Raw genomic sequence first — 115,343 nt, 5'->3', positions numbered from 1 at the left:
TTGTGTGTGACATTTGGGTTTCCATCTCGGTCACCACCCATCCAAGATGCAAACCGCACAGGTGCAATATCTAAAGGTAAAGCTTGAGAACAATGCTCTTGAACCAATTGATTCAATTCACGGACAAACTTAGGAATAGCGTTCCATAAAGTTTGCTCAATGGTAGTAAAACCCCATTTTGCTTCATCAATTGGGGTTGGACGATGTTGGCGAATTTCATCGGTTTGCCATGCTGAACAAACCAATTGTTTTAATTCAGAAAGAACTTGAGCGCGCTGTTTGGGGGTCAGCTTTTGCTGATCAAACTTAGATAAACACTCGTTGATCCCATCATATTTTTGGATCAAGGTGCGACGACTAACTTCCGTAGGATGTGCGGTGAGTACAAGCTCAATATTTAGCTCACAAATTTGTTGATAAAGGGTTTCCGCTGAAATCAGCTGTTGTTGAAATTTTTCAAAAAGGGGAATAAGGACATTCGCTGCAGCGCCGTTTTTATCAAACTCATTTTGGCGACGGCTACGTACCACATGATATTGTTCTGCAATATTGGCAAAGTTCAGAAAATGTGAAAAAGCGCGTGTCAGTGGAAGAATCTCATCATCTTTTAAACTTAAAAATAAACATTCTAATTGTTTTTCAGCTTCGCTATCACCATCACGTGCACCTTTCGCGAGTGCACGAATTTGTTCAACTTGATTAAACAAATCTTGTCCAGCTTGTTCTTTTAAAGTCTCTCCTAAAAGATTACCGAGTAAGCGTACGTCTTCACGTAATGGAGCATCAATTTGTTGAATCATTTTTTTCTCCTTTTCTTGTTCTTTTGACTATACCGCTTATTCATGACATGCCAAGCGATTGCAAAATAATTTAAAGAAAATTAGGTGAAAAATACGCCATTTAAGAATGGAGAGAGCTATTTTTTGTATTTCAGCATAAATAATTCGATGGCTTGATGAATAATTTCATCACATTCTGCTTCACTGGGAACCTGACGAACACCTAACAATACTTCATGATGTCGATGCCCTAAGAGTAAAGAAAGGAGCAAATGTGTTTGCTTTTCAGCATCATCTTTCTGGATAAATCCGTGCTCAATCGCTTGAGCAAAAAAATCAGTCCAAACCACAAATAACCGCTTATGAGATGCATTATAAAAAGGTTCAGCCAAAGGATTTTGCTCTGCTGCCAATTCTAATAATAAATGCTCAAGCTTAATGGCTTCAGGAAGATTGACAATTTGCAGCGCTAAACTACATACCTGATAGAAGTCTTCTAAAAAATTGGATTCAGGGTGTAATTGGATTCGCCGAGCATTGATTGATTCTTCGCACGTTTCTGCAATTGCATAGGTAAATAACGATTCTTTATCTTGAAAATGGTTATACACCGTCAGTTTAGTCACGCCAGCTTCTTTGGCAATTTGATTCATGCTTGAACCATGAAAGCCCTGTTTTAGAAACAAACGTTTAGCTGCCTCTAATATTTGTTTCTTTTTAACTAAATCCTTAGGACGTCCAATATTCATTTGCACAAAAAAATCCAAAAAAAACAGTTTAGGTCATACCTTGAAAAATGATTTTTAATTACTGTACCATGCGGTATATTAATTAAAAAATAATCAAATTAATATCCCTAATTTGATTTGCCTAAAAATTGACATAAGAGCAGTGCACATGAGTCTTCAAAAATTTGCCACATACAGTCTAATGCTCATTTGTAGCGTGATACTCACCGCGTGTAGTAAGGATAAACCCACAGAGGAACAAATTCCATTTGTGATGGTTGCCCAGCCGAATACTTCCCAAGATGAACTGAAAAGTTATGCAGGAGAAGTTCAGGCGAGACAGCAAACGGCATTGGCTTTCCGTGTTGGAGGACAAATTACTGAACGCTATGTTGATGTAGGGGATCGAGTCAAAGTCGGGCAAGTCTTAGCAAAATTAGATGTGAAAGATGCTCAACTGCAGTTAAATGCTTCAAAAGCTCAGTTAGAAAGCGCGCAATCTGCAGCCAAAATTGCCGAAGAAGAATACAAACGCTTTAAGCAGTTATTACCTATTAATGCGGTGAGTCGTTCGCAATATGATGCCGTAGAAAATCAATATAAATCGGCTATGTCCAATTTAAAACAAGCACAATCAAATTATGCAGTGAGTAGTAATCAGACGGGATATAACCAACTCATTGCCAATAAAAATGGCGTCATCACTGAGCGTAGTATTGAAGTTGGTCAAGTGATCGCAGCAGGGCAGGCAGCATATCAACTGGCGATAGATGGTGATCGTGAAGTGGTGATTGGTGTGCCAGAACAAGCAGTATCAGAAATTAAAACAGGTCAAAAAGCTTGGGTTACGCTATGGTCAAAACCAGAGGAGCGTTTCGCCGCATATGTGCGTGAAATTTCACCTGCTGCCGACCAATCTAGAACATTTAGTGTCAAAGTTGCTTTGACTGAAGGGCGTTCAACAATTCAACTTGGACAAAGTGCGCGAGTATTTTTTTCAAATACCAGTTCAAATGTGATTAATGTTCCTTTGACCAGTGTATCTGCAACAGAAGATCAGCCTTATGTTTGGGTTGTGAATCCAGATCACAGTATCCGTAAGGTGAATGTTCAAATAGGTGCTTATGGTCGTGATACGGTACCTGTGACTCAAGGTTTAAAAGCTTCTGATTGGGTCGTGGTTGGCGGTGTACACTTACTGCGAGATAAACAAAAAATTAATCCGATTGACCGTCAAAACCGTGCAGTGAATGTGAAAGCAGGACAAGTTGGAGCGAAAATATGAACTTTAACTTGTCAGAATGGGCGTTAAAAAATAAGGGACTGATCCTTTATTTCATGATTTTGATGGGAATATTGGGTGTTTATTCCTACTCAAAACTATCACAAAGTGAAGACCCTCCATTTAGTTTCAAAGTAATGGTCGTTCAAACCTATTGGCCAGGTGCGACAGCGGAAGAAGTTTCATTACAAGTAACTGATCGCATTGAAAAAGAATTAATGAGTACGGGGCTCTATGATCGTATTGCAGCCTATTCTCGTCCTGGTGAATCAATGGTGACCTTTGTTGCCAAAGACTCGCTGCGTTCTCATGAATTACCGAATGTTTGGTATCAGGTTAGAAAAAAAATTGGAGATATCAAACACCAACTTCCTAGCGGTGTTCAAGGTCCATTCTTTAACGATGAATTTGGTGACACCTTTGGGAATATTTATGTCTTAACGGGTGATGATTTTGATTATGCCGTGATGAAGGAATATGCCGATCGCTTACAGCTGCAACTACAACGTGTACAAGATGTTGGTAAGGTTGATTTAGTTGGCTTGCAAGATCAAAAAATTTGGATAGAAATTTCAAATACGAAAACCGCTCAATTGGGTATTCCAGTTTCTGCAATTCAAGAAGCACTACAAAAACAAAATACCATGGCAAGCGCAGGTTTCTTTGAAACAGGCTCAGATCGTATTCAAGTGCGTGTCAGCGGACAATTGAAATCAGTCGAAGATCTCAAGAACATGCCATTACTGGTTGGTGATAAGACCATTCAATTGGGCGATGTGGCTGAAGTTTACCGTGGCTTTAGTGAGCCAGCTCAACCACGTATGCGCTTTATGGGCAAAAATGGTATTGGTATTGCGGTGTCTATGCGTAAGGGTGGTGACATCATTGCGCTAGGGAAAAATCTAGAAAAGACCTTCAATGATCTACAACAAACTTTACCTTTAGGGATGGAACTTAAAAAAGTTTCAGATCAGCCTGTAGCGGTGCAACGCAGTATTCACGAATTTATCAAAGTGCTCGCAGAGGCCGTGATTATTGTCTTATTGGTCAGCTTCTTCTCTTTAGGTTTCCGTACAGGATTAGTGGTCGCTTTCTCTATTCCCTTGGTCTTGGCAATGACGTTCGCAGGCATGAATTTCTTTGATGTTGGACTGCACAAGATTTCTTTAGGCGCGTTAATTTTAGCACTTGGACTTTTGGTTGATGACGCCATCATTGCAGTTGAAATGATGGCCATTAAAATGGAACAAGGATATAGCAGATTAAAAGCCGCAGGTTTTGCTTGGAAGTCGACCGCATTTCCAATGTTAACGGGGACGCTGATCACTGCAGCTGGATTCTTGCCGATTGCCACTGCTGCGTCGAGCACAGGTGAATATACTCGCTCAATCTTCCAAGTTGTAACCATTGCTTTAGTGGTGTCATGGTTTGCAGCGGTACTGTTTGTTCCCTATTTAGGTGACAAATTACTGCCTGATTTTAATCAAATGAATCAGAAAGCTCCGTGGTATCAACGCTTATGGGCAAGATTACGTCAACAACCAGAGCCACAACCCGTCGTTCAACACCATGGTGAGCATCACGATCCATATCAAACTAAGATGTATCAAAAATTTAGATCTTGGGTTGAGTTATGTATTACTTATCGTAAAACCGTCATTGCTGCGACGGTTGCGATATTTGTCTTGTCAATTTTGATGTTTAAATTTGTTCCACAACAATTTTTCCCACCATCAAACCGTGCTGAAATATTAGTGGATCTAAAACTAGAGGAAGGTGCTTCTCTAACAGCGACAGAAAATGCGGTTAAAAAAGTAGAAAAATTCTTGTCGACTCAAAAAGGGATCGATAATTACGTCGCTTATGTTGGTACAGGTTCTCCACGTTTCTATTTACCACTTGATCAACAATTGCCTCAGGCGAGTTTTGCACAATTTGTGGTTTTGGCTTCCTCATTAGATGAGCGAGATGAGATTAGAAAGAATCTGAGTGAAGAAATTAGTAAGTTATTGCCTGAAGTACGGACACGTGTATCGCTATTGGAAAATGGGCCACCAGTCGGTTATCCAATTCAATACCGTGTTTCTGGTGAAGATTTAAATACTGTTCGCCAACGAGCACAATTAGTGTCACAAGCAATCAGTGAAAATCCAAATACCGCCAATGTTCATTTAGATTGGGGTGAGCCGAGTAAAATTATTTCACTTGAAATTGATCAAGATCGTGCGCGTCAGTTAGGCGTATCTAGCTTAGATTTGGCGAATTTCTTAAATAGTTCAATAACAGGCGCTGCGATTAATCATTATCGTGAGAAAAGGGAGTTAATTGATATTCGTTTACGTGGCGATCAAGCGGAACGTGTTGATGTAGCATCGTTACAAAGTCTAGCTGTACCGACGAGTCAAGGTACAACAGTTCCATTGGCACAGATTGCGAATATTCAATATAAGTTTGAAGATGGTCTGATTTGGCATCGTAACCGTTTGCCGACCATTACTGTGCGCGCAGATATTCGGACTAAACTCCAACCAGCTACTGTGGTTGGTGAATTAACTGAATCTATTGAGAAAATTCGTGCCGAACTTCCAAGTGGTTATCTGGTAGAAGTGGGAGGCACTGTGGAGGAATCTGCACGTGGACAAACCTCAGTAAATGCTGGCATGCCGTTATTTTTGGCCGTGGTCTTTACCTTGCTCATGATTCAGCTCAAGAGTATTTCACGTTCGTTTATTGTTTTCTTGACCGCACCTTTGGGTTTAATTGGCGTGGTATTGTTCCTGTTGATATTCAATAAGCCTTTCGGATTTGTGGCGATGCTAGGTACCATTGCTTTATCTGGAATGATTATGCGTAATTCGCTTATCTTGATTGATCAGATTGAGCAAGATATCAAAGCGGGTCATTCTCAATGGGAAGCGATTTTAGAAGCGACAGTACGCCGTGCCCGTCCAATTATTTTGACTGCATTGGCTGCTGTGTTGGCGATGATTCCGCTTTCACGCAGTATCTTCTTTGGTCCAATGGCAGTAGCAATTATGGGTGGACTCATTATCGCAACATTATTAACGCTGTTCTTCTTGCCAGCACTCTATGCGGCATGGTTTAAAGTAAAAAAAGAGTCAAAAACCGCGTAGTTTTATGTGAATACTAGGTGCGAAGCATTGAAAAATTCAATATAGTAGTCCCTAGTTTTTAACACAAAATAACACAGTGGGCTGAGTACATAAAAAAACTGAATGTGCACTCGGTTGAGGTATAAAAAAGCATCCATGGGGCGAGACAATTTAACAAGACATCGTCGATTAATTACGATGTCTTATGTATTCATGTTTCTTGCATTGTTCACTGGTATCAGTGCTGCAATCGCCTATTTTTTAGCGCAAAAAGTGGCTCAAGCGCAAGACGCTGAAGTCTGGATCCATGCTCAAGCATTATGGATTGCACGAAATGTTGTGCTATTCATGATGATGGTCGCATTTGCTGCTCTTTGGTTTATTCCTGCCTGCTTTATCTATTGGGATAGTGTGTTATGGGTGAAGGGGTGTACGGTGATTGGTGTCATTTTTACCACAATTGCATGGCTATTTCTCCTAAATGCATGGCTTAAAGGCTTAGTGAAATATCTGCAGAAAAAAGCCGCTTTTTAAAATAATGATTTAATTTACTTGTAATCTCGGAATATGACCCCAACATATTCCGCAGAGAAGTCATATCAAATTTTTTTGTGGAGCATCGCCAGACATGGCTAAACGTGATTATTATGAGGTTTTAGGGGTTTCTAAAACAGCTAGTGATGATGAAATTAAAAAAGCCTACCGTAAGTTGGCGATGAAATATCATCCAGACCGTAACCCTGATAATGCTGAAGCAGAAGAAAAATTCAAAGAAGCTGCTGAAGCGTATGAAGTTTTATCTGATAGTGAAAAACGCAGCATGTATGACCGCATGGGACATAATGCGTTTGAAGGCGGCTTCGGTGGCGGCGGCGGTGGTTTCGGTGGCGGTTTTAGCGCTGAAGACATTTTTAGTCAGTTTGGTGACATTTTCGGTGGCGCGTTTGGTGGCGGCGGTCGCCAACAGCGTCAAAGACGTGGTTCAGACTTACGTTATGTGCTTGAGCTCAGCTTAGAAGAAGCTGTACGTGGCGTAAAGAAAACAATCACTTTTACTGCGCCAGCACCATGTGAAGTGTGTGATGGTAAAGGTTCTAAAAACCCGAATGATGTTGAAACTTGTAAGACTTGTCACGGGGCTGGCCAGGTCCGTATGCAACAAGGTTTCTTCTCAGTTCAGCAAACGTGTAGCACTTGTCGCGGACAAGGTAAGATTATTAAAAATCCTTGTGGCACTTGTCATGGTTCAGGTGTTAAAGATCGTCAACAGACACTTGAAGTTACCATTCCTGCAGGCGTAGATAATGGCGATCGCGTTCGTTTAACTGGAAAAGGTGAAGCGATTCGTGATGGTCAATCAGGTGATCTATACGTAGAAGTTAATGTTCGTGAACATGAAATCTTCCAACGTGATGGCGCGGACTTGTATATGGATGTGCCGATTAGTATCGCTGATGCTGCATTGGGTAAAGAAATTGAGATTCCAACCCTTGATGGTCGTGTGAACTTGAAAGTACCTGAGGGAACACAAACAGGTAAAATGTTCCGTCTACGTGGCAAGGGTGTAAAACCAGTACGCACAAGTATGCAAGGTGATTTACTTTGCCGTATCGTGATTGAAACACCAGTCAACTTAACTGCACGTCAACGTGAACTTTTAAAAGAGTTACAAGAATCTTTAGATGGTGCGGACAGTAAATCTTCACCTAAAAAGAAATCATTCTTCGATCGTTTATTTGACTGATCAGAATGAAATAAAAGCCCGACATTATTGTCGGGTTTTTATTAAGTTATAAATACTTAAGACGCTTAAAGCAAAGTAAGTGATACTACCATTAGATAATTTCTTAGTTTATGGGTGTATTCAAAAGTTGTTGAGACTTATTTGTTTAAGCTTTTAAAATCTAAAGGTAAATTTTTTAATAGGTTTTGTTAGAACTATAATTTAAAAAAAGAGGATCTGACGATCCTCATCATGTAATTTTGAAAAAACTAATCCTGAGCATCAATACTCTGACCATTCATACCTATACTGTCTTCGCCCATTAAATATAAATAAGCTGGCATGATTTGTTCAGGCGTTGCCAATACTTTCGGATCTTCATCAGGATATGCTTTAGCACGCATAGCTGTTCGTGTTGCACCAGGATTAATGCAGTTATAACGGATATTTGGATAGACATTTTCTTTTGCAAAAATTTGACTGACCGCTTCAATGGCAATTTTTGAAACTGAGTATGCGCCCCATTTCGCACGTGCTTCACGACCGACACCTGAGCTTGCAAAAACAACAGAGGCATTTTGAGATTTTTCTAATAATGGAAGTAAATGTTGAGTAAGAACAAAAGGTGCTCTTAAATTTACAGCCATTACATCATCCCACACTTCAGCAGGGTAGTGGGCCAATTCAACGCGCTCACCTAAAATCCCAGCATTGTGCAAAATCCCATCTAAACGACCAAATTGTTGGTCAAGCGTTTCCACAAGACGTTCGTAATCATATGCTGTTGCAGTAGAAAGTTGCAGTGGCAAAATTGCAGGTTGAGGAGCACCTAAACTTTCAATTTCGTCATAGATCACTTCTAACTTGTTCAGCGTTCTACCATGAAGAACGACGGTCGCACCATGTAAAGCATAGCTCAACGCTGCTGCGCGTCCAATGCCATCACCTGCACCCGTAATTAAAATTACTTTATCTTTCAATAAATCTGGGCGAGGCTGATATTCTGAATATTTCATGTGCGACCTCCTTCATTGTTCTAATTAAGCTGTTTTTTGGTGAGATTCGATCAATTCGATTAAGTGTTGATGTAATTCTTGTACATCATTCACTATACAATCTGCCTGCCAAGAATCTAAGTCATCTTTGTGTTCTAATGGTAAATATCCGTAAGCAGCCAAAATCGTGTACATATTTGCGCTTCGACCTGCATCAATATCACGTGGATGATCACCAACATAAATGCATTGTTCAGCTGGAACATTAATTTGTTGAGCAGCGAGATACATTGGTTCTGGGTCAGGTTTAGTGTGCTTAACATCTTCTGGGCATACGAGAACGGCACAACGTTCAGTTAAGTTTAAGGCTTGAAGTAGTGCCTCACTCAGCCAACGAGGTTTGTTTGTCACAATTCCCCATGGAATATCCCGTTGTTCCAAGTCCTCAATTAAAGGATACATTCCTGCAAAAAGGTCTGTATCCACAGCAATATCAGCACCATAGATATCTAGAAAGCGCTGACGATGTGCAAGGAAAATAGGATCATCAACCTGTAATTCAGGATAAACCAATTTCACCATCGCCCGAGCCCCCTCGGAGACCTGAGTTCGGATCAGGGCTGCATCTACGATCTCTCGACCTTCTTCACGACACATTGCTTGAATAATACGAATAAAATCCGCAGCAGTGTCAATTAAAGTCCCATCTAGGTCGAAAAGTACGGCCTTCATTCATTCACCTCATTATGGGTGTAAACCATATAGTTCACATCGACATTTGGGGCTAACCAATAATGTTTAGTTAATGGGTTGTAATGTAAGCCTGTCATATCTTTAAGTTTTAAACCTGCGTTACGAATATCATGCGCTAATTCAGAAGGTTTAATAAATTTATGATAGTCATGAGTTCCTTTTTTCAAAAGACGTAACACATACTCTGCACCGATAATCGCAAATAAATATGATTTTGGATTACGGTTAATTGTGGAGAAGAATACATGACCGTTTGGTTTCACCAGTTTTTGGCATGCTTGAATGATTGACGCTGGATCTGGTACATGTTCCAACATTTCCATACAAGTTACGACATCGTATTGACCAGCTTGTTCTTCAGCCAATTGCTCAACTGGAATTTGACGATATTCGATATTGGTTACGTTTTCTTGTTCTGCATGCAGACGTGCGACATTTAATGGTGCTGCGCCCATATCGATACCGAGGACATCGGCACCACGGCGTGCCATACTTTCGGCCAAAATACCGCCGCCACAGCCCACATCTAGGACTTTTTTGCCACTAAGACCACCTGCATGTTCATCAATCCAATTCAATCGTAATGGATTGATTTGATGGAGAGGGCGAAACTCAGAGTGTTGATCCCACCATACTGCAGCAAGTGCTTCAAATTTAGCAATTTCTTGTGGGTCAACATTCAGTTGAGTCATTACAGCCACCTTAGCAAAGTTCGTTTTAATGGGTAGAATTTATATCAGATCTTAGTGTATCGCTAATTCCAAAAAAAGCGATAAATCTTGTAAAAAAGTTCACAGAATCAAAACGATTTTCTCATATTTGTTTTATAGTGAAACCATATGCTAATCAGAATGATTTAGAGGATAAAAACTTAATGAAAAAGGTGGTTTTTAGTGGCGTTGCCGCTGCGGTGCTGATGGCACTTTCAACAGGTGCAATGGCGAACTTTGTTGAAGGCAAAGATTATACGGTCGTGCAAAACCCAGGAAAGGTTGATGTCGCTGGTAAATTGGAAGTACGTGAGTTCTTTTGGTATGGCTGTGGTCATTGCTTTACTTTAGAACCTCATATGCAATCTTGGTTACGTAAAATTCCAAAAGATGTGAATTTTGTCCGTACACCTGCTGCAATGAACAAAGTATGGGAACAGAATGCACGTGGCTACTACGTTTCTGAAGCTCTTGGTGTTCGTAAACGTACCCATTTGCCTCTATTCCACGCGATCCATGACAAAGGTCAGCAGATTTTTGACCAAAAATCACAAGCACAATTCTTTACGAAGTATGGTATCCCAGAAGCGAAATTCAATAGTTTATATAATTCTTTCGCAATTACTGCCAAAGTCTCTCAAGCGAATAAATTAGCGCAACAATATCAATTGACGGGTGTGCCAGCTGTTGTAGTAAATGGGAAATATGTCGTACAAGGTGATAATGGCCGTGTGTTACAAGTGGTCGATTATCTATTGGATAAAGAGCGCAAAGCTAAATAATAGAAAACCCGCATTGAGCGGGTTTTTTTTATGCCTCAGTATTATTCCAATTCAAAATCCCTTTAAAGATTAATCGTATTTGGGTAATGGACTGTTTTTTGAGTACTAATTTTTGTAATTCAAGCTCCATACCTGAATATTGACGGCCCAAGCTAATCCAAGACATTGCCCATGTAAAACATAAATTAATTAAAATATTCGACAACATTTTTAGGTCATCAGCTTGATGAAAATTTTGTACGATTTCGAATTTTTGTAGGTCATTGGCCAAATCAGAATTTAGAAACTCAATTTCACGAGCAATCGCACGTCTTACCACTTCAGAACCCCCCCAGCGCTCTGCGATCATAAAAATCCAAGGTTGGGTATTTAAATCGATGGCTTCAAAAAAAAGTTCCATGCTGGTTTCGGCTTTCGCATCAGGGTGGGCCAAACCTTGACCGAGCTGATGAAGTACGGTTTTCAAATATAACGCGACTTGATCCACCAACTCTTGGCCTAATTCATCCATATCTTGAAAATGTCGATAAAAGGCTGTTGGCACCAAACCAACCTCACGTGCAACTTCACGCAGACTAATACTGCTAAATGAACGGCCAGATGTGCTTAAGCGCAAAGCGGCATCCAGTAAAGCCTGACGACTTTGTTGTTTACGTTCATCGCGTATAGACATCTTAAAACCTGAGAAGTGAAGTCGAGATGAGTCTATCAAAAAAATATAAAAATTAAACGACGAATGTCAGTGAACATGTGTTGACTCAATTTTAAAATCAATATAGTGTACACATGTTCACTATTAGAACACTTGTTCACTCAATTAAATTGAAATACAAAAGAGGAACGTTTGAGATGAGTAGTTATCTGTCATATCGTCCTGAATGGATTCGAGAAGATTTCGTCGATTTTATCGCTGAAAAAATACATCCCACTTTGGCTTGGAAAAAAGTCAAAGCATCGCTCGTGAGTCGTCAGGCACTTAGTCACGATTTCTATGAGATTCATTTATGTCCAAATCACAATTTCGATTTTCAACAGATTGAGGCAGGGCAAAGTGTTTTAGTCACAGTCGTAGTTGCAGGCGTGCGTCTACAACGTAGTTATTCGATTGTGGAAATTTCTGCGACAGGTAATCTGGTGATTGCTGTCCGAGCTCAAGGAGTAGTGTCGAATTGTTTAAGCCAATTGGCGATAGGTTCTGTTGTGGAAATTTCTCAAGCGCAAGGTGAATTTACGCTTGAGCCGACTCAACAGCCAATTGTGTTATTGGCGTCGGGGAGTGGCATTACCGCCATTTATGCATTGCTTACGAAGGCTTTAAACACATTATCTGTACCTATCTATTTGATTTATTTCTGTCGAGATGACGCGTTCCACGTGAAACTACAACACCTCGCTTCAAAACATGATCATTTTAATTATCACTATTTTAATACACGCCAACATAAACAATATCTGACATTGGCGTTGTTAGAGCAGTTAATGCCAAGTTTTAGGCAAGCACAGATTTATGCATGCGGTGCAACTTCGATGATGCAAGCTGTAAATCAAATTTGTCATGAAGAGGGGATCAGCAATCAGCTCAAACAAGAGTTTTTTCAAATCCGTGTAGATGAAGAAATTGAAAAACAATCTGTCACGTTTATCCGCAGTCAGAAATCGTTTGAAGCTCAAAAAAGTTTATTGGTGAGTGCTGAAGAGGCTGGATTAAGACCCGCTCATGGATGCCGAATGGGTATTTGTAATGCATGTGTCTGTAACAAAGTGAGTGGCGCTACTAAAAATATGCTCACAGGTGAAATTGAACATGAGCCAAATCGACAAATTAAATTATGTATTAGTCAGGCAGTAAGCCCTGTTGTGATTAATTTGTAATTTAACGGTATCGTATAAGACTGGAGAAAAATAATGAATATGTCACTTAATACAACATGGCAATCAAAATCTAAACATCTGACCGCTGAGCAAATTGAAGCATTTGGACAACGCGTTGAGCAGATCCGACTCAGTATTATGAATGATTTGGGTGAACAAGATGCCAAATATATTTATAAGATTCGCAACTTTGTTCGCTATAGCGAGATTGGCTCACGTGCATTGCTGATGTTTGGTGGTTGGATTCCACCTGTTTGGTTGGTAGGTACAGGATTACTGGGCGTGTCCAAAATTGTTGAAAATATGGAACTTGGACATAATGTGATGCATGGTCAATTTGACTGGTTGAATGATCCTAGTTTAAACGGTGCGACATATGACTGGGACACCATCTCAACAGGCGATGACTGGAAATATACCCATAACTATGTACATCACACCTATACCAATATTGTGGGGATGGATCATGATGTAGGTTATGGTCTACTTCGTGTTTCAGCATCTCAACCTTGGGAACCAAGATTTTTGTTTAATATTCCATTAGCGATTCAATTGATGGTGTTTTTTGAATGGTATGTCGGTGTTCAAAACCTACACTTGGAAGACGCGCTTGTTTATAAAACCAAATCTTGGAAACAAGTGTGGAAAGATGCTGAAAAATTAAGAAAAAAAGTAAGACGTCAGGTGGTGAAGGATTATGTCTTTTTCCCGATTATCGCTGGTCCAAATGTGCTTCCTGTCTTCGCAGGAAATGCAGTTGCAAATGTGATTCGTAGTTTATGGTCATCTGCAGTGATTTTTAATGGTCATTTTACTGAAGATGCAGAAACATTTGAGATGGATAATACCGAAAATGAAACGCGAGCAGAATGGTATTTACGTCAAATTCGAGGTTCAAGTAACTTTACGGGAACATCATGGCTGCATATTTTGAGTGGTAATTTGAGTCATCAAATCGAGCATCATTTATTCCCTGATATGCCTGCAAATCGCTATGCAGAAGCTGCGCCAAAAATTAAAGCATTATGTGAGGAATATGGCATTCACTATAATGAAGCTAACTTTATGAAACAATTCTGGAGCGTTTGGGTTCGTTTAGCTAAATGTTCTTTACCAAATGATAAGACAGCTAAAATTTCTCAATCTATAAGAAAATTAAGAGGAATATTTGCTTGAGTACCACTATTTAGTTTAATTCATGAAAGGCATGGAGCATTGATCAAAGTTTTAAGCGTGGAACGTGAAGAGTCAACAAAAAAGCCCGATTGGTGATAATTGGGCTTTTAATTACGCATAAGGTAAAATATATTAATTTAACTTTAAACATTGAGATCCATTAATTAAATCTGGATCATTTTTTAAAAGATTTAAATATTCACTTTGCAACACAAAAGTTTTATTCAAAGTTGCATCATATCGTTTTGCTAATTCTTTTCTTTCCAAATGATTCTGATATTTTTTCAAAAATTTATTAATAATACACATTGAATCAATAGCATCCCCCGATATTAACCTGTAACTTGTAATGTCTTTCTTATAGTCTAACCCCCCCATATCATAAGTATTAAAAAGTGATTCAATTTCACTCAAAGCATATAAATATAAGTGATCGTTAACTTCCGAAGGGTTTTCTGAATTTTTATATGCAGCTCTATAAACAAAGCTTGCACTTTCTAAACTACTTGAAATAGCCATAATTTTTGTTTGTACTATTTGTTTATCTAACTCGTCTTCATCAATTGTATTTTTTTTAGCATTAGAGCAAGAAGAAAGAAGCAGAGAGCAAATTAATAGAGAGAAGATCTTTTTCATTAATACGTTCCATCAAATTTTTCAAATTCTTCTTTTCTAGGAGTTCTGTAGCCTTCTGAAACAGCAAAACTATGAGCTTGTTTATTCCATCTTTTTCCAAAAATCATCGTATACAATCTTTCACTAATCATAAAAGGACCACCATTTTTTAGAATTTGCCCGGCTTTACCGACATATTCTGCTTTTGAAAACATACCATAGCCAGCTGGCGTAAGCTGAATGATATCTTCCTTATTTTTATAATGAGCAGCAATTCGAATTTTAAATGTATCTTTTAATAATTCAGTGGCTGCTATCAGTGCTTTGTCTTTACTAACCTTAGTAATATATGTAGCAAATTTGAGATACATCATTGTGTGAAAATATTCAGTATAAATAAATCCAGGTGTATCTTTCTCAATTTGCCTTAAATCAAACTCCAAGCCGAATCTTAAAGCCATATCATACTCAAAAGGTTGTCGTCTCTTAATATGATCCCAAAGATGCTGTGGAATACAAAAAGTATAAGGTACTATTTGTTTCACTTTAATTAAGTTTTGCCAACCTTCACATGCTGTAAGAAACCCATCATCAGCTCGGCACATATTGACTGTTCCTTTTAAATCAATTCGTTCCGCTGCTTGAGCCTGAATAGGAGTTTTATCGTAATTGCTATGATAGATTAAGCGACCAGTATCACTCATTTTTTCTCCTAGTATTATTTATAAGGGATCTAATGTCTTCGACAAGTCCAACGTTATAAGTTCAATAGCTTCTGGTTGATACTCGCTTTCGTAAATCGCTGTCATGCCGTGTTCATCTGTATAGCCTTGAACTAATAATTCCCCTGATTCTTTGCTATAAAGTTCATACAACATATCTGAAAGTAATTCCTGAGAATCTTCATCTATAATTTTGAACTGAATTTTATGGATTTCTTTCGCATTATCTTCAACTAAATTACTCATGAGAGGTGTGGTTTTTGTTGAGATACTAGAAGTAGAACTAGCTCCACCGCTTGTGCCAACAACATGAACTTGTTTAGGCATTAAAGTAGCACCACACGTGAACTTATCACCGACATAAGCGACTGCTTTACCATCAAAAATCACATGGTCATTGCTTTTAATCAAAGTGGACCAGGTTTTGCATTTAGGGCAAGCAAAACCATCTCCCGCACGAAGAAATAGGTTTCCCATTTGAGAACTTCGCGATTGAGTGGATAACACTGTTCCACCGTGGCTTGTGGTAGAGCCATGAATGCCAAAACCTTTAGACATTCTTTGATCCCCCAATTATAGAAATCATGAAATCTTTGGGTAAAGCGGCATCATGATACAAACGTAAGACATGAGCGGTTATTGGACTATCGATAATTTCATCACCATTTTCTAATGGTGAGCCAATAAGTGCTGCGGATCGATTATGAACAGTGATGGCACTACCAGCACCAGAGATAATTTTTGCTGTTGAACCATCAGTATATATCGCTTCATCGCCTACTAAAGCTAAAGAAATACCTTTGACCTTATAGGTATCAGTAGATGCTCTTACTAAACCACCTTTTTTCGTTTTAGAACCATTAAATGCAGCATAAAATTTGGTATACGCCTTATTACTCCAATAGAGTTGCTCTGCTTGGTGAATCTTTTGAATATCATCTTGGGAAAGCTTTTTTAGCTGCTCTTCTGGCAGTTCATGCAAAAAAATAGGGCTAGTCATGCTAGATCCAATTATTCTAATTTAATAAAGAATAACAAAATACAGAATGAAGAAAAATTTCAAAATGTAATCGCACATTATCAAGAATAGTGATCATTATACATATGGGCGTTAAACGAAGTCTGATCATTTTTTATGTCAACTCAGTTCAAACCAATGTATGTTTTTAAATGAAACTGCAATTTTAAAACACGGACTTATAACAAAGTTAGATGCCATCAATCTGCTATAATGTGCCCAATCTTTTTTAAGTAAAAATTAGGACGTATTATGCGTATTGACCAGCGTGCATTAGACCAGTTACGTGACGTTAAAATTACTCGAAACTATACACGTTATGCAGAAGGTTCAGTTTTAGTTGAATTTGGTCATACCAAAGTTCTTTGTACTGCCAGTGTTGATAATTCAGTACCGCGCTTCTTGAAAGGAAAAGGCCAAGGTTGGGTGACTGCTGAATATGGCATGTTGCCACGTTCAACCCATACACGCAGTGACCGTGAGGCAGCTCGTGGTAAACAAAGTGGACGTACTCAAGAAATTCAACGCTTAATCGGTCGTAGCTTACGTGCTATGGTGGATTTGAAGAAATTGGGTGAAAACACGATTACAATCGACTGTGATGTTATTCAAGCCGATGGTGGTACACGTACAGCGTCTATTACAGGTGCTGCGGTAGCCTTGATTGATGCTATGAATTCATTACTTGAGAAAAAGAAAATCAAACAAGATCCACTCAAAGGTTTGGTGGCTGCAATTTCTGTTGGTATTTATCAAGACGAAGTACTACTCGACTTATGTTATGAAGAAGATTCAAACTGCCAAACAGACTTGAATGTGGTGATGACTCAGGCGGGTGAGTTTATTGAAATTCAAGGTACTGCGGAAGATAAACCGTTCACGCGTACGCAATGTAACGCAATGCTTGAAATGGCTGAGAAAGGCATTCAAGAGTTAATTCAAAAGCAACAACAAGCACTAGGCTGGTAATTCGCATTTGATTGCATGCGTTGATTGTAAAAAAGCACCTTGATAGAGGTGCTTTTTTTATTTCATAGATTTGCAATTGAAGCTTCATTGCAGCGTCACGAAAAAAGCGTATCACTGAGTTCGCATAAAACGAGAAGGATAACTACATGCCAGCTTATTTTTTTATACTCATCCTTACACCAAGTATTTTGTTAACAGCTTGTGGGGGAGATGATGATAACCAAACATCCAAACCGCAACCTTCAGATCCAAGCTGTGAAATCCACTGTGCTCCATAACCATAATAAGAATAACAACAGGATAAATATATGAACCGTCGTGACTTTATTTTAAATTCGACCAAGACATTATTGGGCGCATCTGCATTAGCAAGTTTTCCGCTGAGTATTCAAAAAGCTTTAGCAATTGATGCAAAAGTGGAAACTGGCACTATTCAAGATGTGAAACATGTGGTGATTTTGACTCAAGAAAATCGTTCTTTTGATAACTATTTTGGAACATTCAAAGGAGTACGTGGTTTTGGTGATCGATTCACCATTCCATTGAGTGGTAAAAGAGCGGTGTGGGAACAGTATGATGGCAACAAAAATAAAATTTTGCCTTATCACCTAGACAGTTCATTGGGCAATGCTCAACGTGTTTCGGGCACACCTCATTCATGGAAGGATGGTCAAGCCGCTTGGGATTGTGGGCGTATGGGCAATTGGGTAGAACATAAACAACCCCAATCCATGGGCTATTTTAAGAAACAAGAGCTCGAGTTCCAGTTTGCACTAGCAGAAGCATTTACTTTATGTGATGCCTACCATTGCGCTATGCACGCGGGAACTAATCCCAATCGTAAATTTATTTGGACAGGGACCAACGGGCCAACTGCTGCAGGTGTCGCGAGTGTAGTCAACGAGTTTGATAGTATTGGCTCATCAATGATTGGTTACGGCTGGACCACGTATCCTGAACGCTTACAGCAAGCTGGGATCAGTTGGAAGGTTTATCAAAATATGCCCGATAATTTTACGGATAATCCTTTAGCTGGATTTAAGCAATATCGCAAAGCCAATGAATTATCTGGTAAGCCGGTTAGCCATGCCAATATTTTGTCGCCTGAATATGATGAGCGTATTGATCAACGACAACCTCTCTATAAGGGTATTGCCAATACGATGCCTAAGGACGGCGGTTTATTAGGACAATTTAAACAAGATATCTTAGAGGGTAAATTGCCACAGGTGAGCTGGGTGGTCGCACCGGCAGCGTATAGTGAACATCCGGGACCATCAAGTCCTGTTCAAGGCGCGTGGTACATTCAAGAACTGTTAAACACTTTAACGGCAGATCCAGAGTTATGGAGTCAGACGGTTTTACTGGTCAATTTTGATGAAAATGATGGTTTCTTTGATCATGTACCATCGCCGTCTGCACCATCAAGAGAAATCAATGAAGCAGGTGATATCGTAAAAGTTCATGGTAAAACCACGTTATCAGAACAAGAGATATCATATGAATATTTCAATCACCCACCTGTATCAGGTTCGATAGCACAGCCTGAATTAAAATTTAAAAATGGTAAGAATGAAAACTTCTGGCATGGTGTGTATGGTCCAGGAGTACGTGTTCCTATGTATATCATTTCACCATGGAGTCGTGGGGGATGGGTCAACTCTCAGGTATTTGATCATACTTCAATTATTCAATTTCTCGAGCAACGTTTTGGCGTGCAAGAGCCTAATATTAGCCCTTATCGTAGAGCGGTCTGTGGTGACCTTACGTCGGCGTTTGACTTTAAGACACCTAACTTTAATGTTCTGCCAACACTCCATGGGCAAAGAACAAAACAAGAAGCTGACAATACGCGTCGTTCGCAAGAGCAACTGAGCAAGGTTCCAGTCCCAGCAAATCAACAATTTCCTCTGCAAGAAACTGGAATACGTCATTCTCGAGCATTACCTTATTTATTACATACCAGCGCGCGCGTACAGGTTGCAACCCGAAATATTCAACTGATTTTCGCAAATGGTGGGGAACAAGGTGCGGTTTTCCATGTCTATGACAAACTAGATTTAAATGCTATTCCTCGACGTTTTATGGTGGAGGCAGGGAAACAGCTTGAGGATGTTTGGGAGCTAGTAGATGATCAATATGATCTTTGGGTACTTGGACCAAACGGTTATCATCGAGCATTTAAAGGAAATCTTCACCATCAAATTGAAAGAGATCATTTGCCAGAAATTCGAATTTGCTATGAAGCTTGTAAACCTAAAATAATTTTAAAAATACGGCATGATGGTGCTGAAGCCGTGGAGATGATGGTCAAGGACAATGCGTACTACAATCAAAAAATGTGGACTGTCAAAACTCAAGCGAATGAGGCTGAACTTCATCTCGATTTAACGGAGTCTTGGGGATGGTACGATTTTAATGTTGTGATCGCCCAACAGCAGGGAGAGCAGGCTTATGAACGTCGATTTGCTGGACGTATTGAAACAGGGCAGCATACATGTACTGATCCTATGATGGGATTATTGAAAGCTAAATCTTAAACACGAAGTAAAAAAGCCGTGAATGTTCACGGCTTTTTTCAGAATTGAAAAATTCAGGTATTAAGACAGTTGAAATGAATTAGAGATCCAACCCTTCGGAAGTTGAGGCATTATAAGCTCCTCAGGGCGATTTGGATCTTCATCCAGTTGTTTACCACCATAAATGACATCATTGATCTGTCCATTTTGATTTTGATAGGTTAACCAAGGATAGGTTTTACCAAACCCAACAGGATCTTGGGTGTAATCACAAACACCATCTGGAAAAACTTTTTGTAATCGAGTCCATTGCTCATCTGTAAAGTTAATATTGGGGTAAAGACGACGTGTGAGTGGTTGTAGTTTACATTTATTGGCGTAGGTACTAATTTGATCACCTGCTACCATTCGCGGTGTTTTATAGACCGGTACACGAAGGTTATTGCAGAACCCAGATCTTCGAATCGTTCCTAATGTGATACATGAGTCGTTAAGATTTACTTTATTGCGAGTGAGTTTCTGTGGCAGAGGTAAATTGCTTGTATCATTTTTTACGCGATCCAACCATTGGTTCATATCATCGAAACTGATTTCTAAACATTTAAGATCGCCAATCATAATGGTATCACCTCCATAAAGAAGCTGATTGTTATGATGTCCGTGTGCTTTGTCTAAACGTGCTCTAATCGCGAATGCTCGGTAAGCATCATGGAAGATCGCTGGATCTGGACCACGACAATCAATAATCGCCACTTGATCTAAATTATTGGCAACATTGATTAAACCAGTTCGATAAGCATTTTTTAAACCTTGCTCCGTGGCATATAACCGTTCGGGAATTGGATTAATATCAATATCAACTCCACCGAGGCGTTCATTTAATAAAACAAATTTTTCAGCATTGATCACACCATCAAATAAGGTTTGAAGCCCGTATTGCACACCGACATTATCAATTGGTAGGTTAGCAAACCCAATATTTCGCTGGTTTTCGACAGGACTCCAAATTTGTCTAAGCTGTTGTGTATTTGGATCAACTTCAGTTGGATTTCTGAGACCCAACAAATTTACAGCAGCCTCTTGAATTGAACAGCGTGTCCCATTCGGATTTGAGGTGGCATTGTACAGTTGTGTTTCTGATATTCCGCTACAAATTGTATTTGGTCGAGCAACATCGAATTGCGCAAGTTCACTGACATAACCATTAATCTCAGAAATATGACCTTGAATATGGTTAATTTGATGAGGGAGGAAAGAGCGGCCTTCTGCTGTTTTAAAATAATTGATCATAATATGATAATCAGCAAACTGAGACGCTGTACTCCATGCATCAGGGAAGGAGCAAGTTACTAACAAACCTTGGTATACACCTGGATAAGCGTTAGCTACCCATTGAGATGCGAGCGCGCCACCTGAGCAGCCTTGTCCAATCGTGTAGTCTAAAGTGCCGTATTGTTCGATAAAACGTTCTTTGGCCATAATGATTGATTCAGCTTGAACAGCCAAATTACAGTTATGTCCACTGTTGGATAGCGCCGTAGACATGACGCCATAACCTTTGCCCAAAGCCTTGATGGTAATATCTGGCAAAATAGAAGTTGATGTCGCAACCACGGTAGGTGCAGTTGCAGACTGATAATCATTTCCGCAACTTTGCCCATGGGTTACTAACAGCTTATTATTAAATTGGGGTTGTGGATTCAGCGCAGTCCAAGGCTGATTAGGATTAAACAATACAGCAAACCGATATTCATCACGATTTTGATAGCCGACTTCTTCTCGAATGATAAATGGTACTTCTACGCCTGTATCGGTCTTAATTTTGGAAATTAGACCCGCCGAAGGTGGTTTCTCAGGATTATAGGTTTGTAAAGTTCCGACTAAATTCCGATAGTAGTAATTATATTGAACAGGTTTACGGCAAAATAAATCAGTCGAGCCGTTGGTACAGGTCCATGGATTAATTTGAGGTCCAGATAAAAGAGGGCCTGTGGTACTGAAATTTTTTAAATATAAATTTTGAATTTCATTTGGTGTTTCAATTTTAAGTAGATTTTCCCCTAACTGTAATCCATCTAATAGCACTCTATTCTGAGCATTAGAAAAGCGAGATTTGATGTCCTGTCCATTTAAGTGAATGCTTATATTTGCGTCATTAAAATTAATAGATGGGTCTAATTCGATTAATACATCATTATCTGTCACAAGATCGGGGCGAGTTGATAAAACAGTCACGAATTCTTTTTCAAGTTTATTCGTTGGATTGTCAGGATCAGTTGGATTGGTCGGAGTTGGCTGTGATCCATTACCACCGCCTGAATTCCCCCCAGATTCGCTGGAGCTTTTACAACCGACGAGTAAGCTGCTACTAATCGCGACGCTTAAAAGCGTATAGATCATTTGCGTTTTCATGTGATTTCCCTAATGTACAACATGGTGGATGCAATCGATCCGATGACTGCATTTCTTTTTATTTATTCACTGACATTCAGCATGGTCTATGCGTTGACACCCTCCTATTATTTAGACAATGCGAACTCATGGTTTAATTGTATTTATTGGCTTCACTATGAATGAAAATTAGGCAGCATTCCATGACAGAAAATTGAATAATTGTAAAATTAAGGCGAATGAATAGTTGAAATTTAATGATTTACTTTGCATTATATGGATTTAGCATGATTTTGATTAAAAAATAATCTTAAAGCGTGGAAGGTATCAACTAGGACCATATAAATTCAAATTTTTTTGTATTCTTGCGATAAAGTTAATGTAGCATCACAGTTTTAAGCAATTAAAAAAAGGAGCAAAGCCCCTTTTTTATTGAGAGATAGGATTGAATCAATTAAGCATTAAAGCGCATAGATAAATCGATGGCTTTGACATCTTTAGTCAGTACACCCATGGAAATAAAGTCGACGCCTGAAGTAGCAACTTCACGTAAGTTCTCGATGGTAATATTACCTGAAGCTTCTAATTTACAACGACCAGCCACATGCTTGACTGCATCAATCATTTGTTGTTGGCTGAAATTGTCCAACATGACGATATCGGCACCAGCATCTAAAGCTTGGTTTAACTCATCCCAAGTTTCAACTTCGACTTCCACAGGTTTACCTGGTGCAATGGCATGCGCTTTTTCGATTGCTTGCTGAATACCACCTGCAGCCATAATATGGTTTTCTTTAATTAAAAAAGCATCGAATAAACCTAAACGATGGTTTTGACCACCACCTACACCCACCGCATATTTTTGCGCAATACGTAAGCCTGGTAATGTTTTACGTGTATCAAGCAGTTTGGTATTTAAACCTTCCAAATGTTTCACATATTCAGCCGTTTTTGTAGCAACAGCAGAAAGGGTTTGTACAAAATTAAGTGCTGGGCGTTCAACGGTTAACAGACTGCGTGCTGAGCCGGCAAGTTTTAAAAATGCCTCATTGGCTTGAACTTGATCGCCATCTTGCTTTAACCAAATCACATCAACGCTTGGATCATAGGCTTTAATTAAAGCATTCACCCACGGTTGCCCTGCAAGAATCATCGTTTCGCGACTGATAATGGTTGCTGTTGCTTGTTCATCTTCAGGTGTCAGCAATGCGGTGATATCACGCTCACCAATATCTTCTTGCAATGCTTGTTGGATATTGATTTGAATTGATTGTTCAAGCAAAGATTGCGGTATGCTCATAAAATCCCTATTGTAGGCACCAGAAAAATGAGCAATATATTACCATTGCACCTCAAGTAATGGTGCTGTTTTTTTCGTCCAAGTCTTTTCCAAAGATGAGCGTGGATGAATTGTCATAAGTTGCAAACACGGATTGAGATCACACATGTCGAATGTACCCAAGCTTCAAGTGGTAGATGGTGTATTACAAGGTGCAAGATTTATTGCTTCACCAAATTTTAATCAAAGACCAGACCATACTGACATTCAACTGGTGGTCATCCACAATATTAGCTTACCGCCCTCACAGTTTGGAGGAGGCTATATTGAGCAGTTTTTCCAAAATAAATTAGATTGGAATGCACACCCTTATTTTAAAACCATTGAAGGGATGCAGGTCTCAGCACATTTATTGATTTTAAGGTCAGGCGAAATTTTACAGTTTGTTAATTTTAAAGACCGTGCTTGGCATGCAGGACGCTCTACGTACATGGCATATCCAGAATGCAATGATTATTCGATTGGCATTGAACTAGAGGGCTGTGATGATCAAGATTTTACGGAACAACAATACCAAGCTTTAGTTGAGGTCGTGGCAACACTTCAACACGCTTATCCTAAAATTAAAAGTCATATCGCAGGGCATTCAGATATTGCACCTGGACGAAAGACCGATCCAGGACCGCATTTTCAATGGTGTTATTTTAGAGATCAATTAAAACAACGAAAAATATGATGCTTTGTCGAATGAAATAACAATTTAAAAGCGAAGTTTTATTACAATATCGTCAATCTTTTTAAGTGGTGAATATGATGGCGCTTTGGCGATCCACCTTTATTGTTAGTGCAATGACCATGTTGTCTCGTGTCATGGGGCTTATTCGAGACATGGTGCTGTTAAATGTGTTCGGGGCAGGGAAAGACTTCGATACTTTTGTCGTAGCGTTTCGTATTCCCAACTTTTTTAGGCGTCTTTTTGCCGAAGGTGCATTTTCCCAAGCATTTATTCCTGTTCTCACAGAATATAAAACCACCAAACTCCATGCTGAAGTTCAGATCCTAATTAGTCGGGTATTTGGATGTTTGCTTACCGTGATGACTGCATTAACTTTGCTGTGTATGATTGTTGCACCTGCGATATTGTATGTTTATGCGCCAGGATTTCATGCCGATGCAGCCAAATTTGATTTATCAGTCGACTTATTCCGTCTCACCATTCCCTACCTGATGTTTATGTCGCTGACGGCATTTGCCAGCAGTATCTTAAACAGCTATGGCTCATTTACCACACCCGCATTTGCGCCAGTATTGTTGAATATTGCAATGATTGCAGGGGCTTTGTGGCTGTCTCCACATATGGAAACACCCATTATGGCATTGGGTTGGGCAGTGGTGTTTGCTGGCATTTTGCAATTAGCCCTACAAATTCCGGAACTGTGGCGCAAAAAACTCCTGATCCCACCCAAAGTTGATTTTAAGCACGAAGGTGTCGAGCGCATTTTAAAATTAATGTTGCCTGCACTGTTTGGGGTTTCAGTCACACAAATTAATTTGCTGCTCAATACCATTTGGGCGTCTTTTATGCAAAATGGTTCTGTGTCATGGCTTTATACAGCAGAACGGATGACCGAATTGCCTTTAGGCTTAATTGGTGTAGCCATCGGAACGGTGATTCTGCCTGCACTCTCTGCGCGTAAAGCTGAACAGGATCAAACTAAATTTAAGGCTATGTTAGATTGGGCTGCACGTGTCATCGTATTTGCTGGTATCCCAGCCAGTATCGCTTTATTTATGTTGTCTACACCGATTATTCAAGCGCTGTTCCAACACGGTGCTTTTGATGCACGAGCGACAGAAATGACCGCTTTGGCATTACAATGTATGAGTGGTGGTGTCTTGGCATTTATGTTGATTAAAGTCTTTGCTCCTGGATTTTATGCGATTCAAGATACCAAAACCCCAGTACGTGTTGGCCTAATGGCAGTTGCAGCCAATGCCATTCTCAATGTGGTTTTTATTGGCATCTTCAAATGGATGGGCTGGGAAGAACTCCATATGGCATTGGCGTTGTCATCTACAGGTTCTGCTTTAGTCAATGCCGGGATGCTATATTTCTATTTACACAAACGTGAAATATTCCGATTTGGTCCGCACTGGAAAAAGTTATTTTTCCAATTTATGGTGGGTAACGCCGTGATGATCGCAGCCCTATGGTATGGCCTAAGCTGGTATAACCCAGATGTAGCGCCGTGGATTCGTGTATTTGAAGTGCTTGCTCTTTGTGTATTAGGTGTGGTTGCCTATGTATTGGGTTTATTTGCGACTGGCTTTAGACCAAGACAATTAAAACATGGCTAGTGCTTTAAACAGACCCTAAATAAAACAAAAAAACATCGCTTACGCGATGTTTTTTATAAGTCATGTGAACATTAAGGCAAAACTTTTAAAAGTTCGACATCAAAGATTAAGGTGCTGTTCGGCTCAATCGCATCGCCCGAACCGATCTCACCATAGGCCAAATCAGCAGGAATAAAGAAGCGGTATTTAGCACCTTCCTTCATGAGTTGTAAGCCTTCAGTCCAACCCGGAATGACTTGACTCACTTGGAATTCCACCGCTTGACTACGCGCGATCGAACTATCGAATACCGTGCCATCGATTAAACGCCCTTCATAATGAACTTTCACTTTTGACGTCGCTTTAGGCGTTTTGCCTTGACCTTGCTGAATCACTTGATATTGCAGACCTGTTGGTCGTGTGACGATACCTGCTTTTTTGGCATTCTCTTGTAAAAATTGTTGCCCAGATTTTAAATTTTCTGCAGCTAATTTTTGAAATTCAATCAGCTGTTTAGATTCGCTTTGCTTTTTGTATTTGGTTAAAGCCTGCGCCATTTCTTGATCGGTTAAACTCGATTTTTGACCGGTTGAGCCTTGTTTCAATCCTTCAATAAAAGCATCCAAATTAATATCTTTTAATGTATCCGCATTAGTACGTCCCATTACGTAGCCATAGCTATATCCGAGCTGATCTTTTTCAGTACTTTTATTGCTAATGTTTGCCGCAAATGAGCCAGAGCTGAGGATCAGCAGACTGCTTAATATAGAGATTTTTTTCATCATTCAAATCCAAAAAAGGAGAGCTGAAGGCTCTCCTTTTGATTAATTTATTTGACTTCGATTAATTCAACATCAAAAATGAGTGTGCTGTTTGGTGGAATCGTACCAGGAACGCCCTGTTCACCATAAGCCAGATTCGATGGAATGTATAAGGTTGCTTTACCGCCTTCCTTCATCAATTGTAGGCCTTCGGTCCAACCAGGGATGACCTGATTCAACGGAAATTCAATCGGTTCACCACGTTCAACCGAGCTATCGAAGACTTTGCCATCAAGTAATTTACCGGTGTAATGCACTTTAACCACGGAGTTTGCAGCAGGTTGTTTGCCTGTACCTTCTTTGCTGACGAGATACTGCAAACCAGAAGCAGTTGTTTTAACATTCGGTTTTTTTGCATTTTCAGCAAGGAAGCTATTGCTTTGTGCATTGGCAGCTTTAGAGTCTTCGACTTTCTTTTCTTCTAATTCTTTTTGTAAAGCCACATAGGCAGTTTGCAGTTCTTCATCGGTATAGGCACGTTCTTTTTTAGCATGCGCTTCACGGACACCGACAATAAACGGATCAATGGCAACTTCAGGAGGAGTTTGGCTGGCAACTTCATAACCGAGTGCATAACTGATTTTATCAATCGGTTTTGCATCTGCAGTCATGCTAGAAACTGTCGCAGATGTTGGATGTTGACTTGCATAATAAACAGGGACGAGCGCAGCACCGCCTAAAACGACAGCAACAGCGATGGGTAAAGCTTTACTCATGAGATTTCCAATTATTTTCAATTCTATGTGCGACATTCTAAAATCGCGGAACCAAAACAGCATAGCGTCAATTCACTTTCAGCGATATAGAATTTCAATGAAATCAACAAAATTTCACAAATATACAGTGCTTGATCGGCATAAAAAAAGCCTGAATAGATCAGGCTTTTATTCAACAATAATTAATCATTGTCCTTTGAAGCTTTATATGCATACGCATAGTTATAACCATAGCCATAACCCGCTGCATTACGTTGAATGTCATTTAGAATAAAGCCATTTACTTTAACACCGGCTTGTTCGAAACGATTGACTGTGATTTCGAGTTCTTTCATTTGTGTCTTCGCATAGCGAGCAATGACAATATTCACACCTGCATATTGCGAAATGATAATACCATCAGTCACCGCAAGTATAGGTGGTGTGTCAATGATCACATGATCAAACTGTGTTGAAAGCTGTTCAAGCAACTGTTTGAATTTTTCAGAACTCAGCATTTCAGACGGATTAGTCGGACTCTTACCACGAGTGATCACACTTAAACCAGCGACTTCAGTGTCTCGAATAATATTTTGTAGAGAGTGCTGATCAGTCATGTAATCAGTCAAACCTGGCTGTGTTTCAATATTGAAATATTTGTGTAGATAACCACGACGTAAGTCAGCATCAATAATCAAAACACGTTTGTCGGCTTGCGCTAATATTGTTGCTAAATTGGTTGAAATAAATGATTTACCCACTTCAGGTGCAGGACCAGAAATCATAATCACATTATTTCGAGCTGAACTCAGCGCAAAATGAATCGCCGTGCGCATACTGCGTAAACTTTCAATCGCAATATCATCGCTATTCTTAATGGCAAGAATTGGGATTTTCTTATGCTTTTTCAGCATCTTAATTCGGCTTTCTTGCACTGGAGAACGCGGTACCGTTGCATAAACCGGCAGATCTAATTCATTTTCAATTTGACTAGAATCTTTGATGCCTGAACGCATCATATTACGTAACAGCGCCAGAAGTGTCCCGAGGAAACCGCCGACAAATATTGATAAAACTAAAACAATAAGTTTCTTAGGTTTAATCGGTTCAATCGGTTCTACGGCAGTATCAACAATTCGAACATTACCAATTTCACCCGCTTTCGCAATTCGAAGTTGTTGGTACGAATTAAGTAAAGCTGTATATAACTGTTGTTTGACTTCAACTTCGCGGAATAACTGTAGATAGCGACGTTGCAAGTCAGGGAGTTGTTTTAATGTGCCATCCAATTCATTAATTTTTTTATTGATCGCGCCAAGTTGAGCGTTCATTTGTTGCATGATTGGATGTTCATTGGTGTATTTCGCACCCGCTTCAGCGACTTTTTGCTCAAGTTCTGCTTTTTGTGTTTCTAAGGCAACACTTTGCGTAAGATACAATTCAGATTCTTTGGTGACATCAACCGTATTAAAGCCTTGACGGAATTTGTTAAATTCACGTTCGGCGACATCCAGTTGTTGTTTTAGTTCTGGGAGTTGTTCATCCAAGAATTTGAGCGTTTGCGCAGTTTCGGCAGAACGTCGCTCTACATTTTGCTGACTATACGCATTTAAAATCGTATTCAGGACTTTTGTAATATGCTCTTTATCTTGACCTTGATAGTTTAATCCTAAAACACCAGTCATTTTCCCTTTTTCAGCCACTGAATAGTTAGCCAAAAGTGATTTCATCGCAGCAGGCAAAGACTGTTTGGTGATGAGATACCGGTCATTCAATTGATCTTGTGTACGAATCTCAACTTTCCATACGCCATCACGGGTAGAGCTTTGATTGAGTTGGTTTACTGAACCTTTTAGCACCACTTCTTCGGTTTTTATATCCGTCAGGGTAAATTGTTTCTCAGTAAAATTAAGTGCCAATGCACGGTCACGAAATTTCTGAGGAACATGGAAATGGGGAATCGCAAAAGATTGTTCGTCATCGTTAAAAATCACAGATTGACGTGAATAATTGGTCGAATAGTCATGTGGTGCAAACAACCGATCGAAAAATGAGTTTTGAGTACCTTCAATTTTTAAATCAAGATTCAATTGATTGATTACTGAACCGAGGACTAATCGAGATTTCAAGATTTCAATTTCTGCTTGAGCGGGTTGTTTCTGCTCAATCATACTTGAGAGATCACCCAAAAGTGCAGCTGATGTACCTTTACTTTCTTCAACTTGGACCAAAGCATCAACAGAGTAGGTATCTGGTGTTGTACGCAAGTAGAGTAGGGCACAGACCAGACTCAAAATCACACACAAGGCAATCAGTTTCCATTGTGCGATTAATGAAAAAAATAATTCTTTTAAATCAATTGTATCTTCGGTATTCGCGGTTTGACTCATAATCTTTATTCAAAATATTAAAGGTGTTTTTTCCAATCAGCGATACAATCCTGAATCAACTGACAGGTGTCATTAAAGAATGCTTGATCGTGTTGGTAAGGATCCGCAATATTTTTTTCACGCCAGTGCCCCAAGCGAAAGGTTTTTCCTTTTGCGTATGGCCATGTTTGTTCGATATGCTTCTGTTGGTTCTGGCTCATGACAAGAATCAAATCCGCATTTTTGACCAATTCAGCATTCAGTTTGCGCGCCACATGATCTTGCATATTTATACCGAAATTTTGCATACATTGTAATGCTTTATCATCTGCAGGATGACCAACTAGACCAGAAATCCCAGCAGAGTGTATGTTTCGATCAGGGTACACATCTTTTAGGAAATATTCTGCCATGGGGCTTCGACAGATATTTCCAATACATACCACTAAAATATTTTGAAAATTCATCAATTCCCCAAACGATCTAAATTATATAAAGCATTGGAGAAAGGAATAACCTGGTTGACCACACGTTGCCAGCGCGTTAGACCCGTTGCATCGACATAAACAATATCATTACTTTGCATTTTAAACTGATTAGCGAGACCAAAATTAGCAATGCTAGACAGATCCATATGAAAGATTTCAGTCATAGGTGAGTCACTTTGACTTCTAACGACGTAAATTTTACTGCTGCTTGCTGACAATGGATTCAGGCCTAAGCTCTCCCCAATCACATCACTCAAAGTCATGCCTTGATCACGCATCGGCAGGGACTGGTTTTTACCTGACTCACCCATGACATAGATTTTTTGGTTTTCGCGAGAGTTGACATAAATCGTATCGTTAGCTTGCACCAAAAGATTGTGTAGCGAAAACCCTGCTTTCTCAAGTTCAATCGAATTTAAATTATAAGTTTGACCATTTCGAACGAGGCTAATCGATGTATTCGCACCAAATTGTGTGTTGACGCCACCAGCTAAGCCAAGCGCCGTATAGATACTGGTGGGTTGATCATTTAGTGTATATTGACCACCTTTCATGACATTGCCCTGTACTGAATAACGTTGACCTTGGTAAGACAAAACTCGAGCGATGACATCAGGTGTTTTTAAATAACGGGCAAGTAACTGACGAAGTTCTTGATTCACTTGATCTAAACTTTTGCCAGCCGCTTTATAACGTCCAATAATCGGAAATTGAATATACCCACGAGAGTCGATTTGATAGCCATTGGATTTAATGGCTTCTTCATTATTAATGGTATTGGTGGGCGGTGTAATTTCTGGATATGCCCATAGATAAATGGATAATACGTCACCAGCACTGAGTAGATATTGTTTTTGATTTTGTAGAAACAAATGTCCCAAATCTTGGTGAACATTGACTTGTGCAGGTTGAACAGCAAAAAGGGACTCTTGAGTGAGTTTGATGACATTGACTTGAGTGCCCAAATCCGTCTGAAAAACACCTTCTTCAGGTAAGTCATAGGTTTGAAGACCTGAGGTAACAGCACATCCTGTAAAGCTTAAACTTAATGCCAACAGCAAACTATAACGATAGTGACTCACTCGTATTCCTATATTGTATACATTTATGATTATTCAAAAATTAATCTTAACTTAACTATATAAAGTTAAGCGACATTTTATACCAATTAAAACAATAAATATATCTTACCCAAGCTATCTTTATGTTTTAAATGCAGAAAGTATAACTTCTCTGACTTAAAGGAGTTTAATAAGAGTAATTTTTATCAAACTATTAATGATGTAGAATATCCATTTTAGAGCATATATAAGGCTTCAGAGATGTATGATCTCTATAATCTAAAAATTGCCATTATCGGATTGGGTTACGTCGGTTTACCGCTCGCTGTTGAGTTTGGTAAAAAAGTTCCTGTCGTGGGCTTTGATATCCATCAAAAACGCATTGATGAGTTGCGTAAGGGGCATGACTATACATTAGAGGTTTCATCAGAAGAGTTAGCGCAGTCTACGCAGTTGATTTATAGTGCGAATTTAGAAGATCTAAAAGACTGTAATTTATATATTGTCACAGTGCCCACACCAATTGATGAATATAAACAGCCAGATCTTATCCCACTTGTTAAAGCATCGCAAAGTATTGGGCAAGTTCTGAAAAAAGGCGATGTGGTGGTCTATGAATCTACGGTATACCCAGGTGCGACAGAAGAAATCTGTATTCCTGAACTAGAAAAAGCATCAGGTCTTAAATTTAACCAAGACTTCTTTGCAGGTTATAGTCCTGAGCGTATTAACCCAGGTGATAAATTGCACCGTGTCACCAATATTTTAAAAATCACTTCAGGTTCAACGCCAGAAGTCGCTGAATTTGTCGATGAAGTTTATAACTTGATTATTGAAGCTGGTACCCATAAAGCAGCGAGTATCAAAGTCGCTGAAGCAGCTAAAGTGATTGAAAACACCCAACGTGACGTGAACATCGCGCTGATCAATGAGCTTGCAGTGATCTTTAATAAAATGGGCATTGATACCGAAGCGGTGCTGCAAGCGGCTGGCACGAAATGGAATTTCTTACCTTTCCGTCCGGGTCTAGTGGGTGGTCACTGTATCGGTGTGGATCCGTACTATTTAACCCATAAAGCCCAAGCGATTGGCTATCATCCTGAAATTATTTTGGCAGGTCGTCGTCTCAATGATGGCATGGGTGCGTATGTGGTGACTCAGCTTGTGAAAGCCATGCTAAAAAAACGCATTCAGGTGGAAGATGCCAAAGTCCTGATTTTGGGTCTCAGCTTTAAAGAAAACTGCCCCGATATTCGCAATACCCGCATCATTGATATCGTGAATGAACTCAAAGAATATCATATTGATGCCGATGTCTATGACCCATGGATTGATGCTCAAGAAGCTAAGCATGAATATGGCATTCAGCCAATTTCGACTTTAGAAAATGGCAAATATGATGCCGTGATTTTAGCGGTGGCACATGATCAGTTTAAAGCGATGGGTGCAGATGCTATCCGTGCTTTGGGTAAATCTGAACATGTATTGTATGACTTGAAATATGTGTTATCTCAAGCCGAATCTGATTTGCGTTTGTAAGAGGACATATTTTTCATGAATCAATATCAACAGGTATGTGAGCAACTGAAAGTACAGCCAAAAACATGGCTGGTGACAGGCGTTGCAGGTTTTATCGGCTCAAACCTTTTAGAAACTTTACTCAAGCTTGATCAAACTGTGGTGGGTTTAGATAACTTTGCTACAGGTCATCAGTATAATTTAGATGAAGTGCAAGCATCTGTGACCACAGAGCAGTGGGCGAAATTCAGCTTTATTGAAGGTGACATCCGTCAATTTGCCGATTGTCAAAAAGCCTGTGCCGGTGTGGATTATGTTTTGCATCAAGCGGCTCTGGGTTCAGTACCACGTTCAATTGCAGACCCGATCACCACCAATGAAACCAATATCAGTGGTTTCCTCAATATGCTGACTGCGGCACGTGATGCCGCTGTTGCAAGCTTTACTTATGCGGCAAGTAGCTCAACCTATGGCGATCATCCTGCATTGCCAAAAGTCGAAGAAAATATTGGCAATCCATTGTCACCTTATGCGGTGACTAAATATGTGAATGAGCTGTATGCCGATGTATTTGCTCGGAGCTACGGCTTTAAAGCCATTGGTTTACGTTACTTCAACGTGTTTGGTAAACGCCAAGATCCAAACGGTGCTTATGCGGCAGTGATTCCAAAATGGACGGCATCGATGATTGATGGTGAAGATGTCTTCATCAATGGCGATGGTGAAACCAGTCGTGATTTCTGTTTTATCGACAATACAGTACAAGCCAATATTTTGGCAGCAACTGCATCCGATGAGGCGAAAAATCAGGTCTATAACGTGGCTGTGGGTGATCGTACTACGCTCAATGACTTGTACCGTGCGATTCAATTAGCACTTGCGGAAAATGATGTGCATTTTGAACGTGATCCGGTGTACCGTGATTTCCGTGCTGGTGATGTCCGTCATTCACAAGCGAGTATTGCCAAAATTCAGCAATATTTGGGCTATGCACCTGAATTTAAAATTGCCGAAGGCATTCAACTGGCGATGCGTTGGTACGTCAATAACTTAAAATGATCTTGAGCAGATGATTGCGAAACTATTCGCAAAGTATCAGTCGATTGGGCTGATCACCTTAAGTTTATTGGCAGGTGCGATAATGACATTTATCGCACTTCCTCTTTTAACGCGCCTATATTCTGTTGCGGACTTTGGTGCATACGGCATTGCTTTAGCGATTGTTAGTGTTTTATCCACGGTGGCGAATTTACGTCTGGATCAAGCTTTATTGGTCGCTGAGGAACAGGATAAAAAAAGCCTGATTTTTGAAGGGGCGGTGTTCTCAACGGTCATTGCCATTATCAGTGGCATTGTCATTAGTTTTATTTTAAATGTTGAAATGGCCGGGGCTGTCGCGACTGGTGTGCTTGCCAATACCCTGATTCAAAGTATGTATAACTATCAATTTTCCGCACACAAAGAATATTTCTGTGCAGGTTTAAATATTTTCCGCAGTGCGATTGTGGTGGCGGTGCAACTGTCTTTACCGCTTGTCATGCAAATCAGTTTGGTGAACAGTTATAACATCAGCTCGATTCTCATGATTGTGGCGGTGTTGGTTTATTTGCTGAAGTATCAACTGTATCAAGTCAGTTGGCAGGCATTTAAACATTACAAAGATTTCATTTATAGCAATACCCCACATGCCTTGCTGAATAGTTTCTCGCATAATTTACCCTACTATGTGTTGTCGCATTTTGTCGGTGTGCAGGCGATGGGTTTTTATGCCATTGTCGAGCGGACTTTACGTGTGCCGATCAATCTGATTTCGCAAACCTTGCGTCAGTTCTTTATTCGCAAATTTAAAACCACAGAATCCAATCAAAGTGCTTTAAAGGCGAGTGTACTGCTCAGTCTGGTTTCACTACCTTTATTTGCCATTTTCTTTATCTTGCCTGAATCTCTATATTTATGGGTTTTTGGCAGTGCATGGGTCGGGATCTCAAGCTATTTCCAAATTTTAGCCTTGGGCTATTGGGCGATTTTCTGTAATCCACCTAGCTCGGCTTTTTTAATTGCTAAGCGCAACAGCCAAGTTTTATTTAAACTGCAAATCGTTGAACTGATTATCAAGTTCGCATTATTTGTAGGCTTATATGTTTTATTTGACGATAAAATTTATATGCTGTTAGCGGTGCCTGTGGCACTGATTATCTATAACTTTGCCATTTTATATGTGGTGTGGAGAAGCAAAAACTGATGTTTTTTAAATTCTTAAAACTGATGAATTGGTTCACTGCACAATGTCGTCAGCAATTTTATAACGTGGCGTTTGGCACGAAGTTTCGCTATTTCGGCAAGGGCTGTACGGTTGATATCAGTGGAACAGTGAAGATCGGCAACAATGTTTATATTGGCGATCATGTCAGTCTCATTGTTGAAAATGGTGCAGTGCTTGAGATTGCCGACAATAGCTTTATTGGTGAAAACTGCTATATCAAATGCTTTGGTGGCAAAGTCATGATTGGCAAAGATGTCAGCATCAATTCTAAGTCCTATATCAATGGCTGTGGCGGTGTGACCATTGGCGATAACACCCGTATTGGCACGCAAAGTATTATAATTGCCAGTAATCATAAATTTGGTGAGCCTGATCTTTTGGTCAAAGATGCGATTACCAAACTCGGTGTCAGCCTTGGTGAAAATATTTGGCTAGGCGCGCGCGTGACCGTTTTAGATGGTGTCACCATTCCAAGCAACAGCGTCATTGGTGCCTGTAGTTTAGTGTCTAAACCATTGGATGATGCTGGGGTTTATGTCGGTAGCCCCGTCAAGAAAATCAAAGCGCTTTAAGGCAAGCTTCATGTGTCTTTGACACGCATATCTTCAAGTGCATTTTCAGCGTAAAATATTCAGAGATTTTTCCCTCTTGTGAAACCTGACATAGGTCATGTATATGGCATTCATTGTTTCTGCTTTTCGACAGCTGTTTGATTTGGCTTATTTTATGGCCAAAGGCAGTGTGGCATATGCACGTAAAAAAGGGGTCAAAGTGGGTGAAAACTGCCGAATTTATATTAAAAATTGGGGCTCAGAACCGTTTTTAGTCTCCATCGGTGATCATGTCACGGTCACTTCAGGCGTGAAGTTTATTACCCATGATGGCAGTACCTGTTTGGTCAAAGATGCTCAAGGTAAACGCTATCAACGTTTTGCTCCGATTCAGGTCGGCTCACACGTGTTTATTGGCGTGAATAGTATTATTATGCCGGGCGTGAGCATTGGCTCCAATGTGGTGATTGGCGCAGGTTCGGTGGTGACCAAAGATATTCCTGACAATAGCGTCGCCATTGGCGTGCCGGCCAAAGTGGTGTCGAGCTTTGCTGATTATCAAGCCAGAATTCAAAGCACTTGTGCCAGTGACAGTGAACTCGTTGGCATTATTGATTACCGCGCACGTGTTGAACGTGCCATGGTGATTCAAGCCTCAAAACTCTCAGATTAATACGTTCCCATTTCATGTTATTTAGGTCATATTATGTTGAATAAAGTCATGTTCTTTTTGCCAAGCTTAGGTGGTGGCGGTGCAGAACGTACAGTCATTCAACTCGCCAATAGTTTTGCTGAACAAGGGCTGAGGATCCATTTGGGTGTGTGTGATCTAAATGGTGAAAAAGGGAAGCTGTTGCCTGAAGTGAGCCCTAAAATTGAATTGGTGAATTTCAATTGTGGTCGGGTGATAAATAGCATCACTGCATTAAAAATCAAAATGAAAACCGAGCATTACGATTGCTTAGTGGCCACCCAAACCCATACCAATATTGTCGCCGGCATTGCCAAGAAGTTAGGAGGCGTCAAGACACGGTTGATCTTTCGTGAAGTGTCGACGCCGTCAAAAAATATAAAGTTGCAAGGCATCGCCAAATTTGTACTGAAAACCTTGGTGAATTGGACGTATCCGATGGCACAGCAAGTGGTCTGTGTCTCTAAAGGTGTCGAAACTGATTTTCGTGAATATTACAGCTATAAGAAAAATAACATCAACACCATTTATAATCCTGTTTTAGATGATGCTTATTTCGAAAAGCTCAAAGCACCTGTGACACATCATTTTTTTAATAACAGTAATCAAGTCATTCTGGCCGTTGGGCGTTTGACTGAAGCTAAGAACTTTGGCTTCCTGATTCGTTCCTTTAAAGCTTTACATGATCAGCATGCCGATACACGTCTGATTATTTTAGGTGAAGGTGGGCTACGTGGCGAGTTTGAAGCCTTGGTGGCTGAGTTAGGCTTAAATGATGTCGTAGATTTACCCGGTTTTGATGCCAATCCCTATGCTTATTTTAAATATTCATCGTTGTTTGTTTTGAGTTCAAATTGGGAAGGTTTGCCGGGCGTTTTGATTCAAGCCTTGGCATCCAAAGTCAAAGTGGTCAGTACGGATTGTCCAAGTGGTCCGATGGAAATTTTAGACCACGCCAAGTTTGGCTTATTGGTCGAATGTAATGATCAAACAGGTCTAACCCAAGCGATGCAAAAAGCGATTTTTGCCGACTATGTACATTACTCAGATGCCGATTTTGGCACGCATATTCAGCAGTTCCATAAACAAACCGTGCTGAAACAGTATATGCACATGATGGAGTCTGCATCATGAGTAAACCTTTAATGGTGCATGTGATTACCAACTTTGCAGGGGTGGGTGGTGCTGAAATGATGTTGGCACGCTTGATTCAATATACGGAAGATCATTATCAGCATGTCATTATTGCTTTGATGAAAACATCGGAGGTGTATCAAAGCACCTTTGATCGTTGCCATTCATATTATGCGCTCAGTTGGAATGGCATAAATACACTTGGAATCATCAAAAAACTGCGTGGACTACTCAAACAACTACAACCTAAAACCGTACAATGTTGGATGTACCATGCCAATGCGTTGACGAGTTTAAGTGTCATCGGTTTAGCCCACAAACCGAATGTCGTGTGGGGTATTCATCACTCGCTTGCATCACCGAAAGATGAATCGATCAGCACCAAAATTGCACTCGGTTTAAGTCAAATTTTATCGAAACAGCCAAGTGCCATTATTTACTGTGCACATTCATCGAAACAGCAACATACTGGTTTTGGTTTTAAAAATGCTCAACAGCATGTGATTGCAAATGGCGTATTTCTTGATAAATTTCAGCCGAATTTACAGCTCAATCAGCCAACGGTGATTGGGTTTGCTGGTAATTATCGACATGCCAAAGGTTATCCGTATTTGTTTGAAACTATGGGCTTGCTAAAAGATGAAAACATCATCTTTAAAATTGCGGGTGGTGGGGCAAGTTTAGAGAATCCTGACGTTAAAGCTTTATTTGAACAATATCAGTTAGATGCTAAAAAGGTTCATCTGCTTGATCAAATCTCCGATATGCCTGCCTTTTATCAATCGATTGATGCATTCCTGATGACCTCAATTACTGAAGGTTTCCCGAATGTGTTGGTCGAAGCGATGGCATCAGGTTTGCCGTGTATCAGTACAGATGTCGGCGATGCTAAATACATTGTACAGGATTTAGGCAGTATTGTTCCGCCACGTAATGCCCAAGCGTTGGCAGAGGCGATTTTACAATATGCACAAAAAACTGAAGTAGAAAAACAAGCTTTAAAACAAGCAACCCGTGAACGTGTTGAACAGAATTTCAGTATTGCGACCGTCAGCCGTCAATATATGCAGGTGTGGAGCCAACAGGCATGAAATTTTTAATGATCAGTAGTTTTTTGCCGTCGGTGCTGAATTTTCGTGGCAAATTATTGGAAGCGCTTTCTGCCCAAGGCTATGAGATTCATATCATGGCACCTGAGTTTGCCAACTTTCCGGAAGAACAGCAAAAATTACAGGCTTTGAGGTATTACTTGCATGAAATTCCAATGCAACGTACGGGTACGAATCCGCTTGCTGATCTCAAACTATTAAAAAACTTGTATCAACAAATCCGTCAAATTCAGCCGGATTATGTGTTGTCTTATACTATTAAACCGGTCATCTACGGCACGCTCGCATCATGGTTGGCAAAAGTACCGTATCGTTTTGCACTCATTACGGGTTTGGGCTATGCCTTTCAAAATGTCGAATCAGGCAAGCGCAGTCTTTTCCAAAAAATGGTGCATGGTTTGTATGCCCAAGCTTTAAAACATAGCGATAAAGTCTTTTTCCAAAATCCGGATGATTTAAAGCTGTTTCAAGACATGCAGTTGCTCGATGCCAACAAGCCGAATGTGGTGGTGAATGGGTCAGGGGTGAATGTACAAGATTTTGATGTGATGCCCTTACCGAAAAATGCACAAGGACAGGTCAAAGCATCTTTCTTGCTGATTGCACGCCTGCTCGGTGATAAAGGTGTACGTGAATATGCGGAATCGGCACGCATCATCAAAGCGCAATATCCCGAAGCAGAGTTTCATTTGGTCGGTTGGATTGATGATAATCCCTCAGCCATTTTGCAAACTGAACTCGATGAATGGATTGCCGATGGACGCTTAAAATATTGGGGTAAACTCAGCGATGTACGTCCTGCGATTGGGGAAAGCTCTGTCTATGTGTTGCCATCGTATCGTGAAGGTACGCCACGTACGGTTTTGGAGGCGATGGCGATGGGTCGAGCGATCATTACCACCGATGCCCCAGGTTGCCGTGAAACGGTAGCGCATGGTATCAACGGTTATTTGGTCGGGGTAAAGTCAGTCGATGATTTGGTGCAGAGCATGCAATATTTTATTGAAGATCCAAAACTCATTGAGTTTATGGGACAACGTTCACGTGAAATTGCTGTCAATAAATATGATGTGCATCAGGTGAATAAACATATGCTTGCTGCAATGGGAATCATCGATATCAATTTAGAGTCTGGCGCATGTTGATTAAATACATCAAAAGCGATTTATATCGTTATACGGGAAAAGTCAGTTTTAAATTGTTTATTAAAAACTACCTATTTAATCGCGGCTTTAATTTTTCATTTTGGTTACGTATTGCCAGTTCAAAAACGTTTTTAGCAAAACTTGCTTATCCCATTTATTATTATAAAAGAAAGCAATATGGGATCGATATTCATACCACGACTAAAATTGGCTATGGCTTATATATTGGACATGGTGGACCTTTAGTTATTAATCCCACTGCAGAGCTTGGGCATAACGTCAATTTATCTCAATTCACAACGATTGGTGCCAATGGTGGTCGTCGAGCAGCCAAAATTGGTAATAATGTTTATATTGGACCTCATGTTTGTATCGTGGAATCAATTACGATTGGTGATAATTCAACGATTGGCGCGGGTAGTGTGGTGACGAAAGATATTCCTGAAAATGCTACGGCTGTAGGAAATTATGCCAAAGTGATTCACATGAATAATGCAGGTCAATCTGTAAATAGACGTTGGACAGATCTTGACTAAGGGGCAGAGGAATTCAATGTTAAAACGTATTATTGATATCACCATTGCTTCCACGGCTTTAATTCTGCTGTCACCGGTGTATTTTATTGTGGCACGTAAGGTGAAAAAGAATTTAGGTTCACCAGTGTTATTTCGTCAGGTGCGTCCGGGTTTACATGGTAAACCGTTCGAGATGATTAAGTTCCGCACCATGAAAGATGCACTGGATACGGAGGGCAATCCATTACCCGACAGTGAGCGTCTCACACCATTTGGTAAAATGCTGCGTGCAACCAGTCTCGATGAAATGCCTGAACTGTGGAACGTGATTAAAGGCGACATGAGTATCGTGGGTCCACGTCCCTTACTCATGGAATATTTACCTTTATATAATGAAGAACAAGCCAAACGTCATAACGTGCGTCCAGGCATCACCGGTTATGCGCAAGTGAATGGTCGTAATGCGATTTCATGGGAAAAAAAATTCGAACTCGATACATGGTATGTTGAACATCAGTCACTGTGGCTCGATTTCAAAATCATGCTGAAAACCGTGAAAAAAGTCATTGCCAAGGATGATATCAGTGCCGAAGGAGAAGCGACCATGACGAAATTTACCGGCACACCGGAACAAAAATAATGACAGCACTCTATGCAATTTATGGCGCTTCAGGTTGTGGGCGTAGTTTAATGCCTGTCGCTCGGCAGCAATTGGCGCGTGAACAAGATCAATCTGAAATTGTCTTTATTGATGATGCTTTGACAGAGATTGGTGTCGTGAATGGTCATCGTGCCATGAACTATCAAGCTTTTTTAAATGAATCAGCATCGACAAAATACGTACAAATCGCGATTGCCAATAGTCGGGTACGTGAAAAAATCGCCCAACGTTTAGAAGCTAATGGCATTGGGCTTTGGTCAATCTCTGCCGATAACGTCATTTTCATGGATGAAGTGCAAATCGCGGAAGGTTCAGCCTTAAGCCCGTTTGTCACCATTACCTCCAATATTAAAATCGGCAAATGCTTCCATGCCAATTTATATAGCTATGTGGAGCATGATTGTGTGATTGGGGATTTCGTTACCTTTGCGCCAGGCGTAAAATGCAACGGCAATATTCATATTCATGACCATGCCTATATCGGCGCAGGTGCCATGATTAAGCAGGGTACCCCCGATCAGCCTTTGGTGATTGGTAAAGGTGCGACTGTCGGTATGGGGGCCGTAGTCACCAAAAGTGTCCCTGCGGGCGCAACAGTGGTAGGTAATCCTGCGCGGATTGTCACCACTTCACAGTACTACGTTTTAGGAAAATTCCATGTTAAACAGTGCATTTGAGCCTTGGCCAAGCTTTACCCAAGCAGAAGCCGATGCGGTGTCTAAGGTTCTTTTGTCCAATAAAGTGAATTATTGGACAGGGCAGGAATGCCGTGAATTTGAAAAGGAATTTGCACAGTTTGTCGGAACCCAACATGCCGTTGCGGTAGCCAATGGTACAGTGGCACTGGATTTAGCCCTAAAAGCACTCGGCATCGGTGCAGGGGATGATGTGATTGTCACTTCACGTACCTTCTTGGCTTCTGCAAGCTCGATTGTCACTGCAGGTGCTAATCCGATTTTTGCTGATGTGGAACTCGATTCACAAAACATCTCACGTCGTACTATTGAAGCAGTGATTACCCCAAACACGAAAGCTATCATTTGTGTGCATTTGGCAGGTTGGATGTGTGATATGGATCCGATCATGCAACTCGCTGAGGAAAAAGGCATCTTCGTGATTGAAGACTGTGCCCAAGCGCATGGTGCGATGTATAAAGGCAAATCCGCAGGTTCAATCGGTCATATTGGCGCGTGGTCGTTTTGCCAAGACAAGATTATGACCACTGGCGGTGAAGGTGGTATGGTCACCACCCATGATGAACATCTTTGGAAAACAATGTGGTCGTACAAAGACCACGGCAAAAATTTTGATAGCGTGTATAACAAACAACATCCACCGGGTTTCCGTTGGTTGCACGACTCCTTTGGCACCAACTGGCGCATGATGGAAATGCAAGCGGTGATTGGTCGTTTGCAACTGCAACAAATGCCGGCATGGACAGAAAAACGTAATGCCCATATGGCACGCATCCAAGCGGCATTTGAACATAGTCCTTATTTCACAGTCGCTAAACCATCGTCAGATTATGTGCATGCAAGTTATAAATGCTACGTCCAAGTCAATATCGATGCTTTGCCTGAAGGCTGGTCACGTGATCGCATTATGGCGGAAATCAGCGCGCAAGCTGTGCCATGTTTTAGTGGTTCATGTTCAGAGGTGTATTTAGAAAAAGCCTTTGATGGAACGCCGTGGCGTCCAGAAACACGTTTAGCCAATGCAAAAGCTTTAGGTGAAAACAGTCTGATGTTCTTGGTGCATCCAACTTTGTCTGAGCAAAGTCTGCAAAAAACGGTAGATGCGATTCAAAGCGTGATTGCCAAGATTCACGCCTAAAACAGCGTATAATCACAGCGTGCTTTTTCAGCCAAGATAACTGAGCTTCAATGAAAGATTTTATTCGTTCCATTGCATCTTTACCGCGTCGCCAAAAACAAGTGGTTTTGGTGACCATGGACATGTGCATGTTGCCACTGATGATGTGGCTTGCTTATGCTATTCGTTTAGCACGTCCAAATGTCACCGTGATGCAAGGGCTTGAGGCTTGGTATATTTACGTTGCGATTGCAGGTGTACTGATTTTCGCTTTGCTCGGGATTTACCGTGCCATTGTACGGTCATTTAACGAAGATTATTTACTGCGCATTTCAATTGGGACATTTATTCAAATTGTGGCGTTGTATGCTATTAAAAAATTAGATGTTGCTTTTATTCCGATGAGTATTCCACTCATGTACGGCTTTATGCTGTTTTCATACATGTGGTGGAGTCGTGCGGTGATTCGTTATGCGACGCTTAAAACCTTTGCCAAAAAGCAGACTCGTAAACGCGTGGCAATTTATGGAGCAGGATTGGCAGGACAACAAATCGCGGCCGCCCTAAACCGTTCAGATGACTATCTGCCAGTGTGTTTTATTGATGATAAAAAATCACTGAAAGGGCAGTCTTTAAGTGGTTTAAAGATTTATTCACCCAAAAAGGCACAGAAAAAACTCGGAAAATTTGGCATTGAAGAAGTGTTACTGGCCATGCCATCAGTTGGGCGTGCGCGTAAGAAGGAAATTATTGAATCCTTTGAATCCACCGACGTCAAAATCATGGAATTGCCGGGTGTAACACAACTTGTTGATGGTAATGTCAAAGTGTCTGATATCCGTGAAGTGGATATTATTGATTTACTCGGTCGTGATCCTGTACCACCGAAGCCTGAGCTATTAGAAAAAAATATTAAAGATAAAGTCGTGATGGTGACTGGGGCGGGGGGGTCGATCGGTTCTGAGCTGTGTCGTCAGATTGTCAAGCATCAGCCTAAAATGCTCGTGCTCTTTGAAATGTCTGAGTTTGCGTTATATACGATTGATCGTGAATTACAGACTTCAGGTATTCAAATCATTCCAGTTCTAGGTTCTGTGACTAATCAAGCAAAATTAGAGCGTATTTTGAAGGAATATAGCATTCAAACAGTTTACCACGCAGCTGCTTATAAACATGTACCTTTGGTTGAAGCCAATCCATTTGAAGGAATTTATAACACTTCGATTGGCACGCAGCGCAGTGTTGAGGCTGCAGTGGCACAAGGTGTAGAAACTTTTGTGCTGATTTCAACGGATAAAGCGGTACGTCCAACCAATGTGATGGGTGCTTCAAAACGTATGGCGGAGTTGTATTGCCAAGGTTTAGCATCGACCAATCCAAAGACACAAATCAGTATTGTTCGTTTTGGTAATGTGTTGGGTTCATCGGGTTCAGTTGTACCACTGTTTAAGAAGCAAATTGCACAAGGTGGTCCTGTGACGGTGACTCATCCTGAGGTCACTCGCTACTTTATGACCATTCCTGAAGCTGCACAGCTCGTGATTCAAGCAGGTGCAATGGGGATGGGCGGAGATATATTTTTATTAGATATGGGTGAATCAGTAAAGATTGTTGACCTAGCTCGACAAATGATTCGTTTAAGTGGTTTCCGTCCTATCGATGAAAATGGGGTAGGGGATATTGAGATTCAGTTTACAGGTTTACGTCCGGGTGAAAAACTCTATGAAGAATTGTTGATTGATGCTGAAAATGTAGAAAAGACTGGACATGAAAGAATTTTAAAGTCTTTTGAGAAGTTTTATGGAATAAATGAAATGCGTAATATTTATCAGAATTTTGAGTTGGAATATATGGCTGAAAGTTTTGATAATATTGGTAGTATTCTTGAAAAACATGTAGATGGATACATAAATAAGAGGAAATAAATTGTGACTTTTATATTAAATTGTATATTTATATAAATTAACTTAGAATTTTTAATAAAAAAATATGTATAATCTTGTCCGTTAAACTCTAAACTTAATAATCATTCTTTGATGATTATTGGTATTTTACTAATTTTCAGTATAAAGCATTATATAAATAGTTATACATGGATTGATTTCTAATTGTGTATCTATTTTGGAATAAGAGCGGTGACAATAGATGTCTAAAATAACAGTTGTAGGTACTGGCTATGTTGGTCTTTCAAATGCGATGCTTTTTGCAGTAAAGCATCAGGTAACGGCACTGGATATAGATGAAAACCGCGTTAGATTATTGAGAAAATTAGAGTCACCTATTCAGGATGAAATAATTGAGCAATATCTATTAAAAAAAGAAATTCACTTTAATGTGACATTGGATAAGGCTGAAGCTTATTTAGGTGCTGAATATATTATTATTGCGACACCAACCAATTACGATGAAAAAACCAATTATTTTGATACAAGTTCAATTGAACAAGTTTTAAATGATCTAAATGAAATTAATAGTAATGCAATTGTAATAATCAAATCGACGATTCCTGTTGGTTTTACTGCAAAAATGCAGAACTTATTTCCAAATTTAAAAATTGTATTCTCTCCTGAATTTTTACGTGAAGGTAAAGCTTTATTTGACAACTTATACCCTTCACGCATTGTGGTTGGTGATAAGTCGGAAATTGGTACTAAAATAGGTCAATTATTTCAGTCAGCTTGTCTGAAAGATGATGTTGCTGTTCTGCTTATGGATGCGACAGAAGCTGAAGCTGTTAAACTATTTTCAAATACATATTTGGCTATGCGTGTGGCTTATTTTAATGAATTAGATAGCTATTGCGCACTTCGGAATTTAAATGCCAAAGATATTATTCAGGCAGTTGGATTAGATCCTCGTATTGGCACGCATTATAATAATCCGTCGTTCGGTTATGGTGGTTATTGCTTGCCTAAAGATACCAAGCAGTTGTTGGCGAATTATCAAGATGTGCCGCAAAGTTTAATCTCTGCAATTATTCAGTCAAATACAACACGCAAGGACTTTATTGCTGAACAAATTATAACTAGACAGCCTAAAACTGTGGGTATTTATCGGTTGGTGATGAAAGCTGGAAGCGATAATTTTAGACAGTCCGCGATTCAGGGTGTAATGAAGCGATTAAAAGCAAAAGGCATTCAGGTTATTGTTTATGAGCCAAACTTAAAAGAAAGTACATTCTTTCATTCCCAAGTTGTCAATGATCTATCTGAATTTAAACAGCAAGCAGATATCATTGTCACAAACCGTATGGTTACTGATCTAGAAGATGTTCTTGAAAAAGTCTTTACTCGTGATTTGTTTGGTGCAGACTGATTTCTATGGCGGAAAAAATTTCTAAGTCAGACTTAGGAAAGAAAGCGGTTAAGAGTGGTGCCTTAACGATGATGGCGCAATTGATTAAAATTGTGCTGCAACTTGCTTCTATCATCATTCTTTCTCGTTTGCTATCGCCAGATGATTTTGGTCTGATCGCCATGGTGGTGGCGATCACCTCATTTATGCAATTGTTTCGTGATATGGGATTATCAACTGCATCTATTCAAAAAGGTGATTTAACCTATGATCAAACCAACGCATTATTTTGGTTAAATATAGCTATTGGTGCGCTATTAACAGTATTAACGATGTTATGCGCTCCATTGATCAGCTGGTTCTATGAACGCCCAGAATTGCAGGCTGTACTTATGGTGTTGTCCAGCACTTTTTTGATTTCCAGTGCGGGGGCACAGCATTCAGCTTTAATGCAACGAGAAATGCGATTTAGGCCTAAAGTCATCGCTGACATTGCAGGGGCAGTAGCTACTTTAGTGGTATCAATTGTCATGGCTTTCTATGGCTACGGCTTTTGGGCATTGGCTTGGGGTACGGTCATTGGGGCAATAATTACTACTGTGATGTATTTTCTTGGCTCTAAATTTCGCCCCAGTCGTCCTAAAAAAACAGCAGGAATGCGTGAGCTCGTTGGCTTTGGTGCGAATGTTACTATTTTTGAATTAGTAAATTATTTTCATCGGAACTTGGATAATATCCTCATTGGCAAGGTCTGGGGGGCTGTGACCTTGGGGTTTTATAGCCGCGCTTACCAAATGATGATGTTGCCAATAGCAAGTCTTAAACAGCCAATTAATTCTGTGGCATATCCCGTACTTAGTAAATTACAGCACGATCCTATCGCTTTTAAAGCATACTACCAAAAAATAGCAACTTTGTTGGCATTCTTATCTATGCCATTAATGGCATTTTTAGTCGTGAATGCTACAAATGTTGTAGCTGTTGCTATGGGCAAAGGTTGGGAGAAACTGATTCCTATTTTTGTATTGTTGGGAATCAGTGGCTTTATACAGCCTGTTGGTACATTACGCGGTCTAGTTCTTCTAAGCCTAGGGAAATCACGATTATATGTACTATGGGGTGTGGTCAATGCCATTATAGTGAGCATTGCTTTTGTTGTTGGTGTGCGTTGGAGTGCTGAGGGTGTCGCAGCAGCTTATGCTATTGCTAATTACTTATTAATTTATCCATCACTGTATTTCTTTTTTAAAGATACTCCGATCAAGCCGCGTGACTTTTTTTCATCTATTGCTGTTCCCGCGATTGCCTCGCTTGCATCTGCAATTATGATGTATTTTGTTCAATTGCAATGGATGGCAGAGATTAGCAAGCCGTTAATACATCTGCTTGTTAGTGGTTTTATGTATCTGATTTTATTTATTATAGCAGTTTTAGTTTTGCCAAAAGGCAGAAATATTTTACGGCAATATTTGAAAATAATAGGGACGATAGTCAAATGAGTCTACCTAAAAAATTGTTCCAATCTCTCAAAAAAATCATTAAAGCAATATTAGAAAAGCTTGATGATATTGCTACAAATGTTGCAGCAAATAGTATCTTTTTGTCCAATTTGTATTATGCATTTCAATGGCGATTTGGCTGGGAGCATCGTGCGGTATTGAGTGGCAAAAAAATTTATGCTCAATCGCTCAAAAATCCAATTTTTAATACTAGTTTACTACGCCGTAATACACACAGGCTTGAAAAAGGATTATTGATGCGTCCGCGACGTGTCCCATTTGGTTTGAACTATATAGAAGAAACGGTAGATGCATATATACGAGCTGTTGCATCTAATGTGGTTGAGGCTCGTGAATTAGCATGGGCACGGGATGTGTTGCAGGAATATATGGCAATCACTCCAAGTCATCCTGTGGTTGATCCTCTGCGTGAACCCGTTGCCCAAGCATCATTATCTGTGCCACAAGATGATAACGAATGTTCAAAAATTCCTTATTTACGCTCAACGACGACCAAACCAGATATTAGCTACGATCAATTATTAACTTTAGCCAAATACCGCCGTTCAGTACGTTGGTTTGAGGATAAGCCAGTATCTCGTGAAATCATAGATAAAGCTATTGACGTTGCCGCTTATTCACCAACTGCATGTAATCGACAACCTTATGAGTTCCGTATATTTGATGATAAGCAACTGGTATCAGAATTAGCCAAACTTCCAATGGGAACAGCAGGCTTTGGTAAGCAAATACCTTGCATTGCAGTAGTAGTTGGGAAATTACGTAATTATTCTCATGAGCGTGACCGTCATTTAATTTATATTGATGGTTCGTTGGCAATTATGTCATTTATAAATGCATTAGAAGTGCAAGGAATAGGATCATGCTGTCTAAACTGGCCAGATGTTCCTAAACTAGAATCTAAAATGGCAAATTTATTGAATCTAGCTACAGATGAGCGTCCTGTCATGCTGATTGCTTTTGGTCATCCAGATCCAGATGGTATGGTAGCCAATTCCACAAAAAAACCATTAAATCAAATTCGTACATATAATAATTTAGGTGAAAAGTAATGAAACAAGTCAAAGCTCCGATTTTTGAAATTCATGGTACAGGAGTCCATAACCGTGGCGCAGAGTTAATGGCTATCGCAATTTCTGAAAAAGTTCGATCGAAGTATCCTGAAGCAAAAATTGCAGTTGCATCAACTTTTGGTAGCCTAGCCGATATTAAGCGTTATGGTTTTTTAACTACTACAGTATTAGAGTCTAAGAAACAAAAGACAATTATTTCATATATTATGTCCATTTTAAGTGGTAATACGATTGGACCTAAAAAAATTGATATTGTATTGGATGCTTCAGGCTTTGCATTTTCAGATCAATGGAGTGATTGGGCGGCAAGAAAACTTACAAATAAGATGAATAGTGAAAGTAGACTACACCAAAAATTAATCTTATTGCCACAGGCATTAGGTACGTACGAGAAACCAGCTGTCAATAAATGGGCACTAAAACTATTTGAACGTGCTTCCTTAGTGTTCGCGCGCGATAATAGATCGTATGAATTGACTAAAGAGTTAATTCATAACACAGATAAGCTTAAACAATGCCCAGATTTCACCATAAATGTTAAACCTATAGCTAAGCCTGATATTAAGTTACCAGAAAATTTTGTGGCAATAGTTCCTAATGTAAGGATGTTGGATAAAATAGTAGATAAAAATGAGTATATTGATTTTTTGAAAAAATCAATTGATTTGATAAATTTAAATAATATAACACCAGTTTTTATATTACATGATGGTTATGAAGATATTGAAGTAATAAAATTATTAGGTAGTAAATATGAAAATGTCGCTATTATTCAAGACCAAGATCCGCGAGTTTTGAAGTGGATTTTAGGGCAATCAAAATTTGTTATTGGTTCGAGATTTCATGCTTTAGTGAGCTCACTATCACAAGGCGTGCCTTGTATTGGTGCAGGTTGGTCCCATAAGTATCCTGAATTATTTAAAGATTTTGATAATAGCGAAGGATTAATTGATGATCTTAAGGATATAGATAAATTAGAGTTTCTGATAGAGAAGTTATCTCAAAATAAATATAGAGAGGATAAATCAAGAGACATCAATAGTGCTGCAAACAGAATTAAGACTGAAGTGAATCAAATGTGGGAATTAGTTTTTAAGCAAATAGATAACTTTTATTAATATAGTCTAGGTCAAAACATTGAAATGAAAGCTAATATTGAACCACTAGTTACAGTCTATATACCAACTTATAATCGTATTGAGCTTTTACAAAGAGCTATTAAGTCTGTGCAAAATCAAACATATCAAAATTTAGAAATCATCATTGTAGATGATTGTTCGACTGATGGTACCCATGAGTATTTAGAGCAAATTTCTAGAGATGATGAACGTGTTAGATATTCCTTGAAAGAAAAAAATAGTGGTGCGTGTGTAAGTCGAAATATTGCAATTGACATTGCAAATGGGGAATTTATTACAGGATTAGATGATGATGATTATTTTTTAAAAGATAGAATAGAGCTCTTTGTAAAAAATTGGGATAATCAATATTCTTGTTTATTCAGCTTTAATATTTTAAAAAAAGATAGCATGAGATCAAATAAGCGATTTGCAATGAAAAATATTGTAAATTCTGAACATTTACTCAAGGCAAATTATATTGGTAATCAAATTTTCACCAAAACTGAATATATGAGAAAGTTAGGTGGTTTTGATCCTCAAATGCAAGTGTGGCAGGACTTAGAGTTTTGGTACCGTATTTTGAGTTTAGGTCCAGGAAAAAGAATTAAAAAAGATTTATATGTTGTGGACATGAGTCATCCTCATGAAAGAATCTCAAATAAAAAGGGAGACAGAGTATTACGTTCTTTTGAGTATTTCGTACATAAGCATTCTCTTAATAATGTACAGAAAAAACATTTAAAGACTCATATGACCAATTATTGTGAACTTGATTTATCATTATCTGTATATTTTCTTAAATTTATAAACTTTAAAAGTTTAGGTAATTTATCATTATTTTTTAAAATGCTTACAAAAGCATTGATTGGAAAAAAAAGTGATTAATATTTATTTATTTATTTATTTATTTATCTATCTTTTTAATCTAGAAGTAGGTTTTTTCCCAAAAAATTTAATTCTTGTTATTGGTTTCATGGGGGGTGCTTTTTTATTAATTGATTTAATAAAGAAGAATAAAATTAACCTTTTTTATGCAAAGAATTTATTAATTTTAGCATTTATACCATTGTCATGGGCTATTAGTTGTATAGTTAATGGGTATTGGGATTTTAGTTATATAAAAGAAATTTTTGTTTTAAATTTAATTTACCTATTATCTAGTTACTGCTTATATGTAGGTTTTAGTAAAATAAATACTGATACAATGATAAGCTTTGTAGGTGGAGTTGTATTTTTTCAATTAGTTATATCTTTTATTGCTTTTATTAATCCTGTTTTTTTTAATCTAATATTTTCTGTATTTGTTATTGATAATTTAGAGTGGTCTAGATTAGAAAACTTTAATGATGCTAGGATGATTGGGGTTGGTAAAGCTTTCTTTGGTTCTGGTGTGCTCAACTGTTTAACATTAGTTTTATTGGCATTTCAAATTTCCAGAAATAAAAATTATCGCTATTTAAATATTTTATTATATTTGGGTGTTGCTGTTTTTGGGATGTTTTCATCTCGAACAACAATTGTTGGTATACTTTTGAGTAGTATCTTCTTTATAAAAGATCTGAAATTGGTCTTTAAATCATCATCATTTTTAATATTGATGTTAATATTAATATTCCCATTATATAGTTATATGGTTAATAATGAAAAATTTTTAGTATTGAAGGATTTTGGTTTTTCTATTTTTTATGACCCAGAAAATTCTCAAGCTGCTCGCTCATTAGACACTTTAAAATCTATGTTTGAGATATATCCAAATAATTTGAAAACATGGATATTCGGGGATGTTTATTATAGGTCTATTACAGGAACTGGAAGCTATTATATGGGAACTGATGTTGGTTTTATGCGTATAATATTTTCAGTTGGGATGCTGGGTTTATTTTTTTATATTTTAAGCAATATTTATTTTATTTTATCATCAGGGATTTTTAAGAATAATAAATTAATATGTTTGATTTTTATTCTACTTTTTTTTGTATTGAACTTTAAGGGTGTTGCAAATATTTATTATTTTATAATTCTATTTTTGTTGTTTTTTAAAAAGAGTAAATATCGTGATTAAAGTAGTTCATGCATTAGGTGGGACACTTCAAGGTGGAGTGTTTAACATGGTTTTTAATTTCAATAAGCCACTCGGTAAAGAAGTTTGTTTTGTTTATATGGTAATGAAAGATAATTTAAACAAAGATATTGTTGCAGAAATAGAAAGGAATGGTGGGGAAGTTGTTATATTGCCAAATTTTAGAAATTTTTTATCTTATATGATTTTCTTATACATGTTCTATAAAAAAAATTGTAAAAATATAGACGTAGTGCATGTACATAATCCTAATATTGGCTTGTTTGATTTAATTTTTGCAAGAATTTTTAAAATTAAAAATAGGGTTTTACATAGTCATAGTGATAAGTTTTCTCGAAAATATTTTAATTCATTGCTAAATAAGTTTGTAAATAATTTGTTAATTTTTTTTTCTACAAATAGATTAGCTTGCAGTCAAAATGCTGGATTGGCTAAATTCAAAAGGCAAGATAGTTTCGATATCCTATTAAATGGAATAGATTTGGAAAAATATAGGTTTTCAGAGCAGGAAAGAATGGATTTTAAATCAAATTTAAATCTGAATGATAAAATTATCATAGGTCATGTGGGAGCATTTATTTCAATTAAGAATCATGTCTTTATTGTTGAAGTATTTCGAAAATTATGTTTATTGAACGACAGATATTATCTTATTCTTGTTGGAGATGGAGAGCTTCGGCATAATATTGAAACAAAAGTGAAAGACTATGGCCTAGAAGGAAAAGTACTCTTTTTAGGACAAAGAAATGACGTTGAAAAATTATTAAATATTTTTGATTATTTTTTATTTCCTTCTTTATTTGAAGGTTTAGGTATCGGTTTAATTGAAGCTCAAGCCTTAGGTGTCAAATGTTTTGCATCTATTAATATCCCTCAAGAAACAAATGTAACAGATTTAATAGTTTATTTAGACCTAAATGTTCAGACTTGGGTTGATGCTATTATTGCTACACAACCTGTTTTATTGAATGATCGACCGAAATATAACAAAATTTTACAACAAACAAATTTCAATGTTATTAATTCATCTGAGCAGTTGCTTATGATCTATAAAGGAGATTAATAATGAATCAATTTTTAGTGTCTATTATTACTCCATCCTATAATTCATCAAAGTATATTTTTAATACTATTCAATCTATTACTAAACAATCCTATAAAAATTGGGAACTAATTATTGTTGATGATTGTTCAACTGATGATTCTTGTTTGATTATTAATAATTTTGTTCAGATAGATCCGCGGATAAAATTAATAAAACTAGAAGAAAATTCTGGTGCTGCCGTAGCACGTAATATAGGTATTGAAGCTGCAAATGGCCGTTTTATTGCATTTTTAGATAGTGATGATACATGGCACCCTGAAAAATTAGAAAAACAAATTAACTTTATGCTTAAAAATGATTATAATTTTACATTTACCCATTATCATCAGGTAGATGAGAATGGAAAAAAAATTGGCGATCTAAGCTTTCCCATAAAAGTTAATTATTATAATCTTTTGAAAACTTGTGTTATTGGTTGCTTAACAGCAATGTATGATACAAAAAAAATAGGCAAAGTTTACTTTCCTCTAATACGGAAACGCCAAGATTTTGCTCTATGGTTAAAAATTTTAAAGCAGGTAGATTATGCGTACTGTTTACCTGAAGACCTTGCAAGTTATACAGTACGATCAGATTCTATTTCTGCAAACAAGTGGAAAGCAGCACAATTTAACTGGAAGCTTTATCGTGAAATTGAAAAATTAAATCTTATATCTAGCATTTATTATTTTAGTCATTATGCTTTAAGAGGTATTATAAGATCTAAATTTAAAAATATTGCTAAATTACTTAATATTTAGTGAATAAGGTAATTTGATTTTTAGATTAAGGATTAAATAAGGGAGATACATAAAATGAAACGTTTAGTCGATATTGTGATCGCTTTAATAGCATTAATTATTCTATCTCCTATCTTTTTAATCGTTGCTTACAAGGTTCGTCAGAATTTAGGTTCTCCGATTTTCTTTCTTCAAGAAAGACCAGGTAAAGATGCCAAAATATTTAAAATGATTAAATTTCGTTCAATGAAAGATGCTTTTGACAAGAATGGAAATCCTTTACCTGATGAAAAACGCATTACACCATTTGGTCAAAAATTACGTGCTACTAGTTTAGATGAAATGCCGCAACTTATTAATGTATTGAATGGTGATATGAGTATTGTAGGTCCACGACCACAAATGAAAGAATTCTTAGATCATTATACACCTGAACAAATGCGCCGACATGAGGTTAAACCAGGTATGACAGGTTTAGCACAAGTCAGCGGGCGTAATAATTTATCTTGGGAAGAAAAATTTGCGCTAGATGTACAATATGTGGAGCAGCAGAGCATTTTGCTAGATTTTAAAATTATGTTAAAGACTGTAAAGGTTATGCTCAATAAAGAGGGTATTAATGCGCCTGATCAAACAGTAGGTGCAGAACGTTTTTCAGGATCTTCTCAAGAAGCTAACTCAAAAAATCCTTAATTTATTACATCATCTCAGTGAAAGTTATCATGATCAAAAAAGCAATTCTCCCAGTGGCAGGCTTAGGTACCCGTTTTTTACCTGCGAGTAAGTCTATTCCTAAAGAAATGGTCACTGTCGTTGACCGTCCTGCAATTGAATATGTGGTGAAAGAAGCGGTAGCGGCTGGGATTGAACAAATTATTTTAGTGACGCATTCTTCCAAAGCATCTATTGAAAATTATTTTGATCGTAATTTTGAGTTAGAAACTACTTTAGAATCTAAGAAAAAATATGATTTACTTAAAGAAATTACTCAAATCTTACCATCTCATGTCAGTGTGATTAGTGTACGTCAGCCACAACCTTTGGGTTTAGGGCATGCAGTACTTTGTGCAAAAGCTGTCGTGGGTGAAGATGATTTTGCTGTACTTTTACCTGATGTACTTGTGAAAGATTCATCAGAAACGAATGATTTAAGTTTGATGATTCAACGCTTTGATGAAACCAAAACATCTCAAATTATGGTTGAAGCTGTGCCTGATCATATGGTCGATCAATATGGGATTGTCGATGTTGCATCTACACCTGCGGAAGGTCAAAGCATCCAAATGCAAGGTATTGTAGAAAAACCAGCGATTGGTACTGCACCATCAAATTTGTCTGTGGTGGGTCGTTATATTTTGCCTGCAAAAATCATGCAATTGCTTGAGCAAACACCAAAAGGTGCGGGCAATGAAATCCAATTAACTGATGCTATCGGGATGTTACAACAAACCGATACAGTTGAAGCCTATCGTATGAAAGGTCAAACTTTTGACTGTGGTAGCAAGTTAGGTTATTTAAAAGCTGTGCTGCATTATGGAGTAGATCATCCAAAATTAGGTGAGGAATTTAAAGCGCTGATTAAAGATCTAAAATTATAAAAAAGAGACAGATATGAAAGTTGCAGTATTTGGACAGACGCTGTATGCAGGTGTTTTTGCAGGGTTAATGGCTGAAAGTGGTCATCAGGTCTTTTGGTGTGATGTTTTAAAAAAAACAACATCGGAGCAAGCTTATACCCAAGATGAAGCGGTTAAGCGTTTGCTTGAGCAACAGAAAGCTAATGGTTTTTTAAAATACTGCAACTTTTCCCATATTCCTTTAGATATTGATGCTTATTTCTTTAGTTTTAGTCCAACGGAAGAAACTGAAGCGATTGAGATTTTAAAAGAATTAAAGCATCGAACCATCATCCATCCTAAACTGATGATGAATGCATCTACTTTAGGACTGCATGGTACTGAAAAATTTGCACAAATTTTATCAGAAGATGATTGGGTATATTTGCCTGACATCATCCAAGAAGGCAATGCTTTACCAAGTTTGATACGGACCAAGCAACTGATCGTAGGCACTTCTTCTGAACGTGCACAAAGCAAAATTAAAGAGCTACTTAGACCATTATTCCCACGGACACAGCAATATCTATTTATGCCTGTATTGGATGCAGAATTTACCAAGCTGAGTATTTCGGGCATGTTAGCGACACGCATTAGTTATATTAATGATTTGGCTGTGGTTGCTGAGAAATTGGGGATTGATATTGAGCAAGTGCGTCAAGGGATGGCAGCGGATAGTCGTATCGGTTCATCTTATTTATATCCAGGTGCAGGTTTTGGTGGGGAAAACTTTTCACATGATATTTTGACACTGACTCAAACGGTGTCAGGTGCGGGTGCAAAGAGCAAACTATTGGCACAAGTTTGGGATATTAACGAACAACAAAAAGAAATTTTATTCCGTAAATTATGGAATTATTATCATGGTGATTTAAACGGTAAAACTGTTGCGATTTGGGGTGCTGCATTTAAAGAAAATACTGCGCGTATTCAGCAATCTCCGATTCATGCCATGTTAAAAGCACTTTGGGCGCAAGGGCTCAAGGTAAAGTTGCATGATCCTCAAGCTTTGCCTGAAATTGAAAAAGTCTACGGGCATCGTACCGATTTAATCTATTGCACAGACCAATATGATGCAGTCAAAGATGCGCATGCGCTGTGTTTGCTGACTGCGTGGAAGCAATATTGGAGTCCGGATTATCCAGAATTATTAAAAACTATGTCTCATCCACTGATTCTGGACGGGCGAAATATTTATGATCCAAGTTATGTGAAAGCGCAAGGATTTGCTTATATGGGGGTAGGTCGCTAATGATCAGTCATGCAAAGCCTTATGCTGTTGAAAGTAGTGCGACAGCCATACAACAATTAAACACATTGAAAGCTGAATTTGCGCAATTACATCTAACTGAGTTATTTGCCAAAGATGCCACACGCTTTGAAAAATTTTCAGTGGCTGTTTCACCGATAGTATTTGATTTTAGTAAACATCGTATTCATGCAGAGGTTTTAAGTCGTTTGGTCGCATGGGCAAATGCACAAGAGCTCACGCCTTGGATCAAACGTTTATTCTCCACAGAACAGATCAACTATACAGAAAACCGAGCAGCCATGCATTGGGCACTGCGTTTACCGAAGCATGATCAGTCGCATCCTGAATTGGCCAAACAAGTGCATGCACAGCTTGATCGGATGTATGCCTTGGTCAATAAAATTCATGCAGGTCAATACCGCGGTGCCACCGGTGAAGTAATTCAGGATGTGGTCAACATTGGTGTAGGTGGATCAGACTTAGGGCCACTTATGGTTAGTCATGCACTGTCTGATTTTAAAACTTCCACGGCAAAACCACTCAATGTGCATTTTGTATCCACGATGGATGGTAGTCAGCTCTCAGATTTATTACATAAGCTCCGTCCTGAAACGACACTTTTTATTATTTCATCGAAATCGTTTGGGACGATTGATACCTTATCCAATGCACAAACCGTGCGTCTATGGTTGGAAAAAGCTTTAGGTCAGGAAGCGAAAATTTTAAAACACCATTTTATTGGGGTGTCAACCAAACCTGAAAAAATGACCGCTTGGGGACTTGCACCTGAAAATCAACTGCTCCTTTGGGAATGGGTCGGCGGTCGTTATTCATTGTGGTCATGTATTGGTTTGCCGATTGCTTTAACGGTCGGTGTGGATGGCTTTAAACAGTTACTAGCTGGTGCTTATGCCATAGATCAGCATTTCCAAACAGCCCCTTTTGCTAAAAATATTCCTGTACTGATGGGTTTACTGGGTGCTTGGAACACGAATTTTCTAGATATTCAAACCCATGCGGTATTGCCTTATGACGGCCGTTTGAAATATTTTGCCTCTTATCTGCAGCAATTAGAAATGGAATCGAATGGTAAGTCGATTCAACGCGATGGCAAGAAAGTAGATTTAGATACATGTCCGATTGTGTGGGGGGAAGTAGGACCCAATGCACAGCATGCTTTTTATCAGCTATTGCATCAAGGTACGCAGTCCGTCAGTTGTGATTTTATTGCACCGGTCAAACGTTATAACGGGCAACAATTTACCTATATCGACAATGCAGATGCTTTAATCGAACAACATCATTTGGCATTATCAAATTGTTTAGCACAATCACGTTTATTGGCATTTGGTAATCAGGCATTGGATCAACATGAAGTTGCAGATTTACCTGAATATAAACAATATACAGGCAATCAACCGAGTACCACCATTTTAATGCAAGAATTGAATCCCTATAGTTTGGGCATGCTGATCGCGATGTATGAGCACAAAGTCTTTGTACAATCGGTGCTTTGGAATATCAACCCATTTGATCAGTGGGGCGTTGAAAAAGGCAAAGAGATTGCCAATCAACTGTTGCCAATTTTAAGTGGCGAACAAACAGATTTATCCAAGCTTGATGCGTCGACACAAGGTTTAATTCAGATATTAATGGGAAAAGACAATGTCTAAAGTTTTAGTGACGGGTGGTGCAGGTTATATCGGTTCGCATACCTGTGTGGAACTCCTTGATGCAGGACATGAAGTTGTCGTACTGGATAATTTATCCAATAGCTCAAAAGAATCCTTAAATCGAGTACAGCAACTCACTGCAAAATCTTTAGACTTTGTCGAAGGTGATATTCTCGATCAAGCCATTTTGGATCAAATTTTTCAAGATCATCAGATTGATGCTGTGATTCATTTCGCAGGCTTAAAAGCAGTAGGTGAAAGTCAGCAAATCCCGCTGAAATACTTTGAAAATAACATTGCAGGTTCGATTAGCTTAGTTAAAGCGATGGAGCGTGCCCAAGTCTTTAATTTGGTATTTAGCTCGTCTGCAACCGTTTATGATGAAGCCAATGTATCGCCACTGAATGAAGAGATGCCGACAGGGATGCCAAGCAATAACTATGGCTATACCAAGCTGATTGTTGAACAGTTATTGCAAAAACTTGCACAAGCCGATGTACGTTGGTCAATTGCATTACTGCGTTACTTTAACCCTGTTGGTGCGCACAAAAGTGGTCAAATTGGTGAAGATCCTCAGGGGATTCCAAACAACTTAATGCCTTATGTGACCCAAGTGGCTGTGGGTCGTCGTGAAAAATTGTCGATTTTTGGTAATGATTACGACACAGTTGATGGCACGGGGGTACGTGATTATATCCATGTGGTGGATTTGGCCAATGCCCATTTATGCGCACTGGAAAATCGTTTAAATGCACAAGGTTGTCGCGCTTGGAATATTGGGACAGGCAATGGCTGTTCGGTGCTAGAAATTAAAAATACCTTTGAGAAAGTCAATGGTATTGAGATACCTTTCGAATTTTCACCGCGTCGTGCAGGGGATGTCGCAACATCATTTGCAGATAATGCGCGTGCAGTTGCTGAATTGGGTTGGACGCCAAAATTGAATTTGGAAGATATGTTGGCAGATAGTTGGAATTGGCAAAAACAAAATCCAAATGGCTATCGTGAATAAAAAAATGGAGCGTTACAACGCTCCATTTTTTATGCGGTTTTAAGCCTGAATGAGTTGAGTGAGCTCATCGATATAAGCTTGCATCGGCTTTGGATTTTTGTCTTTACGGCTTTCAATATTTAAACGGAGTAAAGGCTCAGTATTCGATGCACGAACGTTTAAACGCCATGCACCAAAATCCAAACTGACGCCATCCGTTTCATCAATGGCTGGATTTTGATTTGCGAAATGATTAAAGATTTTCTGAATGGTTTCTTTTGTATCCGCAACTTTAAAGTTAATCTCGCCAGAACATGGGAATTTTTCAATCATTTCCTCAACTAGAGCAGAGAGTGGTTTTGCTGTTTCAGAGACAACTGAGATTGCTAATAACCATGGAATCATGCCACTGTCACAATAGGCAAAATCACGGAAGTAGTGGTGTGCTGACATTTCACCGCCATACACTGCATTGTGTTCACGCATTTTATCTTTAATGAAAGAGTGGCCTGATTTCGATTGCACAGCTTCGCCTTGATATTGTTCAACGATATCGAAGGTATTCCACACCAAGCGCGGATCATGCACAATTTTTTCACCTTTTTGTTTCAGTAAAAAGGCTTGTGCCAAGAGACCGACGATGTAATACCCTTCAATAAATTGACCTTTTTCATCAAAAAGGAAACAACGATCAAAGTCACCATCCCAAGCGATGCCCATGTCAGCATGATGTTGAAGTACAGCATCGGAGGTGCTTGCACGGTTTTCAACTAAGATAGGGTTGGGAATACCATTTGGGAAGTTGCCATCCGCTTCATGATGAATTTTGATAAATTCGACTGGAATATTCAAGGTTTTAAATTTCTCTTCGATCGCATCGATCACATGACCTGCTGCACCATTACCCGCATTGACTACGAGTTTTAGTGGTTTGATTTTAGCAGGGTCAATATAGGTCATCAAATGATCAATAAATTCAGGCAAGATATTATAATGCTGAGTTGTGCCTTTAATTTCGACTGCTTTGAACTGATTTTTTTCAGCAAGAAGTTGGATATCTTTTAAACCCGAGTCTGCACCAATCGGACGAGCATTTTCACGTACAAGCTTCATGCCGTTATAGTCCATCGGGTTATGGCTGGCTGTTATTTCGATCCCGCCTTGCACATCAAGATTGAATGCACCGAAATAAACTTCCTCAGTCCCAGTCATGCCTAAATCTAAAACATCAACACCTGCATCATTCAGGCCATTGATGGTAGCTTGTTTAAGTGCTTCACTGGTTAAGCGAACATCGCAACCGACTACCACTTTTTGAGGTTGATAAATTTCGCCATAAGCACGTCCAACACGGTATGCGATATCTTCATTGAGTTCTGTGCCCAATTTTCCGCGGATATCATAGGCTTTGAAACAGGTTAATTTTTCCATGTTAAGGTTCTAATCTATTGAGCAAATTGAATACGAAAATTATAGCGATTTTGATCTAAGTACGGCATGGGTTGAGATGAAAAATTACATTTAAATTCAGTAAATTAATTTACGTTATGATGCTTATTGTTGGTTGTAAATCAAGCAGCGCTCATAAGTGAATGAATTTTTTTGGAAAAAATGTAGTGAAACTTTATTGGATGTAAAAAATTGAATTTACAAAAATTTAATAATAAAAAAGCCCTGATATTGATCAGGGCTTTTTTGAATCTGGAGCGGGAAAGGAGACTCGAACTCCCGACCCCAACCTTGGCAAGGTTATGCTCTACCAACTGAGCTATTCCCGCGGAGTCTATCAATTTTTTAAGTGAAAAAACTGAATGAAAAAATTTTGAGCGGGAAAGGAGACTCGAACTCCCGACCCCAACCTTGGCAAGGTTATGCTCTACCAACTGAGCTATTCCCGCATGCCGTGTATAATACAGCATGAAAAATCAGGGTCAACAACTTTATAAAAAAATATTGTGTGATTGAATAAAATTAAAGCATTTCAATGTATTTCGCTTAATTTTTGATAGGTCTTAAGCTCAAGATTAAAGCGCAACTCTCCAATGGCGGTGTGGTTTATTTACTTTTTATTCTATAACTTCACGGTATACTGCTGGCAACCAATGAATGCGAGTGGAATTTAAGCATGACTTTAGAGCAACAATTAATTGAGCGTTTACAGCAATTGTCTCCTGTGCACTTAGAAGTGGTGAATGAGTCATCAGGTCATGGTGGCTATTTCCCTGGTAAAGAATCGCATTTTAAAGTCACTGTTGTGAGTGAAGTGTTTCAAGGCTTACGTTTAGTTCAACGCCATCAAAAAGTATATGCGCTGGCGGGTGACTTATTGAGTCCAGGAAAGATTCATGCTTTGGCAATTCATGCTTATGTGCCAACTGAATGGACTGGTCAAGCGCCAAATAGTCCTGAATGTGCACATGCACCGAAAGCTTAAATTTTAAAAGTAGGAGAGTGGCTGCAATGGATACACACTTAGTCATTAAAATCGTGCATATGTCGAGTTTGCTCTTGTTGATCATTGCTGTATTAGCACGTGCGACAACTTTATATTTTGGCGTCGAAAATCAACAACCCAATCCGAAAGGACGTAAGGCTTATGTTGCGCTTCAACATTTGGCATTTACTTTGGTCATTGGGACAGGCTTGATTTTATTGTTTTTGAATAATTTTCAAGTTCAACCTTGGTTCTATGCCAAAGTGGTCTTGGTGATCGTGATGTTATCTTCATTAATTAAAGCATATCGCCAAGATGCGTCTGTACTGTTAATTCAACGTCGTGCGGGGGTATTGATTAGTTGTGTCGCATTTATGGCCATTATCGGCATTGTGATGATTAAGCCAACTTTCGGTTAATTGTTAGACACAATCGCTTAGGCTCTCACCCCTCTAGGTTAAACTTGATTCATAGAATGAATTGAGCCTAGAGGGAATGATGCGTACACGTGTGGTGTTTAATCAAAAAGGTGGCGTTGGTAAATCCAGTATTACAGTAAACTTGGCTGCACTGAGTGCACATCAGGGTTTTAAGACGCTTGTCATTGACCTCGATCCTCAGGCCAATTCTAGTCAGTATCTATTGGGGGATGATGCGACTTATAATGCCGACAAACCTGCACTAGAACCCAATATTGAAAATTTTTTCGAAGATGTATTGGCGAATCAGTCCAGCAAAGGTTTGATTGGTCAAGCCATTGGAAATTTACTCAAAAATAAAAATAAAGGCTTAGAAGCCTATATACATCAGTCACCATTCCCATCTCTCGATGTTTTGCCTGCAAGTCCCTCGCTTGGTGCTTTAGAGCATAGCCTCGAATCCAAACATAAAATCTATAAGCTACGTGACGCGATTCAGCATCTAGCAGGGACTTATGATCGGATCTATATCGATACACCGCCTGCATTTAATTTTTTTACTTTGTCGGCATTAATTGCAGCAGACCGAGTGTTGATTCCATTCGATTGTGATGTCTTTTCTAAGCGGGCATTAAACACGTTGATCGAAAACATTATAGAAACCCAAGATGATCATAATGATCGATTGGAAATTGAAGGTATCATTGTTAACCAGTTTCAAGCGCAAGCAAAACTTCCTCGTGAAGTGGTACAGCAGCTCAGAGATGAACAACTACCTGTGCTCAATGCGATGTTGCCACCGTCGGTATTGATGAAAGAGTCTCATCATAAAAATATGCCGTTAATCTATTTAAATACAGATCATAAATTGACGCAGGCCTACCAATCATTGTTCAATGAAATCGAGAATAAATAAGATTTGAGAAGAGTATGAACTCACGCGCGATGAAAATGGTCATGCAACTTAGTGCAGTCGGTTCGGTTGCTGTATTGATGACTGCTTGTGCGACGACGGTAAAACCGAGTTATGTTTCTCCGACGCAATATCAAGCATTGAACTGTGTACAACTTGGTGCTGAATTCAATCGTATTCAGCAGTATATCAATAATGGTGTACAACCGCCTAAACGTACAGGTGTTGGCGTTGGTCTAGGTGTTGGTGGTGGCTGGGGCCGTGGCGGTTGGGGCTTTGGTCCTTCAGTTTCCGTCAATATGGGACAGTCATCGAATACCAAAAATACTGAATTGTCGCGATTATATGGTGAGCAAGATGCGATCTCACAAGCGGCAACATTTAAAAATTGTCCTTATGTTCCTAAGCGTCAACAGCAAGCTCAGTAATTTAAAAGGGCTGTTCAAACTGAGCTTGAGCAGCTTTTTTTTAGCAAAATGTTTCAATGTAAATTTATTAAAATCAATATTTTATAAAATTATTAACTGAAAATAGACGCGACATTCATCATTCCTTCACTTTAAAAACTTGTCTTTAAATTCGTTTTTCGTTTAAGGTGTGCCTCCTCTAAATCTCTGATTTTAATCTATGGTAGAAAGTTGGCTTTATATTTTTGCAGTGTTCGCGGTATTACTTATTCCCGGTCCAACCAATGCATTATTGGCTAGCGCAGCACATCACCATAGCGTATTAAAAGCATTCTATTTCGTACCTCTTGAATTACTGGGTTATATCTACGGCATTAGCATTTGGGCACTGTTGGTGCATTTAACCCTACCAATTTGGCCAATGCTGATTCATATCTTACATTTGGTGAGTGCAGTTTATGTGATTTGGATGGCTTTTCATTTATGGAAAGCTTCACACCTTAAGCAATTGAGCCAAAAAAACATTCGAATGAGTCGCAGTCATCTTTTTAAATCGACTCTGAAAAATCCAAAATCTATTTTGTTTGCAGTTGGTATTTTTCCAGCATGGACTTGGGATTCTTTTCAAAACTATTTTTTAGTTTTGGGTGTATTCACCTTATGTTTAATTCCATGTGCTTTATTTTGGATGTATTTTGGTCGTAAAGTCTTGGCAGGGAATCAGACGGTGGTCAGCGCAGATCGCTTATACAAAGGTTCTGCCATGTTACTTATGCTCAGTATGTTACCTGTCATTATTGGATTTTTCTAAGCCATTCAATATTTTGTAGTGATAAAAAAAGCAGATTCTTGGTGGGGAATCTGCTTTTTTTGACGTCTAAGATGATTACATCATTTCGGGATTTTTCTTTGGGAAAAACTTGTGGCGAATAAAGCCAATGATCCCCGGCAATACGCTTAGAATAATGATTCCGAAAATTAAATGGGTGAAATTGTCTTTCACGATCGGCATATTACCGAACAAGTAACCCAAGGTGATAAACGAAGAAATCCACAAGAAAGCACCAACGACATTGTAAGTAATGAAGTATTTGTAGTTCATGCTTCCTGCACCAGCGACGAAGGGTGCAAATGTACGCGCGAATGGGACAAAACGCGCAAAAATAATGGTTTTACCGCCGTGTTTTTCGAAGAATTTTTGCGTATAAACCAAATGTTTTTTATTGATAAATCGAGATTCAATCTCAAAAACACGTGGTCCGATATATTTTCCAATATGATAATTTAAGGTATCACCCAATACTGCTGCCGTGAATAACAACACGCCCAAAAGCCACGGATCCATTACACCTGTTGAGGCTGCTAAAGCACCTGCTGCAAACAGTAAACTGTCCCCGGGTAGAAAAGGCATGACCACTAAGCCCGTTTCTACGAAAATAATCAGGAATAAAATTCCGTAAATCCAAATGCCATAATTGGTAATAAATTCAAGTAGATGATCATCTACATGCAGAATAAAATCGATTAAATCCATGAGGGGTGAACTGAGCAAAAATGTGTTCAAATGCTAACAGCCAACGGCGCTGATGTCAGTAGTCAATTGATTTAAATTATAGGTGAATGATTGTTCTGATTATGCAACGCTGATTCTTTATATTGATTATATATCCTAAAAATAAAAGCTACTAATCTAGAGTCATTACCAAAAACAAAACATAGATAGGTCAGCCCAATGTTTAATCCAAATCAAGTGATTCAAAAAATTGTTGCTCAACCCACAGTGCATGCAACTTTAACCCTCGTCGCACGTGTCCTTTTAGCATATATCTTTATTGTGGCGGGATGGGGCAAACTCGCAGGTTATAGCGCGACAGTTGGATATATGGAAGCGATGGGTGTGCCAGGTACATTATTGCCAATAACCATTTTGGTTGAACTGGGTGGAGGCTTAGCACTGTTGTTTGGGGTGCAAGCACGATTATTCGCAGCAGCTTTAGCTGGTTTCAGTTTAGTTACCGCATTTATTTTTCATGGTACGCCTGAAGATTCGATACATTTCATGAAAAACTTTGCTATGGCGGGTGGTCTAGTCTTCCTCGTATTGCATGGTGCAGGTCAATGGAGTGTTGATCAGCTTTTTGAAAAATAAATGACAAATAGGCAATGCAGGTGAAATGACAGAATTATTCGCCTGCTGCATCGTGATCTGAATGTAACTCCAAGGCTTATATGATCAGAGCAATCGACTGAAATTGTTGAATAAAAAGACAATATTTAATAATAATGTATTGAAATATAGAGAGATTTGAATAGTGTGCGTAAGCTTAATAAAAATGATAGAATAGCGCGCTAATCCTTCGTTAGCCTTTCATAGTTGTTATCATGACTACCAATACTCAAATTACCGAAGATCGTATCCTGATTTTGGATTTCGGCTCTCAATATAGCCAATTGATCGCACGTCGTGTACGTGAATCAGGCGTATATTCTGAAATGTATGCTTTTGATATGTCGGAAGAGGACATCCGCGCATTTAATCCAAAAGGGATTATTCTTTCAGGTGGTCCTGAGAGTGTTCACGTTGAAGGCAGCCCACGTGCGCCAGAAGTTGTGTTTAACTTAGGCGTACCAGTATTGGGTATCTGTTACGGTTTACAAACGATGTCTGCTCAGTTGGGCGGTAAAGTTGAACCGGGTACAGTTCATGAGTTTGGCTATGCTGAAGTCGATATTAAGGTACGTGATGCTTTAATTGGCGATCTTGAAGATTCAGCAGACAAATTGAAAGTATGGATGAGTCATGGCGATAAAGTGACTCAAATTCCAGAAGGTTTCCAAATTACTGCAAGTACACCAAGCTGCCCAGTGGCAATGGTGTCTGACGAAGCTCGTCGTTTCTACGGTATCCAGTTCCACCCTGAAGTAACCCATACTGCTAAAGGTAAAGAGTTACTTGAGAACTTTGTACAAAAGATCTGTGGTTGCCGTAGCCTATGGAATTCTGAAAACATCATTGATTTGCGTGTTGAACAATTACGTGAACAGATTGGTGATCAGAAGGTTCTTCTTGGTCTTTCAGGCGGTGTAGATTCATCTGTTGTGGCTGCATTGCTTCACAAAGCAATTGGCGACCAGTTGACATGTGTATTCGTTGATAATGGTCTTCTTCGTTTAAATGAAGGGGATCAAGTGATGGAAATGTTTGCGAAAAACATGGGTATCCGTGTGATTCGTGCTGATGCTGAACAACGTTTCCTTGACGCTTTGGCAGGTGAAGTTGATCCTGAAGCAAAACGTAAAATCATTGGTCGTGAGTTCATCGAAGTATTTGCTGAAGAAGCACGTAAGCTTGATGGCGTAAACTTCCTTGCGCAAGGTACGATTTATCCTGATGTGATTGAATCTGCTGCAAGCAAACAAGGTAAAGCACATGTGATTAAATCACACCATAATGTGGGTGGTTTACCGGAAGATCTCGCTTTTGAATTGGTTGAGCCAATTCGTGATTTATTTAAAGATGAAGTACGCCGTTTGGGTACGACTTTAGGTCTTCCATTTGAGATGCTTTATCGTCATCCATTCCCAGGGCCAGGTCTTGGTGTTCGTATCTTGGGTGAAGTGAAGAAAGAGTATGCTGACATTCTTCGTTTAGCCGATGACATCTTCATGCAAGAACTTCGTGCAAGTGGTTGGTATGACAAAACTGCACAAGCATTCGCTGTATTCCAACCAGTAAAATCTGTGGGTGTAGTCGGTGATGGTCGTCGTTATGCATGGGTGATTGCACTTCGTGCGGTTGAAACGGTTGACTTTATGACGGCTCGTTTCGCACATCTCCCTTATGATCTTGTTGATAAAATCTCTACTCGTATCATGAACGAGATTGCAGAAGTTTCACGTGTTGTTTATGACGTATCGTCTAAACCACCAGCTACGATTGAATGGGAGTAATTTAGGGCTTTCAAGAAACAACGTTTCTTGCCTAAATTACGCCAAGAGCTATGCTCGCGGCAGTGAGGGATTTCGGACAGCATGGCTGTCCGCTTGAATTACCCCAAGCGCTGCGTGAGCGGCAGTATCTGAATCAAGACATACCCCAATAAAAAAGGACGCTTAGGCGTCCTTTCTATTTATTATCTAAAATTTAATTCAGAAGAATTCTATGTTTGAAGAATTAGTCAAAATACGTAAAGCATAGGAAGTCATTAGCCCAAATAACGTTGTTTTAAGAAATTTCCCAAACTCAAGCAATTTGATTGCTACTTACTTAGAATCTAAAGGATATGGTGAATTCCAATATATTTTAGGAAAAAATATAAAGGAAACAGAAAGTCTGCTTGGCTTTTAAATGTAGGAAGTAGATATATATAGTTGATCTAACAGCAGATCAATTTAGATTGGATAAAATTATTTATACGTTAGAGCATGAGTATCCTTTATCACAGTTATTTCCAAAACTATTAAATCAAGGGCGGGCAAGCATTCTATTTTTAATACATACAAAACTCCAATTGTCCTACCTATAGTATTCAGCGTATTAAGTCTAAGGTGGTTCAATTTGCATGACCTTGTTAATATCTATAACAAAGATAGCCATTTGCCAAACTTTTAGGATAACAACATGACCAATAATACTTATACCGAATTGTCTCATTCAGAAGACTGTGAAAAGCACGCCAACCAATTTATTCAGGAATTTCCACTGCGCCGTGCAGAAATTGGTCAAGGGACAGTGATCAAACGCGCTTTACCAAGTCGCCATAAGCGTATGATTGGCGCATGGTGCTTCTTAGATCATGCAGGTCCTGTAACATTTGAAGCTGGACAAGGTCTAGATGTTGGTCCACATCCACACATTGGTCTACAAACCTTTACTTGGATGATTGAAGGGACTATGTTGCATAGCGACAGCTTAGGGACAACAGATCAGCTCATTCAGCCCAAGCAAGTTAACCTCATGACCGCAGGTCGAGGTATTTCACATACTGAAGTCGCGCCAGCGAATGAAACAAAAATGCATGCTGCCCAACTTTGGATTGCATTGCCTGATGACAAACTTACCATCGATCCAGCTTTTAATCACTATCCAGAATTACCCGTCGTCAATCAGTCAGGTATCGAATTTACGGTATTGGTCGGTGAGTATCTAAATACAGTATCACCAGTCAAAGTACATACTGAGCTTTTAGGTGTTGATTTATTTGCGCAAGCAGCCACAAAAGCACGTTTACCTTTAAATCCAAAGTTTGAATATGGATTTATGGCGCTTGAAGGTACAGCAACTATTAATGGTCATCATTTTGATGAAGACAATATGGTGATTTTAGAGCCAGGGCTAGAATATGTGGAAGTAGAGATCCATGACAATAGTCGTGTACTGCTTTTGGGCGGTGAGCCATTTGAGTCACCAATTTTATTATGGTGGAATTTCGTTGGACGTACGCAAGAAGAAATCAAAATTGCACGTGATCAATGGATAGCAGAAGATCCACGTTTTGGGTCAATTCCATCATACCAAGGCGAGCGTTTGAAAGCTCCGATATTGCCTGATAGCATGCGTCCATCTAAATAATAAGACACAGAAGGAAAATAAAATGGCAACGATCGCAAATGCAAAGGTCACCACACTACCTGAAAAATGGGGTGGTGAAATTCAATCTGGTCAGCACACATTTCTCACCGATAAACCTGAATCATTCCAAGGTTTAGATCGTGGGCCTGCACCGTATGATTTTATTTGTTCAGGATTAATTTCCTGCACAATGATTACATTACGAATGTATGCAGAGCATAAAGGACTGGATTTGGGCGAATTCAGTGTCGAGGCAGATTTTAAAGCCAATAAAGAAGGGCAGGAATGGATTGAGCGTCGTTTAAGTTTTAAAACTAACTTGGATGAAGCGCTACAAGAAAAAATTTTAAATGTGTGCCAAAAAACACCCGTCACTAAAACATTGCTCAGAAGTGTCGAAATTAAAACAACAATTGTTTAAATATAGACAACTTAATAGGCATCAACATTCTGTATTTTTGTAATTTACAGCTAAAAAGAAGACATTTTGTGTAAAGCAGGATGTCTTTTTTTTATTCAAAATGGCTATATAGAGAGAAATAAAATTAGGTGGTCTTATGCTGACATTACATCATTTAGAAAAATCACGTTCTTCAAGAATTATTTGGGCGCTAGAAGAATTAGGTACTGAATACCAAATTCAACATTATAAAAGATTGCCAACTTACGCCGCTCCACCAGAATTGAAGAAGGTTCATCCTTTGGGGAAATCACCAGTGATTACTGATGATAATTTAGTGATCGCAGAATCTGCGGTGATTTTAGACTATCTGGCTGATCGCTATGATACACAGCATCAATTTAAACCCCAGTCACAGCCTGATTTAACACAATATCAGTATTGGATGCATTATGCTGAAGGTTCATTAATGCCACTTTTAGTGATGACCTTAGTTCTCTCGTTTGTACCTCCTAAAGTACCTTTTGTGATTCGACCAATTGCCAATAAAATTATTGATGGGGTGAGTGATGGATTTATACAACCGCGTCTCGCTGAACATATTGAATTTTTAGAACAGCATTTGGCGCAACATGAATTTTTTACATCTCAGTTTTCATTTGCAGATATCCAAATGAGTTTTCCCTTGATCGCGATGGATGAACGCTTAAATGGAAAATATCCGAACATTCATGCCTATGTAAAACGCATAAAACAAAGACCTGCTTATCAGCGAGCGGTTATCAAGGGTGGTGATTAAGATGGCGGATCAAGCAGTGAAATTAATCTTCCTGCCCGGAGCATCTGGCAGTACTGCATTTTGGAAACCTGTTCAATCACATTTTGAATCTGAGTACGACACGCATATCATTGCTTATCCCAGTTTTGGTGAATATCCTGATCATCCACATGTAAATTCAATGTCAGATTTACAAGATTATGTATTTGATCATCTTCAACACCCAAGTATTCTGATCGCTCAATCTATGGGTGGGGTCATTGCTGTTCAAGCAGCATTGAAGTATCCAAAATTGATTCAAGGTTTAGTGCTGGTCGCTACGTCAGGTGGCATAGATTTAACACCATTTCATGTTAAAGATTGGCGTGCAGAATATCAAAATGAATATGAAGTGCCGCACTGGTTTATTGATGATGAAACCAAATTAGATGAACGGCTTGCTGAAATTGAATGTCCTGTACTATTAATCTGGGGCGGAGATGATGACATTAGTCCTGTCGCAGTAGGTGAGTATTTAAATCACGCTTTTAAGTATTCAGAGCTGAATGTGATCCCGAACGGACAACATGATTTAGCTAAAGTTTATGCGTCAGAGTGTATTTCTTTTATCCAACGCTACTTAGCAAAATTTTAGGTTTGCTCTAGACTAAAAAAGGATGCTAATCGCATCCTTTTTTATGATTATCGTTTTACAACGATTGAATCAATACCGCTGTGTTGTAGGGTTTGCTGAGCGATAACAGCTGCTTCTTGAGAGTCATAAGGTCCAGAGACAACCCGATACCAGGTTTGACCGCCTTCCGTGGTTTTAATGACATCTGCAGATAAGCCGTTGAGAATAATTTCAGCACGACGTGCATCAGCACTATCTGGATCTGGATAACTTCTGACTTGTAAAAGGTAGCTACTCGCTACGGGTTGAGGTTCTGCATTTTCAATCAGCTCACCCTCTGTCGTTGTAGCATCAGCAACCACAGGTGCTTCCACGATGACAGGTGCGGTGTTCACTTGCTGATTTTCAGGTACAGCTTGATCGGGGATTGGAGTCACTTGTTGTTGAGGCAATAAATCGTAGAAGCGATAATCTTTATTCGTATCTTCTTGATAATGTTCAGATTGAATATCATTGCTTTTTGGTTGGACTGGCGCCCACGGTTTCCATAGCATTAAGGCTACGGCAAAACTCAGTACAATTAAAATCAGAACAAGCATACCTAACCATTTTGGTATTAATGGTTGTTTAGGTTTGTTAGGTCTTTCTGATACACCACGCTGCGTTTTTCCAAACACTTGGAAACCTCTCTTATTTTAAGATCATGCAATGGAAAATTGGATTACCATCACATGGAGTTTTTATCTCATTTTTTTCAATAATAAAAGTCTAAAGAGGTGAATCTTTTAAAAAGATTCACCTTCGATGACTTACATGCTTTCAGGTGCAGAAACGCCTAAAAGCTCTAAACCATTTTTCAAGACTTGACGAACATTTACCGATAACAACAAACGTGCTTGGGTCAGATCAGCATCATCACCGAGTACTTTATTTTCGTTGTACCAACCATGGAACAATGCTGCAAGTTCTTTTAAGTAGTTACCTACTTGATGCGGTTCATGGCTGTTTGCAGCACGTGCAATAATTTCAGGGTATGCTGCAAGTTTTGCTAAGATTTCAGTTTCAGCTTCTAATTCAAGCTTTGCGGCAAAACCACGCGCAGTGGTCGCATCGAAGTTGATGTTCAAGCTGCTTGCTTTTTCTAGCATACGACAAATACGTGCATGAGCATATTGAATGTAATACACCGCATTGTCTTTACTTTGAGAAACCGCGAGATCTAGATCAAAGTCGATGTGCTGTTCAGACTTACGCATGACATAGTAGAAGCGAGCAGCGTCGTTGCCGACTTCTTTACGTAGATCACGCAATGTGACGAATTGACCTGAACGAGATGACATTTGAACCATCTCACCACCGCGCCATAGGCTGACGAATTGTACTAATAACACAGTCAGTTTTTTTGAGTCATATCCCATCGCATCAATCGCTGCTTTTACACGTGCGATATAACCGTGGTGGTCTGAACCCCAAATATCAATAATGTCAGTATAACCACGCTGAAGTTTATTCAGATGGTAAGCAATGTCAGAAGCGAAGTAAGTGGTTTGACCATTACGACGTTTTACAACACGGTCTTTTTCATCACCAAATTCTGTTGATTTGAACCAAATGTTGCCATTTTTCTCATAGAGGAAGCCGCGTTGATCAAGTGTTTGTAATGCTTCTTCAATTTTTTCAGTCAATGATGCTTCACTAAACCATTGGTTGAAAGTCACACCAAACTCACCAAGATCATCTTTAATATCATCAAGAATTGCTTTTAACGCAGCTTGATGAAAAACGCGATAACCTTCACCTATTAACGTCTGCGAGTTAAAAATTAGACCATCAATGTGTTTTTCTTTATCGCCAGAAATTACAACCTTGTTGCCTTCGGCATCAAGTTCTTCAGCATACTGCACATCTTCTGGCACATCTTTATAAACATCAGCTACAGGGCGAACATATGCATCGCCGTCTTGATCAATAATGCTTTGTGCAATTTCTTTAACGTAATCGCCTTGGTAAGCATTTTTAGGGAATACTAATGTTTGACCAGTTAACTCAAGGTAACGTAGATAAGTAGACGTCGCTAAAATGTCCATTTGACGACCAGCGTCATTCACATAGTATTCACGATCCACTGTAGCACCAGTTGCTTCAAGTAAATTCGCAACCGTCATGCCATATGCTGCGCCACGACCGTGACCCACATGTAAGCTTGATGTCGGGTTCGCAGAGACAAACTCAACTTGGATTTTTTTCGTAGCATTAACTTGCGTACGACCAAAATCATTAGCTTGTGCCTGAATAGCATCAAGAACAGCAAAACGTTGGTCTGCATTCAAGAAAAAGTTGATAAAACCAGGACCAGCGATTTCCGCTTTACTGATATCCGCAACTTCTGGCAGTGCAGCAAGAATTTTTTCTGCTAAATCACGAGGCTTCATACCTGCAGCTTTAGACGCGATCATTGCGATATTGGAAGCGAAGTCACCATGGCTTCGGTCTTTGGTTCGCGTTAAGTTTCCGCTGTTGTTAAAGTCAGATGGGAGGACCCCTTCAGCTTGAAGAGATTGCACTGCATGATCGAGAGCTGCTTGTATTGCCGTATTCATAATTTATCGAAAAATTAATGTCGCAGAAAAACGACAAATATAGCAAATTTAGCGCTCATTAGCGAAGCAGATTTGCGTTGAATAAAACTTATCCGACATAAAAAATAATAAAATAAGTTTTTTTAATCACTATGCGCTATTTGCAGAATTAACGATGATGAAATTAATCTTTTACATCTAATGCATATCGATGATTGAATTGAGCCTGATTGTCTTTATCTCATTTAATGTGAATTTAAATAGAAATCAGGCAATTTTATGACTCGAAATTAAGCCATACACGTGACAGGCTTATTTAGTAATTCTGCTTTACCATTTTGGAAAGTGTATAACTTAGATGCATGGAAGATTTTAATGGTTTTGGCCTTTTGAGCAGCAGTTTGAAATGTCGCTAATTTTTTTTGATTCGTCAAACTAAAAGGATTTCCGTAATTCTTATTGTCGAGTAGTACTTGGATCGTTCCAACTTCAGGCTGAAGACTATTTAAAATTTCTGATCCTTCCGCATTTTGTATGCTGAGACTTGGTTTTTGGACACTATTCTTACAATTTAAACGCAGGAACAGCATGTGACCATCAACAGCTTTGTTTTGTAAGTCATAAATTCCTTGAAGGTCATTTTCGATATATACCCACTGACCAATCGGCATATTTTGTTTAAGTTTCTCAATTTGCTCGAGTGTGGTTTTACTAATATCGACAATGCCTTTTTTATCAATTTCAGGGGTTTTATCAGCGCGTGCTAAACCCACCATTGAAAGTGCTTTATCACCGACCTTTGAAGTCGTTTCAGTGATAGTTTGGCAACCCGTTACATTTAGCAGTGAAATAATAGTTAATGGCAAAATGGCAATTTTAGCTGTAATTTTCATGTGGATCTAATAATGAAGTAAAAATACGATTGAATCCGATATTAGCTGAATCGTTCAGATTAGTTTGCAAAAAAAAGTTAATAAACATGAATAATACATTTGAAATGTGACAGTTTTATCTATTTTTCTATCAATAGAATGATGGATTGAAGTTATAAAATTTAAAAATACTGCCAATATTATTATCAATTTTATAAATATACATTTGTCTTCATTTCGGCTTAAGCTATTTCTTAAATAAATGGTAAAAATGAAATGAAAAGGGTCTGAATTTAGGCCTGATCCATGAGATTAGAGATGACAACTGAACACACTGAAGTAAAACACCCTCTTTATACCCCTTATGCTGGCTTTACTTTGCTTGAACTACCTCTTCTTAATAAAGGCTCTGCGTTCACTGAGGAGGAGCGAGCAAGTTTTAATCTCAATGGTTTGCTGCCTCATGTGATTGAAACGATTGAAGAGCAACACCAACGTTCATATCAACAATTTACGTCATTTCATGACGACATTAATAAGCATATTTATCTGAGAAATATACAAGACACCAATGAGACTTTGTTTTATCATCTCATAGAAAATCATTTATCAGAAATGATGCCGATTATTTATACCCCAACGGTAGGTGAGGCTTGTCAACGATTTTCTGATATTTACCGCCGTCATCGTGGTGTATTTATTTCATATCCTGATCGTGCCAACATTGACGATATTTTACAAAATGTGAATAAGAATAACGTCAAAGTCATTGTAATCACAGATGGTGAACGCATTCTTGGTTTAGGTGACCAAGGGATTGGTGGGATGGGAATTCCAATCGGAAAATTATCTCTCTATACCGCATGTGGTGGTATTAGCCCAGCTTATACATTACCCATTACATTGGATGTAGGAACCAATAATGCACAGTTGCTAAATGATCCAATTTATTTAGGTTGGAATCAGCCTCGTATTAGTGGCGATGAATACTATGACTTTGTGGATGACGTACTTCGTGCTATTAAACGCCGTTGGCCAAAAGCTTTGATTCAATTTGAAGATTTTGCTCAAAAAAATGCAATGCCATTGCTGGAAAAATATCGTGATCAATATTGTTGTTTTAATGATGATATTCAAGGCACTGCTGCTGTTGCAGTCGGTAGCTTAATCGCAGCAAGTCGAGCTGCAGGAAAACAATTACGTGACCAGAAAGTGGCATTCTTGGGTGCTGGTTCAGCGGGCTGTGGTATCGCTGAGCAAATCATTGCGCAAATGGTGGCTGAAGGTTTGAGTGATGCTGAGGCAAGATCACGAATTTATATGGTCGATCGTTTTGGGTTATTGACCGATAATCAACCAAACCTTTTAGATTTTCAGCGTAAACTGGTTCAAAGTTCAGAAAATGTATCCGCGTGGGCTGATGCGGAAGGCATCATTTCATTGCTAGATGTTGTAAAAAATGCACACCCGACTGTGTTAATTGGTGTCTCTGGACAACCGGGTTTATTCACTGAAGAAATTATTCGAACTATGGCATCCAATTGCGAGCATCCTATTGTATTACCATTGTCGAATCCAACGTCGCGTGTAGAAGCTGTACCAGCAGATATTATTCAGTGGACGGACGGTCGCGCTTTGATTGCAACTGGTAGTCCATTTATGCCTGTTAATTATCAAGATAAGCTACACAATATTTCTCAGTGTAATAACTCTTATATTTTCCCAGGGATTGGCTTAGGGGTGATTGCTGTGCAGGCAACGCGTGTTACAGACAATATGCTGATGGCATCAAGTATGGCGTTAGCAGATTGCTCTCCAAAATTGCAAAACCCTGACGACGACTTACTTCCTGATCTTAATGATTTGCAGAAAGTCTCCCGAATCATCGCGTTTAAGGTTGCAAAAGCGGCAATTGAGGATGGTGTTGCTTTGCCATTGAGTGATGAGCTGATCGAAAAAAGTATTGAAGATAATTTCTGGAAGCCTGAATATCGCCGTTATAAGCGAATTCCATTTTAAAAAAACTTGAATTTTCAATATAAATTCATTGGAAATAAATAGGAATCAATGCGTTGGTTCCTATTTTTTGTTTAGAATAATTACAATATTTAAAAGCAAGATTGAGCGGAATACGCTACAATTTTCAAAAATCATAATAATAGCTTTAATCATTCTATGCTCAATAATATCAATTCAATTATAGAAGGCTTGGGTCTTAGCCCGCAAAAGCGCGCCTTACATATTAAATTTTCTAATCCAATATTAGATAGCCAAGTTTTCATTCAACGAATTCAGGGTCAACACTTTATTAATCAAGGCTTAAAAGCTGAAGTATTATGCTTATCGACGAATGCGCATTTACAACTTAAGCAATTCATTGGTTGTTTAGTGGCTGTCGATCAAGTTACGGATCTTGGAAAATTAGCTCGGACTACTGGGATTGTGACAGGGGTGAGCCAAGGTCAAAGTGATGGAGCGTTGACCTTATATAAGTTGACTGTTGAAGATGCAACTTCACTTTGGCACAAACGCCGTAACAGTCGCGTATTTATGAACAAATCCGTGGTTGATATCACTGAGATTATTTTTAAAGAGTGGCAGACGAAAAGCGTGTTATTTAGTACCGCTTTGAGTCTGTCAACGGCGGGTTTAAAAGCATCATATGATATACGTCCATTTGTGATGCAAGCCAACGAATCAGACTATGATTTTCTAACACGCTTATGGCGGAGTGAAGGCATTAATTGGTTGATTGATGAGACAGATCAAACTGTGCCATTCTCAGCGAAAGAAATTCAATCACAAAAATTAAGGCTAATAGATGAAAATAGTCAGTACGAGCCTTTAGATCGACGCACGCTCAGATTCCATCGCAGTCATGCAACAGAACGTTTTGATACGATTACCAGCTTTATTGCTCAACGCTCAATACAATCTACAGCAATTCAGGTACAACGTTGGCAGGGCGATATACTTGCGCAAGATCAAGATGATTATCAACTCAGTGCTCATCAACATAGTGACCAGTTGGATAATGAAACCTTAAGTCTAGAACAAGCATGGACTGTGAGTCCTGCTTGGATTGCTGATTTAAAAGGTGAAGATCAAGCCACTCTATCAAACAATTCACAACTGCAAAAACTGAATACACAACTCAATCAATACCAAGATTTGCAGGCTAAATACTTTACTGCGGTGAGTAGCGTTCGAGATGCCAATGTTGGGTATTGGTTTGAATTTATGGGGCATCCAGAAATAGATCAACATCAAGGGGTAGATCGCCAATTTATTATTTTAGGAAAACATTTTTTTAATCAAAATAATTTACCTAAAGATTTAAATAATCAAATTGAAACATTAATTGATTTGAGTCGTTGGAAAAAGACAAAAACAGATGAGCGTTTATCTACAGAACTGAGTTTAGTGCGCCGAGCTATACCTATTGTTCCAGAATATGATCCATTGAAACATCGTCCAGTTGCTTATCCTCAACGGGCAAAAGTGGTTGGTCCTGAAGGTGAAACGATCTATGTGGATCAATGGGGACGTATTAAGGTTCGCTTCGTATTTACACGTAATGATGATCATCAACATGATGGTGGTGCAGGGTCGAATGATAATGATACAGACTCTGCATGGGTTGATGTTTTAACTTCTTGGGCTGGGGAGGGGTACGGATCAAGATTCCATCCACGTATAGGTGAAATCGTAGTCATTGATTTCTTTGATGGAAATGTTGATCGACCTTTCGTTGTTGGGCGTTTACATGAAGCAGAACGTCATCAAACCATGTTTGATGTTAAGGGGCAGTTACCGGACACCAAAAAACTGAGTGGGATTCGTTCGTCTGAAGTTGGTGGTTCTGGATTTAACCAACTCCGATTTGATGATACGACAGGACAAATTAGTACTCAGTTGCAAAGTAGTCATGCGGCAACTCAATTGAATCTGGGTAATTTGAGTCATCCTAAGGATAAGGAAAAAAGTGATGGACGTGGAGAAGGATTTGAGCTGAGAACTGATGCGTATGGCGCTGTTCGTGCAGGGAAAGGAATGCTCATTACGACTTATGCACAAGAAAAAGCAATTGCTGATCATCTTGAAGCTACACAGGCTCAATCTCTGTTGAGTCAGAGTGAGCAGAGTATGAAAGTGCTCAGTGAAATTGCAGTAAAACAACAATCGGATGCATTAAATGTAATTAGTAGATTACCTAAATTTATTCAATCATTAGAAATCAAAAGTAGTGCTCAAGCTTTGCAGTCTACAGTGAATTTATTTAAAGAGGGAATAGCGAAGGATCCATTAAATGCACTGAAAGATTGTGGTGGTTTTATTAAGGATATTGGTACTTTAGGTGGTAATACTGCTGGAATTGTGGATGAGTTTAATAGTTACTTTGAGCATGCTCAAGAAGCGGTTGATAATCTCAAGGAATTTATTGATAACGTACAAGAATATGGTTCTGAAGCGATAAAGAGGAAATTTGAAAGTATTAAAAATGGGATTAAAGATAACCCATTTCAAGCACTTCAAGATGTGAGTAAAGCAATTTCAAGCGTTGACTTGAATATGGAAGATCAGCTTGTGTTATGCACTGGTTTTGGTGGTGCAAACAAAAAAGATGATATTAATCCAATAAAAGCCTTAAGCACACTGACAGGTTTTATGGAGGGATATACTCAAGGATTAGAAAATAGTTCTGATCAAAAAAAACAAGAGCAAGGGCGTTTATTTAGACAGGCACTCATGCTTTTGGCTTCACCCAATGGGATTGCATTAACAACGCCTGAGGACATTATTCTTCAAGCATCACAAGATATTGCGGAGAGTGCACAGGGTTCAATTAATTTAAGTGCGCAAAAAAATATTGTAGGGCACGCTCAAGACAAGATCAGTTTGTTTGCTGCACAGAAAGGATTTCGAGCGTTCGCAGCTAAAGGTAAAGTTGAATTACAAGCGCAAGATGATGCGATTGAAGCAATTGCACGTAAGGTGATTAAGCTTATTTCAACCGAAGATAAAATTGAAATTACCAGCCCTAAAGAAATTGTACTGACCGCAGGTGGCTCGCAACTCAAGATTAATGCTAGTGGAGTATTTAGCACGACGGGTGGAAAATTTGAGAGTAAGGCAGGGCAACATTTGTTTACGGGTGGGGCAACTGTAAATGCGCAATTACCTAAGATGCCTGAGAGTGGGATATTTAGTAGAAGATTTGATTTTAGTGAACTAATTTCAAAAGAACTTTTAAAGAATGACTATAAATATAAAGTCATTAATCATGATAAAAAGACAGAATATATAGGTTTTCTTGATGAAAATGCTCGCACAGAGAGAATCTTTAGTGAGAACCCTGATAATGTTGAAATAGTACTATTGGGTAAATCTGAGGATGAATCAGATAAGTTGCTTCTAATTGAGGAAGAATTTACTCAAGATAAAAGTGATAGTTCAGATGAAGCATGTTGTGGAGGGCATGATGAAGATGATCATGACTATCATGATGAAGAATTTAACGATGAAAGTGATTTAGAAGCTGATTTCAACAGTTTTGGACTTTAAGGTGGATTTATGAAAAAACTAAAAAAAATAATGACTATGTTCGTGTGCTTAAGTAGCCCAACACTATATGCTGAAAGTTCGAAAGAGTGTATGAATTATTGGAATCAACCAATAAAAAAGATCACGGTATTAGAAGAAGTTGAATGTGATCATATCTGGGATTTTGGTAAAAGTAAAAATAGTTTGAATCGCTTCAAAGTGGTAAATAATTTAAATCTTAAAACAACTAATACACAATGGATGTCAACAGGGCAGTGTCAAAAAGTATCATACAATAAAAAACAGTTTAATATTTACAATTCAGAGTACAAAGAATATGGGCACAATATTTGGCTAATTTACGATGACAAAAATGCTTTTGCATATTTTAGAAAAGTGAATAGTAAAGATCAATCAGTGGAGGTGAGTTGTGCTCAAGAGGGGGCGGACACAAATTTGAAATTTATACTCAATACTTATTTAAAAAATAATACATCTGTAAGTATGCAAAAATATAAAGCAAATGATTGGTATAAAGAGTAATAAGAATGAAAAAAACAATAACTTTTAAAGATGGGACAACTAGAACGTTTGAAACAAATTTGGAGGGTTTTATTCAAGCTGTAAGTTTTAAAGAATCTTCATCAGATTTGTCTTTGCCATTAAGCAATCCAGTCAATATAAGGTGTGCAAGAAAAGTAAACGAGGCAGGTTATTTGGGCCTATTTCAATGGGGAGAGTCTGCTCTGTATGAGCTGGGGTATTATTTAGGGGATAAAGGAATTTCCTATGATGATATTAAAGATGCAAGAAGAGGATCTGCTTTACACAATAGTTGGAAGAGTCAATTTGACTCTAATAATTGGTCGGGTAAGTGGTCAGGTAAAAGAAATATAAATTCCAAATCTGATTTTTTAAATAATCCTAAGGTTCAGTATGAGGTTATCAAAGAATGGATTGGTTATTTATGTAAACAAATAAGAAATAATAATTTAAATGAGCATTTTGGTAGAACGATTCAAGGCGTTGAAGTCAATGAGTCTGGAGCAATTGCTGGGATGCATTTGGTTGGTATAGGAGGTTTGGGTGCTTTTTTAGGGTTTTCAAAATTTTCTGGTGAAAAACAAACGGATGGTAATGGAACACATATTAAGAAATATATTCAAGACTTTGGTGGCTTTGATCTGGAGCAGTGCTGTAATCGGAAAATATATATAAATTTGAAGGATAAAAATGATAATGTATTACCAGATAAGGAAGTTACAATTGTCTCAAAATATTCTGGAAAAAGTTTTTCTGGTGAGACCAAAGTTAAAATAAAAAGCGATGAAAATGGATATCTTCCTGTCATTGTTAGGCATCCATCAACTGAAATTAAAATTGTGGCTGATGGCAAAGAGTCAAATCCTATTGTTCAGAAAGCTGACCAAAAACAACGTGCAATTTTAAAGGATTTTGAAGTTTCAAAATTTCCAGCAACCTTAGAGCAAAATAGTACTCCTCAGCCTAAACCTCTACCAAATAAAACACCTCAACAAGTAAGAAATGAGAAAAATCAATCTGAAGCTAAGCAAGAAGGAGCTGCTGAAAATAACAAAGATATTAGTTTCAATATTCAAATTGTAGAGGGTGATACAGGGAAACCAATCTCTAATATGAATTTTTTTCTTACATATAAAGCAAATCAGAAAAAACATACAGCGAATGATCAAGGTATTAAGCAAGGTATTATTGCTGAAGTTGGACAAGACATAGAAGTTTCAGTTTCAGGTGAAGTAGGAAATCAAAAAATACATCACTTTAAAGTCGAACAAACTTTGTCTAATCAGACAGTTAAAATTAAGTTACCAGTTCAATCTTTCAAAATAATTGTAAAAAAAGACAATAGATTGGTGCCGAATTTGCCAATAACATTATTTTATAGAGGGCGGGAGATTCCTAAAAAAACTAATGCATTAGGTGAAGTTTCTGTAAAAATGCTAGTTGGCTTTGTATATGGATTTGGTACTAATAGTAAGTCTTTTATTAAAGTAAGGGCGATATATGGTAATACATCGCGAATATTTCGAATAAATGAAGGTTTTGAAAAACTTTCTAAACAAAATACTACAACTCAAACTAAACCGAATAATCAACAAACAAATTCAGGATCACAACCAAATAATACAACAACTCAAACTAAACAAGCTGAAGTAAAGCAGGAAACACCGAAAGCAATACAACAAAATACGCATACAGAAAACGGTGGTAAGCCTTTAACTAAAGTTAGTAATCAGTCCCCACCTACAAGTGATACAACGCGTTATCACATTTATCATGATGGGAAGATTAAAAGAGAGAACAAATCAGCTACAGGTTTCGCAGAATATATTTATTATGATTCTACAAGTAAGTCTCATAATTTAGGTAAATCAAAATATGTTGTAGCAAAAAGATGGTCTTCTAAGGGCGTCTTAGGCAGTGGGAATGTTTATTTAATCGATGTAAGACATTTTCAGAAATATCGCTCAGGTGTAGTCGGTTATAAAATGTTAATGAATTCTGGGCAGCAACGATATTATTTAGGTGGTATAGAGTTAGCAGCATTTTTAGGAGCACTATGCAAATCTGGGTATGATGACATTTCCTTTAATGGTTTTAGCAGAGTCAATGGTGATCCTGGTGAAAGTAAATCTCATATTAATGGTGAAGCAGGAGATTTGAGATATTTAAGAACTGATAAGAAGGCTTTATCGGTTATTTTACAAGATGCTAATTATGACCATGAAAGAACTTTAAATTTGATTAATAACTTTATAAAATTTGGCTGGGGTAAATCAAAAAAAATGCTAAGTGAGTATTTCACAAACTCTAAGGCCGGAGTCAAAAGTAATTATATTTTCCCAAATTGCAATCATTTAGCTAAACCAAGGCACAATAATCACCTTCATTTACAAGGGCTGTCTCCAAATCTAGAGGATATTTAATTTATGAAAAAATTATATTATATTTTTTCTATTTTATTATGTTGTGGTTGTTCAAATAGTCAAAGTAATTCATCTGATTTACATAGTATTAAGAGTAAAGAAAATGAATTAAACGGTATTAAAATAGGAGATAATTTAGACGCATTGAAGAGTAGATTTAAGGGGGATATAATTATTCAAAAATATAGTGATATGACTGACTTAAAAGAATGTCAAAACAGAAAAAATATTTTAGTTAATAATACTCTTACTAGTGTTGATGTTGATAATAATGAAATTGTCACCTCTATTCATACTCGAGATGTTAAAGCGGTTGATGCTAATAATATAAGTATTGGTAAGGGTGAAATTAATGTTGCGAAATTAAATAATAATATCAAACCAAAAAAAGTTTTTAGTGGGGATGAATCACTAGACCTATTTTTATATAAAATCCCTATGAAAGAAAGTAAAGGATATTTTATATATAATATCGATAATAATAAAATTGAGTCTATCTCAATTGAAAGCTTTGATCACATTTCCTGTAATTTGGAATGATTTGAAGTTGAGTCAAAATTTTCAAATCTAGTTTTAAATTTTAGAAATTAAAAATGAAATACTTTTTTAAAGTTAAATCTTAATAAAGCCGACTCTCGTTGGCTTTATTGATTAAACTTCTAACAATTCTTCAATCGGAGCAAATAGTATGCTCCATCTAAAGGCGCAACAAAGTGCAATAAACGATCATGAATACCATCGCCACTAGTTCCAAACATACGTGTCAGCATGCGATTAATACGGGTTAAATCTTTCGTATAAGCGATAAAATATAAACCTTGATCGCCGCGGCCATCCCCATATGGCAAAGAGTGGCGAAGAATTTCAAGCTCCTCACCTTCATCATCTTCAACCACGGTGCGAGCCACATGTGCATTGTCAGGTTTAACATCGTCATCAAGCTCAATGGTTTCGAGTTTGGTGCGCCCAATCACTTGCTCTTGTGCATCAACTTTAAGTTTTTTCCATTTATCTAAATCATGACGATAACGTTGAGCAAAAACGAATGAGCCATCAGTGAAAATTCCTGCATCTTTGACTAATAAAGCTGTTTTAGTATGATCATCTGGAAATTATTTATACAGTCGATACTGAAAATAAAACTGTAACAATTTTAGCGGCTATAGGCTTTGTTGGTAGTGCTGAAGAAAGATTCAATACAGAAAATGGTGGTTGTGTGTAGAAGGGGTGCAGTAGAACATCTGTTTATACGATTTCGGGTAAAGCTTTGGCATCTCATGCTGGACGGGTGGGATATTTTAGACCCAATATAAGTGGAAAGAGAATATGAAAAAAAGTACAGTAGTTATTTCTATCATGGTATTAGCAGCTTGTACTGCTAATGCTGATAAAAAAGATTTAAATAATGTTCAGTTAGATAGTCTATTGACTTGTTATGGTGAGAATACTGAATATACAAATTTGGATGGTTATTATTATTTGCCAGATTATGGCTGTATATATAATGGTAAGACTAATAAGCTTGGGAATGCATTTGTTTTTTTGATTCCAAGTGTGGATAAAAAAAAGATCTAAATTACAAGAGTATAAAAGCAGTTAAGGAAAAAATTATTTTTTTAATTCCAAAAGATAATTTAGTTAAGACAAATAATTCCGATTCCAATTATATACCTAAAGCAAACTATAAATTTAAAGTTTTTTTAAACTCTGGGAAAGGTTGGGTTGAGAATAGTCAAGTTTCTAAATTAGATCAAATGAATGATTTTGTTGAAAATAGGGTTTTATCTTATAGCGGTGCTTTTTTAAAAAGAAAAATGGATGTTAATAAAGATGGGGTTGGTGACTATATTGAGGTTTTAGGCGGAAAATATTCGTTGAAATCAATTGTTATTAGGGATGGTCTTAATAATAAAACATTATGGAAAAATAATATTTTATTTGATGATGGTTTTAATAATTGTCAATATAGTGAGTTTAAGAATATAGTAATCAGTGAAAATAATTTTACATTAGAGTATAATACTTGTGCAGATAACTCTATGTTAGGTCATAGATATACAACATTTAGAGTCGACTCTAAAAATGAACCAGTTGTAATTCAAGATAATTATTTAGTTAATGAATTAAATGGAAAGGACAATAAAAAGCCTAAAAAAATAAACTGCATGTCTAATTCAAAGGTTTTTTTCTCTACTTATAGAGGGCGATGTGGTTAGGGGAATTGTTAACATATATTTGTATGTAACTACTACCTCCCCTATAAAAGCCGACTCTCGTCGGCTTTCTATTGTTTAATCTTCCAATACCTTTTCTAGCAACTCTTCACTTGGGGCAAAATAATAAGCTCCATCTAAAGGCGCAACAAAGTGCAATAAACGATCATGAATACCATCGCCACTAGTTCCAAACATACGTGTCAGCATGCGATCAATACGGGTTAAATCTTTCGTATAAGCGATAAAATATAAACCTTGATCGCCGCGGCCATCCCCATATGGCAAAGAGTGGCGAAGAATTTCAAGCTCCTCACCTTCATCATCTTCAACAACGGTTCGAGCCACATGTGCATTGTCAGGTTTAACATCGTCATCAAGCTCAATGCTTTCGAGTTTGGTGCGCCCAATCACTTGCTCTTGTGCATCAACTTTAAGTTTTTTCCATTTATCTAGATCATGACGATAACGTTGAGCAAAAACGAATGAGCCATCAGTGAAAATTCCTGCATCTTCACCTAGTAAAGCTGTTTCAGCACGATCATCTGGAAATTGAGGGTTTTCGGTGCCATCAATAAAACCAGTTAAATCTCGACCATCAAAATTTCGGAAGCACACGCGCTCATCTAAAACCTCAACCAAATCCTGAATTCCTTCAAAAAAAGCTTGGCTTAAGGCAAAGCAAATATCAGTACGCTGTGCTGCGATATGGATTAAAACATCAGCAGGGACCACAGGCATGGTGAAAGAGCCTTGAATTGGTTCAAGCTGTTTAAAACCTTCTGGTTGGTGAGGGTAAAGTTGTGACCAAAGTTCTGGTCCAAAAGCCACCGCAGTTTTAATTTGAGCATGAGGATGTTGAGTAATTAAGCGATCACGAGTCGTAAAGAGATCTTCAAGTTTTTCTTTTAGTTGATCTATTGATAAATCTTTTAAACGCAAAGTGATAAAGCGAGCATGATCTGAGGGTAATGGTAAGATTACGGATTGGGAAGTCATTCATGGCTCCTGAAATTATAATATCCTAATTTTGCTGATCACATTGTGCCTGATCATCATAGTGCTGAACAGACAGACGTTTAAAAAAACATTCAAATTTTAAATCTTAAAAAAGTCGAATTGTCATATAATCTCATCAAAATAAATCTCCCAAATCGTTATGTCTTATCAAATGTGGTTTGCCTACATGCTTGCATGTTGGGTTATTAGTATTTCGCCTGGTGCAGGTGCTATTGCATCTATGTCTAGTGGTTTGAATTATGGATTCAAACGAGGTTATTGGAATGCAATTGGTCTGCAGCTTGCACTTTTGGTTCAAATTGGAGTTGTCGCTGCGGGAGCAGGCGTACTTTTTGCTACGACTCCTTTGGCATTTTTGATCGTCAAATGGTTTGGGGTTGGGTATTTATTATATTTGGCATATTTACAGTGGAAAGCCCCAGTGCAGTCCATAGAAATTCAGTCTGATTTAAAGCAAAAGTCAGCGATGAAGCTAGTAATCAGCGGTTTCTTTGTCAATATGAGTAATCCAAAAGCAATTGTATTCTTATTGGCAGTATTGCCACAGTTTCTGGATCTTTCAAAGCCTCAATGGCCACAATACCTCATCATGGCTTGTACAATGATTGCTATTGATCTTATCGTTATGGCTGGATATACAAGTCTTGCAGCGAAGGTATTGCGTTTACTTAAATCACCTCGTCAACAAAAAGTGATGAATCGTACCTTTGCAGGTTTATTTGCAGGTGCGGCTTTTTTATTGAGTTTAGTGCATCAATAAGACACAATAACATAACGAATGAGGGTTATTTTATTGAAAATTATAATATTAATTTTGACTATTCTGTTGGGGCTCGGCTTAATTTAAACTCCCTATATCTGGGCGTATTTTTATTTACAGCCTGAAAGTGTGTGGGAATGGATCAAGTTTGTGATGTGGGGCGCGGGTGTTGGCATATGCGCCACATTTGGTCTTACAGTGATTTTAACTTTGATCACCACCCTTATAAAAAAAATGATTGTGGATGATACTTCGCAATATAAGATGTTTTTCAAACAAATGGTTTATTTGATGTGGATCAATGTGGTCTTATTTATCACGGCTGCAATCGGTTTACTATTCGAATGGTTGCCTTTCTATATTGTTGAATATTGGTTTATGCCTGAGACCTTTTTTGGCTTTTGGCATGTGATATGGATAAAAGGCCTCATTAATTTATTGGTTATGGTGGTTTTTTTATTCTCTTGTTATATCTTTCTCTGTCTTCATAAATATTTTATAAAGAAGCAAGATTAATGAATAGCCCAAATAAATCAGGCTATTTTTTTTAATTTTTGAATGATAAAAATCACAGCAAATACGATTGCCATGGTTAATACAATGCTTAAACCTGTCGCAATATTTAAACCTGCACTCGACCATAAGCCCACAGTCACACCAACTTGAGCCACAATAAAAGACCATAGCACCATGTGTTTAGGTGAATGTGCTAAAAGTCTTGCGGTTAATGCAGGTATAACCAATAAAGCACCCATGAGTAATGAACCTACTGCACGTAACGCTAGTACTGTAAATAAGGCAAGAAGCAGCATAAAAATAAGGCGCTGCCATTTCGCATTCACACCTTCACTTACCGCAATATCAGGATCAATCGCAATTTGAATTTGAGATTGCCAACTTTTATAGAGCACAGAGAGTGCAATGACAATCACCACTGCAAATGTCGGTAAGTCGGACCAAGATATTGTTAAAAGATCGCCAAATAAATAACTCAGCAACTCAGGTCTTAGCGCAGGGAGGTGTTGGATGACCAATAGTCCTGAGCAAAGCAGCGTTGCTGAACATAACGCAAGTAATGCATCGTTGGGCAGGCGAGGATCATGCAATACCCAAAGGACTGCGACCAAGAGTAACGCGGTAAACGTAACCCCCATCCATAAGGGGAGGGTGAGTAAGCCAGCAATCGCCACACCCAAGAGAGTTCCATGCGCCATTGTGTCTGCAAAGAATGACATACGGCGCCATAACATAAGACAACCGAGCGGTGCAGTTAGAAACACTAATAATGTTCCCATAATCCATGCGGGTAATAGAAGTTGTAACCATTCCATCATGATCTAAGCTTCCGGTTCTGGATGAATATGGGGGCGAGGATCGTGTTGACATGGCGTTGCTGTATCACCATGTGCACAATGATCGTGATGATGTTGGTAGAACACTCGATTAGTGCCGAAAATAGCCTGATACTCAGGGTCTTGTTGAATATTTTCAGGCAAGCCGCTACAACATATATGTTTATTGAGGCATACCACACGCTGTGTACCTTGCATCACCCACTGCAAATCATGAGAGACGATTAAGATCGAGCAGCCGTAGCGCTCAGGTAGACTTCGAACATAATCATAAAGTTCAGCTTCAGATTGAATATCTAAACCTTGCATCGGTTCATCGAGTACCAATAAGTTGGGTTGGCGCAGTAGAGCGCGTGCTAAAAGTACACGCTGGCGTTCCCCACCAGACAGCTGTTGGACTTTCGAATCTTGTAATTTTATGATCCCAGTATCTCGAATAATTTCTTGTTTAATCGCAAGATCACACTTTTCTAAATCGAGTAAATCTTTCACTCGAAGTGGCAAGCTGTGGGATGGATTGAACTTTTGAGGGACGTAAGCAAGCTTTAAGGCTTTATGATGTTTAATTTGACCAGAATTGGCCTTCACAATTCCGAGAATCACTTTGATAAGCGTAGATTTACCCGCCCCATTGGGACCAATGAGGGTAATAATTTCTTTGTCATGAATCTGAAAGTCAACATTCTTTAAAATGTCTCTTTCATCAATTCGCACATTAATTTGCTGCAGTTCAATTAATGGCAATGCAGAACTTACTGAGAGCACTGCTGACATAATCCTGAAATCTCAATAATGCTATGTTGAGCCTGAAAATGATCAGAGGAAGCCAATTGATCAAGTTGTTGAATCAAACCAAGAGCTGAAGCCTCTTTCACTGTATTGCATTTAGAGCAAATGAGAAAAGCGGCTTGATGTCCAGCACGAGGATGGCAACATGGAATATAGGCATTAATTGAAGTTAAACGATGAATAAAACCTTTTTCGAGCAAAAAATCGAGGGTGCGGTAAACAGTTGGAGGTGCTGCTGGACGTTCAGCATTACCTTTTAATTTCGCCAACAAGTCATAAGCGCCCATAGGCCCTGAGGCCGTTAAAATTAACTCTAAAACTTCTTTGCGAAGCGGAGTCAATTTAGCGCCTGAAGCAGCGCAGCTTGCTTCAGCTTCTAATAAACGAGCTTCAACATTCGGGTGATCATGCACACCGTGTAAAGTATCATGATGTTCGTGTGAACATGCGCTCATGGACTGACCTCAAGACTTCGAAAAGGGAAGGGGATATCTCATAAATAGTATCATGAGACCTTGCAACTTACGAACAGCATAGGCATTTTTAACTGTTTGTTATATTATAACGTCAAAATTCGAGTGGTAATTAATTTCATGTTGCGTCTGCTAGCACTATGCTTTACAGCATTATTCACAACCTTGGCTTGGGCACAAGCACCCTTGGTGGTTTCGACACACCCAGTGTATTTGATTGCAAAAGAAATCACTCAAGGTATTGAAGAACCAAAATTGTTGCTAGAAAATCAAACAGGGCATGATGTTCATCTGACCCCTGCGCACCGTAAATTAATTCAAGATGCAGGATTGGTTATTTGGCTTGGTAAAGCGCATGAAGCGCCATTAGAGAGTATTTTGGCGAAAAACTCTAAAGCAGTTGCCTTATTGAATACAGGAATATTGCAAACATTGCCGCTTAGAAATAGTCGAGGGGACGTAGTAAAAGGAACTGTCGATACTCATGTATGGTTAGAACCAAATAATGCAGTTCGTATTGGCTTTTTTATAGCGGCATTACGCTCACAACAACAACCTGAGTTTAAAGACAAGTATTGGAGTAATGCTAAACTTTTTGCACATGAGATGCTGAAAACCTCACAAAGTGTAAAACTCAATCATGGTGTTCAGCCGTATTGGTCATTACATGATGCATACCAATACTTGGAGCGTGCGCTGTTGCTAAAATTCGCTGGTGCGATGACAGAAGACCCACATATGGCACCTACAATTGCTCAAATCAAATATTTAAAAGACAATCGCCCACAGCAAAAGATGTGTCTTTTGGCTGAAACTGTAGCTAATAAGAACCAATATAAGTCTCTAGGTCATGTGAATTTTCTCGCAGTTGATGAGAGTTTTGCTAAACACCAGAATTTTATAACAGCATGGCAGACTCTAGCGATACAAGTACGTGCATGTGTAGAAAAAGCACAAAAGTGATGTAAAAACAGCCGATAATTGTATAAGTGCTCAGCAATAAACGATCTAAAAATACCAGACTTAGGTCGGGAAAAGATTGCATGTTCAGGGGTGTAACTCTATAATGCCTGCGATTAAAAATAATCATCAGCTAAACTTGTCAAGCATTATTGCTGTGAGTGGATAATAAATGAGCCGAACTAGTCGCTTGATTGACCGACGATTAGCGAAAGCTTTAGTCATCTTGCAAGCATGTATGATACCTGTTTCAGCCTTGATAGCGTGGGTCTTGAAAGACTCGACTGCGGCTTTGAGTGCAGCATTAGGTGCACTCGTATGTTGGCTAGCCAGTTGTTATTTTTCATGGCAGTCGTTCAGAGCTGCAGGTGCAAGAGCTTCGAAACAGGTTCTATCGAATATGTATCGGGGGTTGCTCGGTAAGTTTGGAATTGTGATTGTTGGCTTCATTTTGATTTTAATCAATGTGAAACCGTTGTCAGCGGTCGCATTGTTTTGTGGTTTCATACTCGTTCAGACCATGTCGTGGGTCGCACCTTTTTGGGCGTCGCGTCTATCAAAATGAGTTGAATTGCAACGAAAAATTGAAAAGTTTTTTAGATGTTTAACGAGATATCAAGCAGCACGCGATATTCGTTAACTCTAATTTGTATTTGACATTAACCAGGTGTGATTTATGGCTGCTGAAGAACATACCCTTACCTCGTCTGAGTATATTCAGCATCACTTAACGAACATGACCTATGGTAAAGCACCAGATGGTACGTGGAAGTTAGCTGAGACTGCTGAAGAAGCGAAAGAGATGGGGTTCACTGCTATTCACTTGGATTCTATGGGTTGGTCAATCGGCCTTGGCGTCATTTTCTGTTTGTTGTTCTGGTTAGTAGCGAAAGCTGCAAACTCTGGTGTTCCGACCAAGTTCCAGGCTGCAATTGAAATGATCGTTGAGTTTGTTGACTCAAGTGTTCGTGATACCTTTCATGGTAAATCACGTTTAATCGCGCCTCTAGCTCTTACCATCTTCGTGTGGATTTTCCTCATGAACTTGATGGACCTTATCCCTGTTGACTGGATTCCTTATACAGCTCAACACATAATTGGTGGGCTATTCGGTATCGACCCGCATCATGTTTACTTCAAGATCGTTCCATCTACTGACCCTAACGTAACCCTTGGTATGGCGTTATCAGTATTTGCGTTAACTATTTTCTATAGTATCCGTGAAAAAGGTCTTGTCGGTTTCGGTGCAGAATTTGCGCTTAACCCATTCAATCCAAGTAACCCATTTTTAAAAGCATTATTAATTCCAGTAAATATTCTTCTTGAATTAGTAACTTTTATCGCGCGTCCAATTTCATTGGCTCTCCGTTTGTTCGGTAACATGTATGCGGGTGAATTGATCTTCATTTTGATCGCATTATTACCGTTCTGGATTCAATGGGCGTTGTCTGTGCCTTGGGCAATCTTCCATATTCTTGTTATCACGTTACAAGCATTCATCTTCATGATGTTAACGATCGTGTATATGAGTATGGCTAGCGAGAAGCATTAATTAATATTTGCTCGACTACACTATGTAGTTGGGCTAAAGTTTTTTTGTTTGATTTAAACTCAACCTCTGAGGATTTTTTCATGGATTTAGTAGTTGGCTTATCTGCTGTTGCAGCTGCTCTTTTAATCGCGTTCGGTGCTTTAGGTACTGCGATCGGTTTTGGTCTTTTAGGTGGTCGCTTCCTTGAAGCTGTTGCTCGTCAACCAGAATTGGCTCCACAACTTCAAACTCGTATGTTCTTAATCGCGGGTCTTCTTGATGCTGTGCCTATGATCGGTGTTGGTATTGGTTTGTTCATTATCTTTGCAAATCCGTTCATCGGCCTAGTAGGTTAATTAGCTAAATTCCGAAATCAACTATTTGAGGAATAGCAATGAATATTAACTATACTCTGTTTGGTCAAGCGATTGCGTTTGCGATCTTTGTCGCATTCTGTATGAAATTCGTTTGGCCTCCACTAATCAATGCGATTAGTGAGCGTCAGCGTAAAATTGCTGATGGCTTAAATGCAGCTGAAAAGGCGAAAGCTGATCTTGCAGATGCGCAAGCTCAAGTTAAAGCTGAATTAGATGCAGCGAAAGCACAAGCGGCTCAATTGATCGAACAAGCGAACCGTCGTGCGGCTCAATTGGTTGAAGAAGCTCGTACTCAAGCATCTGCTGAAGGTGAGCGTATTCGTCAACAAGCGAAAGAAGCTGTTGATACAGAGATCAATGCTGCTCGTGAAGAATTACGTCAACAAGTTGCAGCTCTTGCTGTTGCTGGTGCAGAGAAAATTCTGAACCAACAAGTTGATGAAGCAGCTCACAATGCCATGCTTACTCAGCTGGCTGCTAAACTTTAAGCGAGGCGATTATGGCTGAACTCTTGACGTTAGCACGCCCGTACGCTAAAGCAGCATTTGCTTTCGCTTCTGAGCAAGGTGCAACTGACAATTGGTCAAATGTGTTACAAGTGCTTAGTGCTGCGGTGCAAGATGAAGCATTTTCCGCTTACTTGAGTCGCCCTGAGCTTACTCCTGTGGAGCAAGTAAGTTTATTTGCTAAGGTTTTAGGTGCAGATCAAACTACTGAAGTGTCTAACTTTTTGACACTTTTGGCTGAAAATGATCGTTTAACTTTGTTACCTGAGATTGAAGCAGAGTACGAACTTCTTAAATCACAAAATAACAATGTGGTAGATGTCGTGATTGAATCTGCATTACCACTTTCTGCTGAACAAGAGCAATTACTTGCATCTGCGTTAGAGAAACGTTTCAACGCAGCTGTAAATGTTTCAGTAGAAATTAACCCAGCGTTAATCGCGGGTGTTGTTATTCGTGCAGGCGACCAAGTGATAGATGATTCTGCGCTTAATAAGCTTGAAAAAATGCGGACTCGTCTTCTTGCATAATTGCGTAAAAAGAAGACTGAACTTAATAAAGATTGAGGTATAGCGCAATGCAACAACTGAATCCATCCGAGATCAGTGCGCTCATTAAACAGCGTATCGGCGATCTGGACACCAGCGCGACCGCTAAGAACGAAGGAACCATTGTTATGGTTTCCGACGGTATTGTGCGTATTCACGGCCTTGCTGATGCAATGTACGGTGAAATGATCGAATTCGACGGCGGCTTATACGGTATGGCACTGAACCTAGAACAGGATTCAGTGGGCGTCGTTGTTTTAGGTAACTACTTAAGCCTTCAAGAAGGTCAAAAAGCTCGTTGTACAGGTCGTGTATTAGAAGTTCCGGTTGGTCCAGAACTTTTAGGCCGTGTAGTAGATGCTTTGGGTAACCCAATTGATGGTAAAGGCCCAATTGATGCAAAATTATCTGATGCAGTTGAAAAAGTTGCACCAGGCGTAATTTGGCGTCAATCGGTAGATGAGCCTGTACAAACTGGTTATAAATCAGTTGATACAATGATTCCAGTTGGTCGTGGCCAACGTGAATTAATCATCGGTGACCGTCAAACTGGTAAAACAGCAATGGCGATCGATGCGATCATCGCACAGAAGAATTCTGGCATTAAATGTATCTACGTTGCAGTTGGTCAAAAACAATCAACTATCGCAAACGTTGTACGTAAGTTAGAAGAAACTGGCGCTATGGCGTATACGACTGTTGTAGCAGCAGCGGCAGCGGATCCAGCAGCAATGCTTTTCCTTGCTCCGTACTCTGGCTGTACAATGGGCGAATACTTCCGTGACCGCGGTGAAGATGCGTTAATCATTTATGATGACTTGTCTAAACAAGCAGTTGCGTATCGTCAAATTTCATTGCTTTTACGCCGTCCACCAGGTCGTGAAGCTTACCCAGGTGACGTATTCTATCTTCATAGTCGTCTACTTGAACGTGCTTCTCGTGTATCTGCTGACTATGTTGAGAAATTCACTAACGGTGAAGTTAAAGGCCAAACTGGTTCATTAACTGCATTACCGATTATTGAAACTCAAGCGGGTGACGTATCTGCATTCGTACCAACGAACGTAATTTCGATTACTGATGGTCAGATCTTCTTAGAAACATCATTATTCAACGCAGGTATTCGTCCTGCTGTGAACGCGGGTATCTCTGTATCTCGTGTTGGTGGTTCTGCTCAAACTAAGATCATCAAAAAATTGTCTGGTGGTATCCGTACTGCTTTAGCACAATATCGTGAATTGGCTGCGTTTGCTCAGTTCGCTTCTGACCTTGATGAAGCAACTCGTAAGCAACTTGAGCATGGTCAACGTGTAACTGAATTAATGAAGCAAAAACAATATGCTCCATATTCAATTGCTGACCAAGCTGTTTCTGTATATGCATCTAACGAAGGCTACATGGCTGACGTAGAAGTGAAGAAAATTGTAGACTTTGATGCTGCATTAATTTCTTACTTCCGTTCTGAACATGCTGCGTTAATGCAACAGATCGATGAAACTGGTGATTGGAACAAAGACATCGAAGCAGCATTCAAAGCTGGTATTGAAAGCTTTAAAGCGACTCAAACTTACTAATTTTCAAACTGTTGAAATTTAGTGTCGGTTTGGTTCACGGAATCAACCTTCGAGGGCTCGAAAGGGCCTTCGAATACTAGGTTAAGCGTATGGCAAATTTAAAAGAAATTCGCGCCAAAGTAGCTAGTATCAAAAGCACGCAGAAAATTACTCGCGCGATGCAGATGGTAGCAGCTTCTAAGATGCGTCGTGCGCAAGAGCGCATGGCTCAGGGCCGTCCGTATGCCGAAAATATGCACCGTGTAATTGCTCATTTAGTACAAGCGAACCCTGAATATAAACATCGTTATATGGTTGAACGCCCAGTTAAGCGCGTTGGCTATATCATCGTGTCATCAGATCGCGGTCTTGCTGGTGGTTTGAACATTAACTTGTTCAAGAAAGTGGTAAAACACGTTCAACAGCAACAAGAGCAGTCAATTGAAGTTCAATTTGCTTTGATTGGTCAAAAAGCGGTTTCGTTTTTTAAAAACTACGGCGGTAAAGTACTTGGTGCAACCACTCAAGTGGGTGACACTCCAAGTCTTGAACAGTTGTCTGGTTCTGTACAAGTCATGTTGGATGCATACGATAAAGGCGAATTAGATCGCATTTATTTGGTGTCTAACGGCTTTGTGAATGCCATGACTCAAAATCAAAAAATCGAACAACTTGTTCCTTTAGCAGCTGCTGAAGATGACAAGACTCTTAACCGCCAATACGGTTGGGATTATATCTATGAACCAGAAGCTGAAGAGCTTTTAAATGGTTTATTGGTTCGTTATATCGAGTCTGTGGTATACCAAGGTGTGATTGAAAACATCGCGTGTGAGCAATCTGCTCGTATGGTTGCAATGAAAGCTGCAACGGATAACGCGGGTGAATTGATCAAGAACCTACAACTTATTTATAACAAGCTGCGTCAAGCCGCGATTACTCAGGAAATTTCTGAGATCGTTGGTGGTGCCGCTGCCGTTTAACATTATTTTGAATTGAGGAGACAGCAATGAGTAGCGGTCGTATCATTCAGATCATCGGCGCGGTTATCGACGTCGAGTTTGAACGCAACAGTGTTCCTAAGATCTATGACGCTCTTCAGGTTGATGGCACTGAAACTACATTAGAAGTTCAGCAACAACTTGGTGACGGCGTTGTACGTACAATTGCGATGGGATCTACAGAAGGTCTTAAGCGTGGTTTGAACGTAACTAACACTAACGCTCCGATCTCTGTACCAGTTGGTCCAGCGACGCTTGGTCGTATCATGGACGTTCTTGGTCGTCCGATCGATGAAGCTGGTCCTGTTGCAACTGAAGAGCGTTTACCGATTCACCGTCAAGCGCCTTCTTATGCAGAACAAGCTGCTTCTACTGACCTTTTAGAAACTGGTATTAAAGTCATTGACTTACTTTGCCCGTTCGCGAAAGGTGGTAAAGTTGGTCTGTTCGGTGGTGCCGGTGTTGGTAAAACTGTAAACATGATGGAGTTGATCAACAACATCGCTAAAGCGCACTCAGGTTTATCTGTATTCGCTGGTGTTGGTGAGCGTACTCGTGAAGGTAACGACTTCTATCACGAGATGAAAGACTCTAACGTTCTTGACAAAGTAGCAATGGTTTACGGTCAGATGAACGAGCCACCAGGTAACCGTTTACGCGTAGCGTTAACTGGTCTTACTATGGCTGAGTATTTCCGTGATCAAAAAGACGAAAACGGTAAAGGCCGTGACGTATTATTGTTCGTAGACAACATCTACCGTTATACACTAGCAGGTACTGAAGTATCAGCACTTCTAGGTCGTATGCCATCTGCAGTAGGTTACCAACCGACACTTGCAGAAGAGATGGGTGTTCTTCAAGAACGTATTACTTCTACTAAGTCTGGTTCGATTACATCTATCCAAGCTGTATACGTACCTGCCGATGACTTAACGGATCCATCTCCAGCGACTACGTTCGCTCACTTGGATGCGACAGTTGTATTGAGCCGTGACATCGCTTCACAAGGTATTTACCCTGCGATCGATCCACTTGACTCTACTTCACGTCAATTAGATCCATTAGTTGTTGGTACTGAGCATTACGAAATCGCTCGTTCAGTTCAAAACGTTCTTCAACGTTATAAAGAATTGAAAGACATTATCGCAATTCTTGGTATGGACGAATTGTCAGAAGAAGACAAACTTACTGTATACCGTGCACGTAAGATTCAACGTTTCTTCTCTCAACCGTTCCACGTAGCAGAAGTGTTTACTGGTGCTCCTGGTAAACTTGTACCGCTTAAAGAAACTATTCGTGGCTTTAAAGGTCTTCTAGCTGGTGAATACGATCACATCCCAGAACAAGCGTTCTATATGGTTGGTGGTATTGACGAAGTTATTGCTAAAGCCGAGAAACTTTAATTAGCTACCTAATTTAGGAGGTTCTCATGGCGACTATGCAATGTGACGTTGTAAGTGTTAAAGAGTCTTTGTACTCAGGCACTGTAACTATGTTAATTGCTAAAGGTGCTGGTGGTGAGTTAGGTATTATGCCTGGCCATGCTCCACTAGTAACTTTACTTCAACCGGGCGCGATTCGCGTTCAGTTGGAGAATGGTACAGAAGAATTAATCTATGTATCTGGTGGTGTTCTTGAAGTTCAACCGCATGTTGTTACGGTTCTTGCAGATACTGCAGTCCGTGCAGAAAACTTAGATGAAGCTGCAATCGTTGAAGCACGTAAAAATGCTGAAACTTTGTTAGCAAATCAAAAGAGCGATTTGGACGCTGCTGCTGCTTTGGCTGCCCTTGCAGAAACAGCTGCACAGTTGGAAACCATCCGCAAAATCAAAAACCGCGCTCAATAAGAGACGGTTTGAGATTGAAAAACCACCCGAAAGGGTGGTTTTTTTTATTGGTTTAATTTTTCCCATATTTGTTTTGATAAATATTTTCGTAGAAAAAAACTAGGTTTTTTGATCTTACATAGTGATTACCTGATCCATAAGTCGCAACTACATATAAAAACCCAAACCTTTCTAATTCAGATAATGAAAAATTACATTCTTCATTTTTAAGATGATAATTTTTATTAGTCTTATTTTTTTCAGTCAATGTGTAAGCTTGATCTAACCCTTTTAATAAAAAAGATGTTAATTGAGGGATGATATGAGCATACCTTAAAAAATTCTCACGATTTATTTCTTTGACATCATATAGAAGAGCTAAGCGAGCAAGCATCTTAGATTGATGGACTAAATATGTTTTATCCAAAGCATTAAGTAACTCACCACCAATTTCTAAATTATTTTGATCTTTGAATATTTTTAATAAACTTCCTGGTTCTAGGTTTTCACCTTCCTTTATAAACTCCAAGATATTCTTTAATTTTTGCTCCTCGTTATAACTTCTAAAAAGTCGGTAAATCGCAATGCCTGATGAAGCTAAAGGGAATGCTTTGAGAATTTCTTGAAAAATAGTATCAGTTGTTTCTAGAACTGTATTATCAAAATAATTTTCCGCTGTTTCAGCTAAAGTTTTTATTTTATCCATGTAATTATTCCTTATTATTAATCTTGATAAATAGAAAACTCCCCATTCTCAACAATCTTTACCTTAAAATCTGATCAAGCCCTTCATCTAAACTTGGCACTTCAAGCTTTTTTATAAATCGTTCGAACATCCATGTCAGGAATATCGGCTTGACCTTCAAAGTAGCTATTACGCTGTTACGTAAAATTTAAATCTGTTCCAAAATAATAAGAAACAACTTCAAAACTGCTTATTAAGAAGCTGAGTTTAAAACAGCACGTTCTACTTTGATTGATATTGTTGATCACCATCTTACTAGTTGAAGTTAAACAGTAGGAGTTATGTACATCTACTTATAACTTTACCAAGCACTACGTAACGATTTGCACCAAACTGTAAACGATGCCCGAGTTGCATAAAAATAATGCTAAGTTGATTGATGTAAACAAAATTTTTGAGCACTTTGAGCTTATCTAAAGTTTGCACAGCTAACGCGCACTTCAATGAATACGTTTAAATCAATACATAGCATTGAACTTTAAATTTTTATTGGCATGAAGGGAAGAATTATGAGTTATCAATCCATTAACCCATTTACCAATACTGTATACAAAGAATATCCATCACACCAACAACAAGATATTGATCGTGCTTTGGATTCAGCCGAATCTATTCTTAAATCGGATTGGGTCAAAAATGTAGATGAGCGCGTAAAAGTTTTACAACGTTTGGCAGAATTATTTAGAGAAAACAAGAGTGAATTAGCCAAGCTCATTACTTTAGATATGGGTAAGCTCATTGAGCAAAGTGAAGGTGAAATAGAATCTTGTGCTCAAATTGCTGAGTACTATGCAAAAAATACCGAACAATTTCTGAAATCAGTCCCCTATAAAACTGATTTAGGTGAAGCTTGGGTGGAACATCATCCATTAGGTATTATCATGGCTGTCGAACCATGGAATTTCCCATTTTATCAATTGGTCCGTGTATTTGCACCAAACTGTGGTATTGGAAATCCTGTATTGGCCAAACATGCAGGTATCGTTCCGCAATGTGCAGAAGCATTTGAAAAACTTGTGTTAGAGGCAGGAGCACCTAAAGGTGTTTGGACCAATCTATTTATCAATACCGATCAAGTCGCAGATATTATTGCAGACAAACGTGTGCGCGGTGTTGCATTAACTGGTTCAGAAGGAGCAGGTAGTGCGGTCGCTGCGCAAGCAGGCAAACACATTAAAAAGTCTACGCTTGAATTGGGTGGGAATGATGTCTTTATTGTGTTAGATGATGCGGACTTAAATAAAGCGATTGAGATTGGTTGTAAAGCGCGTGTAAATAATACAGGGCAGGTGTGTACTGCAGCAAAACGATTTATTTTGCATAAAGACATCGCTGATCAGTTTAGAATGGGTTTGGTTGAAGCATTTAAAGCACTCAAAATTGGCGACCCATTAGACCGTAGTACCACATTGGGACCACTCTCATCGGAAAGTGCGCTTAAAAACTTGATTAAACAAGTGGATAAAGCAGTTCAGCAGGGTGCAACTTTGGTTATCGGTGGCAAAGCAATTGAACATGATGGTTATTTCTATGAGCCGACAATTTTAGAAAATATTAGTCGAGATAATGAAGCTTGGTACGAAGAATTCTTTGGGCCAGTTGCTCAGATTTATGTTGCGGAAAATGAGGATGAGATCGTTGAAATCGCCAATGACTCTAATTATGGTCTTGGAGGTGTCATTCACTCTCAAGACATAGAGCGTGCAAAAAAATTAGCTTCGAGAATTGAAACAGGAATGGTGTGGATCAATTGGTTAACGGATACTGCTCCAGAATTACCATTTGGTGGCGTAAAGAATTCTGGTTATGGTCATGAACTCGCAGATTTAGGTTTTCAGGAATTTGTACAAAAAAAATTAGTGGTGGTGAAACAATAAAGTCTTTGAAATAAAGTGATCTTCGGGTCGCTTTATTATTTGGAGTCTAATATTAAATGGTGGTATTCACCTGCGCCTTTTATCTTAATATGATGTATTTCATCAAACCCCTCTTGAAAATCAGGTACTTCTAACTTCTTATATGTTGCTCGAACACCGACTTCAGGAATATTGGCTTTACCGCTTCGTTGACCATTGCGTTCTAGCGTACTTTTCAAATCTGTTTCAAAGTAATATGAAATCACTTCAAAGCCTGCTGATTTAGCACGTTGAATATAACGAGCACGGTCTGCTTTGGTTGGGTTTGTATTGTCGATCACCGTTTTGGTTTTAGAGGCTAGACATGCTTCAAAGATCATGTTTTCCCGATGGCGAGTTTTTAGCATGTCTAAGTTAATTCTTAAATGTGAATGCGCCAAATGTAAAAGATAGTAGCTTGATTTGCCTGAAGCTTGAACTCCAGTGAAGATGATCAGTTGCATGGTTCAATTACATTAAAAGTATAAAGCTGAATTAAATCACGGCTTAGACTTTGCTACAATTCAGGTATAAGTCTAATAAATCCAAATAAAATAATGTATCGTCAAAGTCTAATTATCGCGCTAAGCATATTTATCTTCAGTCAGCTCACCGCATGTCAAAATTATTATTTAAGTCAGCCCAATGAACCTACTGAAGCGGCCTTGGTTGCCAACTCGTATAAAAATGGTTTAAGTGCTGAAATCGAGTTGGATTATCTCAGCGTATTTCAAAATCTGAGACAAGCATATCGGCGATGTATCGGTTTCACACGTGATGATGACCTAGTCTTTACTGAAAACAAGCTTGAAGAGCATATTGAAATGGCAACCCTATTTGCTCGAACAGAACGTGGTGAATACGTTCATAAGGCAACTGTAGAAAAGCTATCACCTACGTTGACAAGATTTACCTTGTATTTGCCTCAACGTTATCCTTTTCCCAATGCACGTTTTGAACAGGATATTAAACGAGCATTGGGCAAAGATGAATACTGTAATATTTAAACCTTGTTAAGCCCCATCTGAACTCATTTGTTCAGGATATTCCTTGCGTTTACCACCTTCATAGCTTGCAAAACGGGGTGTTTCACGTGAAAACGTTGGAGCATCACTTGGCCAAGGCCAGTCACCAAAATGGGTCTCACGATATCGTTTGAATGCAACATCAAGTTCTTCTTTGCTGTTCAATACAAAAGGCCCTCGCATTGCAACTGGTGCACCAATAGGTTCACCTTCTAACCATAAGATTCTCGCTTCTTGATCACCTGCTTCAATTTGAATTTCGGTGTCAGCTTGAAGCTCTACAAGATGTTTGAATTGAATGGTTGAATCAGCAATATTTAAAGTTGAACCCTGATAGAAGTAAGCAAATCGAGTGGAGGTCGCGGTGGTAGCTGGAATTTCAAGATGTGCGCCAGCTTCTAAAGTAATTAAGTATATATTCACTTTATTTTCTGCTGCAGCTGCCCAAGAATGTGGTGGGCGACTTAATGCATTTTGATTTTGATATTGTCCTGAAATAACTCGTACATCAATGCTGCGAGACTGGTGATCAGTCGCTTTCACATGTGGAATTTGTTCACGCCAAAACATTTTATAATCAGCAGGTTGTTTTTTTTGTTCTGGAGATGAGTTAAACCAAATTTGAAATAATTCAAAAGGATTCTCTCGATCCTGATGAATTAACGGGAACATTTCACAGTGTTCAACACCATTTCCCGTACTTAGCCATTGCACATCGCCTGCAGCATATCGTCCACCATTACCCAAGGAATCAAAATGATCGACATAACCTTGTTCCACTAAAGTAATGGTTTCAAAACCTGTGTGTGGATGTTCGGGAAAGCCGGGAACAACACTACCATAATACATATTGAATTCTTGATTGATTGCAGGATGAACTGGTCCCATTTCAGCATTCCCGGCAGGGTAGTGATCAATATGATGAGCAGTAAAGATGAAAGGATCTTTTAAATCTAAACGAAAAGTAATAGGAGTTATATTATAGATGGGTGAGGTAGACATGCCGACTCCATGATATTTGAATTATTTAAGATCCAAATTAAAGAGAAATCCCTCACTCCACCATGTCTATTTTGTGAGAATAATGTATATCAATCCTCGGCTTGATTATTTTTTGTAGATGATCCGGATTGAGTCAAAAGCATACTGGCTAATTTCACCATTTCACCTTGGATATTACCCATTTGCTTTTCTAAAGCTGCAAAATCGATGTTGTTTAAATTCACTTGGCCGTTTAGTAATGGTGAAGCTAATACATTTTCATTTGCCGTTAAAATATTAGAACGAATCTGGGCAATTTCTTCGCTTTTTAGGTCAAGTCCTGTCAATGCCTCATTAAATCCTAGTAATTGAGATTTCAAACTTTGCACTGACTGATCTAGCTTTTGTGGATCTTTATTATTTACAGCTTCTTCTAAATCAGATTGTAGCTGTTGAATTTGCTCAATATATCCACCGGCTTTCAGTTGTACATCTGCCACATCACGTACAATATAAAACATATTGCCTGACTTTAAGTCAGCTGGATCAGTGACTTGGACAGGAGAAGATTCTTCAGCATTAGCTGCTGTTGATTCCTTTTCTTGATCGGGTTGTGGTTGCGGCTGACAACCTAACATCACGACACCGAAGCCAAATAATGCAAAAGGGGTAACAATGCTTTGAAATACTTTCATTAATAAAACCAAATCGTTAATCACTTCATTCCAAGATACGATACAAATATGAGTTAAATCTGAATATTTGCAAAGCAATAACAAAAATTTTGATGTGAAAGAGTAACTTATGATTTTGACAGATTAATGAAGATATTTATTGAATTGAATAAGAAATAATCAAGTGACAAGATCGTCACTTGATCTTGATGAGATTATTTCGCCAGTTCAGCATTAATTACATCAACAATACGCGCATCATCTGCAGTGATGTCTGGTGCAAAACGAGCAACGACTTCCCCTGTTTTTGAAACTAAGAATTTCTCAAAATTCCATAATACTTCAGGGGGATTATTAGGCGTTAAACCATAATCAACCAGATCTTTCCACCAAGGCCCCTCACCAATACGCTCTGGAATGGCGTTTGTTAAAGTTTCATATAGCGGATGTTTATTCTCCCCAACCACTGGAACTTTCGCAAAAAGAGGGAAGTCCACTTGATAATTTACTGAACAAAATTGTTCAATCTCTTCATTGCTTCCTGGTTCTTGTTCAAGAAAGTCATTGGAAGGAAAACCAAGAATTTCGAATCCTTGTTGTTTTTTTTCACTATAGAGTTTTTGCAGACCTTCGTACTGAGGTGTAAGGCCACATTTAGACGCTACATTCACGATCAATAATACTTTGCCTTCGTATTGTGATAAATCAACAGGCTGCCCCTGAATTGTATTTACTGGAATGTTATAAACTGAAGCCATTTCAATGTCCTAATCATAAAGTACTTAAAATATGTAGATTGAAAATACCATGGCATATAGATCTCACCAAGGTGTCTACAGTGAAAAAAAACAGGCCTGACGGCCTGCTTTATGAGTTAAGATTTTGTCCCGACTTGGTTTTTAAGATTCTGCATGTCCTGTAACAAGCTTTGTTGTAACTCAACAGCTTTCTTTTGTAGTTCAGTGATTTCATTCATATCAGGCTTTTCTTTAACACCTGCTTCTGCGAGGTCCAATCCAAGCTCATTCGATTCTTTCATTTTATCTCGAAGAGATGCGCCTTCAGTACTTTTGAGCGCAAGTTTGTCGAGATCATCATTAAATTGATCCACATAGTTATCCATCTTCTCAACCACTGCGTCTAATTCAGCTTTATTATTGTTTTGCGCAGCTTGTGTCACTTCGTTTTGAAATGCCAAAGCCTCTTGAGCTTTTGTATTTGAAATTTGATCCAGTAAATCTAAGTCATGTTGAATATCTGCATTTACATTGGTACTTAATGTATTGCTTTGAACTGTTTCAGCGGCAGTAGGTGAGGATTGATCGTTAGACTTTTTATCACAAGCGGTTAGAAAAACAGCTGTAGTGCATAGTGATGCAATGAGAAGTTTTTTCATAATTTATCCTTTTTATATGCTCGGTTCAATGCACTCACATTCACGATGAAGCACATTAAAAAATATTCAGTTAACCCGTTGATGGGAAATTCAAGCATTTACGATCTCATAGCTCACACACAGCTTCTAGTGTTGTTTTGTAGAGGAATCCCTGTAAAAAAGTGAAAAGTGTTTTAAAATAGAACAGCACTCTACTTAATTTTTTAAGTAAAAATCTCAGACTTAGATGGCTGTTCTGCAGTCATTAACAATGAAGGGGGAGTGTGTTTCATGGAATGAAAAAGTCTAAAAATTGATGAAAACTTGATCTTAACGATTAAATAAAAATTAGGATGAAAATATGACATTTGAAAAAAAGCATTTGCTCTGGGCTTTATCATTGCCAGTCATTGCTGTATTGATTTGGTCGTTGAATATAGCCATTACACGATATGTTGCAGAGTATATTTCACCTGTCAGTATTAGTTTTTATCGTTGGATTATTGCTTTTTTGATTTTAACACCCTTTATCCTGCCTAAAGTCATCAAACAGCGTACTTTGGTACGACAAAATATAGTGAAATTAGCAGTGCTGAGTGCATTTGGGATGGTGCTTTATCAGGGGTTAGCTTACACCGCAGCACATTACACGACTGCAACCAATATGGGCATAATTAATGCCTTTATTCCAATTTTCACCATTTTTGTTTCACTGATGATTTTAAAAGAGTTCCCAACTCGATTTGCAGTGGTGGGTAGTATTTTATCATTTATCGGGCTGATTTATGTCATCGGTCAGGGGCGTCTAGATACACTGATGCATCTGGGTGGGCATTGGGGCGACATGATTATGATCGTCGCGGTATTCTTCTATGCTTTTTATGGTGTATTTCTCAAAAAGTGGCAACTCGAGCTCCCTTTAATGATTAGTCTTTATATTCAGATTGGTTTTGCAGTGTTGTACCACTTACCATTCGTTGCCGTATTGGGGCTCGATGCAATTGATCTGGATAACGGCTTGAGTGTGTTATATGCGGGAATTTTCCCTTCGATTATTGCGCCGTTAGTATGGATGTTGGCTGTTCAACATTTAGGCCCAAATCGTACCAGCATCTTTATGAACTTAATGCCAATCTTTACCGCTATTATTGCTTATGTCTGGTTAAAAGAAGCATGGACGATTTATCACAGTTTAGGCGGAATCGTGATTTTGATAGGTATTGCTTTAGCACAGAAAAAAACTTCATTCATAAAGGCTAAAAGTGTTTAAAAAACAGACAATCGATTTATTTTTTTATTATACTTAAAATCTATAAAAGCTTATTGATCTAAATTAACTATCATTAGGCTTTTTAAAAAGTAAAATTAATAATTAAAAATAGGTACTTAATTATATCAATTGAACTAATAATTAATGTTTATAAGAAAAATGATGATTTGAAACTCTAAGTCTTAGTAATTGTGTAATATTTTTTTTTGTAGCATAATATGCGTACTGCAGAGAAAGCGATAATACACTCTTTTTCTGTACAGATGAATTTCTGAACCCTCTGGATGTGATTAGCACATCCTTTTATATGCTCAGTCAATACCTTTATGACTGAGCTTTTTTTTGTCTTAAATAATAAGTTTTAAGTCTCAGCATATCATGCTTTTTAAGCACGAATGACATCACCTGTTTCTGCATCTAATATTCGGCTAGGTTCTTGGCTCAGGCCTAAATCTCCATTTAAATAATTTAATTCAGCACCAAAGTACTGATTGACTTCTTGCAATGAGCGAGCGGGGTCTAAACCAGCAGGATTTGCACTGGTTGAAACAATGAACCCATCAAATGCGTTACACAGTGCGATGCAAAGAGGATGGTTGGTGACTCGGATAGCAACCTTAGGATGTTTGCCTCGAATCCAAAGTGGTATTTGCTCATCAGCTGGGAGAAGCCATGTGGTGGCGCGATCTTGATAAGATGTTTGTGACCAACTTTCAATTACCGCATCACGGCGGTCTTGAGGAAGCTTTGATAATAAATGTTCAACCTGACTGACTTGACCAGCCAGTAAGATCACGCCTTTTTTGATAGGGCGTTGTTTTAATCTTAAAATTTCTTTAAAAGCATTTTCATTAAAAGGGTCGCAACCTAAGCCCCATACTGCTTCTGTAGGATAAGCCAAAACGTGACCTTGTTTTAGACATTGAGCAGCCTCAGCAACTGAGGTTGTTAACATAAGCGTTCACCATTCTCTTGATTGAAAAGACTATTGTGAACCTTAATTTTAATTACGGCAACGTAGGTATAACCCAGATTGTTGAATACAGCGTCCTAAAAGTTCTAACTCCATCAAGTGGCTGGTGAGTGTCGCGGTGTCTAAATCAAGGGTTGCTGCAATTTGATCGAGATCGCGACCAACCCAATCTAATTGTTGAAATACAGCTAACAAATGTATAGGAATCGAATGTTCATCATCCTCATGCTTACTTAACTTTGGATGGTCTACTGAATGAACTATTTCGTCATTTTGGAACTCATTAGGATTGTTTTTTCGTGACAGAGATGCTTGTTGATGTTGCCATTGAGTCGGCAGGGCTAAATCTTCAATGATCTGATCAGGATGATCAACTAAGATGGCACCTTCACGAATCAACTGATGGCAACCTTGATGAAATTCACTATAAATATGACCTGGAATTGCAAAGGTCGTTTTACCTTGATTTGCAGCAGCTTGGGCCGTAATTAATGAACCACTGCCCAATTGAGCTTCCGCTACCAATATTCCTAAACTTAAGCCACTTACGATTCTATTTCTGCGTGGAAAATTATGCTGAAGCGGTTTTGTACCGGGTAAAAACTCAGAAATGATGGTCCCGTTCTGCTTCAAGATTTGATCATGTAATGGGCGATTTTGTGATGGGTAAATTAAATCTAATCCTGTACCGATAACGGCGATTGTTCTGCCATGTTGCAAAGCACCCTGATGGGCTGCTTCATCAACCCCTTGTGCTAATCCACTCGTGATATAAAAACCTTGATCACTCAGATAATACGCAAAATCATATGCGACTTGTTTGCCATGTGGACTTGGTTTACGGCTTCCAACAATGGCAATTTGTGCTTCAGATAAATGTTGTGCTTTACCTTTCCCAAATAAAATTGGGGGGCGGTCATGATAGGGCATCAATTGCTGAGGGTAGTCTGGATCTTGCTCAGTGAGTATAAAATCAGAATGTTGATGAATTTGATACAGAATTCGCTCAAATTCTTGTTGCTGTTGATCAGAGAAAAATTGAGATGCACGCTCGATATGGTTTTTATGTAAGTTGAGCTGATGCCATTGATTTAGATGATTTTTCTGTACAGCATCTTGAGCTGAACCAAAATGCTGAACAAGTTTTTGATAAGCACTGAGTGAATGTTGAACGAGGTACCAGAGCTTAATATAAGCCAACTGATGGTCGTTAATCTCGTTCAACATATCCGCACCTAATTTTAATTTTCAACCATTGGTGATGGTTCTAATACAGCACCTACTTTAATTGGAAGTGCGCTGTCTAGCACGTAAGCGTAACTTAATTGATCGAAAGTTTTAAAAATCATTAAGTTGCCCACACGCTGATTAGGCAGTTGAATATTTTCTTTGGTCTTCGGGTCTTTAACCACTTCGCCTTGTTGGAAAATACTTAACACGTGACCATTTTTTGCACCGTGAACGTTTCCTCGGTTAATTGTGACAACACTATGTTGAGCTGCTGTACCAATAGAACCCATAACACGAATCACTTGACCGCCTGGCTGAATATCCGTTGTTGCCGTTGGATAGAAGAGGCTTGGTAATTCATTTTGAAATTTAGGTAAAACGTAATCACCACGACGAACTTCAGCATTAAAACTTTGTTTAAGCTCTAAGGTTGAAATTTCATTTTCGTTGGCAACAGCGACTGCTGTAGCCACTTCAATCAGTTCAAGTGCACCTGTGTACTTTTTCCCTTTTTCATCTAAGAAAACATACGGTTCAGCTTCACGATAAACACCGTAGCTTTGTCCAGGATTAATCCCTTGACCACGTGCATATACTGTTTGGCCTTCCCCTGCAACGATACGACGATCTGCTGAACCGAGAATATAAGGTGTGCTTTGCAAAGCATCAGGCGCAACGATAATACTTCTTTCTAGCCAAGGTTGAATATCATCCAAGGGAATAATTGGAATGGTATTCCCTAAGCTTTCAACACGTACTTGAGGTTTTAGATTGATAGCACCAAGATGACGACGAATAACGCCTTCACAACCATCACCTTCATCTTTACCAATCAGTGGACGCCCATCTAATGTACAGAGTAGTAAGCGATCACCCGGGTAGATCCAGTGTGGATTTTTGACATGTTTATTGGATGCCCAAATTTCTTTCCAACGCCAAGGTGAGCGCAAAAATTTACCTGAAATGTCCCACAAAGTGTCGCCTTTTTTGACCACATAAACGTGAGGAGCACCGGCCTTAATTGATGGTGGGCTTACATTTGGACTGGCTTGTGTCATTTGCGCGGTAAACAAGCCCGCACTAATGCAAATTGCAAGTGAAAGGCAGTGTTTCTTTAACCCCAGAGCATGTGAAAAAGCCATGCCATTGAAAACCTTTTTCATTATCATAATTCCTAAAATTATGTATCTATTTGCGCTATAATACGCATATTACACGTATTATTTGATGAAGCATTAACTTCATTTAATTTTTAAGATCAATGGCATAGCCGGTGAGGAGCAGCATGGCCTTATTACCAATTTTAAGTTTTCCTGATCCCCGTTTGCGTACTATTGCCAAACCTGTAGAGGAAGTGACGGATGAAATTCGTCAACTTGCTGCAGACATGTTTGAAACCATGTATGAAGCACCAGGTATTGGTCTAGCTGCAACCCAAGTTGATCATCATATTCAGCTTATCGTCATGGACTTGTCTGAAGATAAAAATCAGCCGATGGTTTTTATTAATCCTAAAGTCACCCCATTAACTGAAGATACCCAACCTTATGAAGAGGGTTGTCTATCAGTTCCACAAATATACGATAAAGTTGAGCGTCCGTCACGCGTCAAAATTGACGCAATTAATTTAGAAGGGCAAGCTTTTGAATTAGAAGCTGATGGTCTTTTGGCAGTATGTATCCAGCACGAAATGGATCATCTGAACGGGAAATTATTTGTTGATTATCTATCTCCTTTAAAACGCCAAAGAGCGCGTGAAAAGGTAGAAAAAGTCGTTCGTCAGCGTCAAAAAGAAAAAGTTGCTGTAAAGCGTTAATTTTCTAAGAACTTTAAATATATTGATAAAGCCCAATTTCGATTGGGCTTTGTTATAATTGCTCAAATTTTATTTGGAATGACAATTTGTTCCGCAATGGGTTGCTGCTGAGTTTCGCAGCAGTATTATTACAGATCGCTGTTTTTCTTCAGCCTTTGCTTCCAGCGCAATATCAAATTGCGCCGGTCTGCGAAACGATCACCCGTGCCTTATTCGAACAGCCTAATCATTCTAGTATTACAACGCTCGCTCATCATGCTCATCATGCTCATCATGGTTCCACTTCACATGCGTTACATGAACATCATGAGTCTAAGCGCTATGTTGAATCCTCGCATAGTGGGCACGATCATCATGACCCAAACCATCAATGCCAATACTGTACTGTATTTGGTAATTTGATTTTGCCACCTGAGCTGAATGTTAAAGAAGTTTTTGTACGTTTGAATATACGTTTGATCGCATTCCAAAAAGCGTTCAAACATATTTATTTCGACTTACAGCGTTTATTCCTTTTACCTCAAGGTCGGGCACCACCACTCTTTTCTTAAATATTGTCTTTATTTTAGGGTCTTGAATGACTCTAGCATTGTCATATTTAAATTTTGAGTGAATGTATCATGGCTCAGCCAAAATTCTATTTACAGCCACTAGCGGCTGCGATTTATATTGCCTTTATTTCGCAAACTTCATTTGCTGAAGTCCAATCTACAACTTTAAATCCAACACCTGATACACGCACGACGAACTTAGCGCCAATTGTTGCTACAGCTCTACAAGGTAATGATGCTAATGGCTTGATTGTACGGGCAAACCCGAAGCAACCCATTCAGCCTATTCCTGCGTCGGATGGCGCAGATTACTTACAAAGTATTGTAGGGTTTAGCAGCGTAAATAGTGGTGCAGGTACGAACGGTGATGTGACCTTTCGTGGAATGTTTGGATCACGAATCAAAATTCTAACAGATGGAACTGAAAATTTAGGCGCATGTCCGAGTCGTATGGATTCACCGACTTCGTATATCTCACCTGAGAGCTATGATCGAATCTCGGTGATTAAAGGTCCCCAAACTGTCCAGTACGCCAACACAGGTTCAGCAGCAACAGTGATTTTCGAGCGACGCCCAGAACAATTGAATGATGAAAAAAATTATCGAGGTCAGGCAAGTGTATTAATGGGCTCTTTTGGGCGTTTAGACCAAAATATTGAGGCAGCGGTAGGAGATGAACAAAAATATATTCGAATCAATAGCAACCGATCAGTCTCAAATAGTTATCGAGATGGTAATGGGGCGACCGTACCATCAGATTGGAAACGATGGAATGCAGATTTATCATTGGGCTGGACACCTAATGCAGATACATGGATCGAGTTAACTGGCGGTAAGGCTGATGGTGAGGCTGTATATGCTGGGCGAGATATGGATGGTTCTAAATTTGCCCGCGAGAGCTTGGGATTAAGATTTGAGAAAAAGAATCTCTCAGAGGTATTTAAAAAAGTTGAGGCGCAAGTCAATTACAACTTTAATGATCATGTGATGGATAATTTTAGTTTGCGTGATGTTGATGGCGCGGATCGCGCTATGAATGTGACACGTCGTACTTTGAATGCACGTTTAGCCACAACGATGGAGTGGGATAAAGCAATATTCATTACGGGTGTTGATACTCAGAATAATCAACATGCTGGTGGAATGTATCATTCAAGCATGCCAATGATGAATACTCCACTGACAGAGGATATGAAGTTTCAATCTTATGGCGGGTTCACTGAATTATCATATCCATTGAATGATCATAATAAGTTGGTCACAGGTGTTCGGGTTGATCAAGTTAGGATTAAAAACTTAAAAATGGTTCAAGAACGTCAGGAAACATTACCAAGTGGTTTTATACGGTTTGAAAATCAGCATCCAGAGCATGATGCTAAAACCTATATTGGTCTAGGCTATGTAGAGCGCGTACCAGATTATTGGGAGTTGTTTAAGACAGATTATCAAGGCAATGCTGTTGCTACCTTCAAGGATTTAGAAACAGAAAAAACTTTACAGTTGGATGTTGGATACCAACATAATCACGGGGCATTCAGTTCATGGGCATCAGCTTATGCGGGTTTGATTAATGATTTCATATTATTGAATTATGACCCAGCAAAAATGACTGGTCATGGTAAAAATGCTGCTGATTCTAGAAATGTCGATGCGACAATCGCAGGGGCAGAAGCTGGAATAGGTTATCAATTTACCGATGCTGTTCAGGCAGATCTTAGTGCGATGTATGCTTGGGGAAAAAACACAACTGATCATCAACCTTTACCTCAAATATCTCCGCTGGAAGCACGTGTAAATTTAAGATATGTGCAAGAGCGCTTTAACTTAGGTTTATTGTGGCGTGTGGTAGATGGGCAGGATCGTGTCAGTATTAATCAAGGTAATATTGTAGGTAAGGATTTTAAAACGAGTTCAGGTTTCTCGACGCTGTCTTTAAATGGCACTTATCAAATTCATCAAGGTGTCGATTTGAGTATTGGAATTGATAATGTTCTGGATAAAGTCTATACGGAACACTTAAATAAAGCAGGTAGTGCTGGATTTGGTTTTGCACAGAATGAGCAATTTAATAATATAGGACGTAATTATTGGGCGCGTGTGAGTATGAAGTTCTAGTCATATTCAGTTTATTTGACGTATTAAGCCTAACACCCATTTAGATCGCCGTCTGAATGGGTGTTTTCTTTAAAATTGTCAGACATAAAATATGAATGTCCTTAAATGATATTGTGATGAGTTTATCATTATTTTAAAAATAATAAAAAAGATGTAATGGATAATAAAATGACAACAATGAGTCAAGTTCATCAACTACATGGTCGTAAAGTAAAATTTGATTTCAATCATATTCCAAAGCATTGGATTGAAAATGACCCTGTTTCCACCCATATGTTGAATACAGCACATATGATTTTACCTGCGGGTGAGTTTTGGTTTTGCCGTGTATTCAATAAAGCTTTGCCGTTTGTCAAAGACGAACAATTAAAAGCAGACGTGAAAGGTTTTATTCAGCAAGAAGCGATTCATGGTCGTACTCATCAACATGCACAAGTTTATTTTGATCAACATGGACTAGATGTAAAGCCGTTCATTCAACGCATGCATTATCTTTTTGAAATCCTTTTAGGAGAAAATCCAGTAGGTATCAAAATGATGAAAAAAGTGGTTGGTGAAAAACGTTGGTTAATCTTCCGACTGGGTGTGATTGCAGCCATTGAGCACTATACTGGTGTGGCAGGGCAGTGGAGCTTGGACAATACTTCATTGGATAAAGCCGATCCAATCATGGCTGATCTGTTCCGTTGGCATCTTGCTGAAGAAGTTGAACATCGTACGGTTGCGTATGATTTGTTTAAACATATGTTTGAATCAGAGTTTAATTTCCAAATTTCAAAAAATGCTTTGATGACCTTTATCTTCCCTATTATGGCAGCGGTTTGGGTTGAAGGCGGCAAAACAATTTTGAAACAAGATAAAGATGCAGGTAAGTTTAGACATATGGGTACTTTAAGACTCATTATGCAAATGGAAAAAATTAGTCGTAAGACCGATCATATTCCTACCTTCAGTCATTTAACTTTAGCTACTATCCGTTGGTTTAGTCCAAAGTTTCATCCAGTGCAAGAAGGTAATACTCAACAAGCTTTGGATTATCTAGCACGTTCTCCATCAGCACTTCGAGCTGAGCAAGAGGCAACATTAAGAATGTCTTAAAAATATACATGAAAAAACCGAGCCTTAGCTCGGTTTTTTATTTATTGATGCATACTTGCCAGCTGTTTTCCTGCATTTTGATATAAATCGAGAGCTTGTTCTTGTTGTGATCGCCCTTTACGCTGTAAATAAAGATCAAGCTTTGGTATTTTTTTTGCGCCAGCATAAATCACAGTATTTTTAGTCAGTAGATACAGTGGATACCACGGCAGTATTCGAGGCTTAAGCCCTAAATTTTTCATTTTTTTACGGCCCATAAAGATTTGGGTAACATCTAAGTGATTCTGGTAGGCTTTCTTCTGCATGAAACGTTTAAAATGTTTATATTCGCGTTCAAATGGTTCTTTGGATAGGCTTACTGCAAGCTGACGACTACTTTCATCCACTTGAGGATGAGCATAATTCATCCATTGCAATAATTTCCAGCCTTCAGACTCTTTATCAATCAGCCAGTGTTCGTCAACACCCATTAACCAGCCTGTATATTTCCAAAAATGCATAATCGCATCGACTTCACTTTTAGTTGGAAAAATACCGATTGCTCGAATACCTAAAAGCATTACACCGCTGAAAGCAATATTTGTCATTGCCTGATCATATTGGTTAATCGGCATTCCCCAAATATCCCAGTCCCAATCTTTAGATTTTTTTAGATGGTAGCGAACTAAAGAATGGATGAAACGCACAAAAATTGTTGAAGTAAAGCCATCATTAAAGCGTTGAAATCCGTTCGGCTTAGTAACATCTAGCCACCATTTATGCGTTTCTGCTAAGCGCTTGCCTGCATATTTGCTTAGAGCACCTGTTAAAATTAAAGGTTGATTAAAGCCAGGGTATTGATAGCCAGTCATTAGCGCGAGATCACGCATAATAAAAGTGACATTCGAGCCTAAACGATGTGTGAATTGAATTGCACGATCAATTTTTTCTTGATCGAACCAAACAGGCTGTTGTTCCACGAGATCAAAGAATGCTTTGATTTCAGGGACTGGTTTGGGAAGAGCATCTAAGCCTTGATATAAGGCTGTTTCAAAAAGCTTTCGATTTTCGCGTGGATTGGTCATCACCCAATCCATTAAGCGATCCATCGGCACATCACCCGTATGTAAACTTTCATTTAACTCTAAATATTCAGCATAAGTTGGAATGAAGTTTTGATCGGTCATTTTGTGTAGAAGCTTGGACAATAGATCGCTACGCTTCATTCGCTCATATGAAGCCATACGTTTTGGAATGCTAAAATTTGACATGGTGTAATTAATCTGGTTATTGTTTGATCAAAGATTAATATGAATATTTATTCGCATTCAATTCGCATTATTAGAATGGCAGCTATGAGAAAAAGACCACAACAACAAAGAGCAAAGCTGGTAGTCGATAGTATTTTGGAAGCGACTCTGATATGCATTTCTGAAATGGGCCTAGATCAAGTCACTACGCCAAAAATATCTGAAAAATCAGGGGTGAGCGTAGGCTCTATCTATCAATATTTCGAAAATAAAGATCAGATAATTTTAGAATTGTTACGCCGTAAGAGTGAAAACTTAGGTTTGTCACTTAAAGCGCTGGCGATGAATCAAGAAGAAATGGATTTAAAAACCTTAGTCGATGTTAGTCTTCAATTCGGATTTGATGTAATGAGAGAAGATAATGGTTTCTTCTTTGAAGTCCTCAAGCATTGGCATGGCTATAACAATTCAGAAGCAGCAAAGGTTTTAGAAAAGCATTTTTTTGAAGTTGGTTTATATGTATTTAATCGTTTTTATCGTCATTGGGACTTTGAAACACTCAAGCATAAATCTTTTGTGATTATTAATAGTACCTTGTTCACAATGATGAGGTTTGTAAGCAATAATGATTTTCTTATTTCAGAACAACAGCTTAAGCGGGAATTAAGTGCAATGATTTTGTCTTATTTAGACAGTGACAAGAGTTAAAGGTTTATACAAATAAAAATTGTATATAAAAAACATATAGTTAATGTGTCATTGGTTTATTAACTATACAAACAAATAGAAAAGATTGAAAAAGTAGTTGCGTAAGAAAATAAATAGCCTATAATGCACATCCATCGGCGGTGATGTTGATTAAAACTTGTTGAAAAACAAGGATTTAGCTGAATAGGTTGGATCTAAGTTTTGAGAATGAGT

General features: G+C 38.7%; 112 protein-coding genes, 2 tRNA genes and 1 pseudogene (1 of these 115 running past the window's edge). 76 read left to right on the top strand and 39 right to left on the bottom strand.

The features are described from left to right. Together ppc and AC1M9M_RS12275 are read right to left on the bottom strand one after the other, a co-directional pair. On the bottom strand, positions 1 to 800 hold the start of the coding sequence (gene ppc, locus AC1M9M_RS12280) for a phosphoenolpyruvate carboxylase (RefSeq protein WP_481596479.1). 1,891 nt of this gene lie to the left of the window's left edge; the window shows 800 of its 2,691 coding nt (coding positions 1-800); it begins with the start codon at positions 798 to 800; the stop codon falls past the left edge of the window. A gap of 116 nt (positions 801 to 916) precedes the next feature. Continuing rightward, the gene (locus AC1M9M_RS12275) at positions 917 to 1,534 is read right to left on the bottom strand and encodes a TetR/AcrR family transcriptional regulator (protein WP_035268797.1); all 618 of its coding nucleotides are present in this window, start codon (positions 1,532 to 1,534) and stop codon (positions 917 to 919) included. A 142-nt stretch (positions 1,535 to 1,676) separates the two neighbouring features. On the opposite strand from AC1M9M_RS12275, the gene AC1M9M_RS12270 reads away from it, so the two are divergent. From AC1M9M_RS12270 to dnaJ, 4 genes are all read left to right on the top strand, one after another. Beyond that, positions 1,677 to 2,792 carry an efflux RND transporter periplasmic adaptor subunit gene (locus AC1M9M_RS12270; RefSeq protein WP_481596478.1) on the top strand — a complete coding sequence of 372 codons (1,116 nt, stop codon included), beginning with the start codon at positions 1,677 to 1,679 and terminating at the stop codon, positions 2,790 to 2,792. Continuing rightward, positions 2,789 to 5,923, top strand: a complete 3,135-nt coding sequence (locus tag AC1M9M_RS12265) for an efflux RND transporter permease subunit (RefSeq protein ID WP_481596477.1) — start codon at positions 2,789 to 2,791, stop codon at positions 5,921 to 5,923. The genes AC1M9M_RS12270 and AC1M9M_RS12265 overlap by 4 nt, the downstream gene beginning before the upstream one ends. Positions 5,924 to 6,058: 135 nt before the next feature. Then, positions 6,059 to 6,436 (top strand): hypothetical protein, encoded by a 378-nt coding sequence (locus tag AC1M9M_RS12260; RefSeq protein ID WP_481596485.1) that lies wholly within the window; start codon positions 6,059 to 6,061, stop codon positions 6,434 to 6,436. A 94-nt stretch (positions 6,437 to 6,530) separates the two neighbouring features. Continuing rightward, complete coding sequence (dnaJ, locus tag AC1M9M_RS12255; RefSeq protein WP_035268804.1) at positions 6,531 to 7,646, top strand: molecular chaperone DnaJ; 1,116 nt, start codon at positions 6,531 to 6,533, stop codon at positions 7,644 to 7,646. Positions 7,647 to 7,894: 248 nt separating this feature from the next. Here dnaJ and AC1M9M_RS12250 read toward each other — a convergent pair whose 3' ends face one another. From AC1M9M_RS12250 to ubiG, 3 genes are read right to left on the bottom strand one after another with little or no spacing between them, the layout of a single operon-like run. Next, complete coding sequence (locus AC1M9M_RS12250) at positions 7,895 to 8,641, bottom strand: YciK family oxidoreductase (protein WP_035268812.1); 747 nt, start codon at positions 8,639 to 8,641, stop codon at positions 7,895 to 7,897. A gap of 24 nt (positions 8,642 to 8,665) precedes the next feature. Then, a complete protein-coding gene (locus AC1M9M_RS12245; RefSeq protein WP_035268813.1) occupies positions 8,666 to 9,352 on the bottom strand; it encodes an HAD family hydrolase in 687 nt (228 codons plus the stop codon). Then, positions 9,349 to 10,065 carry a bifunctional 2-polyprenyl-6-hydroxyphenol methylase/3-demethylubiquinol 3-O-methyltransferase UbiG gene (gene ubiG, locus AC1M9M_RS12240; RefSeq protein WP_035268814.1) on the bottom strand — a complete coding sequence of 239 codons (717 nt, stop codon included), beginning with the start codon at positions 10,063 to 10,065 and terminating at the stop codon, positions 9,349 to 9,351. Before ubiG ends, AC1M9M_RS12245 begins: the two co-directional genes overlap by 4 nt. 182 nt (positions 10,066 to 10,247) lie before the next feature. Between ubiG and AC1M9M_RS12235 the strand changes: the two genes are divergently transcribed. Beyond that, the gene (locus AC1M9M_RS12235) at positions 10,248 to 10,865 is read left to right on the top strand and encodes a thiol:disulfide interchange protein DsbA/DsbL (RefSeq protein ID WP_180000355.1); all 618 of its coding nucleotides are present in this window, start codon (positions 10,248 to 10,250) and stop codon (positions 10,863 to 10,865) included. Between the two features lie 28 nt (positions 10,866 to 10,893). Here AC1M9M_RS12235 and AC1M9M_RS12230 read toward each other — a convergent pair whose 3' ends face one another. Further along, entirely contained in the window at positions 10,894 to 11,538 is a 645-nt protein-coding gene (locus tag AC1M9M_RS12230) for a TetR family transcriptional regulator (protein WP_481596476.1), read from the bottom strand. A gap of 176 nt (positions 11,539 to 11,714) precedes the next feature. On the opposite strand from AC1M9M_RS12230, the gene AC1M9M_RS12225 reads away from it, so the two are divergent. Both AC1M9M_RS12225 and AC1M9M_RS12220 read left to right on the top strand, forming a co-directional pair. Then, a complete protein-coding gene (locus AC1M9M_RS12225; RefSeq protein ID WP_481596475.1) occupies positions 11,715 to 12,737 on the top strand; it encodes a flavin reductase family protein in 1,023 nt (340 codons plus the stop codon). Positions 12,738 to 12,776: 39 nt separating this feature from the next. Next, entirely contained in the window at positions 12,777 to 13,913 is a 1,137-nt protein-coding gene (locus tag AC1M9M_RS12220) for a fatty acid desaturase family protein (protein ID WP_481596484.1), read from the top strand. A 132-nt stretch (positions 13,914 to 14,045) separates the two neighbouring features. On the opposite strand, the gene AC1M9M_RS12215 is transcribed toward AC1M9M_RS12220, so the two are convergent. Genes AC1M9M_RS12215 through AC1M9M_RS12200 form a run of 4 tightly spaced genes read right to left on the bottom strand, consistent with a single transcriptional unit; the run spans position 14,046 to position 16,250 of the window. After that, complete coding sequence (locus AC1M9M_RS12215) at positions 14,046 to 14,549, bottom strand: hypothetical protein (protein WP_035268821.1); 504 nt, start codon at positions 14,547 to 14,549, stop codon at positions 14,046 to 14,048. Next, positions 14,549 to 15,232, bottom strand: a complete 684-nt coding sequence (locus tag AC1M9M_RS12210) for a hypothetical protein (RefSeq protein ID WP_155756988.1) — start codon at positions 15,230 to 15,232, stop codon at positions 14,549 to 14,551. The genes AC1M9M_RS12215 and AC1M9M_RS12210 overlap by 1 nt, the downstream gene beginning before the upstream one ends. 18 nt (positions 15,233 to 15,250) lie before the next feature. Next, on the bottom strand, positions 15,251 to 15,808 hold the full coding sequence (locus AC1M9M_RS12205) for a PAAR domain-containing protein (RefSeq protein WP_481596474.1): 558 nt from the start codon (positions 15,806 to 15,808) through the stop codon (positions 15,251 to 15,253). Further along, complete coding sequence (locus AC1M9M_RS12200; protein ID WP_179999988.1) at positions 15,801 to 16,250, bottom strand: PAAR domain-containing protein; 450 nt, start codon at positions 16,248 to 16,250, stop codon at positions 15,801 to 15,803. Before AC1M9M_RS12200 ends, AC1M9M_RS12205 begins: the two co-directional genes overlap by 8 nt. A gap of 270 nt (positions 16,251 to 16,520) precedes the next feature. Between AC1M9M_RS12200 and rph the strand changes: the two genes are divergently transcribed. The 3 genes from rph to AC1M9M_RS12185 all read left to right on the top strand — a co-directional run bounded on the left by rph (position 16,521) and on the right by AC1M9M_RS12185 (position 19,777). Beyond that, on the top strand, positions 16,521 to 17,237 hold the full coding sequence (rph, locus tag AC1M9M_RS12195) for a ribonuclease PH (RefSeq protein WP_035270511.1): 717 nt from the start codon (positions 16,521 to 16,523) through the stop codon (positions 17,235 to 17,237). 146 nt (positions 17,238 to 17,383) lie between these two features. Continuing rightward, positions 17,384 to 17,515: a hypothetical protein gene (locus AC1M9M_RS12190; protein WP_481596473.1), complete on the top strand. Its 132-nt coding sequence runs from the start codon at positions 17,384 to 17,386 to the stop codon at positions 17,513 to 17,515. 30 nt (positions 17,516 to 17,545) lie between these two features. Further along, the gene (locus tag AC1M9M_RS12185) at positions 17,546 to 19,777 is read left to right on the top strand and encodes a phosphocholine-specific phospholipase C (RefSeq protein ID WP_481596472.1); all 2,232 of its coding nucleotides are present in this window, start codon (positions 17,546 to 17,548) and stop codon (positions 19,775 to 19,777) included. Between the two features lie 60 nt (positions 19,778 to 19,837). Here the strand turns inward: AC1M9M_RS12185 and AC1M9M_RS12180 are convergent, their stop codons facing one another. Together AC1M9M_RS12180 and nadC are read right to left on the bottom strand one after the other, a co-directional pair. Beyond that, positions 19,838 to 22,168: a DUF6351 family protein gene (locus tag AC1M9M_RS12180; RefSeq protein WP_481596471.1), complete on the bottom strand. Its 2,331-nt coding sequence runs from the start codon at positions 22,166 to 22,168 to the stop codon at positions 19,838 to 19,840. 433 nt (positions 22,169 to 22,601) lie between these two features. Then, entirely contained in the window at positions 22,602 to 23,447 is an 846-nt protein-coding gene (nadC, locus tag AC1M9M_RS12175; protein WP_481592142.1) for a carboxylating nicotinate-nucleotide diphosphorylase, read from the bottom strand. 145 nt (positions 23,448 to 23,592) lie between these two features. On the opposite strand from nadC, the gene ampD reads away from it, so the two are divergent. Both ampD and murJ read left to right on the top strand, forming a co-directional pair. After that, positions 23,593 to 24,162: a 1,6-anhydro-N-acetylmuramyl-L-alanine amidase AmpD gene (ampD, locus tag AC1M9M_RS12170; protein WP_481596470.1), complete on the top strand. Its 570-nt coding sequence runs from the start codon at positions 23,593 to 23,595 to the stop codon at positions 24,160 to 24,162. 68 nt (positions 24,163 to 24,230) lie between these two features. Further along, positions 24,231 to 25,784: a murein biosynthesis integral membrane protein MurJ gene (gene murJ / locus AC1M9M_RS12165; RefSeq protein ID WP_481596483.1), complete on the top strand. Its 1,554-nt coding sequence runs from the start codon at positions 24,231 to 24,233 to the stop codon at positions 25,782 to 25,784. 71 nt (positions 25,785 to 25,855) lie between these two features. On the opposite strand, the gene bamJ (AC1M9M_RS12160) is transcribed toward murJ, so the two are convergent. The 5 genes from bamJ (AC1M9M_RS12160) to AC1M9M_RS12140 all read right to left on the bottom strand — a co-directional run bounded on the left by bamJ (AC1M9M_RS12160) (position 25,856) and on the right by AC1M9M_RS12140 (position 31,218). Next, complete coding sequence (gene bamJ, locus AC1M9M_RS12160) at positions 25,856 to 26,545, bottom strand: BamJ family beta-barrel-assembly machinery protein (protein ID WP_481596469.1); 690 nt, start codon at positions 26,543 to 26,545, stop codon at positions 25,856 to 25,858. 47 nt (positions 26,546 to 26,592) lie between these two features. After that, complete coding sequence (gene bamJ, locus AC1M9M_RS12155; RefSeq protein WP_035267750.1) at positions 26,593 to 27,300, bottom strand: BamJ family beta-barrel-assembly machinery protein; 708 nt, start codon at positions 27,298 to 27,300, stop codon at positions 26,593 to 26,595. 182 nt (positions 27,301 to 27,482) lie between these two features. Continuing rightward, entirely contained in the window at positions 27,483 to 29,669 is a 2,187-nt protein-coding gene (locus AC1M9M_RS12150) for a polysaccharide biosynthesis tyrosine autokinase (RefSeq protein WP_481596468.1), read from the bottom strand. A 17-nt stretch (positions 29,670 to 29,686) separates the two neighbouring features. Then, positions 29,687 to 30,115, bottom strand: a complete 429-nt coding sequence (locus AC1M9M_RS12145; RefSeq protein ID WP_481596467.1) for a low molecular weight protein-tyrosine-phosphatase — start codon at positions 30,113 to 30,115, stop codon at positions 29,687 to 29,689. Continuing rightward, positions 30,115 to 31,218, bottom strand: coding sequence for a polysaccharide biosynthesis/export family protein (locus AC1M9M_RS12140; protein ID WP_481590662.1), 1,104 nt, complete (start codon positions 31,216 to 31,218; stop codon positions 30,115 to 30,117). Before AC1M9M_RS12140 ends, AC1M9M_RS12145 begins: the two co-directional genes overlap by 1 nt. Positions 31,219 to 31,458: 240 nt before the next feature. On the opposite strand from AC1M9M_RS12140, the gene tviB reads away from it, so the two are divergent. The 26 genes from tviB (at position 31,459) to galE (ending at position 59,061) form a co-directional block, all read left to right on the top strand. Further along, entirely contained in the window at positions 31,459 to 32,736 is a 1,278-nt protein-coding gene (gene tviB, locus AC1M9M_RS12135) for a Vi polysaccharide biosynthesis UDP-N-acetylglucosamine C-6 dehydrogenase TviB (RefSeq protein WP_481596466.1), read from the top strand. A gap of 15 nt (positions 32,737 to 32,751) precedes the next feature. After that, the gene (locus AC1M9M_RS12130; RefSeq protein ID WP_481596465.1) at positions 32,752 to 33,774 is read left to right on the top strand and encodes an NAD-dependent epimerase/dehydratase family protein; all 1,023 of its coding nucleotides are present in this window, start codon (positions 32,752 to 32,754) and stop codon (positions 33,772 to 33,774) included. 10 nt (positions 33,775 to 33,784) lie between these two features. Further along, entirely contained in the window at positions 33,785 to 34,957 is a 1,173-nt protein-coding gene (locus AC1M9M_RS12125) for a lipopolysaccharide biosynthesis protein (RefSeq protein WP_481596464.1), read from the top strand. After that, positions 34,957 to 35,550: an acyltransferase gene (locus AC1M9M_RS12120; RefSeq protein ID WP_481596463.1), complete on the top strand. Its 594-nt coding sequence runs from the start codon at positions 34,957 to 34,959 to the stop codon at positions 35,548 to 35,550. Before AC1M9M_RS12125 ends, AC1M9M_RS12120 begins: the two co-directional genes overlap by 1 nt. Before the next feature lie 103 nt (positions 35,551 to 35,653). Continuing rightward, positions 35,654 to 36,202 (top strand): acyltransferase, encoded by a 549-nt coding sequence (locus AC1M9M_RS12115; protein ID WP_481596462.1) that lies wholly within the window; start codon positions 35,654 to 35,656, stop codon positions 36,200 to 36,202. Positions 36,203 to 36,235: 33 nt separating this feature from the next. Continuing rightward, a complete protein-coding gene (locus AC1M9M_RS12110) occupies positions 36,236 to 37,354 on the top strand; it encodes a glycosyltransferase (RefSeq protein WP_481596461.1) in 1,119 nt (372 codons plus the stop codon). Continuing rightward, entirely contained in the window at positions 37,351 to 38,445 is a 1,095-nt protein-coding gene (locus AC1M9M_RS12105) for a glycosyltransferase (RefSeq protein WP_481596460.1), read from the top strand. Before AC1M9M_RS12110 ends, AC1M9M_RS12105 begins: the two co-directional genes overlap by 4 nt. Further along, entirely contained in the window at positions 38,442 to 39,608 is a 1,167-nt protein-coding gene (locus AC1M9M_RS12100) for a glycosyltransferase family 4 protein (RefSeq protein WP_481596459.1), read from the top strand. The genes AC1M9M_RS12105 and AC1M9M_RS12100 overlap by 4 nt, the downstream gene beginning before the upstream one ends. Then, positions 39,602 to 40,144, top strand: coding sequence for a serine O-acetyltransferase (locus tag AC1M9M_RS12095; RefSeq protein WP_104498391.1), 543 nt, complete (start codon positions 39,602 to 39,604; stop codon positions 40,142 to 40,144). Before AC1M9M_RS12100 ends, AC1M9M_RS12095 begins: the two co-directional genes overlap by 7 nt. 16 nt (positions 40,145 to 40,160) lie before the next feature. Then, the gene (locus AC1M9M_RS12090) at positions 40,161 to 40,763 is read left to right on the top strand and encodes a sugar transferase (protein WP_481596458.1); all 603 of its coding nucleotides are present in this window, start codon (positions 40,161 to 40,163) and stop codon (positions 40,761 to 40,763) included. After that, positions 40,763 to 41,461: an acetyltransferase gene (locus tag AC1M9M_RS12085; RefSeq protein WP_481596457.1), complete on the top strand. Its 699-nt coding sequence runs from the start codon at positions 40,763 to 40,765 to the stop codon at positions 41,459 to 41,461. The genes AC1M9M_RS12090 and AC1M9M_RS12085 overlap by 1 nt, the downstream gene beginning before the upstream one ends. Beyond that, entirely contained in the window at positions 41,442 to 42,617 is a 1,176-nt protein-coding gene (locus AC1M9M_RS12080; RefSeq protein ID WP_481596456.1) for a DegT/DnrJ/EryC1/StrS family aminotransferase, read from the top strand. Before AC1M9M_RS12085 ends, AC1M9M_RS12080 begins: the two co-directional genes overlap by 20 nt. Positions 42,618 to 42,667: 50 nt before the next feature. Continuing rightward, positions 42,668 to 44,521, top strand: a complete 1,854-nt coding sequence (locus tag AC1M9M_RS12075; RefSeq protein ID WP_481596455.1) for a polysaccharide biosynthesis protein — start codon at positions 42,668 to 42,670, stop codon at positions 44,519 to 44,521. A 220-nt stretch (positions 44,522 to 44,741) separates the two neighbouring features. Continuing rightward, on the top strand, positions 44,742 to 45,911 hold the full coding sequence (locus tag AC1M9M_RS12070) for a nucleotide sugar dehydrogenase (protein ID WP_481596454.1): 1,170 nt from the start codon (positions 44,742 to 44,744) through the stop codon (positions 45,909 to 45,911). Between the two features lie 5 nt (positions 45,912 to 45,916). Further along, the gene (locus AC1M9M_RS12065) at positions 45,917 to 47,389 is read left to right on the top strand and encodes a lipopolysaccharide biosynthesis protein (protein ID WP_481596453.1); all 1,473 of its coding nucleotides are present in this window, start codon (positions 45,917 to 45,919) and stop codon (positions 47,387 to 47,389) included. Next, complete coding sequence (locus tag AC1M9M_RS12060; protein ID WP_481596452.1) at positions 47,386 to 48,462, top strand: nitroreductase family protein; 1,077 nt, start codon at positions 47,386 to 47,388, stop codon at positions 48,460 to 48,462. The genes AC1M9M_RS12065 and AC1M9M_RS12060 overlap by 4 nt, the downstream gene beginning before the upstream one ends. Continuing rightward, positions 48,462 to 49,601 (top strand): polysaccharide pyruvyl transferase family protein, encoded by a 1,140-nt coding sequence (locus AC1M9M_RS12055; RefSeq protein ID WP_481596451.1) that lies wholly within the window; start codon positions 48,462 to 48,464, stop codon positions 49,599 to 49,601. The genes AC1M9M_RS12060 and AC1M9M_RS12055 overlap by 1 nt, the downstream gene beginning before the upstream one ends. A 24-nt stretch (positions 49,602 to 49,625) precedes the next feature. After that, positions 49,626 to 50,489: a glycosyltransferase family 2 protein gene (locus AC1M9M_RS12050; RefSeq protein WP_481596450.1), complete on the top strand. Its 864-nt coding sequence runs from the start codon at positions 49,626 to 49,628 to the stop codon at positions 50,487 to 50,489. Beyond that, entirely contained in the window at positions 50,482 to 51,666 is a 1,185-nt protein-coding gene (locus AC1M9M_RS12045) for a hypothetical protein (protein WP_481596449.1), read from the top strand. The genes AC1M9M_RS12050 and AC1M9M_RS12045 overlap by 8 nt, the downstream gene beginning before the upstream one ends. Continuing rightward, positions 51,659 to 52,747 carry a glycosyltransferase gene (locus AC1M9M_RS12040; RefSeq protein WP_481596448.1) on the top strand — a complete coding sequence of 363 codons (1,089 nt, stop codon included), beginning with the start codon at positions 51,659 to 51,661 and terminating at the stop codon, positions 52,745 to 52,747. The genes AC1M9M_RS12045 and AC1M9M_RS12040 overlap by 8 nt, the downstream gene beginning before the upstream one ends. A gap of 2 nt (positions 52,748 to 52,749) precedes the next feature. Then, positions 52,750 to 53,529 (top strand): glycosyltransferase family 2 protein, encoded by a 780-nt coding sequence (locus tag AC1M9M_RS12035; RefSeq protein WP_481596447.1) that lies wholly within the window; start codon positions 52,750 to 52,752, stop codon positions 53,527 to 53,529. A 54-nt stretch (positions 53,530 to 53,583) separates the two neighbouring features. Beyond that, on the top strand, positions 53,584 to 54,201 hold the full coding sequence (locus tag AC1M9M_RS12030) for a sugar transferase (RefSeq protein WP_481596446.1): 618 nt from the start codon (positions 53,584 to 53,586) through the stop codon (positions 54,199 to 54,201). Positions 54,202 to 54,230: 29 nt separating this feature from the next. Then, positions 54,231 to 55,106, top strand: a complete 876-nt coding sequence (gene galU, locus AC1M9M_RS12025) for a UTP--glucose-1-phosphate uridylyltransferase GalU (protein ID WP_481596445.1) — start codon at positions 54,231 to 54,233, stop codon at positions 55,104 to 55,106. 13 nt (positions 55,107 to 55,119) lie between these two features. Continuing rightward, a complete protein-coding gene (locus AC1M9M_RS12020; RefSeq protein ID WP_481596444.1) occupies positions 55,120 to 56,376 on the top strand; it encodes a nucleotide sugar dehydrogenase in 1,257 nt (418 codons plus the stop codon). After that, positions 56,376 to 58,049: a glucose-6-phosphate isomerase gene (pgi, locus tag AC1M9M_RS12015; RefSeq protein WP_481596443.1), complete on the top strand. Its 1,674-nt coding sequence runs from the start codon at positions 56,376 to 56,378 to the stop codon at positions 58,047 to 58,049. Before AC1M9M_RS12020 ends, pgi begins: the two co-directional genes overlap by 1 nt. Beyond that, entirely contained in the window at positions 58,042 to 59,061 is a 1,020-nt protein-coding gene (gene galE, locus AC1M9M_RS12010; RefSeq protein ID WP_481596442.1) for a UDP-glucose 4-epimerase GalE, read from the top strand. The genes pgi and galE overlap by 8 nt, the downstream gene beginning before the upstream one ends. A gap of 39 nt (positions 59,062 to 59,100) precedes the next feature. Here the strand turns inward: galE and AC1M9M_RS12005 are convergent, their stop codons facing one another. From AC1M9M_RS12005 to AC1M9M_RS11995, 3 genes are all read right to left on the bottom strand, one after another. Beyond that, positions 59,101 to 60,471: a phosphohexomutase domain-containing protein gene (locus tag AC1M9M_RS12005; protein ID WP_481596441.1), complete on the bottom strand. Its 1,371-nt coding sequence runs from the start codon at positions 60,469 to 60,471 to the stop codon at positions 59,101 to 59,103. Positions 60,472 to 60,742: 271 nt separating this feature from the next. Then, positions 60,743 to 60,818: transfer RNA gene (locus tag AC1M9M_RS12000), tRNA-Gly, on the bottom strand. 47 nt (positions 60,819 to 60,865) lie between these two features. Continuing rightward, a tRNA-Gly gene (locus tag AC1M9M_RS11995) sits at positions 60,866 to 60,938 on the bottom strand. A 227-nt stretch (positions 60,939 to 61,165) separates the two neighbouring features. On the opposite strand from AC1M9M_RS11995, the gene AC1M9M_RS11990 reads away from it, so the two are divergent. The 5 genes from AC1M9M_RS11990 to AC1M9M_RS11970 all read left to right on the top strand — a co-directional run bounded on the left by AC1M9M_RS11990 (position 61,166) and on the right by AC1M9M_RS11970 (position 64,024). Further along, positions 61,166 to 61,474, top strand: a complete 309-nt coding sequence (locus AC1M9M_RS11990) for a BolA family protein (RefSeq protein ID WP_481590688.1) — start codon at positions 61,166 to 61,168, stop codon at positions 61,472 to 61,474. A 26-nt stretch (positions 61,475 to 61,500) separates the two neighbouring features. Then, positions 61,501 to 61,893: a SirB2 family protein gene (locus tag AC1M9M_RS11985; protein ID WP_180028969.1), complete on the top strand. Its 393-nt coding sequence runs from the start codon at positions 61,501 to 61,503 to the stop codon at positions 61,891 to 61,893. A 79-nt stretch (positions 61,894 to 61,972) separates the two neighbouring features. Then, positions 61,973 to 62,809 (top strand): ParA family protein, encoded by an 837-nt coding sequence (locus AC1M9M_RS11980; protein ID WP_481590713.1) that lies wholly within the window; start codon positions 61,973 to 61,975, stop codon positions 62,807 to 62,809. Between the two features lie 35 nt (positions 62,810 to 62,844). Next, complete coding sequence (locus AC1M9M_RS11975; RefSeq protein ID WP_481590714.1) at positions 62,845 to 63,234, top strand: hypothetical protein; 390 nt, start codon at positions 62,845 to 62,847, stop codon at positions 63,232 to 63,234. 199 nt (positions 63,235 to 63,433) lie between these two features. Continuing rightward, positions 63,434 to 64,024 (top strand): LysE family translocator, encoded by a 591-nt coding sequence (locus AC1M9M_RS11970; RefSeq protein WP_481596440.1) that lies wholly within the window; start codon positions 63,434 to 63,436, stop codon positions 64,022 to 64,024. 75 nt (positions 64,025 to 64,099) lie between these two features. Here the strand turns inward: AC1M9M_RS11970 and AC1M9M_RS11965 are convergent, their stop codons facing one another. Continuing rightward, positions 64,100 to 64,747 carry a DedA family protein gene (locus tag AC1M9M_RS11965; protein ID WP_481596439.1) on the bottom strand — a complete coding sequence of 216 codons (648 nt, stop codon included), beginning with the start codon at positions 64,745 to 64,747 and terminating at the stop codon, positions 64,100 to 64,102. Between the two features lie 198 nt (positions 64,748 to 64,945). Between AC1M9M_RS11965 and AC1M9M_RS11960 the strand changes: the two genes are divergently transcribed. From AC1M9M_RS11960 to AC1M9M_RS11935, 6 genes are all read left to right on the top strand, one after another. After that, the gene (locus AC1M9M_RS11960) at positions 64,946 to 65,362 is read left to right on the top strand and encodes a DoxX family protein (RefSeq protein WP_481596438.1); all 417 of its coding nucleotides are present in this window, start codon (positions 64,946 to 64,948) and stop codon (positions 65,360 to 65,362) included. Positions 65,363 to 65,595: 233 nt separating this feature from the next. Next, positions 65,596 to 67,164: a glutamine-hydrolyzing GMP synthase gene (guaA, locus tag AC1M9M_RS11955; RefSeq protein ID WP_481589363.1), complete on the top strand. Its 1,569-nt coding sequence runs from the start codon at positions 65,596 to 65,598 to the stop codon at positions 67,162 to 67,164. A gap of 670 nt (positions 67,165 to 67,834) precedes the next feature. Next, the gene (locus AC1M9M_RS11950) at positions 67,835 to 68,785 is read left to right on the top strand and encodes a pirin family protein (RefSeq protein WP_481596437.1); all 951 of its coding nucleotides are present in this window, start codon (positions 67,835 to 67,837) and stop codon (positions 68,783 to 68,785) included. Between the two features lie 22 nt (positions 68,786 to 68,807). Beyond that, the gene (locus tag AC1M9M_RS11945; protein WP_481592181.1) at positions 68,808 to 69,206 is read left to right on the top strand and encodes an OsmC family protein; all 399 of its coding nucleotides are present in this window, start codon (positions 68,808 to 68,810) and stop codon (positions 69,204 to 69,206) included. 136 nt (positions 69,207 to 69,342) lie between these two features. Beyond that, entirely contained in the window at positions 69,343 to 69,984 is a 642-nt protein-coding gene (locus tag AC1M9M_RS11940; RefSeq protein WP_481592182.1) for a glutathione S-transferase family protein, read from the top strand. A 1-nt stretch (position 69,985) separates the two neighbouring features. Then, positions 69,986 to 70,597 carry an alpha/beta fold hydrolase gene (locus AC1M9M_RS11935; RefSeq protein WP_481596436.1) on the top strand — a complete coding sequence of 204 codons (612 nt, stop codon included), beginning with the start codon at positions 69,986 to 69,988 and terminating at the stop codon, positions 70,595 to 70,597. A 47-nt stretch (positions 70,598 to 70,644) separates the two neighbouring features. Here AC1M9M_RS11935 and AC1M9M_RS11930 read toward each other — a convergent pair whose 3' ends face one another. From AC1M9M_RS11930 to AC1M9M_RS11920, 3 genes are all read right to left on the bottom strand, one after another. Further along, positions 70,645 to 71,253 (bottom strand): SPOR domain-containing protein, encoded by a 609-nt coding sequence (locus AC1M9M_RS11930; RefSeq protein ID WP_035268975.1) that lies wholly within the window; start codon positions 71,251 to 71,253, stop codon positions 70,645 to 70,647. Positions 71,254 to 71,385: 132 nt separating this feature from the next. Further along, complete coding sequence (argS, locus tag AC1M9M_RS11925; RefSeq protein ID WP_481596435.1) at positions 71,386 to 73,176, bottom strand: arginine--tRNA ligase; 1,791 nt, start codon at positions 73,174 to 73,176, stop codon at positions 71,386 to 71,388. Positions 73,177 to 73,445: 269 nt separating this feature from the next. Further along, a complete protein-coding gene (locus AC1M9M_RS11920) occupies positions 73,446 to 74,048 on the bottom strand; it encodes a hypothetical protein (RefSeq protein WP_481587717.1) in 603 nt (200 codons plus the stop codon). A 297-nt stretch (positions 74,049 to 74,345) separates the two neighbouring features. On the opposite strand from AC1M9M_RS11920, the gene AC1M9M_RS11915 reads away from it, so the two are divergent. The 5 genes from AC1M9M_RS11915 (at position 74,346) to AC1M9M_RS11895 (ending at position 83,077) form a co-directional block, all read left to right on the top strand. Beyond that, a complete protein-coding gene (locus AC1M9M_RS11915; RefSeq protein ID WP_481592185.1) occupies positions 74,346 to 76,046 on the top strand; it encodes an NAD-dependent malic enzyme in 1,701 nt (566 codons plus the stop codon). 156 nt (positions 76,047 to 76,202) lie between these two features. Further along, on the top strand, positions 76,203 to 79,592 hold the full coding sequence (locus AC1M9M_RS11910; protein WP_481596434.1) for a type VI secretion system Vgr family protein: 3,390 nt from the start codon (positions 76,203 to 76,205) through the stop codon (positions 79,590 to 79,592). Positions 79,593 to 79,601: 9 nt separating this feature from the next. Next, complete coding sequence (locus tag AC1M9M_RS11905) at positions 79,602 to 80,114, top strand: hypothetical protein (RefSeq protein WP_481593730.1); 513 nt, start codon at positions 79,602 to 79,604, stop codon at positions 80,112 to 80,114. Between the two features lie 5 nt (positions 80,115 to 80,119). Beyond that, a complete protein-coding gene (locus tag AC1M9M_RS11900) occupies positions 80,120 to 82,537 on the top strand; it encodes a hypothetical protein (protein ID WP_481596433.1) in 2,418 nt (805 codons plus the stop codon). A 3-nt stretch (positions 82,538 to 82,540) separates the two neighbouring features. Then, on the top strand, positions 82,541 to 83,077 hold the full coding sequence (locus tag AC1M9M_RS11895) for a hypothetical protein (RefSeq protein ID WP_481596432.1): 537 nt from the start codon (positions 82,541 to 82,543) through the stop codon (positions 83,075 to 83,077). A gap of 111 nt (positions 83,078 to 83,188) precedes the next feature. Here the strand turns inward: AC1M9M_RS11895 and AC1M9M_RS11890 are convergent. Continuing rightward, positions 83,189 to 83,649 (bottom strand): annotated as a pseudogene (locus AC1M9M_RS11890) (Dyp-type peroxidase); the annotation flags it as partial. Between the two features lie 214 nt (positions 83,650 to 83,863). Here AC1M9M_RS11890 and AC1M9M_RS11885 point away from each other — a divergent pair. Together AC1M9M_RS11885 and AC1M9M_RS11880 are read left to right on the top strand one after the other, a co-directional pair. Beyond that, the gene (locus AC1M9M_RS11885; RefSeq protein ID WP_481596431.1) at positions 83,864 to 84,112 is read left to right on the top strand and encodes a hypothetical protein; all 249 of its coding nucleotides are present in this window, start codon (positions 83,864 to 83,866) and stop codon (positions 84,110 to 84,112) included. Positions 84,113 to 84,291: 179 nt separating this feature from the next. Beyond that, positions 84,292 to 84,753: a hypothetical protein gene (locus tag AC1M9M_RS11880; RefSeq protein ID WP_481596430.1), complete on the top strand. Its 462-nt coding sequence runs from the start codon at positions 84,292 to 84,294 to the stop codon at positions 84,751 to 84,753. Between the two features lie 75 nt (positions 84,754 to 84,828). On the opposite strand, the gene AC1M9M_RS11875 is transcribed toward AC1M9M_RS11880, so the two are convergent. Next, positions 84,829 to 85,749, bottom strand: a complete 921-nt coding sequence (locus AC1M9M_RS11875) for a Dyp-type peroxidase (protein WP_092767896.1) — start codon at positions 85,747 to 85,749, stop codon at positions 84,829 to 84,831. Positions 85,750 to 85,909: 160 nt separating this feature from the next. Between AC1M9M_RS11875 and AC1M9M_RS11870 the strand changes: the two genes are divergently transcribed. Together AC1M9M_RS11870 and AC1M9M_RS11865 are read left to right on the top strand one after the other, a co-directional pair. Next, on the top strand, positions 85,910 to 86,530 hold the full coding sequence (locus AC1M9M_RS11870) for a LysE family transporter (protein ID WP_481596429.1): 621 nt from the start codon (positions 85,910 to 85,912) through the stop codon (positions 86,528 to 86,530). A gap of 153 nt (positions 86,531 to 86,683) precedes the next feature. Then, positions 86,684 to 87,046: a hypothetical protein gene (locus AC1M9M_RS11865; protein ID WP_481596428.1), complete on the top strand. Its 363-nt coding sequence runs from the start codon at positions 86,684 to 86,686 to the stop codon at positions 87,044 to 87,046. 17 nt (positions 87,047 to 87,063) lie between these two features. Here the strand turns inward: AC1M9M_RS11865 and znuB are convergent, their stop codons facing one another. Genes znuB through AC1M9M_RS11850 form a run of 3 tightly spaced genes read right to left on the bottom strand, consistent with a single transcriptional unit; the run spans position 87,064 to position 89,126 of the window. Beyond that, positions 87,064 to 87,864 carry a zinc ABC transporter permease subunit ZnuB gene (gene znuB / locus AC1M9M_RS11860; protein WP_481596427.1) on the bottom strand — a complete coding sequence of 267 codons (801 nt, stop codon included), beginning with the start codon at positions 87,862 to 87,864 and terminating at the stop codon, positions 87,064 to 87,066. A gap of 3 nt (positions 87,865 to 87,867) precedes the next feature. Further along, positions 87,868 to 88,656 (bottom strand): zinc ABC transporter ATP-binding protein ZnuC, encoded by a 789-nt coding sequence (znuC, locus tag AC1M9M_RS11855; protein WP_035268168.1) that lies wholly within the window; start codon positions 88,654 to 88,656, stop codon positions 87,868 to 87,870. After that, positions 88,635 to 89,126, bottom strand: a complete 492-nt coding sequence (locus AC1M9M_RS11850) for a transcriptional repressor (protein ID WP_035268172.1) — start codon at positions 89,124 to 89,126, stop codon at positions 88,635 to 88,637. The genes znuC and AC1M9M_RS11850 overlap by 22 nt, the downstream gene beginning before the upstream one ends. Positions 89,127 to 89,264: 138 nt before the next feature. Between AC1M9M_RS11850 and AC1M9M_RS11845 the strand changes: the two genes are divergently transcribed. The 10 genes from AC1M9M_RS11845 to AC1M9M_RS11800 all read left to right on the top strand — a co-directional run bounded on the left by AC1M9M_RS11845 (position 89,265) and on the right by AC1M9M_RS11800 (position 97,466). Further along, positions 89,265 to 90,107, top strand: a complete 843-nt coding sequence (locus AC1M9M_RS11845) for a metal ABC transporter solute-binding protein, Zn/Mn family (protein ID WP_092767888.1) — start codon at positions 89,265 to 89,267, stop codon at positions 90,105 to 90,107. 169 nt (positions 90,108 to 90,276) lie between these two features. Continuing rightward, on the top strand, positions 90,277 to 90,669 hold the full coding sequence (locus AC1M9M_RS11840; RefSeq protein ID WP_481596426.1) for an ATP synthase subunit I: 393 nt from the start codon (positions 90,277 to 90,279) through the stop codon (positions 90,667 to 90,669). 111 nt (positions 90,670 to 90,780) lie between these two features. Next, positions 90,781 to 91,656: a F0F1 ATP synthase subunit A gene (gene atpB, locus AC1M9M_RS11835; protein WP_035268181.1), complete on the top strand. Its 876-nt coding sequence runs from the start codon at positions 90,781 to 90,783 to the stop codon at positions 91,654 to 91,656. A gap of 80 nt (positions 91,657 to 91,736) precedes the next feature. Beyond that, positions 91,737 to 91,991 (top strand): F0F1 ATP synthase subunit C, encoded by a 255-nt coding sequence (gene atpE / locus AC1M9M_RS11830; protein ID WP_035268188.1) that lies wholly within the window; start codon positions 91,737 to 91,739, stop codon positions 91,989 to 91,991. A 38-nt stretch (positions 91,992 to 92,029) separates the two neighbouring features. After that, the gene (locus tag AC1M9M_RS11825) at positions 92,030 to 92,500 is read left to right on the top strand and encodes a F0F1 ATP synthase subunit B (protein WP_035268191.1); all 471 of its coding nucleotides are present in this window, start codon (positions 92,030 to 92,032) and stop codon (positions 92,498 to 92,500) included. Positions 92,501 to 92,511: 11 nt separating this feature from the next. Beyond that, positions 92,512 to 93,048 (top strand): F0F1 ATP synthase subunit delta, encoded by a 537-nt coding sequence (locus AC1M9M_RS11820; protein WP_481596425.1) that lies wholly within the window; start codon positions 92,512 to 92,514, stop codon positions 93,046 to 93,048. Positions 93,049 to 93,095: 47 nt separating this feature from the next. Next, positions 93,096 to 94,640: a F0F1 ATP synthase subunit alpha gene (gene atpA / locus AC1M9M_RS11815; RefSeq protein WP_035268197.1), complete on the top strand. Its 1,545-nt coding sequence runs from the start codon at positions 93,096 to 93,098 to the stop codon at positions 94,638 to 94,640. An 89-nt stretch (positions 94,641 to 94,729) separates the two neighbouring features. After that, positions 94,730 to 95,599 carry a F0F1 ATP synthase subunit gamma gene (gene atpG, locus AC1M9M_RS11810; RefSeq protein WP_035268202.1) on the top strand — a complete coding sequence of 290 codons (870 nt, stop codon included), beginning with the start codon at positions 94,730 to 94,732 and terminating at the stop codon, positions 95,597 to 95,599. Positions 95,600 to 95,625: 26 nt separating this feature from the next. Further along, the gene (gene atpD, locus AC1M9M_RS11805) at positions 95,626 to 97,020 is read left to right on the top strand and encodes a F0F1 ATP synthase subunit beta (RefSeq protein ID WP_035268203.1); all 1,395 of its coding nucleotides are present in this window, start codon (positions 95,626 to 95,628) and stop codon (positions 97,018 to 97,020) included. Positions 97,021 to 97,046: 26 nt separating this feature from the next. Continuing rightward, positions 97,047 to 97,466 (top strand): F0F1 ATP synthase subunit epsilon, encoded by a 420-nt coding sequence (locus AC1M9M_RS11800; protein ID WP_035268205.1) that lies wholly within the window; start codon positions 97,047 to 97,049, stop codon positions 97,464 to 97,466. A gap of 52 nt (positions 97,467 to 97,518) precedes the next feature. Here the strand turns inward: AC1M9M_RS11800 and AC1M9M_RS11795 are convergent, their stop codons facing one another. Further along, positions 97,519 to 98,151, bottom strand: a complete 633-nt coding sequence (locus tag AC1M9M_RS11795) for a hypothetical protein (protein ID WP_481596424.1) — start codon at positions 98,149 to 98,151, stop codon at positions 97,519 to 97,521. Between the two features lie 548 nt (positions 98,152 to 98,699). Between AC1M9M_RS11795 and AC1M9M_RS11790 the strand changes: the two genes are divergently transcribed. Further along, positions 98,700 to 100,067 carry an NAD-dependent succinate-semialdehyde dehydrogenase gene (locus AC1M9M_RS11790; protein ID WP_481596423.1) on the top strand — a complete coding sequence of 456 codons (1,368 nt, stop codon included), beginning with the start codon at positions 98,700 to 98,702 and terminating at the stop codon, positions 100,065 to 100,067. A 35-nt stretch (positions 100,068 to 100,102) separates the two neighbouring features. Here AC1M9M_RS11790 and AC1M9M_RS11785 read toward each other — a convergent pair whose 3' ends face one another. Further along, positions 100,103 to 100,549, bottom strand: a complete 447-nt coding sequence (locus AC1M9M_RS11785; RefSeq protein ID WP_481596422.1) for an AAA family ATPase — start codon at positions 100,547 to 100,549, stop codon at positions 100,103 to 100,105. Positions 100,550 to 100,642: 93 nt separating this feature from the next. Here AC1M9M_RS11785 and AC1M9M_RS11780 point away from each other — a divergent pair, with 93 nt between their 5' ends. Next, positions 100,643 to 101,092 carry a hypothetical protein gene (locus AC1M9M_RS11780; RefSeq protein ID WP_179999932.1) on the top strand — a complete coding sequence of 150 codons (450 nt, stop codon included), beginning with the start codon at positions 100,643 to 100,645 and terminating at the stop codon, positions 101,090 to 101,092. Positions 101,093 to 101,098: 6 nt separating this feature from the next. On the opposite strand, the gene AC1M9M_RS11775 is transcribed toward AC1M9M_RS11780, so the two are convergent. From AC1M9M_RS11775 to AC1M9M_RS11760, 4 genes are all read right to left on the bottom strand, one after another. Beyond that, positions 101,099 to 102,112: a pirin family protein gene (locus tag AC1M9M_RS11775; protein ID WP_481596421.1), complete on the bottom strand. Its 1,014-nt coding sequence runs from the start codon at positions 102,110 to 102,112 to the stop codon at positions 101,099 to 101,101. Positions 102,113 to 102,201: 89 nt separating this feature from the next. Then, positions 102,202 to 102,786, bottom strand: coding sequence for a hypothetical protein (locus tag AC1M9M_RS11770; RefSeq protein WP_481596420.1), 585 nt, complete (start codon positions 102,784 to 102,786; stop codon positions 102,202 to 102,204). A gap of 194 nt (positions 102,787 to 102,980) precedes the next feature. Beyond that, positions 102,981 to 103,523: a glutathione peroxidase gene (locus tag AC1M9M_RS11765; protein WP_481596419.1), complete on the bottom strand. Its 543-nt coding sequence runs from the start codon at positions 103,521 to 103,523 to the stop codon at positions 102,981 to 102,983. A gap of 116 nt (positions 103,524 to 103,639) precedes the next feature. Next, a complete protein-coding gene (locus AC1M9M_RS11760; RefSeq protein ID WP_092767874.1) occupies positions 103,640 to 104,161 on the bottom strand; it encodes a hypothetical protein in 522 nt (173 codons plus the stop codon). Between the two features lie 340 nt (positions 104,162 to 104,501). Here AC1M9M_RS11760 and AC1M9M_RS11755 point away from each other — a divergent pair, with 340 nt between their 5' ends. Then, positions 104,502 to 105,410, top strand: a complete 909-nt coding sequence (locus AC1M9M_RS11755) for a DMT family transporter (RefSeq protein WP_035268220.1) — start codon at positions 104,502 to 104,504, stop codon at positions 105,408 to 105,410. A 385-nt stretch (positions 105,411 to 105,795) separates the two neighbouring features. Here the strand turns inward: AC1M9M_RS11755 and tsaC are convergent, their stop codons facing one another. From tsaC to AC1M9M_RS11740, 3 genes are read right to left on the bottom strand one after another with little or no spacing between them, the layout of a single operon-like run. Beyond that, the gene (tsaC, locus tag AC1M9M_RS11750) at positions 105,796 to 106,365 is read right to left on the bottom strand and encodes an L-threonylcarbamoyladenylate synthase type 1 TsaC (RefSeq protein ID WP_481596418.1); all 570 of its coding nucleotides are present in this window, start codon (positions 106,363 to 106,365) and stop codon (positions 105,796 to 105,798) included. Positions 106,366 to 106,413: 48 nt separating this feature from the next. Then, positions 106,414 to 107,610 carry a DNA-processing protein DprA gene (dprA, locus tag AC1M9M_RS11745; RefSeq protein WP_481596417.1) on the bottom strand — a complete coding sequence of 399 codons (1,197 nt, stop codon included), beginning with the start codon at positions 107,608 to 107,610 and terminating at the stop codon, positions 106,414 to 106,416. A 14-nt stretch (positions 107,611 to 107,624) separates the two neighbouring features. Further along, entirely contained in the window at positions 107,625 to 108,776 is a 1,152-nt protein-coding gene (locus AC1M9M_RS11740) for a LysM peptidoglycan-binding domain-containing protein (protein ID WP_481596416.1), read from the bottom strand. A gap of 122 nt (positions 108,777 to 108,898) precedes the next feature. Between AC1M9M_RS11740 and def the strand changes: the two genes are divergently transcribed. The 4 genes from def to AC1M9M_RS11720 all read left to right on the top strand — a co-directional run bounded on the left by def (position 108,899) and on the right by AC1M9M_RS11720 (position 113,193). Further along, the gene (gene def, locus AC1M9M_RS11735) at positions 108,899 to 109,429 is read left to right on the top strand and encodes a peptide deformylase (RefSeq protein ID WP_035268228.1); all 531 of its coding nucleotides are present in this window, start codon (positions 108,899 to 108,901) and stop codon (positions 109,427 to 109,429) included. 86 nt (positions 109,430 to 109,515) lie between these two features. Beyond that, a complete protein-coding gene (locus AC1M9M_RS11730) occupies positions 109,516 to 109,980 on the top strand; it encodes a DUF2946 domain-containing protein (protein WP_481596415.1) in 465 nt (154 codons plus the stop codon). A gap of 69 nt (positions 109,981 to 110,049) precedes the next feature. Then, positions 110,050 to 112,095 carry a TonB-dependent copper receptor gene (locus AC1M9M_RS11725; RefSeq protein ID WP_481596414.1) on the top strand — a complete coding sequence of 682 codons (2,046 nt, stop codon included), beginning with the start codon at positions 110,050 to 110,052 and terminating at the stop codon, positions 112,093 to 112,095. A gap of 168 nt (positions 112,096 to 112,263) precedes the next feature. Further along, on the top strand, positions 112,264 to 113,193 hold the full coding sequence (locus AC1M9M_RS11720) for a metal-dependent hydrolase (RefSeq protein WP_035268234.1): 930 nt from the start codon (positions 112,264 to 112,266) through the stop codon (positions 113,191 to 113,193). 41 nt (positions 113,194 to 113,234) lie between these two features. On the opposite strand, the gene AC1M9M_RS11715 is transcribed toward AC1M9M_RS11720, so the two are convergent. Next, positions 113,235 to 114,443, bottom strand: a complete 1,209-nt coding sequence (locus AC1M9M_RS11715) for an oxygenase MpaB family protein (protein ID WP_481590710.1) — start codon at positions 114,441 to 114,443, stop codon at positions 113,235 to 113,237. Between the two features lie 84 nt (positions 114,444 to 114,527). On the opposite strand from AC1M9M_RS11715, the gene AC1M9M_RS11710 reads away from it, so the two are divergent. Next, a complete protein-coding gene (locus AC1M9M_RS11710; protein ID WP_035268244.1) occupies positions 114,528 to 115,130 on the top strand; it encodes a TetR/AcrR family transcriptional regulator in 603 nt (200 codons plus the stop codon). Positions 115,131 to 115,343 lie beyond the last annotated feature (213 nt).

It is taken from the genome of Acinetobacter sp. ANC_7503 (assembly GCF_056780035.1).
This window is presented reverse-complemented; position numbering and strand designations above follow the sequence as displayed.

Coding starts and splice junctions, on each gene's coding strand:
- AC1M9M_RS11990 (WP_481590688.1), top strand. CDS start 61,166: ATGACTTTAGAGCAACAATTAATTGAGCGTTTACAGCAATTGTCTCCT.
- AC1M9M_RS11935 (WP_481596436.1), top strand. CDS start 69,986: ATGGCGGATCAAGCAGTGAAATTAATCTTCCTGCCCGGAGCATCTGGC.
- AC1M9M_RS11875 (WP_092767896.1), bottom strand. CDS start 85,749: ATGACTTCCCAATCCGTAATCTTACCATTACCCTCAGATCATGCTCGC.
- def (WP_035268228.1), top strand. CDS start 108,899: ATGGCCTTATTACCAATTTTAAGTTTTCCTGATCCCCGTTTGCGTACT.
- AC1M9M_RS12080 (WP_481596456.1), top strand. CDS start 41,442: ATGTTAAACAGTGCATTTGAGCCTTGGCCAAGCTTTACCCAAGCAGAA.
- AC1M9M_RS11760 (WP_092767874.1), bottom strand. CDS start 104,161: ATGAAAAAACTTCTCATTGCATCACTATGCACTACAGCTGTTTTTCTA.
- AC1M9M_RS12215 (WP_035268821.1), bottom strand. CDS start 14,549: ATGAAAAAGATCTTCTCTCTATTAATTTGCTCTCTGCTTCTTTCTTCT.
- AC1M9M_RS11775 (WP_481596421.1), bottom strand. CDS start 102,112: ATGTCTACCTCACCCATCTATAATATAACTCCTATTACTTTTCGTTTA.
- AC1M9M_RS11960 (WP_481596438.1), top strand. CDS start 64,946: ATGTTTAATCCAAATCAAGTGATTCAAAAAATTGTTGCTCAACCCACA.
- AC1M9M_RS12210 (WP_155756988.1), bottom strand. CDS start 15,232: ATGAGTGATACTGGTCGCTTAATCTATCATAGCAATTACGATAAAACT.
- nadC (WP_481592142.1), bottom strand. CDS start 23,447: ATGAGCATACCGCAATCTTTGCTTGAACAATCAATTCAAATCAATATC.
- AC1M9M_RS11870 (WP_481596429.1), top strand. CDS start 85,910: ATGTCTTATCAAATGTGGTTTGCCTACATGCTTGCATGTTGGGTTATT.
- AC1M9M_RS11850 (WP_035268172.1), bottom strand. CDS start 89,126: ATGAGCGCATGTTCACACGAACATCATGATACTTTACACGGTGTGCAT.
- bamJ (WP_035267750.1), bottom strand. CDS start 27,300: ATGAGTAAAGCTTTACCCATCGCTGTTGCTGTCGTTTTAGGCGGTGCT.
- AC1M9M_RS11965 (WP_481596439.1), bottom strand. CDS start 64,747: ATGGATTTAATCGATTTTATTCTGCATGTAGATGATCATCTACTTGAA.
- bamJ (WP_481596469.1), bottom strand. CDS start 26,545: ATGAAAAAAATCTCTATATTAAGCAGTCTGCTGATCCTCAGCTCTGGC.
- AC1M9M_RS12095 (WP_104498391.1), top strand. CDS start 39,602: ATGTTGATTAAATACATCAAAAGCGATTTATATCGTTATACGGGAAAA.
- AC1M9M_RS12070 (WP_481596454.1), top strand. CDS start 44,742: ATGTCTAAAATAACAGTTGTAGGTACTGGCTATGTTGGTCTTTCAAAT.
- AC1M9M_RS12260 (WP_481596485.1), top strand. CDS start 6,059: ATGGGGCGAGACAATTTAACAAGACATCGTCGATTAATTACGATGTCT.
- AC1M9M_RS11915 (WP_481592185.1), top strand. CDS start 74,346: ATGACAACTGAACACACTGAAGTAAAACACCCTCTTTATACCCCTTAT.
- atpB (WP_035268181.1), top strand. CDS start 90,781: ATGGCTGCTGAAGAACATACCCTTACCTCGTCTGAGTATATTCAGCAT.
- AC1M9M_RS12065 (WP_481596453.1), top strand. CDS start 45,917: ATGGCGGAAAAAATTTCTAAGTCAGACTTAGGAAAGAAAGCGGTTAAG.
- AC1M9M_RS12060 (WP_481596452.1), top strand. CDS start 47,386: ATGAGTCTACCTAAAAAATTGTTCCAATCTCTCAAAAAAATCATTAAA.
- rph (WP_035270511.1), top strand. CDS start 16,521: ATGCGTATTGACCAGCGTGCATTAGACCAGTTACGTGACGTTAAAATT.
- atpD (WP_035268203.1), top strand. CDS start 95,626: ATGAGTAGCGGTCGTATCATTCAGATCATCGGCGCGGTTATCGACGTC.
- argS (WP_481596435.1), bottom strand. CDS start 73,176: ATGAATACGGCAATACAAGCAGCTCTCGATCATGCAGTGCAATCTCTT.
- AC1M9M_RS11795 (WP_481596424.1), bottom strand. CDS start 98,151: ATGGATAAAATAAAAACTTTAGCTGAAACAGCGGAAAATTATTTTGAT.
- AC1M9M_RS12250 (WP_035268812.1), bottom strand. CDS start 8,641: ATGAAATATTCAGAATATCAGCCTCGCCCAGATTTATTGAAAGATAAA.
- AC1M9M_RS12190 (WP_481596473.1), top strand. CDS start 17,384: ATGCCAGCTTATTTTTTTATACTCATCCTTACACCAAGTATTTTGTTA.
- AC1M9M_RS11770 (WP_481596420.1), bottom strand. CDS start 102,786: ATGAAAGTATTTCAAAGCATTGTTACCCCTTTTGCATTATTTGGCTTC.
- AC1M9M_RS11895 (WP_481596432.1), top strand. CDS start 82,541: ATGAAAAAATTATATTATATTTTTTCTATTTTATTATGTTGTGGTTGT.
- AC1M9M_RS12115 (WP_481596462.1), top strand. CDS start 35,654: ATGGCATTCATTGTTTCTGCTTTTCGACAGCTGTTTGATTTGGCTTAT.
- AC1M9M_RS11755 (WP_035268220.1), top strand. CDS start 104,502: ATGACATTTGAAAAAAAGCATTTGCTCTGGGCTTTATCATTGCCAGTC.
- AC1M9M_RS11945 (WP_481592181.1), top strand. CDS start 68,808: ATGGCAACGATCGCAAATGCAAAGGTCACCACACTACCTGAAAAATGG.
- AC1M9M_RS12105 (WP_481596460.1), top strand. CDS start 37,351: ATGAGTAAACCTTTAATGGTGCATGTGATTACCAACTTTGCAGGGGTG.
- ampD (WP_481596470.1), top strand. CDS start 23,593: ATGTCGAATGTACCCAAGCTTCAAGTGGTAGATGGTGTATTACAAGGT.
- AC1M9M_RS12230 (WP_481596476.1), bottom strand. CDS start 11,538: ATGTCTATACGCGATGAACGTAAACAACAAAGTCGTCAGGCTTTACTG.
- dprA (WP_481596417.1), bottom strand. CDS start 107,610: ATGTTGAACGAGATTAACGACCATCAGTTGGCTTATATTAAGCTCTGG.
- AC1M9M_RS11980 (WP_481590713.1), top strand. CDS start 61,973: ATGCGTACACGTGTGGTGTTTAATCAAAAAGGTGGCGTTGGTAAATCC.
- AC1M9M_RS11800 (WP_035268205.1), top strand. CDS start 97,047: ATGGCGACTATGCAATGTGACGTTGTAAGTGTTAAAGAGTCTTTGTAC.
- AC1M9M_RS11825 (WP_035268191.1), top strand. CDS start 92,030: ATGAATATTAACTATACTCTGTTTGGTCAAGCGATTGCGTTTGCGATC.
- AC1M9M_RS11880 (WP_481596430.1), top strand. CDS start 84,292: ATGAATGATTTTGTTGAAAATAGGGTTTTATCTTATAGCGGTGCTTTT.
- AC1M9M_RS11900 (WP_481596433.1), top strand. CDS start 80,120: ATGAAAAAAACAATAACTTTTAAAGATGGGACAACTAGAACGTTTGAA.
- atpA (WP_035268197.1), top strand. CDS start 93,096: ATGCAACAACTGAATCCATCCGAGATCAGTGCGCTCATTAAACAGCGT.
- AC1M9M_RS12120 (WP_481596463.1), top strand. CDS start 34,957: ATGTTTTTTAAATTCTTAAAACTGATGAATTGGTTCACTGCACAATGT.
- AC1M9M_RS12245 (WP_035268813.1), bottom strand. CDS start 9,352: ATGAAGGCCGTACTTTTCGACCTAGATGGGACTTTAATTGACACTGCT.
- AC1M9M_RS12200 (WP_179999988.1), bottom strand. CDS start 16,250: ATGACTAGCCCTATTTTTTTGCATGAACTGCCAGAAGAGCAGCTAAAA.
- AC1M9M_RS11910 (WP_481596434.1), top strand. CDS start 76,203: ATGCTCAATAATATCAATTCAATTATAGAAGGCTTGGGTCTTAGCCCG.
- AC1M9M_RS11780 (WP_179999932.1), top strand. CDS start 100,643: ATGTATCGTCAAAGTCTAATTATCGCGCTAAGCATATTTATCTTCAGT.
- AC1M9M_RS11720 (WP_035268234.1), top strand. CDS start 112,264: ATGACAACAATGAGTCAAGTTCATCAACTACATGGTCGTAAAGTAAAA.
- AC1M9M_RS11790 (WP_481596423.1), top strand. CDS start 98,700: ATGAGTTATCAATCCATTAACCCATTTACCAATACTGTATACAAAGAA.
- AC1M9M_RS12030 (WP_481596446.1), top strand. CDS start 53,584: ATGAAACGTTTAGTCGATATTGTGATCGCTTTAATAGCATTAATTATT.
- AC1M9M_RS11740 (WP_481596416.1), bottom strand. CDS start 108,776: ATGAAAAAGGTTTTCAATGGCATGGCTTTTTCACATGCTCTGGGGTTA.
- AC1M9M_RS11970 (WP_481596440.1), top strand. CDS start 63,434: ATGGTAGAAAGTTGGCTTTATATTTTTGCAGTGTTCGCGGTATTACTT.
- AC1M9M_RS12130 (WP_481596465.1), top strand. CDS start 32,752: ATGAATCAATATCAACAGGTATGTGAGCAACTGAAAGTACAGCCAAAA.
- AC1M9M_RS12225 (WP_481596475.1), top strand. CDS start 11,715: ATGAGTAGTTATCTGTCATATCGTCCTGAATGGATTCGAGAAGATTTC.
- znuB (WP_481596427.1), bottom strand. CDS start 87,864: ATGATGGAATGGTTACAACTTCTATTACCCGCATGGATTATGGGAACA.
- AC1M9M_RS12075 (WP_481596455.1), top strand. CDS start 42,668: ATGAAAGATTTTATTCGTTCCATTGCATCTTTACCGCGTCGCCAAAAA.
- AC1M9M_RS12145 (WP_481596467.1), bottom strand. CDS start 30,115: ATGAATTTTCAAAATATTTTAGTGGTATGTATTGGAAATATCTGTCGA.
- AC1M9M_RS12150 (WP_481596468.1), bottom strand. CDS start 29,669: ATGAGTCAAACCGCGAATACCGAAGATACAATTGATTTAAAAGAATTA.
- AC1M9M_RS12235 (WP_180000355.1), top strand. CDS start 10,248: ATGAAAAAGGTGGTTTTTAGTGGCGTTGCCGCTGCGGTGCTGATGGCA.
- AC1M9M_RS11715 (WP_481590710.1), bottom strand. CDS start 114,443: ATGTCAAATTTTAGCATTCCAAAACGTATGGCTTCATATGAGCGAATG.
- AC1M9M_RS11725 (WP_481596414.1), top strand. CDS start 110,050: ATGGCTCAGCCAAAATTCTATTTACAGCCACTAGCGGCTGCGATTTAT.
- AC1M9M_RS12100 (WP_481596459.1), top strand. CDS start 38,442: ATGAAATTTTTAATGATCAGTAGTTTTTTGCCGTCGGTGCTGAATTTT.
- AC1M9M_RS12265 (WP_481596477.1), top strand. CDS start 2,789: ATGAACTTTAACTTGTCAGAATGGGCGTTAAAAAATAAGGGACTGATC.
- AC1M9M_RS11765 (WP_481596419.1), bottom strand. CDS start 103,523: ATGGCTTCAGTTTATAACATTCCAGTAAATACAATTCAGGGGCAGCCT.
- AC1M9M_RS12180 (WP_481596471.1), bottom strand. CDS start 22,168: ATGAAAACGCAAATGATCTATACGCTTTTAAGCGTCGCGATTAGTAGC.
- AC1M9M_RS11920 (WP_481587717.1), bottom strand. CDS start 74,048: ATGAAAATTACAGCTAAAATTGCCATTTTGCCATTAACTATTATTTCA.
- AC1M9M_RS12055 (WP_481596451.1), top strand. CDS start 48,462: ATGAAACAAGTCAAAGCTCCGATTTTTGAAATTCATGGTACAGGAGTC.
- AC1M9M_RS12110 (WP_481596461.1), top strand. CDS start 36,236: ATGTTGAATAAAGTCATGTTCTTTTTGCCAAGCTTAGGTGGTGGCGGT.
- AC1M9M_RS11975 (WP_481590714.1), top strand. CDS start 62,845: ATGGTCATGCAACTTAGTGCAGTCGGTTCGGTTGCTGTATTGATGACT.
- AC1M9M_RS12050 (WP_481596450.1), top strand. CDS start 49,626: ATGAAAGCTAATATTGAACCACTAGTTACAGTCTATATACCAACTTAT.
- pgi (WP_481596443.1), top strand. CDS start 56,376: ATGATCAGTCATGCAAAGCCTTATGCTGTTGAAAGTAGTGCGACAGCC.
- galU (WP_481596445.1), top strand. CDS start 54,231: ATGATCAAAAAAGCAATTCTCCCAGTGGCAGGCTTAGGTACCCGTTTT.
- AC1M9M_RS12035 (WP_481596447.1), top strand. CDS start 52,750: ATGAATCAATTTTTAGTGTCTATTATTACTCCATCCTATAATTCATCA.
- AC1M9M_RS11885 (WP_481596431.1), top strand. CDS start 83,864: ATGAAAAAAAGTACAGTAGTTATTTCTATCATGGTATTAGCAGCTTGT.
- ubiG (WP_035268814.1), bottom strand. CDS start 10,065: ATGACTCAACTGAATGTTGACCCACAAGAAATTGCTAAATTTGAAGCA.
- AC1M9M_RS12185 (WP_481596472.1), top strand. CDS start 17,546: ATGAACCGTCGTGACTTTATTTTAAATTCGACCAAGACATTATTGGGC.
- AC1M9M_RS12125 (WP_481596464.1), top strand. CDS start 33,785: ATGATTGCGAAACTATTCGCAAAGTATCAGTCGATTGGGCTGATCACC.
- AC1M9M_RS11865 (WP_481596428.1), top strand. CDS start 86,684: ATGTGGGGCGCGGGTGTTGGCATATGCGCCACATTTGGTCTTACAGTG.
- AC1M9M_RS12270 (WP_481596478.1), top strand. CDS start 1,677: ATGAGTCTTCAAAAATTTGCCACATACAGTCTAATGCTCATTTGTAGC.
- atpE (WP_035268188.1), top strand. CDS start 91,737: ATGGATTTAGTAGTTGGCTTATCTGCTGTTGCAGCTGCTCTTTTAATC.
- tsaC (WP_481596418.1), bottom strand. CDS start 106,365: ATGTTAACAACCTCAGTTGCTGAGGCTGCTCAATGTCTAAAACAAGGT.
- AC1M9M_RS11845 (WP_092767888.1), top strand. CDS start 89,265: ATGTTGCGTCTGCTAGCACTATGCTTTACAGCATTATTCACAACCTTG.
- AC1M9M_RS12205 (WP_481596474.1), bottom strand. CDS start 15,808: ATGTCTAAAGGTTTTGGCATTCATGGCTCTACCACAAGCCACGGTGGA.
- AC1M9M_RS12220 (WP_481596484.1), top strand. CDS start 12,777: ATGTCACTTAATACAACATGGCAATCAAAATCTAAACATCTGACCGCT.
- galE (WP_481596442.1), top strand. CDS start 58,042: ATGTCTAAAGTTTTAGTGACGGGTGGTGCAGGTTATATCGGTTCGCAT.
- AC1M9M_RS12005 (WP_481596441.1), bottom strand. CDS start 60,471: ATGGAAAAATTAACCTGTTTCAAAGCCTATGATATCCGCGGAAAATTG.
- dnaJ (WP_035268804.1), top strand. CDS start 6,531: ATGGCTAAACGTGATTATTATGAGGTTTTAGGGGTTTCTAAAACAGCT.
- AC1M9M_RS12020 (WP_481596444.1), top strand. CDS start 55,120: ATGAAAGTTGCAGTATTTGGACAGACGCTGTATGCAGGTGTTTTTGCA.
- AC1M9M_RS11985 (WP_180028969.1), top strand. CDS start 61,501: ATGGATACACACTTAGTCATTAAAATCGTGCATATGTCGAGTTTGCTC.
- AC1M9M_RS12085 (WP_481596457.1), top strand. CDS start 40,763: ATGACAGCACTCTATGCAATTTATGGCGCTTCAGGTTGTGGGCGTAGT.
- AC1M9M_RS11785 (WP_481596422.1), bottom strand. CDS start 100,549: ATGCAACTGATCATCTTCACTGGAGTTCAAGCTTCAGGCAAATCAAGC.
- AC1M9M_RS11820 (WP_481596425.1), top strand. CDS start 92,512: ATGGCTGAACTCTTGACGTTAGCACGCCCGTACGCTAAAGCAGCATTT.
- AC1M9M_RS11940 (WP_481592182.1), top strand. CDS start 69,343: ATGCTGACATTACATCATTTAGAAAAATCACGTTCTTCAAGAATTATT.
- AC1M9M_RS11905 (WP_481593730.1), top strand. CDS start 79,602: ATGAAAAAACTAAAAAAAATAATGACTATGTTCGTGTGCTTAAGTAGC.
- guaA (WP_481589363.1), top strand. CDS start 65,596: ATGACTACCAATACTCAAATTACCGAAGATCGTATCCTGATTTTGGAT.
- AC1M9M_RS11710 (WP_035268244.1), top strand. CDS start 114,528: ATGAGAAAAAGACCACAACAACAAAGAGCAAAGCTGGTAGTCGATAGT.
- tviB (WP_481596466.1), top strand. CDS start 31,459: ATGTATGATCTCTATAATCTAAAAATTGCCATTATCGGATTGGGTTAC.
- AC1M9M_RS12090 (WP_481596458.1), top strand. CDS start 40,161: ATGTTAAAACGTATTATTGATATCACCATTGCTTCCACGGCTTTAATT.
- AC1M9M_RS11950 (WP_481596437.1), top strand. CDS start 67,835: ATGACCAATAATACTTATACCGAATTGTCTCATTCAGAAGACTGTGAA.
- atpG (WP_035268202.1), top strand. CDS start 94,730: ATGGCAAATTTAAAAGAAATTCGCGCCAAAGTAGCTAGTATCAAAAGC.
- AC1M9M_RS11840 (WP_481596426.1), top strand. CDS start 90,277: ATGAGCCGAACTAGTCGCTTGATTGACCGACGATTAGCGAAAGCTTTA.
- znuC (WP_035268168.1), bottom strand. CDS start 88,656: ATGTCAGCAGTGCTCTCAGTAAGTTCTGCATTGCCATTAATTGAACTG.